A 115,343-nucleotide genomic window follows, 5' to 3' on the forward strand; every position below is an offset into this window, starting at 1 on the left:
CTCGGGGTTTTTTTGAACCCTGCTCAAGGCAGGCCCGCTCACTGGGTTAAGTAGTTTGGAGGAAAGATGGAATTGGATCAGCTTACGGATGAGCAAATCGCAAATCTTACGCCGGAACAAATCGAAATATTGGAAAGCGACCCGAATAAGCTCGCAGAAATTCTAGGCAGGCAGGAAGCACCTGAGGAAGAGGAAACGGAGAAATCCAGCTCCGATGTGAAGGACGGCATGCCCGGTAAGGCGAGCGGCGATGAAAGTGAAGATGAGCCTGTCGTTCTGAACAAGAGCGGCAAGGGGACCATTCCCTACCAGAAGCACAAGGAACTGCGGGTAGAGAACTCGGCGCTGCGTGAGCAGCTAAAATCCGCGCAAGGCAAACTCGATGAATTCCTGATGCGGAAAGAGGAAGCAAAGGAAGTAGAGACCGTTGCGCTGGATGAAAAACTCAAGACGCACCTGGAGGCTCTGAAAGAAGAAATGCCTCAACTTCATCAGGTACTCAGCGCGCTACTCGAGGGAAGTCGGAAGCAAGGCGAAAGGCTGGAGCAAACGCTGCGGGAGCTGGAGCGCGAAAAGGAGGAATCGGAGCGCACAAGCCAAGTGAGTACTGCAGAGCAAGTCGCCGAGGCAAAGGACAATAACCCAGATCTGGTGCATTGGGAAAGTAATGACCCTGGCGCCTGGGAAGAAGCGCTGAAGCAGGACGAAATTCTGAGAATCAATACGAAGTGGGCAGAAAAGCCTTATGCAGAGCGGTTCCAGGAGGTTGTCCGTCGTGTCAGGGCGATTATGCCGGAAGCCTCCACTCCAAAAAAGAAATCCGATCCGGGAATGATGAAAGCGGATGTGCAAGCCAAGCTTGAGGCAGCCCCGGTGAGGAAGCCTGTAACTCTATCAGACATTCAGGGTGGAGCAAATCCAGCCTCTGAACGTGAGCAGCTTGAGAGTCTGAGCCCATTTGAACTTGCTCAGAAGCTGATGAAGATGCCCACGCATCAGGCGGCAGCCTTGAGAGCCGAACTTGATTAAGGATTATTGATTAAATGGCTGAAACAAACGTAGCAAGCGGAAGTTCACTGGCAGTCAAACATTATAGCGCGGCGCTCTTCGCCAACACGCTCAAAGGATCCACAGCGATTGACAGCCTTGTCGGCCCGGTCGAGCCTTCAGTAGCAATGCAGAAAATTGCCGGTCAAACAAATCCGGGCATGCCTATTGTGCGTATCGATAATTTAATGAAAAGTGCTGGCGATGTCGTATCGCTCGATCTGGTCGATACGGTGGGCGGTGAACCGTTGATGGGCGATGTCAATCGTGAAGGACGGGGCAGTGCACTTTCGTTTTCCTCGATGGAGATCAAGATCGATCTATCCAGTAAGGTCATCGATGCCGGTGGCAGCATGTCGCAGCAACGCACCAAGCATCAGTTGCGTGAAATTGCCCTGGCGCAATTGTCAGGTTATTTTCCCCGTCTCGACGCTCAGGAAACACTGGTGCATCTTGCAGGAGCACGCGGTTCGCAAACGGGTTCGGACTGGACAGTACCGCTTCAAACCGCACCGAACTTCAGTTCCATAATGGTGAACCCCGTGAAGGCCCCTACCTATAATCGTCATTTTGTAGTGAACGGCGCCAATTTGACTTCAGGGGGACAGCAGTTGGGATCCATCGTTTCAACGGATGGCCTGCGCTTGTCGCATCTGGATCTGCTGCGGAAGAGGCTTGATGACATGGACCAGCCATTGCAATCCGTCAAACTGGCAGGGGATCGAGCCGCCCAGACTTCCAAGATGTGGGTATTTCTCGCTACACCCAATCAGTACTCGCTCCTTTTGACCGAAGGTTCGTTACGTGCATTCCAGCAGAACGCCATCAATCGAGCGGCATATTTTGACGAGCGCCATCCGCTGTTTGCCGGTGAGGTTGGGATGTGGAATGGCATTCTGGTGATCAAGAATGAGCGTGCGATCCGTTTTATGCCTGGCGAAAGCACGAAGATAGTTACCGCAGCAAACGCGGCAGCTGCAACAGAAACCGATCAAGCTGTCAATGGAGCATTGACTGCCGGGTACGCGATCGAGCGCGGATTATTATTAGGCGCACAAGCACTGGGTGTCGCTTATGGCAAAACCAGGGTCAGCGGAATGCAGTTCGGATGGAAGGAGCATTGGTATAACTTTGAAAGTAACCTGGAAGTGATGGGTGAGAAGGTTTGCGGCAAAGCGAAAACCCGTTTCTCTATCGACGATGGAACAGGTTTCAAGGTACCGACCGACTTTGGCGTGATTGCGGTTGACTCGGCTGTACCGCTTTAATCCGTTTTAACCAGTTTTATACAGTGAAAGCGGAGTTAATGTCCGCTTTCAACCATCACTTTTTCGAGAGATATAAATGGCTACTTTTAGCGCACCAGATCTGAACAGCAAAGTGATGCCCATGGGCAACTATGGCAACGCCGCAGTGGTTTATGGCACAGCAACGCCCTCATCCGGGGTGGTTGGAAGCATCTATCGTCCGGTCAGAATTCCGGCTGGCATGAGTGTTACGGCGTTACGGATAGTAAATGACGATCTGGATACAGGAGGCACCACGTTTGCTGTAAAAATCGGCTATACCCCAGTCGACTCCGGGCAAGGTCCTGTCGAGGATGATGATTATTTTTCCGCTGCTACAACAATTTTATCCGGTGTGGCTCTGACCGACCTAAGATTTCAACCTATCAAATTCGAAAAAGATGTCTACGTTATCCTGACGGTAACTGCACCGGCCATTGCATTTATTTCGGGCAATATCACTGCAATCGTCACGGGCGAGGCGACAGGCATCAAGTAAAAGCAAGCAGTAATCAGGAAATCAAAGGCGATTCCCAGAGCCTCTGGGAATCGCCTTTTTATTGAGGATTTCATATGCCAAAAGTCAAATATATTGCCACCGGCATCAAGATTGACAGCATCAATGGGGTGGGATTGCGCTGGGAACCGGGCCAAGTGCGGAATGTAAGCGCTGAAGTTACTGAGAGGCTGCTCGTCTACTCCGATACCTGGATTCGCGTCCACGATGAGACGCTGGATAACGTTGTGCCGATCGGGCTGGCGCAAGCAGAGAAACCGGTTGAAGAACCGCTGCCGGTGATCGACTTTCATTCCATGGGTAAAAAAGCCCTGCTTGAGTTTGCCGAGCGCAAATACAACGAACGGCTGGACAAGCGCCAAAACGAGGGAACGATACGGCATAAAGTGATTGCCCTGTTTTCCAAGAACGAGATGCCGGACTAATGCCATTATCATATCAGTCAATTGTCGAGTTGGCTCGCATCCCGCTCAATGACGACGACAAGACGCGTTATCCGGATACCGTATTATTGTCCTTTGCCAATCAGGGGATGCTGCAGATACTCAAACGACGACCGGATCTGTTCATAGGCAGGTTCAACAACCTGCCTGATGGGGAACGCGCCTTGGATGATGCTTTTCCGCTACCCCCTATATACCTCCAGACAGTAGCGGATTATGTTACGGCCAGAGCAGAAATGTCTGACGATGAGCACGTCAATTCCGGCCGTGCCGCACTGTTCATGCAGTTATTCGGCTCCGAGGCGCAACCATGAAATTGTGGAGCGATTTTTATGATCTGCTTATGCCAGAGCTGCCTGGATGTCCTGCAGCTGCAGCCGACAGTGCGTTACGCCAATCTTCTATAGCGTTTTGTGAGCAATCCCTGGCTTGGCAAACCGAGCATCAGCCTGTCTTCGTAATGGGGGGTATTGCAGAGTATCCCTTTTCTCCACCTGAAGGCGCGGCAGTTCATTCCATCATAAATGCAGTGCTGGATGGAGAAGAAATAGAGTCTTTTGCTGGCGAAAAGAACATCACGATCAAAAACTGGAGTCGCCACACTGGCAAACCGCGGTATGTTCTTGGCGGTCCATCTTCGCTGACCCTGATTCCAACTCCGGATAGTAACGCGGTATTGGCAGTAACGGTTACGTTAAAACCTTCGGCCACCAGTACAGGGATTGATGACGGGCTATTCCACGAATACCGCGAAGCCATCATTCATGGCGCGATGGCGCGGCTAATGCTGTCACCTAAAAAGCCCTATACCAATATCCAGCTAGCTGCCTATCATCAGCAACAGCTCATTATCAAGACGGCGGCAGCAGGCATGAGGGTAGCCAGAAGCTATGCCAGAGCGCCCTTCCAGACGGCAATCCTGAGACGAGGATAAAACATGGGACTCAAGTTCTCGAATTTTGGCAAGGCCATTATCAGTTCCGCCCCGAGCGGGACAACAGGATTGAGCTTCACGGTGGAGGCCGGAAAGGGCGTTCTCTTTCCATCGCCCGGCATCGGAGATTATTTCTATGGCATATTCAAGGATGCTTCCGGCAACCGGGAAATTGTGAAAATCGAGGCACGTACGACCGACAGCTTAACCATCGCGCAAGGAGGGCGAGGACTGGACGGTACGGCTCCCCGTACCTGGGCAGCAGGCGATTACTTCGTTGCCGGCGTGACCAACATCGCCTTGCAGGAATCCCTTGCAAATCCAAATCTCCAAGCGCTTGGCGCCCTGGAAACGTCAGCCGATAAGATGGCCTATTTCAGTGGACCGGGCACAGCTGCATTGGCGAATCTGAGTTCCTATATCCGGAGCTTGCTGGATGATGATAATGCAGCGGCTGCAAGAGCGACTCTAGGCGCTGCGCCTGCGAGCCTCATTCCCCCTGGAACCGTTATGTCATTTTTTCAGGCGACGGCTCCGGCAGGCTGGACTCAGGTCACGACGCACCATAATAAGGCACTGCGCGTTGTAGGAAGTGCCGGTGGCGGTTCGGGGGGTTCGGTCGCGTTCACGTCTGCCTTCACGTCGCAGGCAGTTTCGGGTTGGAACAGCGCGACGACATTGACTTCGGCGCAGATACCGGCGCATACGCACACTTTGAGTGTGTATGGGACATCAGGCGGAGGGGCTAACCCCAGCGGTGGGGGAGGTGGAATTATTACCGGAATGCCAATTACAGATGCCGGCACAGGTGGCGGTGGCTCGCACAGCCATATTTTTACCGGCACGGCCATCAACCTTGCCGTGCAGTACATCGACATAATCATAGCGAGTAAGGATTGATGGAAATACGCATAGCGAATTGTCCGCTGGAAGCAAAATGTGAAGAGCTCAAGCTCGAGGATGACAAACCTGTCCTTTATCGATGTCCATGGTATGTGCAGGTTCGCGGCGTAAATACCAATACGGGACAGGAAACCGATTCATGGGGATGCGCTATAGGCTGGTTGCCCACGTTAATGATCAACACTGCCAACGAATCCCGCAAGGGCGCCGCAGCTACAGAATCCTTCCGTAATGAGATGGTGAAGCACAGCGAGAAAACGCAACAGGTGTTGCTTGTGGCAGCGCACATGACCAACAGGAAGGTCCAGGGTAACGGTTTATTGGAGCAGAGCGAGATATGCGAGTGACAATCATTCGGGACGACAGTGTGGTTGGAATCGATGGCGTATTCAGGCGAATCGATTTATCGTCGTTGAGGGCCAACGTGCGCGCTGTTCAGTGGAACGATACAAGCGGCCATATAGAGTATGACGATACTGCAAATACGCTGCTCAGAAACATGGCGGAGTTTCAGCCATTTGTGGATCTATGGAAAACCGCGGCATCAGAACAAATTACCGTGTTGACCGCACCAAGTCCGGATCAAATGAAAGCAGCGGCTGTCGCCCGGATCAACACTGCTTATCAGTCCGACGTAAGGGAATTGACAGCAGTTTATCCAGAGGAAGAAGTTAAAAGCTGGGCATTACAGGAAGGGGAAGCAAAGGCATGGTTTTCGAATCCTCAAGCCCATACTCCCTGGCTGGACAGCGCTGCTGATGCTCGAAATATGAGTAAGGCAGATCTGGCGGCCAAAATTATTGCCAAGGCTGCTGCATTTGCGAGAGTGCATGGCCAACTGACGGGCAAGAGGCAGAGATTACAGGAGATGATCGTTGCGCTTGGCGATTTTCCCACTCGGCAGCAATTGGATGACATCAAGTGGTAAAGCATGATCGAAATTTTTTGAACGAGACAACAAGATGCGGCGTAGCCGCTTTTTTTTTTGCCCGAACGGGCTTTTTTATTCAATACCCAGGAGGAATTATTATGACCATGTTTCGACGCGAACGCATCAAAGCCATCCAGGAAGAGGTGGAAAGTAAACGTGCCGCAGCTGAAGCCCGCGCAGATGGTTTATTGGAAAAGTTGAAGGAATCGAAATGGACCGCTCCAATATTGCTGGGTGCGGTCGTATTTGCAGTAGTTTTATGGGGTTTGTCCTGATCATGGCTGAGGATGAAGGCGACCATGAGGTCGCGACCAGGGTCGAGAGGCGGCGTGGACCATCCACCTACACATTATCCTTCGGTGGAATTATTGCAGTGGCGGGTTTGGTTGCATCTGGCGTAGCGACGTACAACACGGTGCAAAATGATATTGCGACCCTGAAACGAGGCGAGCTGTATCAGGAAAGAACCAATGAACGCCTTGATGAGGAACTCAAATCGGTGAGAGCCGAGCAGCGTGAAACGATGAAGGAATTCAATGACAAGCTCGACAGAATCATCGAGAAATGGGCGAGGGGGAGAAAGGCATGAGGTATTTGCTGGGAGCCTTCTTTCTGGCGTCGTGCACCATGCTTACGCCCCTGGTGACGAATGAACCGCCGGTGACGAACGAAACCCCAATTGAGCCAGACGTTTCGACGGTGCAACCGCAAACATCGATGAATCCCGGGGAGGTTTCGAAGCCAAAATCCAAGCCAGCATCTCCCATTCCGGAAATATCCTCGTGCGCCACACTGAATGCAGGCAATGTGAAGGAGACCATAAAGGCGAAGCTGGATTGCATCACAGAAACTATTCCCTGACACCTGCATACCAATACGCATAAATGAGCATGGAACACGAGGAATCGAAAGATGAGTAAGCCATTGTTTAGCCAAGGCAGGTCCGCTGTAGCGTTATTAGTGTTGGCTGCGTCAACACTGGTTGGAATCGCGGTGAACGAGGGGTATAAGGATGAAGCATATATCCCTGTGCGCGGGGATGTTCCCACCATCGGGTTTGGTACGACCACGGGCGTGAAAATGGGAGACAAGACAACTCCTGAGAGGTCTTTGATCCGATTACTGGATGAAATCGAGGGTGTTTATGCGGCTGGAGTCAGGCGCTGCGTGACTGTGCCTCTATATCAGCATGAGTATGAGGCGTATGTGAGCCTCGCTTATAACATCGGTGTCGGTGCATTCTGCCGAAAAGCCTTACCTGGAAAACCGCCTAATCTTATCGATCTGCTCAATGCCGGACGGTATGCGGAAGCGTGTCAGCGGATAGAGGCATTCAAGTATGGCCCCGGCAAAAAAGTACTGCCGGGGCTCGTGAAGAGGCGTGCTAAGGAACGGGCATTATGCGAGGGACGAGGAACTGATTTACAGCAGGATAGCTCTCCCGGAACAGGAGAGCTGGCGGGGTGAGCGCATTCAGGATTTCCGGATTCTCCGGCCTTGTGCCGCGGCTGGCAAAGCACTTGCTCAGCTCGAACCAGGCGCAGACGGCGACCAATTGCAACCTTGCCGCTGGCGACTTGCGGCCCAGGAACGCGCCGCTACTTGTTTTCTCTCCCCAGATCAATGGTGAAATCCAGTCGATGTTCAGGATGGAAAAGGATGGGAGCGAAAAGTGGCTCGTCTGGAGCAGGGATGTCGATGTAGCCCGTTCGCCTGTTGCAGGGGATACGCTTCAGCGATTCTACTACACGGGTGACGGGGAGCCGCGCACCTCCAATTTTGAAATGGCAACAGCGGGCGCCAATGCTTATCCGTCCACCTGCTATGTACTTGGGGTTACACCCCCGGTTAGCGAACCACTGGTGACTGCATCGGGTGGCAGCGGAGTAATGACTTCCCGTGCCTATGTTTATACATTTGTCACGCAATGGGGAGAAGAGTCGCAACCTTCCCCCGCTTCGATAGCGACCAGTGGAAAGACAGACGCACCCTGGATGATTTCAAATCTAGACGCAGCACCCCCCAATTCCGGGACAATTACTGCTGTTTCCAGGAATTCTCCAGTTGCCGGCCAAATGGAAATCAACCTCGATACCGTCTTTGGTTTAAGAGCGCACGAGGAAATCCAGTTTGAATCGGTATCGGGCATGACTGACTTGAACGGTCAATTCATTCTGATAAGCGTGGATCCGGTAACTAAAAAGGTGGTCATATCCCTTTCTACAGATCAGGTCTACGCCGGTGGTGGGAGGTGGAAGCGCCAAGCGCCACACAATACCGGGGGGATGAACAAGCGCATCTATCGAACGCTTACCACTTCGTCAGGGACCGAGTATCGCTATGTCGCAACACTTTCTGGGATTACAAAAAGTTACAGCGATACTGTCCCTGATACGGTTATTGCACTGGGAGAAACATTGACCTCCACAAGCTGGGAAATGCCCCCGGCAAACATGAGAGGCATCGTTGTACTTGCGAATGGAATCGCCGCAGGATTCGCGGATAATGAGGTGCTTTTCTCAGAACCGTTCAAACCTTATGCCTGGCCCACTTCATATCGACAAACATACGACCAGGAAATTGTAGCCATCGCTGCAATGGGAACCACATTGATTGGCATGACCAAGGGCAATCCCTTCACCCTGACCGGGGTTGAGCCTGCGACCATGAGCGGAGGAATGGAGAAGCTGGGGGTGGCGTGGCCTTGCATGTCGAAACGAGGAGTAGCGAATTTTGCATTTGGCATCGGGTATCCCGCTCCGCAAGGGATGGTAATGATCGGGGCAAGCAGCGATATTGTCACAAAAGACTTGTTTACCCAGAAGGAGTGGTCCGAACTGAATCCCGATACCTTTATCGCCACCTCTGCCGATAACCGCTATTACTGCGGCTATTCGGCTGGCGATAGCTCCCTGATGTTCGTGATCGATAAGGCGGAGGATGCATCCTTTACAAAAATCAACCAGAACATCAGTTGCATCTGGACAGATCCCATAACCGGCAAGCTTTACATCGCCACAAACAAGAAAATCTACGAATGGGAAGGGGATAAGGGAACCAAGCTTTTCTATGAGTGGAAAAGTAAACGGTTCGTTGCTGCGTCACCGGTTAATTATGGTGCGGGGAAGATTGATGCCGATTTTGAAATGACGGAAGAAGAAAGAGCAGCGGCGCAATCCTCCTACAAGGAGGCTATCGCCGCCAACCAGACATTGATCAGTTCTTATTCCATGAATGACGGACTGGCAGATACATGCCTCGGTGAATACGAGATTGGGGGTGATGCGACACAGGATATTCCCCTCTTATCCATAGATTCCCTGCAATTTCAATTATGGAGCGATGGCATGCCGAAATTTACCAAACAGGTCAAGAATAACAGGGCATTTCGGCTTCCCGCCGGCTATAAGGCCGATAACGTGGAGTTTGTGCTATCCGGCAATGTGAAGGTGAACAGCCTCGTCCTGGCTGAAACAATGGATGGATTGAAGCAGGCATAACTGTCATAAGTTTCAATCGAACGGCCGATTGGCCCTCCAAGGAGTGCCCTCGAGCCGCTAAAGGTATTTCAAGCAGTTTTTTCTTCTGATTTTTGTCGCCCAAACACGAGCCGCCCCTATCCGGGCGGTTTTTTTTGACTATAAGAAAAGGAATTTTGTATGGCGAAGTATGTTCATTCCGATGTGCTGGATGGTGGATTGAATGCGATAAAAAACAATGCGGGCCGCATGCTGCTGTTAAAGGCATATTCCTTTGCTGACAGCTATGCAACCGTTAATGCTAATGCAATTTGTGCGGTTGCAATGGCGCCCGGAGATTATGCACTGTCAGGTGCCGATGGCGCAGCACGCGTGCTGACAGTCGCGGCACGCAGTGGAACAGCCTCAGCCAATTCGGGCACCGCACCGGATCTTCACATTGCATTCACGGACAACGTGAGCAAAGTCTTGCTGGTGACCGATGAAACCACCGATCAGGTGGTAACGAGCGGCAATACAGTCAATTTCCCAAGCCTGACTTACACGAGCTCCCAGCCCACCTAACTCAACTCCGGGCGATATTCCAGAAATCAAACTATGGCAACATTTACCCAAGCGCAGAGCGCGCGCAGCGTCGTGCTCAATCTGGGAACGCTGGCAAGCGGCACCTACATAACTTCGTCAGCCATTGATCTCGGACCTGCTATCCCGCTGGATATTACATTAGAGATTGAATGCGATCCGAACGGCACTCCAACCGGCAGCCGCCAACTCATATTATTCGCAAAACTGTCGCTCGATAATGTGAATTTCGGGAGTGGCCCGGAAAGCGGAACCGACGCCACCAATGAGGCTGACCTGCATTGGATTGGCACATTGCCGTGCAATGACACGAACGTGCACCGGAAGCTTTTCAGCCTGCAAGGTCTGCCAATCAGTCGTTACCTGAAGTTGGTCGTAAAGAATGACATGGGAGTAGCAGTCAGCTCAGGGAGCATTTACAGGGCCGATATTACCGGTCTTTCCACCTGATCTGCCGGCATGTCCCTGATCACCCTACGAAACAGGTTTGTAAGGCAGCCCCCGCGGGCTACGCCCATTGATTATGCCGGCCTTGCCAAAGGGATGCGAATATTGTGGAACCCCGCTGCAGGGCCGGTCGATCTGGCGACCGGGCGAATCTGGGCAGCGGGCGGCAATGCGGCAATTGTTCCGTCACAAAATGGCAAGGTGTTTTCGTTTGATGGCGTCGACGACTATTACGCCTATACCGGCTATCCGGAACTGACCGGCAATGTCGGCACCTTTTTTATGTGGTGTCCCATTGTGGGTGGTCCCGATATGCATGGCCATTGCCCCTTCGGGGCTTCTTCTCCCAACGCTTTCGCATACCAGATTTATCCTGACTTAAAAGTAGCTATTGGTTCCAATGGCGCCAGTTCTGGCACCCTTTCTTCATGGTTCAACACAAAAAACCGGAGTATTGTTTTCGTATCGGGGGGTACGGCAGCGACGTGCAAAGTTTTTCTCGATGGAAAAGAGACCGGGTTGACCTGGACAAGTCCACCAGTAGCCTGGGGAGCAGGGAACAAGAATTTCAACCTTGGACGATATGTTGGTGGGAATCTATGGGAGTTTGATGGCGCGATACTGATAGCCGGCTTTGCCGATACGGTCTGGGGAGCGGCTGAGTCACGGGCTTTTCATGAAAATCCATGGCAGCTATTCAAGGCACCTGCAAGAAAACCGTGGCCCGCTGATACAGGGCCTGGATTAAGCGGTGTAGCTGCAATACAAGCAAATAGCGGCAGCGCCGGAGAAATTGCTCAACATCACGCGCTTGCTGTTGCGGGATTAACACAGGCGGGTGGCGCCAATGCGGGCAAGATCGAGCAGAATCAAACCCTTGCGGCGGCTGCCCTTATTCAATCCAACCTGGATAGCGCTGCCGGCATTACCAGAGGTATTGCCTTGGCGAGTGCCGTAATTGCGCCGGGCAGAACCTTGAGCACAGGGAAAGTAAGTCAGGCGCATATGCTCAGCGTGGGCGCATTGACCCAAGGGAAGGTATTCCCAGGCGGAGCAATCACGCAAACTCATACCCTAATTGAAGCCGCCCTGGCGCAGTTCAACGGAGGCGGCGACCTCCCCATATCCATCGGCAGTGGCACGCTTGTCGGGACGCCCTTCATGCAAGCCAATGCTGGCGGAACGGGTGTTATTACCCAAATACACATTCTTGTCGCCACTCTTTGCATTCAAATCAATAAAGCAAGCGCCGAAGCGATAAGTGACGGGGTTGTGATTGAATCCGCGCTTTTCAGCAAACCTGCTGAGGCGACCTATATCAAGAAGCCCGGCATTCCAGTTGGAACACCTCCCTGGCTGAAAACCATGCTTGAGATACTGACCGGACGACGCGGAAACCGAATAGCGCTTCCCGCCTTTCGCGCGCTTACATTCTCTGCTCCCCCTACTCAGGCTGAATGCGAGGCGTTGTATGCGTACATAAATTCTGTTCGCGATTCTCTCGAACAGCTTATTTCACGTATGGATGGATGATGAATATTGAACTGATTTCGCTGCTCAAGGCAAATATGGGCTTGACCTTGACATCTGATCTGGCCGCTGATATCTGCGTTGCCGCCTACCACATGGAAACGCTTGCGCAACCGAGAGATATTGCACAAATCAAGCCTCGATATAACGGCCGCATAGTATTCGCTGTAGAGCGTATTGAAAACATTACAGAAGAAATAAAGCATTTGCATCGCATCCATTGGAATGAAACCGAGGGACACAGACACCGGCTACCGTTTCAACCGGATTACGAGACTTTTATCCGGTATGAGCAGGCGGGCCGCTACCTTCTTTTCACCGTAAGAAGCGAAGGAAAGTTACTGGGCAATTGCGCCATGTATCTGGACAAGAGCGCCCACACGCAAACACTTATTGCCACGGAGGACACGCTGTATCTTTTGCCCGAGGCGCGACGCGGCACTATTGCCAAGCGTTTTGTAAGGTATATCGAGAATGCCATGAAATTGTTAGGCGTTCGGGAAATCAACATTACCGTAAAGACCGTTAATAAGGCTGCACGATTTTTCCGATTGCTCGGCTACAGACACGTAGAAAATGGATTGACCAAGATATTGGAGATTGAAAATGTGTAGTTCGAAGCCACCAAGACCGGATCCGCTCATTGGGCAGGCGGCAAAACAACAGGCCGATATCGCCCAGCAACAACTGGATGTGGCAAGACAACAGCTCGAATGGGAGAAGGACAGAGCCAGGGTACAGGATCCGCTGATCCAGAAAATTGTAGATCAGCAGATTGCCTCAGGCGAAGCCAATGCAGCGAGGGCCGAATCGCAATGGCAGGCATACCGGAACCTGTTTGCGCCGATAGAAGAGCGCATGGTGAGGGAGGCCAACGAATTCGACTCGACTGAGCGTAAAGAGCGGATGGCGGCCGAGGCAGGAGCGGATATCGCAAAAAGTTATGAGGGTGCCCTGGATTCAAGCCAACGGACGATGGGGCGCATGGGAGTCAATCCTAATTCAGGCAAGTTTCAAGGCCTGGCCCACGAGATCAGCCTTGGGCTTGCCAAAGACACGGCGGGAGCAATGAATAAGGCCCGACGCGAGACAGAATTGCAGGGCATGGCCATGCGGCAAGGCATGGCCCAATTTGGGCGTAATATGCCCACCATGGGAATAGCTACCGATGCGGCAGCGCTCAATGCAGGTAACGCCGCCACTGACAATCTGGCAACGAAAGCCGGGCTGCATACCGCCGGCATGAATGCGGCGCAACACTGGTATGACGGCGCTCTCGGCGCGAATAACTCATCCGGCAACCTGATGCTGAACCAATATCAGGGACAACTGAATGCATGGCAGCAACAGCAGCAGAATAAAGCGGGAGGGCTCAGCGGGCTAGGCAGTCTGGTCGGCACCCTGGGCGGAGCTTACCTGATGAGGACCCCGAGCCTGCGAACGGGCGGTGTCATCAAGAACTATAGTGCCTATGGCTTATCCACATCCAAGCGCGAAGGCTATGCGGACGGTGGCATAGTACAAGGCCCCGGTACCGGCACCAGCGATTCCATTCCAGCTTCGATTGAAGGCGTGCAACCTATTCGGTTATCGAATGGCGAAGCGGTACTCAACAGGAAAGCGGTGGAACTTGTAGGAGAGGATTTCATTCACCGCCTCAATGTCGCGTCAGGGTTGATGAAGCGCAAGGCGACAGTGAACAAACACAATAGGGAGGGGGGACATGCTTGAAAGCCTGGGCGCATTTGCTGGCGGCCTTGCACAAGGTATACGCACGGGGCAGGATATGAGGCTCCGGCAGCAGGATGCCAACCGGTTGAGAAAGACGGATGAGCGCGAGGCGGAGTTGCATCGGGCGAGGATCGATAAGGCAGATTTTAACAGGGAAAAACGCGAGCGGCTTCGTGCCGCCAACGATGAGATAGCGATTCCATGGCAGCAGGATAAGCAGAAGCCATCTACTCCTGGTTACCCGACGCCTGGCCTGAGCACCGGGTTGACGAAAACACCTGCTGTCGTAGAAGCCGACATCGGGGGCCTTTCCAGCCTGAGCAAACCAGCAACACAAATTCCATCGGATGAAATGATTGCTAAGCGCATGTTGACTGGCAACCTGCTTGAAGATGCGGATGAACTGACGCGCATGGCGAACATTTACAAGAAATACGGCCTTCTGGAAGAAATGGCGCCCTGGATGAACAAAGCCTACGCAGCGAAGAAAAGGGGAATTCCCGATGCGCTGAGTTCCCTGTTAACCGGGAATGCCGGGAAAGCCAGAGAAATCCTGGAAAAAGGCGGATTGGCGCTTGCAGATGACCCTTTGCAACTGGATTCAGACGAGCAACAGAATGTATGAGATTCCGATTCAAGGATGGCGGCGAGACGGAAATCGACCTGAGGGAATTTGCGAGAAGGTTTTTTCCTTCGTCAATACTTCCTCCAGCAACTCAATAACGATTCCGATAAAAGTCTATAGATTGGAATTACAGTCTGCATACTCTCGTCTGAACATTATCGCTACAATAATCCCAAATGCATCAACCCCAAGAAAATAAGCTTCCAGTTTTTCAAATACTGTTTTTTTCCAATCTTGTTGTGCTCGCACTTTTTCTATGGCAGAGGGATAAAGGATTCTCACTATGGGATGAAGGTTTTCTTTGGTATGGGGTTCAACGTGTGATGCTAGGTGAGGTGCCCATCCGCGATTTCATGTCTTACGACCCCGGCCGTTACTACTGGTCCGCTACACTCATGAGGCTGTGGGGAGACAATGGCATAGTGGCCTTAAGGGGTAGCGTGGCGGTTTTTCAAGTGATGGGATTATTCGTCGCTCTACTGTTAATTGCTCGAAATGCAAGAACGCTAAATTTTCCCTATTTACTTCTTTCAACCATCACATTGGTGGCCTGGATGTATCCACGCCACAAATTATTTGATGTTTCTTTATCTATTCTGCTAATTGGGATATTGGCCTTCCTTGTGCAGAACCCTACAAGGAGACGTTACTTTTTCACCGGTCTATGTGTAGGTTTGGTAGCTGTTTTTGGCCGTAACCATGGTGTATACGGCGTCTTAGGCAGTTTTGGGGTTATGATATGGCTGACCATCAGGCAAGCAGATAAGTTTGAATTTATCAAGGGAGCTATGCTGTGGGCAGTAGGGGTAGCAATTGGTTATATCCCGATACTTCTCATGGTATTGCTGGTACCAGGCTTTGCTCCCGCCTTCTGGGAAAGTTTGCTCTTTTTCCTTGAAATTAAAGCAACTAATCTTACTCTACCAGTTCCTTGGCCTTGGCGTTTGGAATTTGACTCCGTATCTGTTGGTAAGACGATTCGTGGAGTGCTGGTTGGCTTGTTTTTCATTGCTATAGTCGTTTTTGGCATACTTGCTACCATATGGGTTACTCGGCAGAAGTTTCACAAGAGGGCTGTTCCATCGGCGTTGGTTGCAACTGCATTCTTGGCATTGCCCTATGCCCATTATGCTTATTCCCGAGCTGATGTAAGTCACCTTGCTAAAAGCATTTTTCCTCTATTAGTCGGTTGCCTAGTGCTGTTGGCCACAAAACCAGCGAGGATCAAATGGCCATTGGCACTTGTGTTATGTGGTTCAAGTTTATTAGTGATGGTGCATTTTCATCCCGCCTGGCAATGCCGGTCTAGCAAACAATGTGTGAACATCGTAATTTCAGACACCGAAGTGACCGTTGATGCTCGCACAGCAAGTGAGATCACTCTATTAAAGAAATTAGTTGCTAAGCATGCACCCGATGGTCAAAGTTTCATCACAACTCCTTTCTGGCCGGGGGCTTATCCGCTGTTCGAAAGAAAGTCTCCTATGTGGGAGATATACGCCTTGTTCCCGCGAAGTGAAAGCTTTCAGCAGCTAGAAATTGAACGAATCAAGGTGGCAAACCCAGGTTTTATCCTGATATTCGACTTCCCCCTTGATGGGCGGGAGGAGTTACGTTTCCGCAATACACACGCCCTAATTCATAGATATATCTCGGATAACTTCGAGATGCTGCGCGATTCGCCAAACCTGACCTATCAAATATATACAGTCAAGAAGACAACCTCATCAGAATATTCTGGATCCCGCTAAGTGTTACTGCTGAGGGTATGCCTTAAACTCTCAAAATCCCTAGATGCTTAGTTCAGTTTTGACATTGCTGTGGCCTCGTCAGGGGAGAGTTTGAATGCCCCGGTAGTAGTGCAAGGGCGTTCTAGCAAGTTCAGTTAAAAATTAGCTACTTTCTCTTTCGCAGCCATTGATTTCGTTCTGCATGCGTAGCTGGCTGCAAATTCTGTCGGAGTTAGGTAATTTAGGGTACTGTGGGTTGATGCTTGTTGTAGTCGCGCCGTCAAGCCGAGATTCGAATCCGTGCCTCAGCCAAAGCTGGTAAACCAATGATCGTTCAAACACTCGTCACGAAAGCGGCCATTGAAACTCTCGATATAGGCATTCTATGTCGGCTTTCCTGCCTTGATCAGTTTGAGCTGAACGCCATTCTGGTAAGCCCATTGATCCAGCGCCTTGCTGGTGAATTCCGGCCCCTGGTTAGTGCGAATCGCCAGCGGTAACCCTCGGAACTGCGCAGCTTGCTCCAGTACACGCGCAACGTATTGTCCCCGAGATACCATGCTCAGCCACAAGATCAATGGATTCCTTGGTGAAGTCATCACCGGTGCTCAACACCTTGATGCGTCTACCACTGACCAGGGCATCACTGATGAAATCCATTGACCATACCTCATTTGGCCGGCTCGACAATGTCAATGGCTCACGTTCAACCGCTACACTACATCGCTTCCTTCGGCGCTTTACTGGCAGTTCGGCAGCATGGTAAAGGCGAAAGACGCGTTTGTGATTGACTCCAATGCCTTCGCGACGCAGCAGAGCATAAATGCGCCAATAACCAAAGCGGTGACGCGCAGAGTCTAACTCAATCATTCGGCTCTGCAACTGCTCATTCGCAGGTGCACCTTGGGTACATAGTTGAGTACCGTATGTGACAGTTCCACAAGCAGGCAGGCACGGTGCTGCGAGATTCACGTCTGCTCCAGCGTCACCTTACTGCCTCACGCTTGGCCTGGGGAATCAAGGCCTTCGGCCCAAAGCAACTTTCAGCGCTTGAGCATTCGAAAAACCGTGTTGAAGGTACAATTCCCGAACCGGAACACCTCCATTTGCCTGTTCTCTTCTCGAAAAACGAACTTTACTAGATTCCAAATGGCCCGTTTTATTGGGAGTACATCAAGTTAGCGTAGCAAGTCTTTCCAAAAACTGACGGTTCCGAATGCATATCGATGATAACGGAAGGCAGCAAGTTCATTTAGAGCTATCGGTAATCTCTGCCAAGGACTTTGAGGTAAAGCAGCGCGGTTCCGCAAAAAAATAAGCAATTCCTCAATTTTTTCTAGTTTCTGCGTAGCGACTGGAAAGTGCTTTCCGTGCGTGAGGAGACGCACTCGAGTTAATTCATAGTGGAGAACTTGTGGTCCATATATTTCTGCGCAAGTCTTGCCGCGATTCCTACCTCTACGAGGAATCCCAAGTTGGTTAGAGCTATGCTGCCGGTAGGCAATCAACGGTGTTGGCAATGCCACTAGGCATGAAGTTGCTCCGATAAGTAGAGCAATCCAAGCGTCATGCCACATCTCGGGTAAAGGCAGAATAAGGTCTCGATAAATGGAACGAAAGGCCATTGTCGCACCTGTTACTACCGGATGCTTGAACAAAACTTCTAGTGCATCGCCACCATTAATTTGTGCTTGTTCTTTTGAATTGAATTTAAAAGCTTCCCAAAGACGTAGTTCAGATGGATTTAAGTTTTCGCCAATTACATCTGCATTGGTGAAAACAGCACCTGCGTTAGGATTATCGATAAAACCTGCTTCAATAAGTTCAATCTTATTTGGATACCAAACATCGTCCTGATCACATAAAAAGATTATGTCACCATTACAGGCGCATATAGCCGTTTGAAAGTTACGTGTGGAACCAAGACGCTCAGAGTTCTGGAGGAATTGCACAGGGAATGGTGCATGTCGCGCAAATTTCAATACGATATCAGTAGTGCTATCAGTGGAGGCATCATCCGAAATGACGAGTTCATCAGGCAGTCTATGTTGCTGAGCTATACTTTCCAGCTGCTCAGCAATATAGCGTTCTCCGTTAAAGCTGGCTAACGCGACAGACAGTAGCGACGGCCTTGTCATTTTCTTGAAACTTATCCCAGTTTAATGTCGAATTAATGTCGAATCATCCACTTCCAATAACTGCCAGTATCACTCAAGGAGTAATATATTTTGTAGAGTAAAACTGCTCTGATGCTTTGTGAGAGGTAATACCAATAGCGGTGATTACAAGAAGCAGGTAAAAAGTTTGTCGAAAAAAAACCAGAGTGTCTGTTAAGCCGGACAGAAAAATAAAACAGAGTAAAGCCGCCGCAAGAACTACCAGTTGATGTCTCTTTAGCGTTTGAAACCAACTCCACAAAAAGAAAGCATAAGTCACCACCCCGAGCAGTCCTAGCTGCATTCCAATCTCAATCCAGTCGTTGTGATAATGATAGGTGTCGTGAAATTCTGTCAAATCTCGGTAAATACCCCCTTTATACGTCTCAACAGTTTCCTCGAAATACCTTGCTGCCGCTCCCGTCCCGTGACCGGCAAAGGGATGCTCGGCTATTCCATAGAGACCGACATCCCACATGGCCAGGCGATATCCCAAGCTGGTCGTATATTTTCCTGCCCACGATAATTGAATATCATTCTTCGCTCGCATTAATCTTTCTTGAAAACTCGTACTATTGGATGCGAACAACGTGATTACTGTGATCACCAGCGCCATCACGGTCAGAAGGGTTTTGGTTTTTGTCTTATACAGCAAAAACAGCAGAAGCAACGATGAAAGAAGCGTTGCTAAAAGTGCGCCCCTGGCGTCTTGATTAAACTGAATGAACAATAGAAAGGCAGAGAGAAACCACAAAAATAGTCGGATTCCATTATTTCTGCTTGTTTTTATAATATAGAGAGTCAGTATTACTCCAATTCCCAGTGTCGAAGAAAAACTAGTGTAAGGCATCCCCAAAGCCGGGATACCTTGTACGCCCATTATCAGCCAGTGATATAAACCGATAAGCAGTGCGCCAAAATAACCCAGGAGCGCTCCATAGATTGCCCAAGGTAGACGTTCCTTATTCAAGAGGCCTAGATAGGGGATAAAAACGAGAAAGGCAAAGTATCTTCGCCAGACCTTGAATCCAAGATCAGGGTGATCGCTCCAGAGTATGCCAAGGGCGAGGACGAAGCATAACAGAAGCATGCCGATTGCCAGAGGCTCTCTGACTGTTTTTCTAGAGCGGCCCAGTCCTCCATCTATCACCCAGGCGAGGGGCAACAGATAATAGGCATAAAAGCTCCACCCCTTGTACCAGAGCGCTATCCCAAAAAAGAATAGCACGGATTTTGCCAGCACATCGCGCCAGGCGTTTGCAGTGGGTTGCATAAGACTGAGGGGATGGGCGGATGGTGATATGGCCGTTTTCTTGCCGTTTACAAACCGGCTATATTAGCCTATAAGATGCTGGCGTATGTTCTTCAATCGCCAACTGACCGCAGCGATATCAGCAGAAATATAAGTCGCTTGCTTTACACATTTCTCTGACTTGCAGCAACCTTTGCGACCCGTGCGGGCGAAAGAAGGAGTTATGGCTGAGCCGATGCGATTACATTCTGTCAATCATGGGAGGCGCTAGATGATTCGAATCATTTATATTCCAGTATCAGTTGCACTGCTTATTACCGCCTTTGCCGCACACGCGGGGACCTTCGAAAAAGGTACTTGGTCTGCCAGTGGCTGCGGTGCGATGCCTGAAACGCCAGTGGTGGACTCAAGCAGTGTTGATGCCTTCAACCGGAGTGTGGGAAAGATCAATGAGTGGCAGAAACAGATACAGACTTATCATGACTGTATGATCAAGGAGGCCAATGCCGATAACGCTGTCATCAACAAGTCGGCCACTTCCGAGCAGTCTCGTATAAATGAGGCGGTAGAAAAAGTTAATAAAGAAGCAGCGGCTGGAAAGCAGAAGGTGGAGCAGGCTTCCTCGCCTTCATCGTCCGGTTCTTCTTTTCCCTCTCTGGTTCCCCCTCCTGGCGGCATGGGTGGTCAGCCGGGCTATTGAAGATAAGGATGGTTCCCGTTTGATTTGGATTTGTTGATTAACAGGAGAGCTCAGTTAGCCTCTCGCTGCTTCTTCAATTGCCCGATGTTCCGGCGGAAAGCAAAAACCGTTGAAAATCCTGAACCCTGCGCTCGTCGCTCTCGGGATCGGCTTGCCGAACCTCGTGCTTTCAGCGGATTCTCCTTCTGTACAACCCAAGACTCGGTCTAATACCGCGGTTGAGGCGCCGCCGGTCGAATCATCAGGGAAGTCTTTGCCGGTTCTCAATCCAGTCGTCATTACCGGCACCCGCACTGAACAATTGAGTTTCTCTTTGCCGATGTCTATCGATGTAGTGGAGACAAAGGTTATTCAGGAGGCTCAGCCTCGGGTTAATCTTTCTGAGGCGCTCTCTCGCGTTCCAGGTCTCGTCATTCAGAATCGCCAGAATTACGCACAGGATCTGCAAGTATCCAGCCGTGGTTTTGGCGCGCGCTCCACTTTCGGCATTCGTGGCATACGCATATTCGTCGATGACATTCCCGCCACCATGCCGGATGGTCAAGGTCAGGCGGCGAATATCAACCTCGGCTCAATCAAACACATCGAGGTATTGCGCGGGCCATTCTCTGCCATCTACGGCAATGCTTCAGGTGGGGTAATACAGGCATTTACGGAGGATGGTCCAAACGAAACCACGTTATCCGGAACTCTCCTGGGCGGCAGTTATGGCACCTCTCGCGGCGAGATCAAGCTGGGGGGTACATTGGGTGGAACGGATGTTACATCTGGGCCATTCAACTACGTGGTCGATATTTCCCGCTTTCAGACAAGCGGCTATCGCGACCACAGTGCGGCAACGCGTTACCAGGCCAGCGCAAAGGCTACGTACAAGTTTGATCACGATGCCACCCTCACTTTGGTAGCCAACGAATTGCATCAGGGCAACACGCAGGATCCTCTTGGACTTACGCGTGCCCAGGTTATCGAGAATCCCCGCCAGGCGGATATCAGCGCCCATACCTTCAACACCCGCAAGAGCATCGACAATACCCAGGGTGGCGCGGTTTATGAACACAGATTCTCTGCTTCGAACAAGATCAAGCTGATTGGTTATGCAGGAACCCGGCAGCTTGAGCAGTTTCTTGCTGTACCACGGGGCGCGCAAATTCCCGTAACCAGTTCAGGGGGCGTGGTCGATCTCGACCGGCAATTCGGGGGAGCAGGCTTGCGATGGACTTATCGGAGTACGGGAGAACGTCCGTTCACGCTGACCGCAGGTGTCGAGTATGAAATTTTCAAGGAGCGGCGCAAGGGGTTCGAGAATTTCTCCGGCGCAATCCTTGGTGTGCGTGGAGATTTGCGTCGTAATGAAAATAATACGGTCAGTAGCTTTAGTCAATACGGGCAGGCGGAGTGGCATTTTACTCAGTCATGGGCGCTTTCGGCCGCAATGCGTTACACCAACGTGAAATTCAAGTCCGAGGATTTTTTTGTCCGCCCCGGCAATGGCGATGATAGCGGCAATCTGGTTTTTCGTAACGTGAATCCAGTACTGGGCTTGCTATACAAGGCGACACCGACGCTCAACTTTTACGCCAGCGGCGGATGGGGTTTCGAAACACCTACCTTTACAGAACTTGCCTACCGGCCGGATGGTGCCTCCGGCCTCAATTTCTCTCTTCGGCCCAGCAAAAGCCGCAATATCGAAGTGGGGTTCAAGTGGCTGGCTACGGATAATACCCGCATCAATCTCGCGCTTTTTGAGAGTGTGGTTACCGATGAGATTCTGCCGGCGACCAATATCGGGGGTAGAGCTACTTTTCAGAACGCGACCGATACCAGGAGGCGAGGCATGGAACTTGCCGCTGTCCACCGCTTCGGCGAGGATCTTTCTGCATATTTGTCTTATACCTTTCTTGATGCCAGGTTTCGCGATTCCTATACCTACCAGCCACGAGCCGGCAATCCTTTCGTAACTGTAGCGGATGGCAACCTAGTTCCCGGTATACCGCGCAATACCGCCTATGCCGAACTGGCGTGGCGGCGCGGCCTGCCAGGGTTTTCGGCAGTGATCGAGGCAATCTATCGTGATAGGGTTTACGCTAACGATATCAATACGGAAGCTGCAAAACAGTATGCCATGGCAAATATCCGGCTCGCCTATTCACATCAGTTAGGTCGTTTGAAACTCAGCGAATTCATCCGGATAGACAATGTAAGCAACGCAAAATATGTGGGTGCGGTAATTGTGAATGAAGGCAATGGACGTTTTTACGAACCATCGCCGGGGGGGCGGAACGTAATAGTGGGTTTGAATGCAAGTTATGTGTTCTAGGATAGGCGGAGGAAGAGGCGGTGCAGGAAGAGGTGGCCTGGAGCAATAATGTTTACGGAAGTGTGGCCTGCATGCAGGTTTGAAACATGAAGGAATGCACTCAGAATAGCTAATTCATGAAAGTAGAGCATGAATTCGCGGATCGAGCTATGGAACCAAGCTGAATTGCTCTATTCAGCAAGCATTATGATGGGAAGCGAATAACCGCTATTTCTACGCTATTTCCTTGGGGAATCCTTGAAGAAGTTCAGTAGCGTTTTTAGCATATTGCTATGGTTCATTCCTGTGTGCCACCGTACGGACGAGTGTGAGGAAGCATGCAATATTCCTAAATGAATACATTCGAAAGGGACGGTATGAAGAGATTGAGCGGGAGTTTTTTAATTATTTCGTGTTTTGCTTTGACAAGCACCGGAATGCCTGGTTCTGTAAAAGAGGGGTTCGCACAGGAGTCCTCGGGACCTCATGCCAACCCTGGGGGTGAGGCAAAAACGCCCAAAACGAAAATTCTGGAAGCAGGCGCAAAGCTGTTGCAGAGCGGTTCTCCCTTGAAACCATTTAGCATTTATCTGGTTGGTTTCCATCCAATGAAGGATTCTCCGGAAGATCAGATGGAGGCTCATCACTATTGTCACCAGGTAAACGAGGATTTTGCGCAGTGTACGTTATTTGATGGCAACACGGAGGATGCAAACCTGAACGGCATCGAATTCATCATCTCGGAAAAGCTTTTCAACACGCTACCCGAAGAGGAAAGAAAGTACTGGCATCCGCATAATGGCGAAATTCTTTCCGGGCAGCTTATAGCCCCCAACATCCCCGGCATTGCGGAAAAAGAGTTGATGAAAGGGAAGATGAATAGCTATGGCAAGACCTGGCACGTCTGGAACACGGGTTACGAAGGTAAGCTTGGAGATGCGCTCCCCCTCGGTCAGCCGATGCTGGGCTGGTCTTTTAATCATGAAGGAGAAGCAGCGCCTGGATTGATCGAAAAGCGAGACAAGAATATGAAAATAGACAGTGAGGAAAAGCGCAGACAGCGTGCAGATTTAAAACAACTTGCCAAACCGCAGTCGGGCGTTGATGACCTTAAAGGCCGGTTTGCTCGACCGACGAAGGATATACCCGGTGTAATCGATAACAAAGCTCAAGAAAAAATCCAATGAGCAGTACTCTTTTCATATTTTTATTGTAACCGCTCCACTAGCTCCGATTCAGATGCAATTTCCAATGCGACAAATTGGGTGAATTGCATTCTGGAGAAGTTGTTGTCAGCCACCAGCACGATAGTGCGTTTGCCGTTGAATTCGGGGCCAAAGGTAATGCCTTCTATGTTGCCGATAGCCAGAGCCGAGCCGTCCGCATTTTTCAAGTCTGACATATCAAGCAGAAGAACTTTTCTTACCGGAGAGATGCTCTTGTCCGCGATCGATTCCATTCCGGAAATATTGGTGGCGCCCCTTGCATCGGCGTAATAAAGCCGGACGGTATATCCGGTGTTAATACGGCCAGGCGTGATTGTGCCGGGAGACAAGGCGCGCTCGATAGTGATGAATTGGCGGTCACCGATGGCGAGGAAGTCGCTCACTCCGATGATAGCGAAACCACCGAGCAAGGACGGTACGGACGTAATAGGCTCAACATCGTAAGCATATTCCGCGACTGATTTTCCGGTGGCAATGTCGAAGGCAAGAATACGTGTGCGTGAGCCTCTATAGGCATTGGCAGGGGGAGAATCCTGAACCAGGCCGTTTTCAGTGGCCGTATACAGAGTTGTACCGTCGGTGGAGATTGTCAAGCTCTCAAATCCCAAATTGTCGTAAACGCCCTTACTACCGGTAAATGTCCAAAGACGGGAGCCACTGGGAGAGTAGTAAACGGGAACAATGAAATCGCGAGAATGGCTGCCATCAGCATTCATTTCGCGCACTGCAGGACTTCGGAAACCCGATATCTCCCGGTGGCCTTCCTCACTCCAATAAATCTTGTTGCGGCTGCCGTCAAAACGGAGACCTTCCGGATCCACGGAGTTTTTCTCGAATGCCCCCCCACCGGCTTGCTGGATCGTGGTTACAGCATGAAAGGTCACCCCCGCCATACCCGGCTTGGCCGAGCACTGGAATTTGGCGAGATCCAGAGACAATTCGTAAAACCGCGCTGGATTGGTTCTGCTGCGATCGTCGCTAATGGATAGGTAACGATCAGTGCTTGCGTTGTAGTCCAGAGATGACAATCCGCCGACCGTTGTCCCTTTGAATCTTGTCTGTTTGGGTACGATTTGCTGGCCAATATAATTGAGAGCAAAACCTGCTGATTCGGCGGCGCGAAGTGGAGGGGTAAAGCCTATTTCCAGGACGACAAAGGCAGCAAGAAGAATTGTTTTCATGAGTATCAGCTACTGGAGGAAGATCGGGAAAAGCACATATTATGCGCAGCCTGTAAAAATGCGCTAACCACCGCGTAACTACTTTTTGTTGCCGAGTCTCGAAATATACAAAGCTCTCTGTTTTCCCAGCTAAGATAAAGGAATAACACATCGCTCCCGGCAGGGCTACAGAATATGTGATGACTTGCGCTCTTAATATTAACGTGATTGGTATATACAGAAGCTTCTGGACAGCATTCGGCATATTCCTGCTTGCTTCTTGTGTTTCCGGATGCGCCAGTTTCAGGGAAGTGAAAGCTTTTGCCGCTCTTTCTTCAGAGGCGGCAAGTTATGAGGAGCTCACGAGGGATTATGTGGCTGCGCCTGATCGCCGCAAACAATACCAACCGGAGAAATTCCACGGTGAGCTGGAAGCACAGAAAATGCGCCGGGAGGCGCAGCGAGCCAGTCTGGATCTGCTCCAGCAAACCGTGACAGACTATATGCAAGGTTTAGCCAACCTGGCCTCCGGTAACACTCATACCTATGATAAATCGCTAAAAGAATTGAGTACAAATCTCAGCAGGGCGACACTGCTGACTTCCGAAGAGAAAGAGGCGGTAGGAGCGCTATCTACGCTGCTCGCACGCGCCATCACTGCGGGTTATCGGCTCCATGAACTCAGGAGGCTGGTCCGTGATGCCAATCAACCGCTTCAGCATGTAATTCAGGCTATGCGAAAGATCGTGGAGAAGGGCATGATTGCCGATTTACAGGTAGAAGCGGCGCTACTCGGCAGATATTATGACAATTTCATGTACGCGCCGGATAGTCCCATGGAACCGGTGGCAATGGCACTTGCAAGAGAGGCGAGGACCGAATCGCTGGGCCGTGTAAATAACCGGATCAGGAGTGCGCAGAGTTATATTGCCGTGCTGGATAAAATCGCTAGTGGGCATCAGTATCTGTATGAGTACCGGGAAAAGATCGGCAGTAACGAGTTGGACGAGCAATTCAAACCCTATGTCGCAGACCTTCGCATGGCTTTCCGGGGTTTGCTCGATGTTTTGCATTAAAAGAGGCTAACAAAGAAAGAGAATAAACGCATGGACAAGCTTTCATTCGATGATGCTTTCGAATTGGGCAACCAGTTCCGGGATGCAGCAATTGCGCTTGGCGACTGGCGCATCCAGCATCGCGGCAGCTTGAGCAAGGCAGAGTGGGATGAGCTCGATAGTCAGGAGATTTTACTTCTGAATACCGCCTCCAGTCTTTACACCAGTGCGATAGGGTTGGCATTGGCGGATGGTCAGCTTGCGATGGAACGACTGCGGATGAGCGTCAAGGAGGCAAAAGCAGCAGTAAAGCATATCACCGCCCTGAAGCAGGCGCTCGATCTGGCATCCGCACTGGTTCTTCTGGCTGGCGCGGTTTATTCAGGCAATGCAGCATCAATTCCTTCCGCAATCGTTGCACTGGAAGATGCGGCTGAGACTATCGTTAGTGGTACTGATTCGCAAGGCGCCTGACCGTTCAATAGGAGTTTTTGCGCCAGCAACCGTATGCGGTTTCCATGCGGTCATCCACCTCAGATAAAGTAGCGTAACCGCATCTGACATCATCGGTGAATAAAAAACCCGTCCTTATAGGAATAGCAATAGGACTTGCCCTGATTTCGGTGGGAACGGTAAGCTGGTTTTTTACCCATAAGGAAAACAATGGCGAGTTCCTGACCCTCTTTGGCAATGTGGATATTCGCCAGGTTTCTCTCGCCTTCAACGGAAACGATCGGATCGCTGAAATGCGGGTGGAGGAAGGAGACCGGGTCAAGGCCGGACAAGTTCTGGCAATGCTGGATACCCGCATTCTCACGTTGCAAATTGCGCAAGCCGAAGCCCAGGTTGCCGCCCAGGAGCAGGCTTTGTTACGGCTTGAGAACGGCACCCGCCCCGAGGAAATAGCACAGGCGAAAGCCGAAGTTGCTTCCGCTCAGGCTGATGCCGATCTCGCCCGACAGTTTCTCGGCCGCTTGATGGAGATTGAAAGTGACTCGGGGGCTGCCGTCAGCCAACAGGATCTCGACAATGCCAGGTCTCGCCATCGAGTGGCCGTAGCACAACTCGAAAATCGTAAAAAGGCACTGCAACTGGCATTGATCGGGCCGCGCAAGGAAGATATTGCGCAGGCGGAGGCGCAGTTGAACGTTTTTCGGGCTGAGTTGGCCTTGCTGCGGCACCAGCTTGACCTAGCCGAATTGAAATCCCCTATTGATGCTGTCATACGCTCACGTCTTCTCGAACCGGGGGACATGGCTTCGCCACAACGGCCGGTTTATGCGCTTGCCATAACCGATCCGAAATGGGTTCGCGCCTACGTATCCGAGATTGATCTCGGCCGCATCCAGCTTGGCATGAGCGCAGAGGTTGTTACCGACAGTCATCTGGAGGAGCCCATTCATGGTCGTATCGGCTATATCTCGTCGGTTGCCGAGTTCACCCCGAAGCCTGTACAAACCGAGGAGCTGCGCACCAGCCTTGTCTATGAGATACGGGTGTATGTGGAAGACGCGGAGGACAGGCTGCGTCTGGGTATGCCCGCCACCGTGCATATCGCTCTCAGAAATAATGGAAATTCCAGTGAAGTGAAGTATTGATGGAACAAATGCGGCTTGCGCTGGCGGCAATCGGTATTTACAAGCGCTTTCTGGTCAAAAAAACGAGCCAGATAACGCAGGCTGTCGCAGGCGTTTCCATGGAAGTGCCTGCGGGTTCGCTTACTGCGCTGGTTGGGCCGGATGGGGCTGGCAAGACTACTCTCTTGCGTATGTTCGCGGGTTTGATAAAACCGGATGACGGACACCTCCAGGTATTGGACGTGAATGTCGTAACGGATCCGCAAACAGTGCAAGATCGCATAAGTTATATGCCGCAGCGCTTCGGCCTGTATGAGGATTTGAGCGTTCAGGAGAATCTCGATCTTTATGCAGATCTGCATGGGGTGCCGCAGGAGGTACGCGGACAACGCTATCGTCGACTGCTGGAAATGACCGATCTCATCCGCTTTACACGGCGCCCGGCGGGAAAACTGTCAGGAGGCATGAAACAGAAGCTGGGTTTGGCCTGTACTCTCGTGCGTTCTCCCGAACTGCTGCTGCTTGATGAGCCAACAGTGGGTGTCGATCCGTTGTCGCGACGGGAATTGTGGGAGATTATCGGGCAATTGATCGATGAGGAGCAACTGACGGTGTTGATTACCACGGCCTACCTCGATGAAGCCGAGCGTTGCGCCAGGATTCATGTGCTGGAGGGGGGCAAACTGCTTGCTGAAGGCCCGCCTGACGAGATACGGCAGCACGCACGAGGCCTTTGCTTTATCGCCACCCCAACCCAAGGTCAGCCTTCGCGAGTTCTACAGGCACAACTTCTGGATGATTCCCGAAACATCATAGATGCCGTGCCTCAAAGCGGGGCAGTTCGTTTTATCCGTCGCCCTCATGCACGGCAGCAGGATATCGATGCGTTGTTGAGCGGTATTGAAGCCATCCCGGTGGAGGCGCGTCTTGAAGATGGGTTTATGGTACTGCTGCGTGAACAGTACCAAATGACTCCGCCAGATACTCTCCCGTTCGAGAGGTCGGCACTGTCTGCACCGACCTCGGGAGAAAATCGCCAGTCGGATGAAAAGATCATTGAGGTACGTGATCTGGTACGAAAATTCGGAGATTTTATCGCTGTCGATCACGTGTCCTTCTCGGTGCAGCGCGGTGAAATCTTCGGGTTGCTAGGGCCGAATGGAGCAGGCAAGACCACGACCTTTCGCATGCTTTGCGGTCTTCTCCCCGCAACCAGCGGTTTTCTTCAGGTGGCGGGGGTCAACCTGCGGCATGCGCGTGCTCCCGCCCGCCGAAGGATAGGCTATGTTGCGCAGAAATTCGCCCTTTACGGGGATTTGACCGTGAGGGAAAACCTGGAGTTTTTCGGCGGCGCCTATGGCCTTTCCGGCGAACGGCTACGCAAGCGTATTCAGACCGTCACCCAGCAATTTGATCTCGCAGGGAAAGAGCAATCTCCCAGCGGAGTATTACCCGGTGGTTTCCGCCAAAGGCTTGCCATGGCGGTTGGCCTGCTGCACGAGCCTGAAATCCTGTTCCTGGACGAGCCCACGAGCGGGATCGATCCACTGAGGCGGCGAGAGTTCTGGCGTCGCATTACTGCATTATCGGAAATGGGCACCACGATCATCATTACAACCCATTTCATGGAGGAGGCGGAATATTGCGATCGTATCGTAATCCAGGACAACGGCAGGTTAGTGGCCATGGGAACTCCATACGAGGTTCGCGGGCAAGCCGGGGGAAAGGATGCTACGCTGACGATGGAAGAGGCATTCATTCGTATCGTTGCTCGCGAGCGGGAACGAGATAAATCGACTGAAAGAGCGCTGAGCTTATGAGTGGAAAAAAAAGCCAATCAGGCCAACGGAATTATCTCGGCTTTCAACTACGTCTCATTTCCCTGATTCGAAAGGAAATACGCCAACTGTTGCGAGACAAAAGCAATCTCGCGGTTGGAATTGGTCTCCCCATTATATTGATTCTCATTTTCGGTTACGGCTTGTCACTCGATGTCAGGAATGCGCCCGTTGCAATCGTATTGGAAGATGCATCCCCCACTGCGGTCGACGTTGTCTCAGGCCTGGAACTTTCCCCGTATATTTCACCTGTAAGAGTTCCCTCCATGCAGGAGGCAGAGCGCTTGATGCTGGCGCGCGAAGTAGAGGGGATCTTCCGGATACCAAGCGATTTTTCCCGCCGATTGGGAGAAGGCGAAGCACAAGTCCAGTTTCTGGCGTATGGAACAGATTCCACCCGCGCAATAATCATTCGAAGCTACATCAACAGTATTGTTGGCCAGTGGACGTTGCGACAAGCTGATCGAAAGGCAGCTTCGCCGGTCCCGACCGAGGGTAGAATCACGCTGGTGGAACGCTTGTGGTTCAACTCCGCCAACTCCAGTACATGGTATCTGGTGCCAGGCTTGATCGTTCTTATCATGACACTCATCGGAGCTTTTCTCACCGCGATGGTGATGGCGCGCGAGTGGGAACGCGGTACCCTGGAAGCATTGTTCGTCTCACCGGTGCGCCCCACGGAAATCCTGCTGGCGAAAATTGTCCCCTATTTTCTGGTTGGTATGGCGGGTCTCGGGGTATGCCTGGCTGCAGCGCATTTTCTGTTTGAGGTGCCCATGCGCGGCTCCCTGCTAATCCTGCTGGGCGGCTCGATGCTCTATCTATTGGTGGCGCTGGGTTTCGGCCTGGTTATCTCGTCCATTACCAAAAACCAGTTCACTGCCAGTCAAATCGCAATTATTACCAGCTTCATGCCGGCACTCATGCTTTCCGGTTTTCTCTTTGACTTGCGCAACGTGCCTGTTGTCATTCAGCTGGTTGGAAAGATTCTACCGGCCACTTATTTCATGGAATTGATCAGGACGCTGTATCTCGCCGGCAATGTATGGTCGGTGATAATACGGAATTATGCGATTCTCACAAGCTATGCAGTGCTGCTGCTAGGTCTTGCGCGCTTTGTTACCCGCAAGAAACTGGACTGACCTCATGCTCGACCTCGCGCGCCGCATTATCAGCCTGTGTCGCAAGGAGTTTCTGGCAATCCTGAAAGATCCGGCCAACCGGGTCATTCTTGTCGTCCCGTCGCTGGTGGAAAGCTTTTTATTCGGCTACGCTGCCACTTTTGATCTCATCAACGTGCCCTATGCCTTGCTTGATCAGAGCCGCGGTGCTACCTCCGTTGAATTGATAGCGCGTCTGGATGGAACCGGTGTTTTTGAGCGGGTCGCAACCTTGCAAACACAGCGGGATATCGCGGGAGTGATCGATTCGCAGCAGGTCCTGATGGTGATACAGATCGGGCCACGCTTCGAGCAGCAAGTAAATGCGGGCGAGCTTGCCCCGGTACAATTGATTCTCGATGCACGCAACTCCAACAGTGCCAGCTCTGCCGCGGGGTATGTCGCTTCAATTATCGAATCCTATAATGCGACGTTAGGTGGCAACGCGAGACAGCCCCTTACGGTTGAGGCACGCGCCTGGTACAACCCCAATCTGGAGACCCGCTGGAATCTGATGCCGGGCTTGATCGCCTCGCTCAGCATGATACAGACAATGTTGCTGGCTGCGCTCACTGTGGCCCGCGAGCGCGAGAACGGTACATTCGATCAGTTATTGGTGACACCGTTTTCACCCATGGAAATCATGGTGGGCAAGGTGATTCCAATCGTTACAATAGGTCTGCTGCAATCCACTATCGTTCTCCTGGTGTCGCTCTACTGGTTCGAGGTGCCGCTTGCCGGTTCGCTGGTAACACTCTATACCGGTCTGGCATTGTTCATCATTGCCAGTGTAGGGCTGGGTCTGGCGATTTCGGCGGTTTGTACCACTATGCAGCAGGCCATGCTCTATACTTTCATGCTGGTGATGCCGCTCATAATGCTTTCAGGCCTGGCGACGCCTGTGCGCAACATGCCGGAATTTCTTCAGACTATTACTCTGGCTAATCCTCTCCGCTTTGCTATTGACCTGATGCAGCGCGTGTATCTGGAGGGAGCTGACTTGTCGATGGTCGGCTATGACCTGATTCCGCTCCTGATCATGGCGGTTGTCACGCTGCCTTTCGCTGCATGGCTGTTTCGCAACCGGTTGCTGTGACCCGAAATCAGGAAGCTGCAGGCACTGTAAGCAGAACACTTTTTCCCCTTCCAGTATGGTCTCCGCCCTTCCGATATGCATTGTTCTGTGAAGGTTATACAGACAATGTGAATGTGGTTGTTATTTTACTTTCCTCAGCTATAAAGAAGGGCAATAGCAAAGCCGCAAGGCATTGCTATAGCAGAGCGCTCCACTCATTTCAAATGACGGGGGAAGTCAAAAATGGAAAAAGTTCTGGAAGTTCTTGATGTTGAGCTATTTGTTCTGGAAAATCATCCGCCTAAATTGAGAATTACCGCGTCAGGAAATATACCTGGCGAGGGTTGGGCAAATCCGCGGTTAGAACCTTTTGTCTTCATTCAGCCGCCACCCGACGGCATTTATGATTTTGATTTTGTCGCTGATCCACCTCAAGAACCTGCAACAGACGCAATTACACCTATCGGTGTCGTTCACCTCTGGGACCCTCTACCTCCCGATGCCAAGGGGGTTCGGATACACGTCAAACACGATTCAAAAAAGGCATTGCTGGGTAATTTCAAACACCCGGAGAGAAATCCCGGTCTGGGCAATTCCGAACACTCGAAGAGAAATCCCAACCTGGGCAATTCCCAGCACCCGAAGAGAAATCCCAGTCGTTTTACATTTGTTGATCAGGAAAGTGTAAAACGCGTCGTTTTTTTTCCTCAAGCATCGGGTCCGTTGGGTGCGAAAGAAAAGCCACAAGAGGCCTCCCTCGAATATACCGGCCCGGAAGGCCATTTCGTATTTCGCGGAGCGCAAATTACTCAGCAGCAAACAGTAGCGGGAACGCTTGTCTCAGTAAATTTCAGGTCCGGCGCTGCGGATGAACCCTCTATGGATTTCGCGCTGGTTCTGCCGCCGGTTGAGCTGGGAGAAGAGTTGCGGCAGAACTTCAAGACAATGGGCATCCTGATTCACGGTCGTGGTTTTGTCGTAGATCACACCGGAGCCCAACTCACGTACGAAACTGTGAACCTTGAAGGTATCGCGGAATATATCCCCGTTCTTTGAACAAACTCGAAAGTTGTACCAGATGAAGATGGGCGTTTAAACGCCCATCTTCATTGTTATAGTTAAGGTTTAATCTGGTACTGTCTGACACTGATTCGGCATGCTTTCATCAAATTCGGAGCCCGAATCTCTAAAAATAATCTCTTACCGGAGAGAAAATCATGAAAATTACCCGTGGCTCTAAAATCCAGGGCTTGATTCTGGCCGCAGCCCTGAGTATCGGCCTTGGTTTTGTTTTCCCTGTCTCCGCACAGGCAAATCCATACATCCTGGACATCAATAGCCAAGATAAAAAATACTGGAAACTTGACCTATATTGCTGAGGATACGATTGATTGCTCCCGGGTCTGATGGCCGTTATGCCGTCCCTTCGCAAGACTGCTTAAGCAAAAATGGGAAGAGCATGCATTCCTTGTAGCTTTTTTCGAGACTAAGAGTAGGAGTACATTTCTCCATTCGTTCGATCTCTTTTTCCCTTCTCTCTAAACTCTTCGTCGCTGTTTATTCTGAGCACTTCGTCTCCCGTTCGCCCTGATCCTGAGTCAGTCGGCGACAGGCCTGTCTTCAGGGTCGAACGGATGCTCAGCCGGGCCCTTTCGGCAAGATCAGGACATGGCTTATCGAAAGATGCGAATATCGCTTGTATGAGATATATGCCCGGCCATCATTTGGCCTCGTACTTCAACTCCAGCAAAATGATCTTCCCCCGTGCAATCTAATCTATGATGAAAAGGAGAGCCACCCGGCGACCGAGAAGAAGTGTGGAGGCAGCAAAACCATAAGTGTCACACCTTGGATTGATTTCAAGAGGATTTATGGAGTCGTGCAGATGGGGCAGAAGCGGAAGACAGATATCATTTCATGTGAAGAGGCTCAGACACTAGCAGGGCTTTTTTCCATTCGAATCAAGCGCAATCCACAAGCGATAGCGTACCAGCAATTTGATGCCGAGAGCGGGAAATGGCGGGAATACAACTGGCAGGAAATGGGTACGCGGGTGGCACGCTGGAAGCGCGCGCTGATGCGGGAGAATCTCGAATCGGGTGATCGTGTCGCGATCCTGCTGCGCAATTCCATTGAGTGGGTCTGCTTTGATCAGGCTGCACTCGCTGTCGGGCTCGTGGTGGTGCCTCTATATCCTTCTGACGCGCCAGATAATATTGCTTACATTCTTGAGGATTCCGGCACTCGGTTACTCCTGGTGGGCACTCAAAAGCGTTGGGAAATACTGGCCCCCCGATGCAAGGATGCTGCCGGATTAGGCAAGATACTATGCCTTGAACACCCGTCAGCAGGGGGTAGCGAGGGCAGGGCACTACAGGGTGTAGATGAATGGCTGAGGGAAACAGATGAGTGTGCCAGCGATCAGGAGGAGAGGGGCAACTCTGGCAACAAGAATAATTTTCAACCATCCGATCCTCACGCGCTTGCCACACTTGTTTACACTTCCGGAACCACCGGCAAGCCCAAGGGTGTCATGCTTTCACACTTCAATGTGCTTTGGGATGCGGAGGCAACCCTTCAGGCTATATCCGGCTATCCCGAAGACGTCTATCTCTCGCTCCTGCCGCTCTCGCATATGCTTGAGCGCACTGTTGGCTATTACGTTCCCCTCATGGCGGGGAGCAGCGTAGCCTATGCCCGTTCACTAAAAGATTTGCCAGAGGATTTGAAATCGGTACGGCCTGGTATATTCGTTGCCGTGCCGCAGGTTTATGCGGGTATTCGCAATAAAATGAACCAGCAGGTGCAGGAAAGAGGACGGGTTGGCAGGTTGTTGTTCGATTGGACTGTTGCACTTGGCTGGAAACGCTTTACCGTCGTGCAAGGGCAGGAGAAGGAGAGACTATGGCACCGCGTTGCGTGGCCTATTCTGCGTCAATTGGTGGCTGACAAGGTGCTGGCCGCATTTGGAGGGAGGCTCCGGCTAGCCGTAAGCGGAGGTGGTCCGCTCCATACGGATGTTTCCAGGCATTTTATAGGGTTGGGTTTACCGCTTCTGCAAGGGTATGGATTGACCGAAGCTTCACCCGTTCTGACAGCCAATCGCCTGCAGGATAATGCGCCCGAATCAACGGGGAGCGCATTGCTTGGCGTAGAGCTTCGTATCGGCGAGCAGGATGAATTATTGGCCCGAAGTCCTGGCATCATGCTGGGCTACTGGAACAGACCCGAAGAAACTCGCGCTGCAATCGATGCAGAGGGTTGGCTGCATACCGGTGATCAGGCGCGTATTTCTGACAATCATGTATTTATCAGCGGACGAATCAAAGAGATTCTGGTCACCTCCAGCGGTGAAAAAGTGCCCCCGGCAGATCTGGAGATGGCTATTGTTCAGGAACCCTTGTTTGATCAGGTAATGGTGGTAGGCGAGGGAAAGCCCTATCTGGCAGCCTTGGTTGTGGTGAACAAGGGGGAGTGGCAGAATCTTGCCTCCAGTCTCGGCCTGAAAGCGGATGAGCCTCAGTCACTGATACATTCATCTGTCCGAGCAGCCGCTTTGAAAAGGATCAAGGAAACTTTGCAGGGTTTCCCCAAATACGCCCGGATCCGGGCGGCACATCTGTCACAGGAACCCTGGAAGGTGGAAAATGGCCTGTTGACACCCACCCTAAAACTGAAGCGTTCAGAAATCGAAAAGCGCTTCGAGAGCCAGATTACCGAACTGTACAAAAAGGCTGCCCCTGATTAACGGCAGTCGGCCGTTAATCAGGGGCAGCCGTTATAACCATTATTTCTGCTCGCGCAGACGATCGGCTTGGTCTTCCAACTGGTCGGCACGATTCTCAGAGGATTCACGTGCAGCATCGGCGGCTCGATCCGTGCTCCTGGAATCCATACCAGGATCTTGCCTTTCGAGCCTATCCGCGGCTGCCTCCCCCTCCTTCCGCACTACATCCGCCTTATCTTCCTTTGTATCGGCCTTCTGCTCCAGCGATTGTTCCCGCGCTGCTTCCTCTTTGGGTTTGCAGGCGGTAAGCCCAAGCGCCAGCGCCAGCATCGTTGCGGTAAGAACGGGTTTCAGATAGCTCATGATGATACCTCCTCTGGTTATTTTCGAGCTGTCACTATAGCTGTCACCGTTGTGTTTTTCTGTACGGTGGCGCACGCGATTGAGTAAAAAGACACATTATTTCACTACTCCCTACTTCATACCGGCATTTGCTTCCTTGAAGAGTAGCGTATCACGCACGTAATAAGGCCGAGCCCCGCCAGCAGCAGAGCATAGGATTTGAGCTCAGGGATAGAAGGAACTTCAGAAATATACGAGGCGCCTAAGGAAGCGGTATTCACATTTAGGATATCCAATGCCCAGTGTGAATCTCTGAAGAAGTTAAATTCCGTTTGATTGCTGCCTTCAAAGCCATCAGTTAATAATGGGCCGATGGCAAAGCTACTATATTGCGTTATGGTTGCGGTGTAATCTCCAGCAGGCAGATTACGCATTAGGAATGAGTCCAAACCCTGAGTGTCATCATTCTGATCAATCAGATTTCCCGAGGCGCCAAATAATGCGACGATGGGATCAAATCCATTGGGATCAATTGTCGCTCCAGCAGCATTTATACCGCCCGCGCTAGACCAGGTACGCAAGGTAACGTCAGATACTGGCGCGGTCACGGTAAAGTGGAACTCCTGTACCTCATCATTATGTTCAAAGTTTCCCGTGAAAGAAAAATTGGCAGCGTTTGCGTTCCCAGTAACGAATCCCATAGCAAGAACGACAGCATGAATTTTTTTCATTTTTATTTCTCCTCAAGAAAGCTGCGGCGAATAACAGTATCAACTCACTGTACCCTTTAAGGTATAACAAAATTGAAATTTTTCAAGCTATGTGAACCACTTGGACTATTGTTATCTTCCGCGCAAAGTCGCAAATAGTCGGGGATTTCATAACAAATAGGGCGGGCGATCAATCGTCCACATCAAAACACCTCAATCCTCTCCTTGGCTCCTATGTTCGATAGAGCACCCAGCCCCGCAAAGATAGAGTATATTTGTGCGCGTCTGCAGTCCCGGAGAAGCAATTAGCCAGGTTGCTGGATTGATGGTTTGCGGCCCTGTCAACCCAACATCAGGATAAGTTCTTCCTCTACCTTGGGTTACAATGGTTCCGGGAAGCATCTTTTTTCAAAGTTTCAAAGCCGAAAGGAACAAACGATTCGCGCAATCTGGCGAGGCAGTGGAATAGAAGTTTTTTCGGATTTCAATTGCAGCGGACCTATTGGAAGGCTCGTTTTTCAGCTAGAGGAGGAGGCGTATGCCGAAATGTGACGGATGTGGGAACGACTACGATAAAGCTTTTCAGATAGTCGTTTCGAATAAAACCTATACGTTCGACAGTTTTGAATGTGCCATTAACCAGCTTGCGCCTAACTGCACGCACTGTGGTGTTCGAATCATCGGGCACGGCCTGGAGAAAAGCGGGGCCATGTTCTGCTGCAATCATTGTGCAGAGAAAGAAGGTGTGACGGAACTGCGCGACCGCTCATAGAAAACCTCCTTCTTTCATTCTTGCTCCATTTTTATCCGCGGCCTTTTGGCTCTCTTGGTTTGGGGCACAAGTTCCGCCAGCACGATCTGTTCGCTGCAATGCCTTAAATCCGGGAGGGTGCGGGATACGGGTGTGGCAGAATAGCAAAAGGAATTCGATCGCCATCCCCGGATTAGAAGTCATAAATAACACGTGAGGTCAGCAGCCACTCGGTTCGCTCGCTGTTCAACTGCGACGGTCCGCCGCCCACCTGAATAATCGAGTGCTTGTTGAAGACGTATTGGAGCTGGGGGGTCAATCGGTAGCGCCAGCGTCGTTCTTCTATTTCACTGTTCAGCTCGACACCCAGCGCGAGATGTTTTGAATAACTGTAAAACAGGCTGTTATTGAGCAAGCCCACGAACTCACCGGATTTACCCAAAGCCGTGTGCCGTACTCCGAGCATGTTCATCATGCTCCACGTGTCAGAAAATTTATAATCGTTCAAATAGAGGATTTCGGCCGCGAACACTTTTTCATCGTTTTTTCGCCGGCCGATAGCCTGCCACCCATGCAGCATGCGACCTTGGACTAGCTTACCGAAAAAGCCCTGCAGGGAAACCTTATATTGTTGCAGAAAATCGTTCTCGATCGGCAGTTCCAATTCGATCGAGTGACCATCCATGTAGGTGTATTCAATCTCGGGCGACCAGCGTAACTGTTCCTCCCGCGGCGAAAGATTCAGCAAGGCATTGATCTCGAGTTCACCCTTCTTTGCGTCGAGCGGATCGACCAGGTCAAAGACCATTGGCTCGGGTCTTCGGCTTTGGGAGCTCTCAGACGCATCGTTGTTTTCGCCACGCACATCCTGCATGAGAATAAACCCCGCCAGAGTCGCGGGCAAAATAATGTGCTTCACACCTTGGTTGCCGTGGAATTGGCCGAAAAAAACTCTTCCACTTCAGCCAGATTGCGTGTGCGCTTCATGGGTGGCAGGCTTTGCCAGATTTTTCTGCCATAGGGCCTGCTGATCAGGCGGGGATCGCAAATCATCAGTACGCCACGGTCGGTTTCATCCCGGATCAATCTGCCGGCTCCCTGTTTCAGATTGATCACGGCGTGCGGCAATTGATACTCCATGAAAGCATTGCGGCCTTCCTTGTTGATTTTGTCGATACGTGCGGCCAGCACCGGGTCATCGGGAGGAGCGAAAGGAAGTTTGTCGATCACCACCAGGGATAATGCTTCCCCACGCACATCCACGCCCTCCCAGAAGGATTGACTGCCGATCAGAATCGCATTGCCCATCTTCCGGAAGCGCTCCAGCATGTAGGAGCGCGAACCCTGGCCTTGCAGCAGCAGAGGATAGTCGAGTCTTTCCTGCTTGAGTGCCTCCAGCAGCAGTTCATATGTCTTTTTCATGCCACGCAGGCTGGTGCACAGGAAAAATGCCCGCCCCCGGCTGGCCTTCAATACCGGCAGCGCTGCCTTCACCACTTCTTCCGTATATCTGCTGCTGCTCGGTTCCGGAATGCCTGCTGGAACATAGAGCAAAGCCTGATGGGCAAAATCAAAGGGACTCTCCCAGCACATGGAATGCGAAGGGGTGGTTCCCGTATTCAGCCCCATTTGATCATTGTAATGAGCGAAGTCGCCCTTGACTGAAAGTGTTGCAGACGTAAATATCCAGGCGCGTGGGGGTCCGCCTAATTGCTTGTTGAATATTTCCGCAATGGAAAGCGGGGTGGCATTGAGTTGCAATGCCTGGCTGAATACTTCCACCCACCGCACGAAGCCTTCGGCTTCAGCCTGCTCTTGCCAGCGTTTTATACGGCCGGCGATTTCACGAGAACGCTGCCAGCAATTTTCAAGCCCATCCGAGCGCTCAGCTTGGCTTTCGAGCAGATCGACCAGACTATCCAGTTTTTCCTGCAACTCGCTCAGCGCGCCGGCAAATTTTACGTTAGCCTTGGTTGCAGCCACTGGCATACGCGTATTCTCACCTTCCACAGTCAAGCGGAAATCGCGCGCGGCCTTTTCCATTGCCGCGATGGCAGGAAGTAGGGGAGCAAAATCTTTTGCACTCCCCAGCGCTTCAGCCTCGCTGTCTCGGGCTAACTCCAGTAATTGGCCAGTGCTGACGGATTCCCCAAAAAAGAGACTGGCTGTTTCCGGTAACTGATGAGCCTCATCAAATATCACGGTGTTGCAGGTGGGGAGCAATTCCGACAGTCCTTCGTCACGCAACATGACGTCGGCAAAGAACAGATGGTGGTTTACCACCACCACATCTGCTGATAGGGCCTGCTTGCGTGCTTCCATGACAAAACAGTCCTTGTAGTGCGGGCAATTCGAACCTAGGCAATTGTCGCGGGTGGAAGTGACGTACTGCCAGACTGACGCATTTTCAGGTACTTCACTCAAACCGCTCTTGTCTCCGCTCTTGCTGACCTTGGCATAACGTTCAATCAAGTTCAGATACTTCACCTCTTCTCGGCTGACGAGGGCCGGGCGGCTTTCCTGGAAGGTACGCTCCAGATGATAGTGACAAACGTAATTTGCCCGTCCCTTCAATAAAGCCACGGTAACCGGAATTTTGAGCGCACTCTGAACGGTAGGAATGTCACGGTTGAACAACTGATCTTGCAGAGTCTTTGTCCCGGTGGAAATAATCACCTTTCCACCTGTCATCAAGGCGGGGACCAGATAGGCGAAGGTTTTGCCCGTGCCCGTCCCGGCCTCGGCAATCAGGATCGTGTTGGAGGCGATGGTATCAGCAATTACCTGAGCCATTTCCCTCTGCTGTGGACGCACTATATAACCTGGCACACTCCGGGCTAAAGCGCCCCCAGCAGAGAAAAGGGAATTGATATCGAGCATGGAAGGTGTCATCAACCTTCCACCATGATATCGCAGTGTCAGGAATAAGGCATCCTATGGTGTTGCAAGGGCAGGGGGGCTATAACTGGAGTGATTTATGCGGATTAAGGCGGCTAAATGACCCGCTGTAGCGGGACGAACGCACTTCAGCGGCGCTTCCTCAGGTACGCCGCTTAAGATATTCAGGTTTGTGCGATAAGAGTTCCGCTTTTCATGAAAGCGCTCTTTCCTGACACCTCAGGTTTTTGCGGTGCTCTTTCATGACGAACTTCCACAGCGCCCTGATGGGTTTTGTCCCAAAATGTCCAGCACAGCGGATCGCTGTAGAAGTCTCTTTTCTGTGCCATATTGCGCGCCAGCCTATTAAGCGTCCCGATGCTGAGCAGCGCAAAGATAACCAGAATTATCAGCGGGAACCACCTTTTTAACAATGATGCCTCCATGGGCTTATGCCCGGACTATTTTATATCATCGATCAAAGGCTATTTTGACGATAGGATAGCACAGGAATTTCGTCACGGGCCCTTACTTTCTGCGAGTTATTTGCATACATAAAGACAAAGGCAATGCCAAAAGATGCCTTGTGGTACCTCAATTACTCCGGTTATTGTTTTGTTGTGAATCGGAAGCCCCACCGGCTGCCTGTTGTGAGGGTACACCGTAACCCTCCTGTTCGAGCCTTGCCGCTATTTGACGATGCAAGGCTGCTTTGCCAAGACTTGCCTTGGCTGCGTGCTCATACCTCTGCATCAACGCCCAGGTATGCGATTGCTGATCCTGCGCCAGCCGTCCGTATAGATAGCTTTTTTCCTGATAATGGTCGAGCAGTTTTCGCTGCTCGTTTGCTCTCGCGCGCATTTCTTCAGCCAGATTCTCAAATTGCTTTGTCAAAGCGTAATGATCCCTATATGTTCTGGCCTCCTCCACCGTTTTCAAGAGAGCAGGACTGTTGACCGCTTCATATGGACTCATGGGGGCGCATGAAGCCAATAGCGCGAGCATGAATACAATCGCTGGAAAACTTCTTGTTGTCATACAGACGCCTGATCTGAAGCTGAGTTGAACCAGGGAAGTGCACGATACGAACATTCTGCTTATAGAACAGCGTATCAATCGGAGGGTACTTTGTCAACTTTATCATGTCTAAAGTGTCTCAACTCTCAGGAAGATGTAAAGTAGAGGGTGGGGCAGGTGAAACAAAAATAAAGATGAGCATTAAAATCACAGAACCCAACATAGCTTGTGAAAGTCATAACTTATTTATTGCGCGGGGTATGCTTCTATAGAAGGCGGCAGCCAGACTGCGCAAATGAATGCGGTGGCATCTCAAGGTCTTGAGAAGGCAGGGAGTGATTCCGCTGGTATTGCATCTGACGGGAGGAGATGCATTCCAGTCCCTTTAACGGATCATGACGGAGAGGCGCCACCGCCCCCATTCGGCGAACTCCCGAAGGGGAGCAGCGCGACTTGAAATAAAAGTATTTCCAGAAAGGTTACGTACAATAAAACAGTACGCCTATACCGCCAGCAGACCTTCCTCTATGAACGAGGCGGTAAATATCGATACAATTTGCGGGTCCGGCAAAATCAGGTGCTCGTCTTTGTCTTCGTAATCCAACCGGCTGAGCATGTCCTTGATGACATTCAGCCGGGTCAGTTGCTTGTCGTCCGCATGCACGATGATCCAGGGCGTAATCAAATTATGTGTATACGTCAACATCTTGTCGCGCGCTAATGTATATTCATCCCATTTTTCGAGAGCATACCCATCGAGCGCGCTGATTTTCCATTGCGCCAGAGGATCCTTTCTGCGCTGGCTCAGCCTTTTTTCCTGCTCGGGTTTACTGATATCGAGGTAGTACTTGAGAAGCTTGATGCCGGAGCGTATCAGCATGAGCTCGAACTCCACTACTGAGCCCATGAATTCTTCATACTCGGCATCGGTACAAAAACCCATTACCTTTTCCACACCCGCCCGGTTATACCAACTGCGGTTAAACAGCACGAGCTCCTGCGCTGCCGGAAGGTATTGAACGTAACGCTGGAAATACCACGTGTTGCGGTCGCGGTCCGAGGGTTTACCGAGTGCGACCACGCGCGTTTCACGCGGACTCAGGTGCTCGGTGATACGCTTGATCGTGCCGTCCTTGCCGGAGGCATCCCGCCCTTCCATGATAATCAGAATCTTGTCACCGCATTCGATGAGGTGCCGTTGAAGCTTGACAAGTTCAACCTGGAGTTTGTATAGCGTGTCCTCGTAGTCTTCCTTGGATATTTCGGACGCATGTGCTTCCTTTTCCTTCTTGTCTTCCTTTTTGCTCATGGTCAGGTATTTCTCCGTGCAAAATCCGAATCGCCAGAGGATGCGAAGACACCGAATGTCGATAGGATGGAGTTCAACTTGAATTTATCCAACCTTCTACTATGATAGATCAACAGTTGCTGAAGAATCGGGACGGTAGGATATGAATTTTCCTTTATAACACGTAACTCTTGTTCTGACAGGATAGATGCCTCATACTGGATAATATGATGCTGCGTGCGCGCATATTCTTATCGATTCTGATCATGTTGTCGTTGCCCCTGCAAAGCGCTCTGGCCGCTATCATGCCGCTATGCGCTCAAGCCAGAAATATATCTGTATCTGGGGCACCTGAAAATCAAATTGATCATGAAGCCCCTTCCGCAGCTTGCCCCTTGCATGACAATAGCAATCACAAACAGCCGGATAGACAACCGGGTGGTGATAATGCAGAGGGTGAGGCGGATTTGACCCTTTCCTGCGATGGAGTCGTTTGCCACATAAGCGGCAATGGTCTGCCATCTGCGGCGTCTGCACTCAATCTTCCTGGTGGATTTTCTTACGCCATCTTGCCCATTTCTCGCTTTTCCTCGTTGGTTCTTCAGCAGCCGCAACGCCCTCCTCTAGCTTGATCTCTTTCGCGTATTAAACCAGCGGCCGGACGGCAGGTCTTTTGCTGCCCAGCGGTTTTGTATGGGTTCCCCTGACGAAAATTCCGCCGGCTAATTTTCTATTGCTGAATCGGTAAACCGCGGGGGTTATATGTTTTCAAGGAAGTCAGGATGATTACGCCACTCTTCGCTGTACTGCAACTGGCGCCAATACTTGCGTGCCTATCTGCCGAGGCACTTGGGGATGGAGCCGTTCAACCGGCTCCGATTGATTCGAGGCAAATTGCCCTTTCGATGATGTATGAACCCGTATTGTTTAATGATCGGCTATTCCACAAGCAGAACTTTGAACCAGCGAAGGACAAAAAAACAATAGTTGCGAGTGCGTCCGAGGCTACAAAGCCCGCTACACCTGCGAACCTTGTTCCAGGCAGGGGAATAGTAGTGAAGGTTGATCGGATCAATGCCCTCGTCAGGATAAACCATGATCCTATCCCTGCCCTGGATTGGCCCAGGATGACAATGTCTTTTCACCTGAGGGAAAGCGCTTTGGCTGAACAGGTCAAGGAAGGCGATGTAGTGGAATTCTTCCTCAAAAAATCAGGTTCCGATTACATCATCGTCAAATGGCGGAAGCAAGCTCCAACAGGGCAAGGGAGTTCGCAATGATTCCCATCGGAATCATCACTCCGGTGCTTGCCGCCGTCATGCTTTCTACATTGGCCCACGCGGAAGTTTCGTCCCCGGCAGGTAGAGGAACGTCTACACAGGCTGCTCCAGAACAATCTGTGGGAACCTTTGTGGCAGCCTATCCCCAAAATTCAGCTTCGCTGGCTACCCTGACCACCCTGATTGCAGAAGCGCTGGAGAACAATCCGGAAATCCAGGCTGCGCTGCGGGAACGAGAAGCCGCCCAGCAGAGAATATCGCCTGCGGAAGCACTGGAGGATCCTGTTCTGGAAGCAGGGGTGATCAATGCCCCGTTGGCATCTTCCACTTTTAACCGTGAGGACATGACCATGAAAATGATCGGTCTGTCCCAGCGATTCCCTTTTCCAGGGAAACGCGGTTTGCGTAAAGATGTCGCCGCCAAGGATGCAGAGGCCATTGAATATGGCTACCAGGAGACCATCAACCGTGTTGTACGCGATATCAAAGTCTCGTATCTCGATCTGGGTCTCACCCTTGAAATGACCCGCCTGGTCGAAAAAAACAAGCTCATCCTGGAAGAGCTTCTCCACATTGCTGAAGATCACTATGCGGTAGGGCGAGGAAACCAGGCCGATGTGCTAAAGGCCCAGACACAGGTATCCGGAATGGCGAATGAACTGCTGAAGCTTGCAAGAGAAAGACCGGTAATCGAAGCCGAGTTGACCCGCGCGCTCGGCCGGGGCGGGAATAAGCCGTTGCCAGTGCCCGCACCGCCGCAATTGCGTGAGGAAATCCTGGGCCCGGAATCATTGCTTGAGGCCGCCCTGACCCAACGCCCACAATTGCTGGCGCTACAAAGCCTTGTTGCCCGCAACGACAAAGCGCTGGAACTTACGCGCAAAAATTATTATCCCGACTTCGACGTGCGTATGTCTTACGGGCAGCGCGACAACATGCTGGACAACAGCCGGCGACCGGACATGGTGAGTCTGACGGTGGCAATGAACCTTCCCGTTTGGCGTGCCAGCAAACTCGAGCCACGCGAAGCGGAGTCGCTGGCGATGCGCGATCAGGCGCTGAACACTTATGAAGCGCAACGCAATGAGGTGGCGGCAAGACTGCGTCAGCAGGCAGCATTGGCCGAGCAAAGCCTGAAGTCCGCGCGGCTCTACCAGACAGCCATTCTGCCCCAGGCACGGCTTACGGTCGAATCCACCCTGGCGGCTTATCGGGTTAACCGGGTCGATTTCATGACACTGCTCGACAGCCAGATGACAGTATTCAGTTCCGAAATCAGCCTAGCGACGACCATAGCAAGTTACAACAAGGCGCTTGCGGAGATCGATCTGCTCACTGGTAAATCGCCAGACAACTTATTACCTATCCCCCGGGAGCTCATGTCAAAGGAGCGCATGTGAAGCTCGCCGTCAAATTAATAGCTTTTGTCGCCCTGGCTGCAGCCTTACTTGTCGCCGGGTATTGGTGGGGAGCAAGCCGCCCTTTGACTTCTGCCGCTAAGGCCTCGCGTGTGGTTTCAGCCGACGGTAAGCCTGAAAGGAAGATTCTCTATTATCGCAACCCCATGGGACTGCCCGACACTTCGCCGATACCCAAAAAAGATCCCATGGGTATGGACTACATACCTGTTTACGAGGACGAGGAATCCGCTTCCGCCGATGCGGCAGTCAAGATCAGCATCGACAGGATACAAAAACTGGGAGTAAGAACCGAGCAGGTCTGCATGCGCGAACTCAGTCGCACCGTAAGGGCAGTAGCGACAGTGCAGGCGGATGAACGGCGGCTGCATATCGTGGCGCCCCGGTTCGAGGGATGGATCGAGCGGCTCCACGTCAATACGACGGGACAAGCGGTTAGAAAGGGTGATCCGTTGATGGATGTGTATAGTCCCGACCTGATCACGGCACAGCATGAATATCTCATCGCCCGGAGAGGAACAAGGGACGTGGAGGATGGGGGCCTTGAGGTTCAGGCGGGGATGGAACGGTTGACTGAAAGCGCCTTGCAGAGATTGCGCAATTGGGATATATCCGGAGCGGATCTGAAGACACTTCAGCAGGAAGGCAAGTTTACACAGTCCATCCTATTTCGTTCTCCGGTAAGCGGCGTGGTTTTGGAAAAACGGGCGATTCAGGGACAGCGCTTCATGACTGGAGAGATGTTGTATCAGATTGCGGATCTCTCCAGAGTATGGGTGCTCGCAGACGTGTTTGAGCAGGATCTTGCCACGATACAACGGGGGCAGACTGCCACCATCCGGGTTGAGGCCTATCCGGACAAAGTGTTCCCAGGCGAGGTGACGTTCATATACCCCACGGTCACCCCGGAAACCCGTACTGCCAGTGTGCGCATCGAGTTGCCCAATCCGCAAGGGCTGCTGAAACCGGCGATGTACGGGAAAGTGGAGTTCGTTTCAACCCAACGTAAAGACAGGGTGCTTGCCGTCCCCGAGTCGGCCATACTCGATGCCGGTACCAGGCAGTCTGTGCTGGTGGATCTCGGCGAAGGCCGCTTTGAACCGAGGCTCGTGAAGCTGGGCAAGCACGCGAACGACTATGTGGAAGTTCTGGATGGACTGAAGGCCGGGGAAATGGTTGTGGTGAAAGCCAATTTTCTCATCGATGCCGAAAGCAACCTCAAGGCTGCACTGAGCAGTTTTGCCCGCAGCAGTCAGGATTTAGTGCTTGGGGAAGAGGGAGAGAGAGGCCGGATCGCCTCCGGCTCATCCGGAACTGTACCTTTATCCCCGTCTCCATCTTCATCGAGCCATCGCGGAGAAGGAATCATCGAAGCAATCGATGTGGCCAACACAATCGTGACGCTTGCCCACCGCCCGATCGCAAGCCTCGGGTGGCCGGCGATGGTGATGGATTTCAAGGTTCTGGACCCCGCGTTACTACGAACGTTGAAACCCGGCCAGAAGGTTGCTTTCGAGATAACGGAAGCATCGCCGGGCGAGTACGTTATTGTGCGTATACAGCCGCAGGCTGAGGCTGTCGCCGCTCACGGAAAGAAGCACTGAGATGGTCGGCAATATCATCGAATGGTCGGTACGGCACCTCTTCCTGATGCTGGTCGGGACATTCTTCATAATAGTCTGGGGCGTATATTCGGTATGGAAGACACCGGTCGATGCGATTCCGGATCTTTCGGATGTGCAGGTCATCATTTATACGGAATATCCGGGTCAGGCGCCCCAGGTAGTAGAAGATCAGGTTACCTATCCGCTCACTACTGCCATGCTGAGCGTGCCGAAATCCAGGGTGGTGCGTGGTCTCTCGAGTTTTGGCGTGTCGTTCGTATACGTCATCTTCGAGGATGGCACAGACATCTATTGGGCACGCTCGCGCGTATTGGAATACTTAAGTTTTGCAGCTGCTCGCCTCCCCGGGAATATAAAACCTTCACTTGGTCCGGATGCCACCGGCGTAGGCTGGGTTTATCAATATGCCGTGACCGCAAAGAATCGTACCCTCGACGAGTTGCGCGCCATCCAGGATTGGTTCTTGCGCTATCAGCTAACCGCGGCGGAGGGCGTGGCGGAAGTGGCCAGCGTAGGCGGTTTTGTACGAAGCTATCAGGTTACAGTGAATCCGCAGCAGCTACAGGCTTACGGCATCCCGTTAAAGAACGTGTCCCAGGTTATCGCTGCCAGCAATCGCGATGTGGGAGGACGTGTGATCGAGCTCGCGGAGACAGAATATGTGGTGCGCGGCAAAGGCTATCTGCGCGGGATAGACGATCTCGAAAAACTCGTCGTCAAGGCGGAGAAGGGCACACCGGTGCTGCTGCGCGACATTGCCCGGGTGGAACTGGTTCCTGAGGAACGTCGCGGCATAGCCGAGCTTGACGGCGAAGGAGAGGCTGTCTCGGGGATTGCGGTGGCGCGGCACGGCGAGCATGCTCTCGATATTACACGCAATCTCGAAAAGAAAATTGCCGAGATCATGCCGGCCCTGCCGGAAGGTGTTTCAATCCGGTCCCTCTACGACCGTTCGGACCTGATCCAGCGTGCCATCATGACGCTGCGTGAGGTGTTGATCGAGCAGATCATTATTGTGGCGCTGGTTTGCGCGGTCTTCCTCATGCACGTGCGGAGCGCCCTGGTGGCGATCATCATGCTTCCCATCGGCGTACTCATCGCTTTCGTCGCAATGCGGTTCCTCGGCATCAATTCCAACATCATGAGTCTTGCGGGCATCGCTCTTGCGATTGCTGAAATGACCGATGCGGCGATCGTCATGATCGAGAATGCGCACAAACATCTTGCGCGCGCTGGTCCGGGAGTTTCAAGTACAGCCCGCAAAGAGGCCGTCATTGATGCCTGTAGGGAAGTTGGCCCATCGCTGTTCTTCAGCCTGCTGATCATTACCGTGTCGTTTCTGCCTGTATTTGCCCTCGAAGCGCAGGAAGGGCGCATGTTTCAGCCACTGGCCTATACCAAGACTTTCGCCATGGCGGGTGCCGCCTTGCTTTCGATCACCCTCGTTCCAGCCTTGATCCTGCTTCTGATCCGCGGTCGCATTCCGCTTGAGCAGGATAATCCGCTGAGCCGTTTCATGATCCGGACCTATCATCCGGTAGTGGGCCGGGTGATGCATTGGAAAAAGATAATCATTCTGGCAGCGCTTGCTGTGCTTGGGATAACCATTTATCCCGCACTCAAGCTGGGAACGGAGTTCATGCCGACATTGAACGAAGGCACGCTTCTTTACATGCCAGTGACCTTGCCGAGCATTTCCGTGACGAAAGCGGCTGAGATATTGCAGACGCAGGACAGGATCATCAAAAGCTTTCCGGAAGTGGCATCAGTGCTCGGCAAAGCGGGACGGGCCAATACTGCAACCGACCCGGCGCCGCTGGAGATGGCTGAAACCATCATCAACCTGAAACCGGAGGCTGAATGGCGCTCCGGGATGACCGTGGATAAATTGATCGCTGAAATGGACCGGGCGCTCCAGATGCCTGGAGTCAGCAATGCCTGGACCATGCCGATCAAGAACCGGATCGACATGCTTGCCACAGGCATACGCACGCCCATTGGCGTCAAAGTGTTCGGAAAGGATCTGGAGGAAATCGAAATCCTTGCCAGACAAATCGAGACAGCGATAAAAACGGTGCCTGGAACGACGAGTGTCTATGCGGAACGCATTACCGGCGGCTATTACCTCGATATCGAGCCGGACCGCATGGCGCTCGCGCGCTATGGGCTGGCCGTAGGGGACTTGCTGGACGTAATCTCAGTGGCACTGGGCGGGGAAACGGTAACCACCACCGTGGAAGGACGGGAACGCTTCGCTGTCACCGTGCGCTATCCACGTGCATTGCGCAGTGATCCCCAGGCAATCGCTACCCAGGTGCTGATACCCACCATGGACCAGACGATGATCCCGCTCGGGCAACTTGCGCAAGTAAAACTCCTCCAAGGCCCGCCGAGTATCCGCACGGAGAACGCGCTGCTGTCGGCTTACATCTTCGTCGATATCCGCGACCGCGACATCGGCAGCTATGTCGCGGAAGCCCAGCAGGCAGTACGTGAGCAGGTGCGGTTTCCGCCGGGGTATTACGCAACCTGGAGTGGCCAGTTCGAATACATGGAACGTGCTGTCGAAAAGCTGAAGGTAGTCGTGCCGCTCACGGTCCTGATCGTATTCCTGCTTGTATATCTGAACTTTCATCGACTCACCGAGACGCTGATCGTCATGCTTTCGGTTCCTTTTTCCTTGGTCGGCGGCATCTGGCTCATGTATCTGCTCGGCTACAACATGAGCATCGCAGCGGCGGTTGGCTTTATCGGACTCATCGGTATCGCGACTGAAACAGGAATGGTCATGCTCACTTTCCTCGATCGGGCGTTGGCGAGTATCACGGCGACGCGGCAAGCCACAGGCGAAAAAGTTACCGTTGAAGATCTTTACGAGGCAGTGATCCAGGGCGCGGTATACCGGATACGTCCGGTGATGATGACCATCTCGGGAAGCGTCATCGGACTGCTTCCCGTCATGTTCAGCACAGGCACGGGATCCGAGCTGACACGGCACATAGCCACCCCCATGGTGGGCGGAATGGTTTCCACTACAGTACTGACGCTGGTCGTATTTCCGGCCATCTTTGCTCTGATCAAGGGAATCACTGTACGAGGCGACAGCAAAAGACACGCGCTTACGCGTGCAAGAACACAATAGGGAACTCGAAGAATATGAAACGCGTCCCTATTACATGGCAAGCGCGGATCTCAAGGCGCATTGCCAAAGATTGATAAGCGGCTAAGCTATAAGCAGGCTGCGGAGGCAAACCTGGATATGGGAAAGGATCACAGAAAGATGATGGGGGAAATGAAACAAATGCATTGACGATGGCGGGCGGGCGACGGTATCAATGATGCGCCAGCGTTGACGCAGGCGATATCCGGCATTCGGACTTCTGCTATCACCCATGTTTGCCGGCGCCGCGAGGGTGATGAATCCTCTGTCTGTCGTCAGCGATCTTTGCGGTTGAACTGTATTCCACTCTGCAATGAGTCCGGGCAGGAGTCTTAGGTACTACTGTACGGACCTTGGTTACGCCCCTTACAATGAGTCCGAGAAGGGGCAAGCCCCTCGGATTCGTTCACCAGGGAGAGATGTCATGAAAAAGCCATTCTCGTGCAGCTTGATCGCTTTTGCTTTCCTCGCGGGATGTTCTACGATGGATTATGCTACAGATGAACATGAGGACAAGGCGCTTCAGGAATTGGGACTGGCAGTCAGAAGTGCTGAAAATGAGGACGCAGGAGGCGTTATCGCCCATACTGAAAAAGCGAAGAAACACGTGATCGAGGAAAACCACGAACATCCTTATACCCATCCGTTCATATCGATATATGGACAGTTTCCGAAAGCGGAACATGATATGGAAACATTCGAAGAAATGGATAAGGCGATCGGGGAAGCGAAAAAAGGGAACTTTACAAGAGCCGCGGAGGCTGCCAGAAGAGCTTCTGTTCATCTGAAACAGAAAGCCCGGTCGAAATAGCATGGAACGAGAAGAAGATCCGTTCTGGTACAAGGACGCCATTATCTATGAATTGCACGTCAAGACATTCTTCGACAGTAATGGTGACGGCATAGGAGATTTTTCGGGCCTGATCTCCAAGCTCGACTATCTGGCGGAACTGGGCGTCACCGCGCTCTGGCTTCTTCCATTCTATCCGTCTCCGGGACGGGATGACGGTTACGATATTTCCGATTATCACAGTGTGCACCCCGATGTCGGCACCTTGGAGGACTTTCACCGGTTTATCGCGGAAGCTCATGGTCGAGGTTTGCGCGTAATCACGGAACTGGTGCTCAATCATACTTCCGATCAGCATCCATGGTTTCAGGCAGCTCGCCGCGCCCCACCGGGGTCCGTCAAGCGCGACTATTACGTATGGAGCGACGACAACACCAGGTACAGCGGTGCGCGCAGTATTTTCACGGACACAGAGGGATCCAACTGGGAATGGGATGATGTAGCCAAAGCCTATTACTGGCACCGCTTTTTTTTCCATCAACCTGACTTGAATTTTGACAACCCCCATGTCTTTAACGCCATGATGCATGTGATGCGGCTCTGGCTGGATGCGGGTGTCGATGGCATGCGCCTGGATGCCATGCCCTATCTGTGCGAGCGCGAGGGGACCAACTGCGAAAACCTGCCGGAGACTCATGCGGTGATCAAACGCATGCGTTCCGAACTGGATAAACACTACCGCAACCGGATGTTCCTGGCTGAGGCGAACCAGTGGCCGGAGGATGTACGCGAGTATTTTGGTGATGGCGACGAATGCCATATGGCTTTCCATTTTCCACTCATGCCGCGAATGTACATGGCTATTGCGCGCGAAGATCGTCACCCCATTGTAGAGATCATGGAGCAGACACCAGACATTCCCGAGAATTGTCAGTGGGCAGTGTTTCTGCGCAACCACGATGAACTGACATTGGAGATGGTCACCGATCGCGAGCGGGACTATCTTCACCAGACATATGCAATCGACCCTCAGGCCCGCCTGCATCTCGGTATTCGACGACGTCTGGCGCCCCTGATGGACAATGATCGGCACCGAATTGAATTGATGAATCTGCTGCTCATGACCATGCCGGGGTCGCCCGTGCTCTACTATGGAGATGAGATCGGGATGGGTGATGACCTTCTCCTCGGTGATCGCAATGGTGTGCGCACACCCATGCAGTGGTCAGGGGGGGCTAACGGCGGGTTTTCAACGGCTGATTCTCAACAGCTTTTCCTGCCGACCATTATCGACCCCGTATATGGGTTTGGTGCAGTGAACGTGGATTCACAGAGGCGTAATTCGTCATCCCTGCTCAACTGGATGAAGCGCCTGATTGCGATGCGCAAGGCGCACCGAACCTTTGGTCGGGGTACGCTGCGTTTTTTGCGGCCTGGCAACCGCAAGATTCTTGCCTATCTGCGTGAGCATGAGGATGAAACGATTCTGTGCGTGGCTAATCTGTCCCGAGTCGCACAGCCAGTAGAACTGGATTTAAGCCAATTCAGGGGAAGAGTACCGGTTGAATTGATGGGTCGCACGCCATTCCCCCCCGTGGGGGAGCTGCCGTATCTTCTTACCTTGAGTGCTCATGGCTTTTATGCTTTCCGCCTGACAGCCGACGTGGCCGCCCCTGCCTGGCATGAGGAACGGCAGATATCGCCGGATCTGCCTGTCCTTGTGCTTGTGGAGTCGGGTTGGGGCACACTGTTGAACCGGGATGATGGTAGCGGGGGCATGAAAGACCTGATGGCTCGTCGTGCCCGCCAGCAGCTCGAGGGGCAGATCATGCCTCGCTTCTTTTATTCCCAATCCTGGTTTTTGATGCGAAACCTTCCCGTCAGAAAATTTGAGCTCGGGGAGATGCACGAGTGGTCGACAGAGCAAGGAAGCTGGCTGCTAGCCATCGTTGTTTTAACGCTGGCCAATGATGAGGTTTATCGCTTTGCCGTGCCTCTGGCACTGGTGTGGGAGGACGAGGATGAGGCGATTGTGAGCACGCTACTGCATGCCACGCTTGCTAAGGTTCGCCGCCGGGAGCGGACAGGCGTGCTGTTCGACGCATTCTGGGATGATGGTTTCTGCCGCGCCATGGTTTCCAGCATGCATGATGGTTCTGCGCTCCTGTTTAAGCGTGGACAAGTGTCTTTCCATGCAACCACCGCTTTTTCCGGCCCGATGGTTTCAGGCGCATCAACAACGGTAACGCGGACAGTTTCGGAGAGAGGACGATTGTTCGTGAACATGGGCGACCGACTGGTACTGAAAGGATACCGCTGGCTTCTTCCCGGCGTGCACCCCGAACTGGAGATGTCGCGTTTTCTGACGGAGACAGCAAAATTTACTCATATGGCGCAACTGGCAGGCACCGTGGAGTACACGGACGGTGAGGGATGCAATTCCACTCTGGCAATCCTCGAGCACTACGCCGAGAATCAGGGTAGCGCCTGGGCTTATACGCAGGACTATCTGCAACGCTACCTGGATGAGTGCCGCACACAACAAAAGCGTCCCATTGATTCGCGGCATGTTGCCTACATGACCCTCATCAATACGCTGGGATTGCGTACGGCCGAATTTCACCGGGCACTTGCGCCGGATGATGCAGATGGAGCTTTCGGCGTCGAACCCATTACCCCCGAAGATCTTGCGGAGTGGGTGAACACCGTGCGTGCGCAGATGGATGAAATGTACAAATTGCTGGAAGCGAAATGGCCGGATGTGCCCAAGTCCGTGCAGGGGGCCGGCAATGATCTTTTATCAGCCCGGTCGAAATTCTACCGTCGCATCACCCGCCTGGCAGCCATACATCCCGAGGCCTTGAAGGCGCGCTGCCATGGGGATTACAGCCTGCGTCAGGTGTGGCTCTCGAACAATGATTTTCTGATTACGAATTACGGCGGCGGTCCCGAACGCGCATGGCGTGAGCGCCGCTGGAAACAGAGCCCCCTCCGCGATGTGGCAGGCATGCTGTTTTCGTTTTCCGAGGTGGCGGCAGTGGCACTGGAGCATGTTACGGATGAATATTCGGAATCAACCGTTATGCTTGCACAACAAGCTGATAAATGGCGAGCGCTTGCTAGCGCGGATTTCCTCAAAAGCTATCGCAGGGCGATGAAGGGAAATTCCCTGTTCCCCGCTGATACCGGAGTAACCGATGCTTTGGTTACGCTCTTCATGGTGGAGAAAGCTGTTGCCAGCGTGAGTAACGCGCTCGCGCAACAATCGAAGTCAGTCGATGGAACCATGCAGCGACTGATACGGCTGATGCAGCGTAGAAGGTAGAATAAGGGGAAGAGGGAAAGGCGTGCTGACACGACTTCATGACATGCCCTATGGCGCTCAAATTACGGATGGCGGAGTGCGCTTCCGTCTTTGGGCACCTGGGTGCAAACAGGTGGGATTGTGCCTTGCAGACGGGCGGACGAATGAGCAACACGAACTGATACTCCCCATGAGTCCTCGCACAGGGGGATGGTTCGAGTCGACTGTAGCGGAAGCAGGCACAGGAATGCGCTACGGGTTCGACGTGAACGGTGTCCGCGTTCCCGATCCCGCCTCGCGCTTCAATCCGGATGATGTGCATGGTTTAAGTGAGGTGATCGATCCTTCCACCTTCGCCTGGCGGGATGCGAAATGGCGTGGACGGCCATGGGAAGAAACCGTCATCTATGAGCTGCATGTAGGCACGTTCTCACCCGAGGGAACCTTCAACGGCGTATCCCAGAGACTGGACTATCTGGTCGAACTCGGCGTGACCGCCATCGAGCTCATGCCGGTTGCCGATTTTCCAGGCTCGCGAAACTGGGGCTATGATGGCGTCCTGCTTTACGCGCCCGATAGCCGTTACGGACGTCCGGAGGATCTCAAGGAACTGGTTCAGGCCGCGCATGAACGGGGACTGATGATTCTGCTCGATGTCGTCTACAATCATTTCGGGCCGGAAGGAAACTATCTTCACCTTTATGCAAGGGATTTTTTTACTGAGCGCCATCACACTCCGTGGGGTGCGGCAATAAATTTCGATGGCCCCGCAAGCCAGCAGGTACGCGAGTTTTTCATCCACAACGCGTTGTATTGGCTGCAAGAGTATCACTTCGATGGCCTGCGGCTCGATGCAGTACATGCGATCATCGACCATTCCAGTCCGCACATCCTTGTCGAGCTGGCGGAGCGTGTACGTGCTGAGGTCGATGCAGAACGCCACGTGCATCTGATCCTGGAAAACGATGCCAACAATGCCCGTTACCTGACAAACGGCTGGTACGACGCCCAATGGAACGACGATATTCACCACGCTCTGCATGTGCTTTCTACACACGAGAGTGATGGATACTATATTGATTATGCCGACAATCCGGTACGTCATCTCGGGCGCTGCCTGGCGGAAGGATTTGGCTATCAGGGAGAGATATCCGTTTATCGCGATAATACGACGCGTGGAGAGGCAAGTATTCATCTGCCGCCCCAGGCTTTCATTTCCTTTCTGCAATCCCACGATCAGGCGGGCAACCGTGCATTTGGCGAGCGTATTAACCATATTGGCGAGGAAGCGTTGACACGTGCGGCGGCAGCCATCTATTTGCTGGCTCCCGGCATTCCCATGCTGTTCATGGGCGAGGAATTTGCCGCAAAATCGCCTTTCCTGTTTTTCTGCGACTTTGGAGGGGATCTTCGCGAAGCTGTGACACAGGGCCGACGGAGGGAATTCGCCCGCTTTGCCCATTTTGGGCAAGGCATGACCGAGATACCGGATCCAAATGCTGTTCAGACTTTTCTTATCTCTAAAATCGACTGGAGTTCACTCAGGGATGAAGCGCACCTTGCCTGGCTGGAGTATTACCGCAACCTGATGAAACTTCGCAGCGAAATTATCGTACCGCGCCTTCGCGGAATGAAGGGTAATTCCGCACATTTTGAGGTATTCGCGCCCAAGTGCCTCCGCGTCTGCTGGCAGTTGGGCGACGATTCCACCTTGCGGCTATTGGCGAATTTTTCTGATACGAACGTAGCGGCTCCCGAGTCCGCCGGGCAAATCGTGTTTGCATCCCCAAGTGCAATACCAATATCTTCCCGCGCAACGAAAAGTATCCGGGCGAAAAGTATCCTGGCGCCTCGTTCGGTAGTTTGGATGCTCGAACCGGCTGCCGATAAAAGTAAAAGCAGTTTTACCTGGTAACAACCGCCAAAGCTGAAATGAAGGGAAAGCACAAGGGAATATCGAGGGAGAAGCATGAGCAATCCGCTTGACCAGCTGTGCGAATTATATGGCGTGCTACCCTGCTACAGCGATATCTGGGGAAATACCCGCCACACTTCGGAGGACGCAAAGCGCGCTCTACTCGGGGCAATGGGGGTTGCAGCGGCCACGGAAGAGGAAATTTCAGCGTCCCTGCACACTTTTATAAGGCGCAAATGGGAGCATGTGTTGTCGCCCGTACAAGTGGTGCGGGAGTGGATGCGACCCTATCGCATTGCAGTCGCGCTACCGGCCGCCGAGGGCAAGGGGGCCTATCGCTGGCGCTTGTACAGGGAATCCGGGGCCGAAGACTACGAAGAATTTATTCCTGACGGCTTGGAAGAGGTCGAGCGTTATCGCTTCACCGCTCGCGGCGGTTTCGGCAGTTTCGATGATCCCGGCGCCCAGGAATTCGTGCGGCGAATTCTGGTGCTGGATCTCCCGGTGGAACCAGGGTACCACCGGCTTTCCATCGAAAAGAGCGATGGCCTCGCTCTGGCTGAAATGCCGTTTATTGTGGCTCCTGCCATTTGTTATTGGCCGCCAGGTATCGAAGGTGAGAGGCGGGTGTGGGGGCCCGCCCTCCAGTTATATGGTATTCGTTCCCAGCGCAATTATGGCATCGGGGATTTCAGCGATCTTCGACGCCTGGTCGAATTCTATGCCAGTGCGGGGGGAAGCACGCTGCTGCTCAACCCGCTTCATGCGTTATTTCCCGATGCTCCGGAACACACCAGTCCCTACAGTCCCTCCAGCCGCACCTGGTTCAACCCGCTTTACCTGGATGTGGAAGCCATACCCGAATTTGCGGGATGCGAGGAAGCACGCTCGATAGTGCTCGCGCCGGAATTCCAGGCGCGGCTGCGCGCGCTTCGTGCTACCGAACAGGTGGATTATAGAAGTGTTGCGGAGGCGAAATCGGAAGTCCTCGTCTGCCTGTACCGCCATTTCCGTAGTACCCATCTAGCGCAAAATACTGGTCGTGCGCGTGCTTTTCGTGTTTTCCAGGCGGAGCACGGCGAGATTCTTCGCAAGCAGGCGCTGTTCGAGGCGCTTCAGGAATATTTTCGGGCAGGGGACAGCTCTGTATGGGGGTGGCGCGTATGGCCCGAAGCATACCGCGATCCCGCAGCTCCGGAGGTGGCCGCATTCTGCGAAGCTCATCTCGATCGCGTGGAATATTTCGAATACCTGCAGTGGCAGGTTTCCCTGCAACTGGGAGCGGTCGGCACACGCTCATGGGAAGTGGGTTTCAACATTGGTTTAATGTTCGATCTGGCGATCGGTGTAGCGGAAGGTGGCGGGGCAACGTGGTCCCGCCGTGAACTTTACGCACTTGAAGCCAGTGCAGGCGCGCCACCCGATGACTTCAACCGCCTGGGGCAGAACTGGGGCCTGCCGCCCTGGATTCCACATCAGCTCACTGCATCCGCTTATGCACCTTTCATTGAAGTTCTACGCGCCAACATGCGGGACAGCGGCTCGCTGCGCATAGATCACGTAATGGGCCTGCGCCGCCTGTTCTGGGTAGTGCGCGGGCTGCCCGCAACGGAGGGCGCGTACATACGCTATCCCTTTGAAGATATGCTGAGCATTCTGGCACTGGAGAGCCAGCGCAACCGCTGCCTGGTGGTAGGTGAAGATTTAGGGACAGTACCACCGGAAGTACGCGAAGCTTTGCATCCCGCAAATGTGATGTCCACACGGTTATTATATTTCGAGCGGCGCGACGACGGGCAGTTGAAGCCGCCGCAGGAGTACCCGGCAAATGCCGTAGTGGCAGTAACAACCCACGACCTTCCGACTCTGGCGGGATTCTGGCAAGGGCTCGATATTGATTTGCGCGACCGTCACAATCTGTTTCCCGAGGATGAGATGCGGAACAGGCAAATCGTGGAGCGCGCGGCAGACCGTGCACAGCTCCTGGTGGCATTGGAGAGTGAAGGCGTGTTGCCGTCGAGAGGCGGGCTTCATCAGGTCGGCTTCCCGGAAATGACGGCGGAACTCGCGGCAGCAGTGTACACCTATCTGGCCCGTGCACCGTCGAAACTTCTGCTGCTGCAACTCGAAGATGGCTTCGGGGTACTTGAGCAACCGAATCTGCCCGGTGCAACAGGAGACACTTACCCATCCTGGCGTCTCAAACTGCCCCTCAATCTGGAGGAGTGGCAGGGAAGCGCCTGGCTGCAGGGAATAATGCTGGCGTTGCGTCGAGAGCGTCCCTTATCGCAAGCGCCCACCTCCTCAGAGGGCGAAGTCGCGCAGGACGTACAAGCGCAGATTCCACGGGCAACTTACCGCTTGCAATTGAATCGGGACTTCAATCTGAGGCAGGCAACGGAACTGATCCCGTACCTGGATGAGCTGGGTATCAGTCATTGTTATCTTTCGCCCCTCCTCAAAGCGCGCCCTGACAGCGCCCACGGCTATGACGTAACCGACCATGGCAGGCTCAATCCGGAGATCACGAGCGCCCGGGACTTCGAACGGTTTGCTGCTGCCTTGAAACGCCATGGAATGAGCCAGATCATGGATGTGGTTCCCAATCACATGTCCATCACTGGGGCTGATAACGAATGGTGGCTGGATGTACTGGAAAATGGTCCGGCGTCCCGCTTTGCCAGCTATTTTGACATTGACTGGTATGTGATGGGAGAGCACCTGCCGGGCCAGGTGCTGCTGCCTGTTCTGGGTGATCACTATGGCGCGATTCTGGAGAAGGGCGAACTCAAGCTTGTGTTCGACCCCGAACAAGGCTCCTTCAGTGTTTTTTATCATGAGCACCGGTTTCCTGTGGACCCGCGTGAATATCCGCGCATTCTTGGGTACGAACTCGAACGTCTCGGGATGCGGCTGGGAGAACAGCACCCGGAGTTTCTGGAACTCCAGTCTCTAGTCACGGCGTTTAACCATCTGCCACTGCGTGACCGAGTTTCCCCCGATGCGATCACCGAACGAGCGCGCGACAAGGAGATACACAAACGCCATCTGGCTTCGCTGCTCGTGATGAGCGCAGACATTGCCCAATTCGTTCAGGAGAATGTGTCCGTTTTCAACGGGGACACGCCGGGGGAGCGACCCAAGAGCTTCGATCTTCTGCATGAACTGCTGAGCCTCCAGGCCTACCGTCTGGCTTTCTGGCGTGCTGCAGCGGACGAGATCAATTACCGCCGTTTCTTTGATATCAATGATCTGGCGGCGCTGCGCATGGACAACCCGGAAGTGTTCGAAAGCACGCACCACCTGATTCGCGAACTGATCGTGCGCGGGTATGTGAGCGGGTTACGCATCGATCATCCGGATGGCTTGTACGCCCCCAAGGAATACTTCGAGCGTCTGCAGGCAATGGCCGCAGCAGCATTGTTTCCGGGAAAATTAAAAGAGGGAGCCAAGCCGCTCTACATCGTGGCGGAGAAAATACTCGCCTCTCATGAACATCTTCCGAAGAGCTGGCCCATCCACGGCACTACCGGATACAACTTTGCCGCGGTTTGCTCCGGCCTTTTTGTCGACACTGGCGCTGCCGACCATTTCACCCGTATTTATGAGCGCTTTATTCGGACACGTTTGGATCTCGGCGCAATGATACGAACGAACAAACACTTGATCATGGAAAGCGCGCTGGTAGGTGAGCTTCAGGTACTGGCTATACAATTGGCACGTATTGCCAAAGGTGATCGCCGCACGTGTGATTTTACCTTCAACAGCCAGCGCAGTGCTCTCGCCCAGATTGTCGCCAACTTTCCTGTCTATCGTACTTATGTATCCGATTGCGAAAGTTCTGCTGATGATGTCCGTTATGTCGACTGGGCGGTTGAGGTAGCCAAGAAGCGCAGCCAGGCAGTTGACACCACTATCTTCGATTTCGTGCGGGAGGTGTTGCTGGGTCGGCACGCCAGGGGTCAAAGCGAAGCATACAAAAACGCCATATGTGCCTTCGCCATGAAGTTTCAGCAGTACACCAGCCCGGTAATGGCCAAGGCAATGGAGGACACGACCTTCTACCAGTATAACCGTCTGGTATCTCTCAACGAGGTCGGCAATGAGCCGCAACGGTTCGGCGTGTCGCTCGCAGCGTTTCACCGGGAAAATCAGGAGCGAGCGAGCCATTGGCCGCATGCCATGCTGTCCACTTCGAGTCACGACAGTAAGCGGTCGGAAGATGTACGGGCGCGCATAAGCGTTCTCTCCGAAATACCCGATCAGTGGGCACGGACTCTTAAGCGATGGAACAGGCTCAATCGCAGCAGTCGTCGGGAGTTGGGCAACACTTATGCGCCGAGCCGGAATGACGAGTACCTGCTATACCAGATATTGCTGGGCATATGGCCTTTTGACACACCGCACGGCGAGGAATTGGCAGAGCTGTCCGACCGCGTAGTTGCCTACATGCGCAAGGCGGCGCGAGAAGCGAAGGTGAGCAGCTCCTGGATCAACCCTGATAGCGAATATGAGGCAGCAATGCAGGACTTCGTGCATGCGCTTCTCTCCGAGCAGCCCAACAATCTGTTCCTGCGCGACTTTCTGCCTTTCCAGCAGCAGATTGCATGGGCGGGCGCCTTCAACAGCTTGTCACAAGTGTTACTCAAACTTACGTCACCAGGAGTACCGGATATCTACCAGGGCAACGAAACCTGGGACTTCAGTCTCGTGGATCCGGACAACAGGCGTCCTGTGGACTATACGGGGCGTCGCAGGTCCTTGCAGGCCATCCGCTCGATGCATGCTGAAGAAGGCCCTGGCGCCTGCGCGCAGCATCTGATGGAGAATCTGCGGGACGGCCGAATCAAGCTCTATCTGAGCTGGAAAGCGCTCACATTCCGTCGCGAGCACGAACAGTTTTTCCGCGAGGGCGACTACCTGCCGCTAAAAGCGTATGGGGACTGTAGTGAGCACGTATGCGTGTTTGCACGGCGTCGGGAAAATGAAATTCTTGTCGTTGCCGTACCGCGATTGCTCGGCAGGCTCATCGGAGAACAACACAGGTTCCCAGTCGGTAAATCCATCTGGACCGACACCTGGGTGGAACTGCCTTCAGACGAGTTGCGCGAGAAGTGGATCAATGTGTTGACTGGCGAGATCCTTACCACGCAGAGGACGGAGGAGGCGTGCAGGAGGTTTGGGTTGGCTCACCTTTTCGGGACGTTTCCTTATGCATTGCTATCCCCTTTCGAGCCGACGACGGGATGAAGCGGGGATATTTGCAGAGGCTCACCCTGGATGAGAGAGTTTCACGCCTGCCGCTGCAAAAGCACCAGTGACCGGGGTGCGACTGACAAAGTGGATCCAGCTTCGAGCCCGGGCTTATCTGCTGCATTCTCTACCCAGCCCTCGTTGGTGTCGAGTATCTTCAACCAACGTAGCCCCCAGTGGTTCGGGGGCAGAACGAAATCGATCGCCTCGAAATGCGCGTTGAAAATCAGGTAGAAGCTGTCATCCTTCACTGGCTCCCCTCGAGCATTGGGATTCGGGAAACTGTCTCCGTTGAGAAAAATTCCCAAGCTTTGAATTCCCCCATTCCCCCATAATTCCTCGCTCGCCTGTTCTCCCATGTAATTGAACCACGCAATATCGTCTTGGCTCCCACCGTGGATGGGTTGCCCCTGAAACCACCGTCGCCGGCGGAAGACCGGGTGATCATGGCGGAAGCGAGTGAGGCGTCTGGTGAATTCCTGTAAACCGATATCCACCTTCCCCCAATCCACCCAGGAAATTTCGTTGTCCTGGCAGTACGCATTATTATTTCCCTGCTGGGTGCGACCTGATTCATCCCCTGCGAGCAACATGGGCACACCCTGTGACAATATCAGGGTGGCCAGGAAATTGCGCTGCTGCCGGGCGCGAAGCGTAAGCACTTCCCTGTCATCCGTAGGCCCCTCGACACCGCAATTCCAGGAACGGTTGTCGTCTGTGCCATCCCTGTCGTCTTCGCCATTGGCCAGATTGTGTTTTTCGTTGTAAGACACCAGATCACGCAGTGTGAAACCGTCGTGCGAGGTGACAAAATTGATGCTTGCAAAAGGATGACGCGAATTCCCCTCGTAAAGGTCTGAGCTTCCGGTAAAGCGGTAAGCGAATTCACTTAAAGTAGGTTCCTGAGTGCGCCAGAAATTGCGAATACAATCCCGGTACTTACCGTTCCATTCAGACCAGCCTGATGGGAATTTCCCCACCTGATAACCGCCTTCTCCCAGGTCCCAGGGTTCCGCGATCAGCTTGACCTGATTTGTAACAGGATCCTGCTGGATAATGTTGAAAAATGCATTCAGCATTTGCACTTCATGCAGTTCGCGTGCGAGCGCGGATGCAAGATCGAAGCGGAAGCCATCGACGTGCATTTCCAGCACCCAATAGCGAAGCGAATCCATGATCAGTTGCAGCACATGTGGCTGCCTCATGTTGAGGCAGTTGCCTGTGCCTGTGTAATCCCTGTAATAACGCCGATCCTCCATAAGCTGGTAATAATAGGCGTTGTCGATTCCCTTCAGGCATAACACTGGCCCGAGATCGTTGCCTTCCGCAGTATGGTTGTACACCACATCGAGGATAACCTCGATGTCGGCTTGATGCAGAGCCTTGACCATTTGCTTGAATTCGGCGCTCGCGGCCCCCGGACGCTTGTCCGCGGCGTAGGCGCTATGGGGAGCAAAATAGGCAATGGAGTTATAACCCCAGTAGTTGTGCAAACCCTGGTCCAGAAGATGTTTGTCCTGCACAAAGTAGTGCACTGGCAGCAGCTCGACAGCAGTGACTCCAAGCTGTTTCAGATACTCGATGGAGGCGGAGTGTGCGAGACCCGCATAAGTGCCCCGCAGTTCAGGAGGTATGTCCGGATGTTGTGCCGTGAAGCCCTTGACGTGCAACTCATAAATGACTGTTTCGTGCCAGGGGCGCTGGAGTTGACGATCGCCGGACCAATCGAAAAACGGTTGATGAACGATGCTGCGAGGCATGAAAGGCGCGCTATCCTTATCATTCCGTGCATCGCGGTCATCGAAAAGATAGGGGAATACAGCTTCATCCCAGGTAATGTCGCTATCGATCCCTTTTGCATATGGATCGAGCAGCAGCTTCGCGGGATTACAGCGATTGCCTTGCTCAGGGGCCCACGGCCCATGCACTCGAAAACCATAGCGCTGTCCAGGCTCTACGCCACGCAGGTAGCCGTGCCAGCAATATCCTGTCACCTCGGGCAAATCCACCCTGGTTTCACGACCGGCTTCATCGAACAGGCACAGTTCGACGCGTTCCGCCACCTCGGAAAACAAGGAGAAATTGGTTCCCGCTCCATCGTATGTTGCACCAAGGGGATAGGGTGTGCCTGGCCAGATTTTCATTCGGAGACCTGCGTCAAAGTTACGGAATGCTGCTATAACTTACAGTGCTATATTATCTTAGGACCACCCAACAGAGAGATGGCAAATGAAAATTCGCTTATTTTTTGTAATTCTAACAGGCCTGGCTCTCATATCCTGCGCTCACATCGACCCCCATCCCATGGATATGACAAGCGCTATTCGGAACGCAAAAACCAGTAAAGATCATTATGCCCTGGCTCGACACTATCAGGCTGCAGCGGAAACCATGCAGGCGAGGGCAGATGAACAGAAAAGGTGTCTGACCGAATATCGGAAGCACGGATATTACTATGGCAGGAAAACCATTGATGTGAAAGAGCATGCTCAGGCACTCGCTCACATCTATGAGGAAGCTGCGGAGGAAAACAGGAGGATGGCGGAGTCTCACCGTCAGATGGCGGAGGAAGCGAAGTAGTAGAAGCGGCAGTAACTGGAGGGCATGGTGCCACAATTTTTTATCACTCCCGGGAATTCTTTTGACGAATACCGCACTTCTTCTGGAATCGGAACTGACGTGCCCTTACTGTAAGTACGTCAAGCGAGAGATCATGCCAGTTGACGCATGTCAGTTTTATTATGAATGCGAAGACTGCAAGGCGCTGTTGCGGCCTCATCCGGGTGATTGCTGCGTCTTTTGTTCCTTCGGGTCCATTAAATGCCCTCCAGTTCAGATGCAGGCGTGCTGTTCATCCTCCCCTTAGCTTGCCGAAGAACTTGCCCTGACCCTGTCGGAGGGTGAGTCCACCGCTATTATCGGTAAAATCGGTAAAGTTTTTTCAGATAATGCCTGGAAGAGCTAAGCTGATGCTGTCCATGATTTGGAAAAGAGCTCCAAATCGGACTTCAACATCCCGAAGAAGGGACAAACAGGCAGGAAATCAATGAAAGTTGCCATTTGCAGCGCTCAATCCTACGATCGCCAATTTTTACTGGTTGCCAATCGTGATGCTCATCATGAATTGGTGTTTTTCGAGTCGCACCTAATCCCAAGAAATGCGTCGGATGGTGGCAGGTTTCCCCGTCGTGTGCGTATTCGTCAACGACATGTTGGACAACAGAGTGCTGGAAACGCTGGCGGCGGAGGGGACCGATCTCATCGCCCTGCGCTGCGCGGGCTTCAACAACGTCGATATTCAGTCAGCAAGCGCACTGGGAATTCGTGTGGTGCGGGTACCTGCCTATTCGCCGCATTCAGTCGCAGAGCATACAGTCGCGCTGATGCTGACCCTCAATCGCCGTCTTCATCAAGCCTATAATCACATCCGCAATGGGAACTTCACCTTGCAGGGACTGCTTGGCTTTGAAATGCGCAATAAAACTGTCGGTATTATCGGTACCGGCGCATTGGGACCGCGATGGCGCAGATACTGCGCGGCTTCGGTTGCCGCTTGCTGGCTTACGACCTCGCAGCAGAATTCCACATGCACTGAACTGGGAGTCGAATATGTTCCGCTGGAGACGCTCTATGGAGAGAGCGACATCATCACGCTGCATTGTCCACTCAATCCCCAAACGCATCGGTTGATCGACGACACCGCAGTCGAGCGAATGAAACAGGGCATGATGCTCATCAACACCAGCCGTGGAGCTGTTATCGACACCCGAGCAGTGATTGTCGGATTGAAATCCTCGAGAATCGGATATCTGGGACTGGATGTGTATGAGCAGGAAGGTGACTTGTTCTTTCAGGATTTAACCGGCCAGGTGATAGAGGATGATCTTTTTGTACGTCTGCTCACGTTCCCGAATGTGTTGATAAGAGCGCGATGGATCATGTTCGAATGAAGTGACAGTCGAATTGCTAAGAAGCGGCTGATCATGCATTCGCACTTCCTGGCTGCTCCCGATTAAAATTCGCATCCAGGACTATGCGGTAGCGCGCCTTTCCAGCAGCCAGATGCTCCATTGCTTCATTGACACTGCTCATGGGAAAACGCTCTACCTGAGACTGAATGCCGTGACGGGCGGCAAAATCCAGCATATCCGATATCATCGCAGGCCCACCGGTCGGTGACCCTGAAACGTTCTTATGTCCGCTCAGAAGCTCGAAAGCAGGGATGGGCAGGGGTTCGAGCACTGCGCCAACGAGATGCATGCGTCCTTTCGGTTTCAGTGTCTGGAGCAGCAATGCCCAGTCAAGCGGGACATTGACGGTCACCAGCAGAAAGTCGAGCGAGCGTGCCGCCGCGCGAATTTCGCCACTCTTACGGCTGGAGAGAACACGATGGGCGCCGAGTGTACGCATTTCTTCCGCCTTTGAGGGATTGGAAGAGAAAGCCGTAACTTCGCAACCCCAGGCATTCGCAAATTGCAGGGCCAGATGACCAAGGCCGCCAATACCGACGACACCTACATGATCGGTCGGTTTTACATAGGCCGCAAGGGGCGCAAATACAGTAATCCCTCCGCAGAGTAACGGGCCTGCGGAGGAACTTTCAAGCTTCTCAGGTATGGGAATCGCCCACGCCCAGTGCGCGCGCACTTTATCGGCAAAGCCCCCATAATGCCCGATGATTGTCGCGGTGGCTTTTGCACAAAGGTTGTGGTCGCCGGTCATGCATTCATGGCAGTGCATGCAGCTGCCGGCATTCCAGCCAACTCCTACCCGCTGCCCGATTTGCAATCCCCTTACGTGTTCTCCCATCGAGACAATCCGGCCGATGGCCTCGTGTCCGGGAATAACTGGGTACTGCGTGATACCCCAGTCGTTATTCAATATTGAGAGATCGGAATGACAAAGACCGCAATGCTCCACCGCAATTTCCACTTCCTCCGGCGCGAGAGGCCCGGCGTCATATGTGAATGGTTCGAGTTTCTGCTGGGGGCCATGCGCGGCGAATCCGAGAATCTTCGTCATGTTTCTTCCCTTTCTTTTTGGGTGAGCTGCGGCGTGATCCCATGGAATTTTTCCATCAGCAATGCTGTCCCGCAAGTGCGATGCAGCCATGCAACGCTTCCATCAGTCTTTTGAACTCGGGATCTTCGTTAAGTATTTGTTGCCCGACCTTCCGTAGTTTATCTACCGTTTCCCGGGGCAATTCCAGGGTGGTAGGAAGATTTTTGAACCAGTTTCGCTCGTCGGCAGCTTCGATGTATTCAAACGCCACTTCGATCGGAAAGAATTCAATCTGGTGCGGTATAGGAATATCCAACTCGCATCGCGGGCCTTTGCTGGCAGCCAACTCCTTGCAGCCGGATACCAGTCGCATCGATTCGTTGAACTCGTTTACCGTTTGCCGCAACAATTCAAGAGTATCGAATGAATAATTGCCCAACGGGACCACGGCTGCGGCAGTCAGGGTATCAACGAGCCCGGGAACCTCTGGAGTCTGATCCCGCCTAGTGGTGGGGTTTGTGCCGGCATTCACCACGATTACCACAAGTTTGTCCACTTTCTTCTGATTTATCAGGCGAAGCACACTCCAGGAATTATTTAAACTGTTGATTGCCGTGAGCGGCTCCCGCAGCCCGATATTGTCGGCTACGCCGCCATCGGTCAAATGGATGTATTTACGCGGGTTGTGTTCAGTATCGGTATACGAAAGCCTGTTTTCCGCGCGCGCGGCCCGACGTATATTGATGCGCGACTTATGATCCCGAACGGCAAGATCCACCCATTCAGGCTGATGGTAGCCGCATTTGCCCGCATAGTTTTGAAAGGTGAGGGGTGTAAGTCCTCCCGGATACGCCGAGGATGCGGCTGCTGCCCGCCCCAGTGAAATTCCTGACAGGTCGGAGCATAAAAGGTCAAACTGGTCTTGGGTAAAGGGAAATTGTGTTCCCGTCGTCATATCCGTGGCATTCAGGATCACAAAAGGCCGTCGAGCCCGAGCAATTACTTCGGCATATGTGCCTGCTCCAAATACTTCCCGGTCATAAAACTCCGCCGCCAGGTCACTGCGCCCGAAGCTCGCCCCGCCGAGCTTCAATAGCCCCGCTGGAGTCAACGTCGAGTCAATCAATTCGGATTGGATGGATCTGTAGAGGAAGCGATTCGGGAATTCGTCGAAAATCCGTAATCCATACAGGGCGTAATAGGCTGCAGGAAAGCTTCCTCCGGATATCGATGAAATTACATCCACTTCATCCAGCAGCGATATTCTCCGGTTTTCCCATTGGATTTGAGTGTCGCGGAGAGCTTCCAGCACTCCATAAGATAAAGCCGCCGCCCGGGTACCGCCTCCCGAGAAAACCAGAACGACAAACAACTTATCGCTATTGCTTCCTGCCTCCAGTTTTTCGAAACGGTAACCTGAGGAAGGGTCGTGCCTGGCCAAGGGGGGATTTACCTGAAAGGAGCCACATCCACTCAACAATAGGGCTCCAGCAAACACAGCCATGCATGCGCCAAGTCGGATACTCATACCTACCATTTTTTGATAAAGGCAATTTTCATGGGAAGCAGGACAGTGGTTCCCTTAACCATGACTTCGCAAAAGATGGGGTCACAGTCTTCTGGAGGGGCTAAGGTAAATTTATGCGTGCCCGCATCCATCTGCAGGACTTCATTGGTATAGCCGGACAGATCGCCGTCGACATATACCGGCCTCCGAATTGGGTAGCTAACTATTACGAACTCCACACGACTTATTCCTTTCAAGTAGATTGGAGTTATGCGGAAATTCAGGCCCTCGGGAGTGCCTTTATTAACGTATCGAGGAACAGGGTATTAAAAATCTGAGAGAAGATATATTGTTTACTGTTCCATTTTCTCCCACCATTTTTTCTCATTTTCCGCATCATAGATGATACAGGGGCTTTGGTTCAGAGACTATAAGGATTAGCAGCGTTTGCCCGGGGAAGCGAAGGGAATGATGGCAAGCCGTGATTTGAGCTTGAAAGATACTTTCCTGCGAATGACTGGGGACGTGGCCGCGTTCTTGAAAACGAGTTCTGCTCCAGCACGTCCTCATGATGTTATTCTGCGAGCGGAGTTTATTGATCGCGCCAGCTTCCGCCAAATCCGGTCCTATCCTGCTTTTTCTGAATAGAAAGAGAAAGCGGCCAAGTTCTGGCCTGAATCCGGGCCATAAGCTCATCGAATCAAGTTGACGCCTTCAGGGAGGGTATCTGGAGGATGCCCAACAGGAGTGAAGCAAAGCCATTCTTCAGTTCGGGAGGCAGAGAAAAAATCAATGCTTGCAATCTGATCAGCAAGCGTTCGTCTGCACTGAATTTTTGCTTATGAAGGAAGAGAAGCCACGGTCTCCATAAGGCTCAACTACTGATTTAGTTAGCCAGTCAAACGAGCAGGCATGGAAGCTTGGGTTCAAAATCCTCCATGCCATGGCCGATTAAGGAATGCGCGGCAAAGGCCCGGCCCTTATCGCTAAAGCTCTGAGCGCTTATGACCCGCGAGAAGATCTCCATTGCCTCACCCGCTTGGACTGCATGATCTTGTAGCCAAGCAAAGTCAGCAGCAGAGCGGCTATCATCGGTCCGACCGCGGCACGAAAAGTTTTTGCGTAATTGATCATTTCTACGCGCAACGGATATTCGTAGCGCACGGGAGGCACTGCTTCACCGGTTATGAAAACCGTATACTCCCCTTTGTCCAGGGCGGTTTCCCCCTTGATCACTCCATCGGGGTGATAGCTGGGCCTGACATAAGATACCGTTTCATCTTCTGTTTCATTGCTTCCTCTTACAATTCGCATTCCGATGGGAATATCCCGTAATGCGGGATCCACCAGGTCAACCACCAGAAACGTGTTTCCTCCTTTGGGAATTTCGGTGCAGTATTGATCTGAAGGCTCATACTGCGGCTGATAGGCGCTTAAATGAACCATGCTGCTGTCGCCAAGCCGTCGCATGCAGCTATCTTCCTCCATCGAGACTTTTCCATGAGCGGTCGCCGAACCGCTGTACAACGTTGCTACAAGGACAAGAATCGAGGTACCGGCTTGTATCGCTTGCTTCATCATCTACTCCTCTTGATTTGTATTTGCTTGCCGCTGCCTTTCAGCCTCATATCGTCCATCCAAAAAGCCGTAACCTTCCCTGGATGAGCTATAACGCGTTAGCCATATGAGAAATAAAGCCGTTCCGAGCTGAAAAAAATTATATTGGCAACCCCAGATAGAGTCTCAATCCTCGTATTTGGTTGCATATTGAAAGTATAATAAATGAATCGTATCGGGAAAATCAAACATAATGTGAGCATGACTAAAGACCAGAACAAGCGTTCTTCCTGTCCCGTTAGCTGCGCACTGGATATATTGGGTGACAAATGGACTTTGCTTGTCATTCGCGACATACTGTTCAAGGACAAGCAGCATTTCCGGGATTTTCTCGCTTCACCCGAAAAAATTGCATCCAATATTCTTTCAGATCGTCTGAAAAAGCTGGAGGAGTGCAATATCATTTCAAGGCAGCGCGACCCCCTTAATGCAAGAAGAGTCATTTATACGCTCACGGAAAAAGGAAAAGATTTATCCCCGGCTCTTCATGCGCTCATCCACTGGGGCGCCAAGTATGACCCCGAGAGCAATAAACAACCATGCTCCATGCAGCATACCGGCAGAATGTCCGAAACCTGACTGAAGTGGCAGCGCCGGATGTTTCCTCGAGAAAGCTTTCTCTTTCTTTCCGAAGCTTATTCAAACGCCTGTATTGAATAGATGACATGATCGATAAGACCGAAAAGCAGAAAATGCTGAATGGAGAACTCTATCGCTCCAGCGATCGACTGCTGGTCGAGGAAAGAAAGCGTGCCAAAAGATTAGCGAAGGCTTTCAATGACAGCCTTCCGGACGAGACTGAAAAACGATCTGCAATTTTGGGGGAACTGCTCGGAGCATCGGGGTCAAACCTCCATATCGAGCCTCCCTTTTATTGCGACTACGGTTACAACTTCCTGGTAGGGGATAACTTCTACGCCAACTTCAATTGCATCGTACTGGATTGCGCGCAGGTCAGCATGGGGCATAATGTCTTTCTGGGTCCGGCCGTGCAGATCTATACTGCAGCCCATCCCCTTGCGGCGAAGGACCGTGATACCGGCCTGGAAGCCGCTAAACCCATTACCGTGGAAGACAGCGTCTGGATTGGCGGTGGAGCGATCATCAATCCCGGTGTCACGATCGGACGGGGCACGACGATCGGATCGGGAAGCATTGTTACCAGAAATATTCCCGCAAACGTTTTCGCTGCAGGAAATCCTTGCAGGGTGATACGTCACCTTTCATAAGAAGAAACTCTTCCTGCACAGCTTGCAACTTACCCTGCCTACCCTGCATCAATGGGTAAATGTAGCACTCATAAAGGCTTGGGGATGGGAAGCTTCGCCGGAGATACCATGTCATACACTGAAATCCCTGATGATCTCATTTATGTCTATCGCTCGGCTTACTATCGGGCGGGCTTAGGCCATGAGGCAATAACGTTGCATGTGGACCAGTATTCCGAGCCCCTGGCAAGGCTTTTAGCAGCATCTGGCCATCGTTGTGCCGCATTCATCACCGCCTGCAATCCCTTCGGTGCGGCGGAAAGTCATGAAATGAACATGAAGGCATGTCTGGATCTCCGGAAGAGCCTTGAGCGGTATGTTGCCAAGCAGAGCCAGATTATCGAAGGTGAAGGCATCGACCCTGCCGGAGCGTGGGCGGCGGAAAAAAGCTTTCTCGTGCTCGGACTGAATCTGGAGACAACTAAGGCGCTTGGAAAGGAATTCGGGCAAAATGCGGTTGTCTGGATAGGTACGGAAGCAATTCCAAAGCTCGTTCTGCTTCGCTGATCGACTTGGGTCAGCAGGTCGATCAGCATAAACAGCTGGTGATGACAAAATGTTCAGGTGCCATTATGATCCTCTTCTACGAGGCATCTCCAGAAGCGAATAAGGAATGAAATGAATATAGAAGAGTTGAATAAAAACCATGGGATCGACGGGCAGGTCAAATTCATGGAGGGGGCAGGAGGATTCCCCTTTATCATGGTCGATAATGCCAAGGGTGGCGCAGTGATCTCTGTTTATGGAGGACAGGTATTGTCTTTTCAGCCTGCAAATGAGCAGAACCTGATGTTCCTGAGCGAAGCTGCATATTATGAGGCAGGTAAAGGTATCAAGGGCGGCGCCCCCATCTGCTGGCCCTGGTTCGGCCCGGATCCGGAACAGCAAGGGCGTCCTGTACATGGTTTTGTGCGTAACCGGCTCTGGAACGTCATTAAAACGGAAGCCACCGGAAATGGCGATAGCAAGGTGACGCTCGGTTTGACCGACACAGCGGAAACAAGGGCTATCTGGCCGCATTCGTTCAATCTGGATCTCGAAGTCACAGTGGGAGAATCCCTGAATCTTGAATTGATCACGCGAAATAAAGATACCGCGCCTTTTTCAATCACGCAGGCTCTGCATACCTATTTCAAGGTCGGGCATATCGATCGGATCACCATTCTCGGTCTTGAGGGGGTCGCGTATCTCGATAAAGTCGACAACTACGCTCAAAAAACCCAAGCAGGTGCGGTAACGATCAATTCCGAAGTCGATCGCATTTACCAGGATGTGCAGAAAGAGTTGGTGATCGATGATATTGCTTATGATCGCCGGATTCGCATTCAATCGAGCGACAGCAGGACTGCTGTCGTATGGAATCCCTGGGCGAGAATTTCTGGACAGATGGGCGACCTGAAGGATGACGACTACGAACGCTTTGTTTGCGTTGAAACCGCAAATGCGGGGTCAGAAGTGGTGGAAATTGCTCCCGGCGGAGAATGCAGAGTAGCCGCAAACTACCTGATAGAGCGGAATATTCCCGAGCTGAAACCGGCCGCTTAATTGAACACTGCTCCGTCTACATGTCGAGGAAATAGGCTCCAACCATCAAACTGTTAAATTGACTTCCTCCCATAATTTCTGAAGCCGTTTGACCGAAACAGGGTAGGGTGTTTTCAGTTCCTGGGCAAACAGTGAAATCCGCAGTTCCTCGATCTGCCAGCGGAATTCAACGAGCTTGGGATCATCGGTTCCCGCCTTGCGATGTTTTTCAAGGCGCTGTTCATACCGGTTCCATAATCCGGCAATGGCGGCCGCGTGATGCGCATCGCGCTCGGGATTGGCGCCATACTTATCCAGGCGGAGGATCATGCCTTTCAGGTAACGCGGTAAATGCTGCAAGCGTTCCCAGGGGGTGGCGCTCAAAAATCCCGGATAAACGAGGTTGCGGAGTTGGATCATCAAGTCGGCTCCAGGGTTACCGGCACTACCGCCACTTGCTGCGCCGGTTTTTTGCACGCCAACCTTGCCCGCTCCTCCGATTGAAGAAACCCTCGCCATGAATGACTGGTACTCGCTGGCGACGTTTTGCACGATGCGAACCAGAGCCTCAGCCACGGCAGGCAGTCGCGTGCGGGCACGCTGGCGCTGGGCGACAAATTCCTTTTCACTGCGGGGCAGCGCATCATCTGCAATAAAAGCGCGGTCTGCGACCGCATTCAATATATCTTTCTTGAGCTGGTCAGGCTTGATGAGTGTGTGCAGTTGAAAGGCCGCCTGTGCCAGATATCTGCCCTTTCCACCCTTTGCCCCCTGTCCTGACAGATCTTTTTCCAGCTGTTTCATTTGCTCCTTCAGCTCGAAGCGCAGCAATTGACGCACACCGCCACGCATGCTGAGCTCTGCCGCTTCGCGCGTGTCGAACAGGCGAATCGATACTTTTCCATCCCGTTCGGCGAGAGCAGGGAAGCCGATCATGTTCTTGCCCGCGCGGTTGAAGGTGATTTCCTGCGGCAGATCACCGAAATCCCAGTGTTTTACATCGTCGCGTTCAAGGGGATTATGCTCTCCCGACTCGGAGCGGGAGAACATCAGTTGTGCCGCTTGCCCGAGCTGCGCTTTCAATTGCCCAAGATCCCGGTTCATTGCCAGCTCTTGCCCCGCATCATCCACGATTCTGTAGTTCATCATCAGATGCGGAGGCGGTTTTTCGTCCCGCCAGGCATCCGGTGGAACGGTAATGCCGGTTTTGATCCGGATAAAGCGGGCCAATGTTTCGGTCAGAAGTGACGGAGAGGGTTCAGACGGCGAAGTTGCTGCTGCATGTTCCGCACTTTCCAGAAACTGCGTTACAAACTCCGGGACCGGTACAACGTAGCGGCGTATCTGCTTGGGGAGTGCCCGCAGATACCAGGTTATCTTTTCGCGGACCAGCCCTGGGACGAGGCTGTCGAATTGCGTCGCATCCAGCCTGTTCAGCAGTGGCAACGGTACGGTAATGGTGACTCCGTCCAACACGTGTCCAGGATCGAAGCGATAGGTAAGTGACAGGTGGAAGCCATCTATGAGCATGGTATCGGGAAACCGCTCTTCCGTTACGCTCTGCGCGGTATGGCGCATCAGGTATTCTTTGGGAATGTAGAGCAAGCGCGAATTCTCACGCTCGGCCTGTCTGCGCCATTTCTCGAAAGCTGCGCCGTTGCTGATCCCCTCGGGGATGAGTCCATCGTAGAACGCGAAAATTTCCTGTTCGTCCACCAGCACATCCGGCCGGCGGGTTTTATGTTCGAGAGCGGCAACATTGGCGATAAGCTCATGGTTGTGCTCAAAAAAAGGGGCCTGGGTAATGTATTCCCCTGCTACGAGGGCCGAGCGTATGAAAATCTCTCGTGCCTCTCTCGGGTTGATATTGCCGTAGTAGACACGCCGCTTCGGTACTACTGTCAATCCATACAGGGTCACCCGCTCGAATGCCGATACCTGCGCTGATTTCTTCTCCCAGTGCGGGTCGAAATAATGCTTCTTGCAAAGCTTTCCACCGATCCTTTCCACCCAGGCAGGATCGATTTTCGCTACACCTCGACCATAAAGCCGGGTGGTTTCCGTCAGCTCTGCAGCGACGACCCATTTGGGTTTGGCCTTTTTCAGCACGGAACCTGGGAAAATCGAAAACCTGACGCCGCGCGCTCCGAGGTATTCGTTATCCTCGTCGATCTTGAAACCGATATTGCCGAGCAACCCCGCGAGAAGCGCCCGATGCATTTCATCGTAGTTCGCCACTATCTCGTTGGGCTTCAACCCTGTTTCCACTACCAACGTATGCAATTGACCGTGGACTTCACGCCACTCCCGCATTCTGCGATACGACAAAAAGTTTTCCTGGCATTGCTCGATCAACTTGCGGTTGGATTTCTTATGCTTGAGCAGGTCATCAAAGAAATCCCACAACTTCAGATAGCTCAGAAAATCGGAGCGCTCATCCTGGAAGCTTTGGTGGGCCCGGTCTGCGGCTTCCTGCCGCTCGAACGGACGGTCTCGTGGGTCCTGCACGCTCAGGGCAGAGGCGATGATGAGCACCTCGCGCAGGCAGTTTTCCTCCTTCGCTGCCAGGATCATGCGGGCAATCCTGAGGTCGATGGGAAACCTGGCCAGCTGCCAGCCGATGCTGGTAAGGGTGTTACTCTCATCCACCGCGCCGAGCTCAGTCAGTAATTGATAGCCGTCCGCAATCATGCGTGGCAGGGGCGGTTCGAGGAAAGGAAAATTCTCGATGGATCCAATTTTGAGAGATTTCATGCGTAAAATCACCGCGGCCAGCGAAGAGCGCAGGATTTCCGGATCGGTGAATTCCGGGCGGGCAAGATAATCCTGCTCCGAATAAAGTCGGAAACAGATACCGCTCATCACCCGGCCGCAGCGTCCCGCGCGCTGATTAGCGGACGCGCGTGAAATTTTCTCCACCTGCAACTGTTCCACCTTGTTGCGATAGCTGTAGCGCTTGATGCGTGCCACGCCGGTATCGATCACGTAGCGAATGCCGGGAACGGTCAGTGAAGTTTCCGCCACGTTGGTGGCAAGCACGATGCGCCGCAAGCTACTGCCATCAGGCTTGAAAACCCGTTCCTGGTCGTCATAGGACTGGCGCGCGAACAATGGCAGAATTTCGGCACCAGCGCGGCCCGTGCCGGGCCCACCAAAAGCATGCTTGCGCAGCGCCTCCGCGGTATCACGGATTTCCCGCTCGCCAGGCAGGAACACCAGCACATCACCCGGCCCACAGCGATTGATTTCATCCACCGCATCAAGGATAGCCTGCTCCATGTCGCCTTCATCCCTGTCCCTATCCTTTTGTTTATCCTTCTGCCCGTCCTTATCTTTATCCCTGGTCCTGTTCCCGGCCTTGTCTTCATTCCGATCTTCCGCGATGACGGAAGCAGGGCGAGCCGGGGCCTCGATGGGACGATAACGTACCTCTACCGGATACATGCGGCCGGATACTTCAATGACAGGCGCGTTATCGAAATGCGCGGAGAAGCGTTCGGCATTGATGGTCGCGGAAGTAACGATCAGCTTGAGATCCGGCCGGTGCGGCAGCAGTTGCTTGAGATATCCGAGCAGAAAATCGATGTTCAGGCTGCGTTCGTGCGCCTCATCGATGATGATCGTATCGTAGGCAAGCAGATTCGGATCGCCTTGCGTCTCCGCCAGCAGAATGCCGTCTGTCATGAGCTTGACATACGTTTCCGGACTCACCTTGTCCGAAAAGCGCACCTTGTACCCTACCGCATGCCCCAAGGGACTCTTAAGTTCTGAAGCGATTCGTGCCGCCACGGTCCGTGCCGCGATACGACGAGGCTGCGTATGCCCGATCATCGCATGCACGCCCCGTTCGAGTTCAAGGCAGATTTTCGGCAATTGCGTGGTCTTGCCCGAACCGGTTTCACCGCTGATGATCACCACCTGGTTTTCCCGAATCGCCTGCGCGATCTCCTGCCGTAGAGCTACTACCGGGAGCTCTTCCGGATAAGCCGGCTTCGGCAGGTTAGCCAGGCGCCATTCAAAATTCCTGCTCTTGGCGCTAACGATAGGAGAATTCTTCATGACATTTAAATCAATTGATCTGTTTTTCTGATGTGTTTTCGTAAAAGAGGTGAAGCAAAGCGCAGCCCATCAATAACGACGATTGTCCTTACCTCATCCACAAATACTACGGATACCGATAAGACATGTAGGATATCGATAAGACATGTATAAGCTCCAGTTTTGGATGCACAAGCAACAAAAAGCTTGATTTCTTATGCCCATCAGCTATGTTTAATGGTGGGAAGACTATTCATTTGATGCGAGAGCATAACCAGCCGCTATGCTTGTTGCAGCAACAGAGGATATTCGGAGCCCTGGATACATAAACTGCTGTAAACTGTACTGAACCAGTTTTTCCATCGGCTCTCATGACAGTGGTTTGTGAAGAGGTCTTCCATGCCTGGAAATCGTTTCCAGGCACAAGGAACATAAGAAAGATCCTGCATGTGAATTCTCCCTCCCTTCGCTGCTTTCCCCGAATGGGCTGATCAAGTATTAAAAAATAACCGATAGCGGACATAGAAACCGACCCAACCATGCGAGCTACCATCCAGTTCAGTCAGCCAGACAAGAAATTCGACATTCTACAAAAGCTGTTCAGCTTCGTTAAAGGTTTCAAAAATCTGCGCCAGCACATTCTGGAGCAGGGCATATTGCTGGAAAGGTTGAATTCAGGCGAAATAGAGAATGTGCAGCGGGCACTTGCAGGTATAAATTACCTGGAGGCCAGGGTTATAGACAACTCGGTGCGTATTTTCGTCACCGAGGGGGAACTTCGCGCGCTGTTCGACCTGATGATGCCTGTTTCCCGCAAACAGAATGATTTTTCCCGAATCTTGTGGGAACGTGGCTTTACGATTGAAGAGCTGTCGCAGGATCAGGCGGAAAACCTGAGGAATCAGTTTTCGGCCATCGCCACCGTGACCATCGGTCCGGATGTTCCACGGACCAAGATTTATACTGTTAGCGGGCAGATTTTTCAGGAAGATGGAGCGCCGCTGTGCGCAAGCGGCTTTACCGTTTGCGCATTCGATGCGCTCTCGGTGAATACATTTGTGCGGTGTGGCGCAATAAGCGCGGTTCAGGATGATGGATTCTACCGTATCGACTATGCCTGGCGTTCGAATGGACGAAAGGGTCCTGATCTGCTTGTGCGAGTATTCGATCCGGAGGGCGGCATTGTAGCTGAAGCAAGGAAGAACCCGGCTGCGATTCAGGAGTTTCTCGATATCACAGCTAAAACGCTTTGCATCCTTCGGGGCACAATTCGCCAAATGGATGACTTCCCGCTTCCTCATCTCCTCGTCCGTGCATTTGATCGAGACATGCGATCAGAGACATTGCTGGGTCAGGCAATCACGGATGCAGAAGGAAGCTATCAGATTACATATAGCACAAACAAGCTCCGGATGAAGGACAAAGCGGATCTGATCGTGCGCGTTTTCGAACCGTCCGATAGCGAAGGCAAAGAAACAGGAGATGAGATTGGATTTTCAGAAATCATATTCAATGCTCCACTACAGCAAGCGGTCGACCTGGAGATCAAATCAGGAAAATTCCGGGGACCCTCCGAGTATGAGCGATATATTGCTGCGCTGAAGCTGCTTATTGATGGTGAATCTGTTCACCAATTGACCGATAAGGATTTAAGTTTCCTTGGAGGTAAGACAGGCATTCCGCTGGAGCACCTGAATTATCTTCGGCTGGATGACGAATGGTGTTTTCATTACAGCGTGGAACCGGGTGTGGTCTATAGCCTATTACGTCAGGGACTGCCCGCTGACCTGCAGCACCTGTCGACTGAAAAACCAACTCGTCTGCAAGAGGCGCTCCAGGTGTCCCTGTCGCACAACATCGCCCCTGCAGCACTTGCCGATAAGGTTGATCAGGCCATAAAGCCGCTTCTCTCCCTTGCCGATTCGATGGTCTTTGAGCTTGAAAGAAGGGCAAAATAAGCAACTCCCATAGACATGGACGGCGGCCTGTTTAACCGGATTCCATTCAGCCGGAGCTATATAGAGCTTCAAGCGCTCCTTCTCCAGCATTTTCGCGGCGAGGGTCTATAGTTATATTGTCTATATAAGGATAGCCGGATATCTGCTTCAGCGGAATCTGCTTGTAAAAGGCTGTGTGCCATGACCCTTCGCATTCGCACCAAACGGATTTTGTCTATCTCATTTATGATATTAGGCGGAATACTGATGTTCTTCGCGCCGGAAGATATTTGGATCGGCGCACTTCTCTTCATCCTTGGTCTGGGCATCGAAATTGCGGGACTCGCCCTCGGACACAACAAATAACAAACCAAGTATTGAATTATTGCTATCCAGGATTCTGGAAAAGGAGTATCGATCTCGCAAAGGAGTATCGAGCTCGCGCACTCAGGCGAGTCCATGGCCAACAGGGGCAGATTGATCGGGACAGATCAAGTTCCGGAGCATAAAAAAACCCGAAGACGTTATCGACTTCGGGTTTAAAGTTTCCACTTACAAAGGAGGGATCACTTGTCCAACAGCTTATATGATAAAACTGTTACAAATAAAGTCAAGAATAAAGTGCAGGAAATTGAGGCGCCGTGATCCCTCCGTTCATCAAAACTTCATCCCAGTGTGCGACGCCTCATCAGCAGCGTTAATGCACCCAGTCCCGCCAGCATCATTGCGTAAGCGGAAGGCTCAGGGACGGGTGTGAGGACGCCAAACAAACCGTGGGTTTCGTCATCCGGTCCCGCCGTGAAGTACAGCAGATGACTGCTGCCTGCCATGGTATCGTTGCCCGGTGAAATGGACCACAAACCGTCAATCACTACAGGATGATTGTTGGCATCGAGCACCTGGCCGAGAAAAGTATGCGTATTGGGGTCGTAGATATTGATATGACCGTCACCGAAATTTCCTACCAGTAGATCACCGGCAGCGGAACCAAACGAAGAAGGCGCTACAGCCAACCCCCACGGCGCATTCAAGGTTCCGCCGGATGCAACGCGCGTAACGAAATCGCCGTTCAACGTGTATTGGTCGACAAAACCCAGCCCCGCCCCGGCCACTTCGTCATCCTTGGTTGCATTCTGCAGGGCATAGGTCACATACAGCGATCCGTTGAGGTTCTGGACATTGAAAGGAGCGTATCCACTGGGAAGGCCGGGATCGATAAACGAACCGGACAGTGAGGGCGCACCGACATCTCCCTTGTGAACATCCACCGTGCCCGCTTTGAAGTTGGCCGCGTAAAGATAATCGTGCCCCCCGGTGTTGCCGATAGCTGCGCCCTTATAGCTGTTGTTCGAAGATGCCGACACCAGTGTCTCTGCCGGTATCAAACCCGTCGTACCCAAGGTGGGACGCCAGCCTGAAACTGTGCCATCTTCGCTTACGAACAGAAAGCGATTGTCCCCAAATGATGATGTACTGTTGAATACCTGCCCAGTCACGCTACCCTCGCCCGGGATGGAAACTGTCAAGGGTCGCTGGACAGTCGCTTGTGTTGCTGGATTCACGCCATACAGACGGACTGTTCCGCCATCAGTCGAAGAAACCCAGAAGGGCCCGCCAGGAGCATAGGACATTCCCCACGCATTCTTGAGACCGGTGTCGGTAATCTGGGCGGCATGAGCAAGCTGATCATCCGTCACAAGATTGGTGGGTGTGAATGTAACCGCCCCGGCTGGAATGGCCAGCAGGGATGCCACGACGCCTGCTGTTGCTGCAAGTGAAGGCAAATAGGATCGAATCTGTCGCATGATATTTCCCCTAAAATATTAATAAGAAAGAATTTCAGTGCCACGCAGTCAGCTTCTGTCCCTCTTTGCCCCTTATCTGTCTCCTGTTCCTCTTCCGAATAGAAGTGGCCCGGCGAGTCGGGTACAACAACACATAAACTCACCGCCACAGATCTATCATTTTCTGGGGCTCGATTGGATTTAACACAAGTCGTGTGATGAAACTGTTTTGATTACATAAAGAATTCGTGAAATTTCAGCGTGTTTTTTCCGAAATCGTCAGCACCGGCTCATGCCGTCAACCTGGAATTCTGCCGGGACCGGGGAAGAAGAAGCTGGAGAAATTCCTTGCGATCAGGGTTTGCCTTGATGCCGGGGAAACCAAAGTGGTACATGCGGTATCATAGGTAATAAGCACGACATCAAATACGATTGAAAGGAGACACCATGTCGAATCTGGTGGTAATAGGATTTGAAAACCCGCAAAAAGCGGAGGAAGTTTTGTGGCGGCTCAGGTCGCTGAAAAGGCAGCATCTGATTGATCTTGAGGATGCTGTGGTCGTCGTTCGTGACGAACAGGGTGAGATAAACCTCAAGCAAAGTATAAATCTTACCCATTATGATACGTCTGCCGGTCTGCTGTCCGGCGGGCTTCTGGGGGCTTTTGTCGGAATGCTTTTCCTCAACCCCGCAGCCGGATTACTCATCGGAAGCATGATTGGAGCAGGTGCGGGAGCCTTGTCCGGTTCTCTTACGGATTATGGTATTTCGGATGATTTCATCAAGTCATTAGGTGAAACCATCCCCCTTAATTCGTCGGCGCTCTTCATCCTTGCGCGAAAAGTGGAGCCGGAAAAAATCCTGACTGAACTCGGCGAGCTCAGGGGCAAGGTTTTGAGCACCAATCTCTCACGAGACCAGGAACAGCGATTAAAGGAAGTGCTTGGGAGGCCGCCCAGGACAACAGCCCCTTGAAGGGTATGGGCAAAGCCATGAGCAGGTCGTTGCACAACCAGTCCCGGTCACGGTTGTTCCGGGGCGGGGAGGGAACTCCTGGAAGATCCGGTCTCCGAGCGCCCTTCGCGCCTGGCTCTGACTTCCTTGGTATCCAGATCCAGGATACGCGGATCCTTTGCAGGCGAATCGGTGGGAAACTGCTCCTCGATCGGCGATTCTTTTGCCTTTGCATGACTCCCTGTATCCTTATCTTCCATACTCTTGGCTTTAGCCGATTCACTCGCGTCGGGTTTCGCCTTCGCACTGCCGGTATCTCGGGCACTCTCTCCCCCGCTCCTTGCGGGCCTATCATATTTTGCCTTCAAGTCGTTGCTGATCGCAGCATAATTGCGATATTCGTTCTGCATCTGTGATTGCAGTTGCAAATATTGAACGCTATAAGCCACGCGGGCGTTTTCCAGTTGCTGTAACCGGATTTCCAGCTGGCGCCTGTTATGGGAATTGTCCTTGGCTTCGACGGTCTTTGCTGCCAGAGATACTTCCTGGATTTTTTGATTCAATAGCTTGAACAAATGTGCCATGTTATTTGCAGCAGCACTATAGCGCCGATGGTGCAATTGCATCTTCTCGAATTCAGTCAATGGCTGCCCCCGCGGACGCGAAGCAGACTCAGTCGTGTTCGGGGCCGGTCTGTCCTGCTGATTTCGTTCCGCCGGCTGGGCAGCAGCGCTGGAAACACCCGAAATCAAGGTGCCGAGCATCAGTGCAAATAAAAGTGCCCAGCGTGCGAATAAGCTTCCTATATCATCAGTCATGAAATGAACTCCTGATCGCCTTTTGTATTTGCGCTTTCTGTGTGTGTTTTGTACATCCTGCGAAACAGTATAACGCTTACCCGTATCCGGCATGTCCGGCTTGCGGTTTCTTTTTTTCAGTCCGGCCAAGCAGGCTTGTAACTACTACCTTCCATAAGTATAAGTTAAACTCGCCTTGAAGCAGGCTCTGTCCGGCATGCTTCTTTCCGGCTTACGAGCCAATGTATTGCCAATATCGTAATTTTCAGGAATGACATCATAATATGAGGGGCAAATTCATCACTCTGGAAGGCATTGACGGTGCGGGTAAGACGACGCATCTCCGGTGGCTAGAGCATTTCCTGAAGGAAAGAGGAAAAAAAGTGATTGTTACGCGCGAACCCGGCGGCACTCCCTTGGGGGAAGCGTTGCGCGGCATCCTGCTCGACAGCCGGCAAACGATGCATGCGGAGACCGAGGCGCTGCTGATGTTCGCCGCACGGCGCGAACATCTGGACAAGGTCATCCTGCCTGCCTTAAGCCGCGGCGACTGGGTAATATCGGATCGTTTCACCGATGCCAGCTTTGCCTATCAAGGCGGGGGAAGGGGACTATCCCTGCAGAAATTGAATGAACTCGAATGCTGGGTGCAGGGAGAGTTTCAGCCGGATGTTACCCTTTATCTCGATGTGTCTATCGCATCGGGAAGGCAGCGAACCAGCAATATCAAGCAGGCGGACCGGTTTGAAAAAGAACAGGATGAATTTTTCCGGAGAGTACGAGAAGCGTATCTGGAGCGGGCAAAAAAATTCCCTGAAAGAATACGGGTGATAGACGCCAACCAGTCTCTGGAGAATGTCAGGAGGTCAGTTGAAAAAAGTATTGCAACGATTTGCGCATGAGTAATATTTATGGATGGCAGGAAGAAGTCTGGCGGAAACTTACGGGTACGCTGGGCCACGCCCTGCTGTTACGAGGCAGAAAGGGACTGGGCAAGCTTGCTTTTGCCCGCTATCTGGCGAAGTCCAGACTCTGTGAAAATCCCTCCGTCGAAGGAAAGGCGTGCGAGGTCTGTGCAAGCTGCCACTGGTTTGAGCAAGGCAGTCACCCGGATTTCTGCCTTGTCGAGCCCGAAGCAGTCACGGCAACGTCCGTCTCGGGAGAGGGAGCCAGTGAGGAGGGTGTGGAAACCGGAGATGAGGCAGAGACTCAATCTCTTTCCAAGGCAGTGAATCAGGCCACCAGCAAGTCCACAAAAAAACCCAGCAGACAGATAAGTATCTCGCAAATACGGGAGCTAGGCGACTTCGTCAATATCACCAGCCATCAGAACGGCTATAAGATCATCCTGATCCATCCGGCGGAAACCATGAATCCGGCTGCTGCCAATGCCCTTCTAAAGAATCTGGAAGAGCCGCCGCTCCAAACGTTGTTCATACTGGTAACGCATCAGGCACAGTATTTATTGCCCACGATCCGCAGCCGTTGCCGCCAGATCGCCATGCCAGTCCCCGACGCGGCCTCCGCAGCACTGTGGTTAAAACAGCAGGGTGTCAAAGCGCCTGAAAGATGCCTGGCCTCGGCTGGCTACTCTCCCCTGACCGCACTGGAATTCGCGAATGAAGATTATCTTGTGCGGCACAGCGCTTTCATCCAGCAAATCAGCACTCCATCAAGTTTCGACGTGCTGGGACTGGCAGAGGAAATGCAGAAATCGGATCTTGTCATGGTGGTCAGCTGGCTGCAAAAGTGGTGCTACGATCTGATGAGTTTTCGTATGGCGCAGAAGGTCCGCTATCATCTGGACATGCGTGCGCAAATAAAATCCCTGGCATCCGGGCTTGATCCGTATTCAATGGCAGCTTATTTGCGGGCCCTGGATAAAACGCAGCAGCTTGCCCGGCATCCACTCAATCCAAGATTATTTCTGGAAGAACTGCTGTTTTCCTATGTGACGGTGCTGTCCGGGGAATTCAGGAATCGGGGCAAGGCCGGCTGACAGAAAGTATCTGACAGAAGTTTGCCATGCCTGCTTCTGGAATAGATCATGAACAATCCTTGATATCCTTCTCATCCTTCCGCGGAATATCGCAATCAACCTACAGCTCTGGAGTATTGCACGTTAATCGGAGATCGAATTACGTGTTATGCCGTGCATCAGGTCTCAAAAGACAAAAGCTGGTCTTTTCTCATAGCCTTCGCCGAGTCTCATCTTTAGTACTAGTATAGTGATATACTAGTACTATCACTAGTGGCTATTATATCGTTTATTTATACTAGTATTGACACTAGAAATATACTAGTGAGATACTGGTAACATACTGATTGCGAGGAAACTAGTATGCCGCAGTTTCATGTCGACGATGATGTGGTTGCAGCCATATGGAAGTTGGCAAACCCGAAACCGTTTGAAAACCTATCCTTCAATACAGCACTACGCAGGGTAATTGCTGGCTTTGCACAAGTGGGAGAATATTCCAATAGGTCGATAGAGGGACCTGTTACTTATACGTCGCCTCGACGTGCTTCCACTCCCAGTGCGAAAGAGTGGGCAGCAAGTATTCGAGAATTAAAAGGTGTTGCAGATTTGAATTCCTGGAAATCCATTTGTGATCATCTGGAAATAAAAACAGCGGGAGATTCTGCACGGAGAAGGCTTCAAAAATGGGTTGAAAGCAATCGCCCGTTATGGCCGCAAGTACCGGATACGGGTAATTAGGGCTGTTAACAGGTCCTGGAATGAGAATGATGTCCCAAGGCCATCACGTCGTTCCCTGGTGACGTCATTTTTGCACCTGAATACTGCTGCTGAGGCGGGGTGAGAGTGATTCACCCACTGGCGGTGATTGGGGGCATTAATATACAGAGCCTACTATCGGGATTTTTTTCCCTGTGATATGTTCGATTACGCGACTATTTGGAATAGTAGCGATAATCAACTGACGCCCATAAGCCAGCATTCCTGGATCAGGGGAACAATTATTGTCGTAATCATTTCTTCCTTTCTCCTTTTTGACCTGGTTCCACTATGTTTGTCGATTCCCATTGTCATCTTGATTTTCCCGATCTCGCGAGCAGGCTGGATGAATTGCTGGCACGAATGCGGGAAAATGACGTGAGTCATGCACTCTGTGTGAGTGTCAATCTCCAGGACTTTCCCCGGGTCCGCACTCTTGCCGAGAACCATCCCAATTTATACGCCTCGGTCGGCGTCCATCCCGATTATGAGAATCTCGCCGAACCGCAGGCGGCACAATTGGCGTCTTTGGCTGATCATCCAAAGGTGGTGGCGATAGGCGAAACCGGACTGGATTATTTCCGCCTCAAGGGCGATCTCGAATGGCAGCGGGAGCGTTTCCGTCAGCATATCCGCGCCGCCCGGCAATGCTCGAAACCGCTCATCATCCACACGCGCGAAGCCGCTGCCGATACACTGAGAATCATGGCGGAGGAAGGTGCGGACAAGGTGGGGGGAGTCATGCATTGCTTTACGGAAAGCTGGGAAGTAGCGCGGCAGGCGATGGAAATGAATTTCTATATATCGTTTTCAGGCATTGTCACGTTCAAGAATGCCGTTGCGTTGAAGGATGTGGCCAGAAGAATCAGTCTGGACAGGGTATTGATAGAAACGGATTCACCCTATCTTGCTCCCGTGCCACATCGTGGCAAGACAAACGAACCCGCGTTTGTAAGAAACGTCGCGGAAGAAATAGCGGCACTGCGCAGCATCCCTATCGAAGAAGTCGGCAGGATCACGACCAATAACTTTTTCAACTTGTTCAAGGCGGCCTGAATTATGAGTTCATCCAGAAAATTACTTATGGCTGGTCTGGTGCTTGCTGCCAGTCTCTCTCAGCAGCCTTATGCAATGGGTGGAGTTTATGAAGATTTGCGCTGGGCGGCTGAAGACAATAATGCATCCGACATCAGCAAACTGCTCGCAAAGGGCGCTGATCCGAATACGCCCGATGAGCAGGGAAATACGCTTTTAATGTCCGCTGTCCGTCATAAAAATGCCGATCTTGTCGATCTGCTCGTTCAGGCCGGCGCCCGGCTCAACCTTCGCAACCGCTATGGCGAAACAGCCATCATGCTCGCAAGCCTGCACGGCCTGGAAGATATCGTCCGAAAACTGTACATCAAGGGAGCGGAAATCAACCATGAGGGATGGAACCCCCTGATTTATGCCGCAACAGGAGGTCACCCCCGGATCATCCAGCTCTTGCTGGAAGGAGGGGTACCCATCAATTCAACATCCGATAATGGAACGACTGCGCTTATGATGGCCGCGAGAGGTGGGCATGTTGAAGCCGCAAGAGTTCTTCTGAAAAACGGCGCTGACCCCAATCTAAGGAACGAATGGGACAAAACCGCGTTGCAGTGGGCATTGAGCAAAAACCACAGTAAAGTGGCGGAATTGCTGAAAGCAAGCGGAGCAAAGGAGTGAGCAGTGGGAGTCATCGCCTTCAATCACTATAATCTGCGTGCCCCACGAGAATTGCTTGATAGCCTCAAAGCTTTTTATTGCGATGTAGTGGGACTCGCGCAGGGTTTTCGCCCTCCATTCGACAGCTTTGGGTACTGGCTTTATGCCGGTGATAAATGCGTGCTTCATCTGAGTGAAACGGCCACGGATGAAGTGCGGCATACCCATATATCGACCACTTTCGATCATGCCGCATTCACCTGCACCGGACGCCTCGAAATGGAGGCACGGTTGAGGCAACGCGGCATCCTGTTCAGAAAAGGCCAGGTACCTGCACTGGGCATTACTCAGTTATTCTTTAAGGATCCCGCTGGAAATGGTATCGAGCTGAGCTTTGCCGATCAATCCGCAGAATAGATCCCGGAATTTTTCCCTGCAGTTTCAATTTGCGGAATAAGCCGGGAGACGAGAATCAAGCCATCGTTGCAAGAGGAAACAGAAGAAGAGGGAAGCGCAGCGTTCATCTGCAACTAATGAAAGAATGAAATGAACAAACCGTTACACAATAAAGTCGCTATCGTCACGGGTGCATCACGCGGTATCGGTGCCGAAATAGCGCGCACATTAGGAGGTGCGGGCGCAAACGTAGTCGTGAACTATACTAAAAACAGGGAAGCAGCCGAGGCAGTCTGCACCGCGATCCAGCAGGCAGGCGCAGAGGCAATTGCCATCAAGGCGGATGTCAGCAATTCAGCTGAAGTTTGCAGGCTCTTCGATGCCGCAATCGACCGTTTTCAGCGACTGGATATCCTCGTCAATAACGCAGGCGTCCTCCTCTCCAGAAAAATGTCTGACATCAGCGACGACGAGTTCGACCGCGTTCTGGATGTCAATGTGAAAGGCGTTTTTTATGCTCTGCGGGAAGCTGCCGTCCGGCTCGAGGATGGGGGCCGCGTGGTGAATTTATCCAGCACTGTTACACGGCTGATGCTTCCCAATTATGGCGCCTATGCGGCCAGCAAGGGTGCTGTCGAACAACTGACACGCGTCTTCGCAAGAGAAGCTGGAGACCGCGGTATCACTGCAAATATCGTTTCGCCAGGGCCGGTCAATACGGAAATGTTCACTACGGGAAAAAGCGAAGAAACGATAAAACGGATGGCAGCGATGTCTTTCCTGGGGCGCGTAGGAGAGCCGGAAGACATAGCGCGAGTTGTCCTCTTTCTGGTGAGCGAAGAGTCCGGTTGGGTTACCGGACAGAATATCGGCGCCAGTGGAGGCGCGGCATAAAATCTGTTTCGCTGGTCGGAGATCCGGCACTGCAAATTGATTCTTCCCGGGATCGACTCGGAAAACAGAAAAACTTTATGACAGGAGAAAAATATGTCTGAGTTGGTGGTAGTGGGTTTTAAAGATGCCGAAGAAGCCGATCGCGTTTTGTTTAGACTTGCCAAATTGAAAAAGGAACACCTGATAGATCTTGAGGATGCCGTTGTCGTCATTCGCGACGAGGCCGGCAGGGTCCACCTCAAGCAGAGCATTAATCTCAACGGAGCGACGACCGGCTTCATGCTCGCTTCCGGCAGCTTATAGGGAGGGCTGATCGGACTGCTGTTCATGCATCCGATTGCAGGCTTTGTATTGGGCGGTGCACTCGGCGTCGGGGCAGAGGCGCTGTCCGGTTCTCTCGCCGACTACGGCATCAACGATGATTTCATCAAGTCGTTGGGCGAAACCATCCCCGTCAACTCATCGGCGCTTTTCATTCTCGTGCGCCAGGCGCAACCGGAAAAGGTGGCCGGACTACGCTTCGTTAATCCACAAGAAGTGGCCTGGCGTGCTTTGTTTTCCGTTTTCTGAGACAACCCCTTCCCGATCCTTCCGTTCCCTGATTCTTCCACTCATCCATTCCCCGCCCACGGCGATTCCCTGCATCCCTCACTCTCTAACGAAAAATCCTCCCGCAGGTAGCGAGATGTGATACGCACTGTGTTTACCCGCAGCGCCCATAACGAAATAGCCAATCGATCGTCTATTGGGGATTTTGACAGTGCCCAGTTCACTAGCAGCAAATGGTTTAAACGGCTTCTGGCTAGTGACAAGAAAATGCGGAGGGCGAGCAGCCTTTCTCGACCGATGCTGCTCCCGGTTCTATAACAGCCCCTCGCACTTTTTTCATATTTCTCCCTCTGCCATCTTTCCCCGAAATCTTTCCCCGAACGGGCTTAATCATCCCTGTCATTTTCCCGTGCAGGACCCTGGTAGATCCACCAAGAGATCCACCAAGAGATCCACCAAGCGGCCATCACGCTCAATCCCCATCGATTTGACAAGACTTGTCCGCCTCATCGCTGCCCCCATTTACTGCGCACACAGTTACCTCAGTATATACCCCTCAATCATTCCCAATTTTGTATACCCCCCATTTTTTGACGATAAAGGAAATATACCCCCTATATTTAACCAATTATTTGAAATATACCCCTATATATCCTTTATATGGGGGATTTAAAGGTATATTTCAGCAGGAAAAAATTACATTCAATAATTAATAATTCATATGTTTACAATTATTTATTGATCTAATATATCAATATGGAACTTAATATCATAGATCACATGAATGTGGAACATTATTGGTAATCATGTTATGCATTAACGTGAAACATGCCCTGATGAGAGGGGGAGGGGTGGTTGAAGCGATTTCGGTTTACTATGAAGGGTTAAAAGGAGGAAGGATTCTGGAAGCTATAACGAACGCGAGCGATTCCGTCACGATTGCTATTCATCTTTTGGCGGCAGTTCTGTCGGGCGGCGCTATCGGTCTTGAGCGAAGCCTGCACGGGCACCCCGCCGGTTTCAGAACGCATGCACTGGTTTGCCTTGCATCCAGTCTGCTGATGCTGGTTACGCTCTATCAGTGGAAGTGGCTGCCGCCAAACATAACAATCGAGGCCGTGCGAATGGACCCCACCCGAATGGCGCAGGGCATCATGACGGGTATCGGTTTTCTTGGAGCCGGAGTTATTTTCAAGGAAGGCCTGAGTGTTCGCGGCCTGACCACTGCCGCTTCCATCTGGATTACAGCCGGTATCGGCATACTGATGGGTATAGGCTTTTTCCTTCCCGGTGTTTTGGGAACCCTGTTGACCCTCGGGATACTTTCGCTTTTCCGTCTGATCGAAGACCGCGTCCCGCGGCAGTCATACGCTCAGTATTACGTAAGCTTTGACCGCCATAAGGTGATGCCGGAAGATCAGGTTCGTGCCTTGGCGATCGACCATGGGTTTGAGATTGCAACGATGAGTTATCGTATTACCCGAGCGGGCTTGTTCGAGTACCGCATGGATGTCAGGACGACGAAGGTCGGCAGAGCTGCGGGGCTTGCAAAAGCACTGCAAAATATCGAATCTGTACGTGAGTTTCGTGTCTCGACCACAGGTACATAGCGTGCCATAAACGTTCCCTTGCGGGAGAGATTGAATTCGCTTTGAATCGTCAACCAACCGGAGGAGTTTCCCATGCAGCTGAACCCTTATCTCAATTTCAACGGCCAATGCGAGACCGCTTTCAAGTTCTATGAAAAATGTCTCGGAGGAAAGATCACCGCGATGCTCACCTTTGGAAGTTCACCCATGGCGGAACAAACGCCACCGGAATGGCATGACAAAATCATGCATGCGCGCCTGACAGTAGGCGAGGCTGTCCTGATGGCCTCGGACGCGTCACCGGAGCATTATGAAAAAACCAAAGGGATGTCGGTGGCCCTGAATACGGACAAACCGGAGGAAGCCGAACGCATATTTGCGGCATTGTCGGAAAATGGAGCCGTGCAGATGCCGATCCAGCCTACCTTCTGGGCTGCCCGGTTTGGCATGTTGATCGATCAGTTTGGCATACCGTGGATGATCAATTGTGAGTAAAGACGATGAATTTGGCCCAGTGCCATTCGTCCTGAACCCCTTCGGCAGGCTCGAAACGGCCTGCCGGGGTCGAAGATACTAAAGCGTTCGGACTGGCAAGGGGCGTGAGCGCAGTGCCGGGTGCCACCCCAGGCACAACGGGACCAGGAGTGGCAGGCACACCGGGCATCACCGATGTCACGGGGGAGGGAGCCGCAGCGGCGGTACTGGCCGCCCGAACTGCGGAATCGGACGCAATCAGCAATACCATCCGTGGTTTCACATGTGAGGATCAAGCGGAGATTCCTGTGCGTGCCGTTGGATGTCCAACTTTTGCACAAGCTTGACATGCCTTGTTTTCGCATTCCAAGACAGTTCTTAAATTGCTCCTGTCGTCAAAACGATTTTTCCGACATGGGCGCCTGATTCCATCAATACATGCGCTTCGGCAGCTTCCTCCATTCGGAACGTTTTGAATATTTGCGGTTTTATTTTTCCCTGATGCAATAACGGCCAGACCTGCTGCTCCAGTTCCTGCGCAATCTGAGCCTTTTCAGCCACCGTGCGAGATCGCAGGGTCGAGCCGGTGTGCGTCAGCCTTTTTGCCAGCATGGGCATCAGGTTCAGTTCCATGGCAGGGCCATTCTGGATACCGACCTGGAGAATACGGCCATTGAGCGCAGCTACCTTGTAGTTTCTCGCCACGTAGTCCCCGGCGACAATATCGAGAATGACATCGACTCCTTTGCCATCCGTAAACTTCCGGACTTCCTCGACGAAATCCTGCGTGCGGTAATTGATGGCAAAATCAGCGCCTAGAGCAACACATGCCCGGCATTTTTCCTCCGAGCCTGTTGTTGTCAGGACAAGAGCGCCGAAAGCCTTGGCCAGCATTGTGGCGGTGGTGCCGATGCCCGAAGTGCCACCATGAATGAGTACAGTCTCGCCCGATTTGAGCTTGCCACGCTGGAACAGGTTGGTCCAAACGGTAAAAAAGGTTTCCGGCAATGCCGCTGCCTCGATCATGTCAAGACCTGATGGTATCGGCAGGGCATTGCTTTCGTGCACGGCGCAATATTCAGCATAGCCACCGCCCGCCACAAGCGCGCAAACCTTTTCGCCCCGCCTGAATCGGATTGTGCCTTCGCCTGATTCCGCGATTTCCCCCGCGACTTCCAGGCCCGGGATTTCCGAGGTTCCCGGAGGGGGAGGGTAAAGCCCCCGTCGCTGCAGGATATCGGGCCGATTTACCCCGGCCGCTGCCACTTTGATCAGAATTTCACTGCGGCCAGGCTTGGGAACCGGATGGAATGCAGGCCTCAGCACTTCCGGCCCTCCCGGATGTTGTATTTCAATTGCGAGCATCGTGGGTCGACTGTCGAGTTTGAAAGCGATGCCAATACCTGCTATAGGTTAACTGTTCCAATTTTCCGTTGGTGTTTCGATGTTTTTCCACAAAGGAGATGAACATGAAAATTCTCATCGTTCTGACATCCCATGATCAACTTGGCGACACTGGAAAGAAGACCGGCTTCTGGCTGGAAGAATTCGTTGCTCCCTATTATGTATTCAAGGATGCAGGAGCGGAAATCACGCTGGCATCGCCCAAAGGCAATATGCCGCCGATCGATCCCAAAAGCGATCTCCCGGAAAATCAGACTCACCTGACGCGCCGCTTTCGGACAGACGGCGCCGCGCAGGCTGAGCTTGCCCATACGAAAGAGCTGACCTATATCTCGGCAGCCGACTACGATGCGGTCTTTTATCCCGGAGGGCATGGGCCGATGTGGGATATGCCGAACAACCGGATATCCATTTCACTGCTGGAGGATTTCATAGAAGCCGATAAACCGATTGCCGCAGTGTGTCATGCTCCCGCCGCATTGGTCAACGTGCGTGGAAAAGATGGGGAGTATCTGGTCAAAGGGATGCGCGTGACCGGTTTTTCAAATGCCGAGGAAGAAGCAGTCGGCTTGACCCCGGTTGTTCCGTTCCTGCTGGAAGACCGATTGAGGGAACGGGGCGCCATTTACAGCAAAGCGGACAACTGGACGCCCTACGTCAAGGTCGACGACAAGCTGATAACCGGCCAGAATCCCGCCTCTTCGCGGCCTGCGGCGGAAGAGCTGCTGCGGCTGCTCCATGTCGTCCCCGCCTAGAAGGCAGAATCTGCCGGACATCCATCGGTAGAAGTCTATCGAGGGGAGGCAGGAGAAGTACTCCCCCTGCCAATCAGGAAGCAAGATAAACAGGAAAGGAAATGCCGCGCGTGGACAAAAGTGAATGGTATTTTCAGATCGGCTATGTGGAAATATTGTATGCAGCAATGGTGGTCGGCATTGCGGTTGCGTTGTATTTCTTCCGCAAATCTGGCGAGGTTTCGGACTTGATCGCAGACAGGATGGAGGAAAGCGGCAAGCTGCTGGGTTTGCTGGGACTGGCGGTAGTGCTTTTCATGCTCAACAGGGTGCTCGGGGATCTGTGGTAGAGCGAGACCTTCGTCTCCGTTCGTCCTGAGCCCTTTGGCAAGTTTCGCAAGCTCAGGACATGCCTGTCCAAGGAGCGAACGGCGCATCTCCTTCTGTTGGCACTGAGTCACGCACACAGCCTCTTCATGATCGGCATATACGGCGGTGGACTGTCTTGGTGGCCAGTTCCGCAAGGCTTAACACATGACATAATCCTCGAATCGGGGTTCCCGAAGCTGCTTTGCATACTGAAAAGAGAATCCCGGATAAATTCCGATGATTTTCCCGGATTCTGTCTTGTACCAACTCCGGCACCCTGCAGCCCATACTGATGTCGATAACGTCTTTTGCAATTCCTCGTTATACCGATTCATGGCTTCCGGTTTCACTGAAAGAAAGCGCTTCCGCTGCCTAGCAACCTCCTGAATGCATTTCAGCGCATAGTTCACCTGGGCTTCTATAAAAAGGATCGCAGAGGTATGTCCTTGCCCCGTGTTAGGCCCCAGGAGTATGAAAAGGTTGGGGAAGCTAGCCACTGTGACTCCCTGATAAGCTTTGGGCTCACCCGCCCACGCCTCATTCAGGCGATAGCCCTGCAAACCCCGTATCTCTACCGACAGCATGTGTTTTACATTGAAGCCGGTTGCACAAATAATCACATCCACTTCACGTTTCTGCCCGTCTCGGGTGACGATACCGTTGCGATCGATTCGGTCGATAGGAGTATCGATCAGCTCCACATTGGAGCGCATGAGGGTAGGGTAGTAGTCGTTGGAAAGCAGGACACGCTTGCAGCCGAAGGGATAGCTGGGACGCAACGCTCCCCGCAGGCGCGGGTCGATTACCTGCCGCCTGAGATGCCATTCTGCAAGTCCACGTCCGATCCTTGCCATGAAACCGCTGGGATTAAAGGAAAGACGATTCATTTCATGAAGCCAATAGAGCAGAAAACGGTTGGTTTTGGCAATGGGCTTTAACCGAAACAGGGCTTTCTCCCATGGCGCGTAAACATGATTCAGCCTGGGTATGATCCAGTTTGGGGAACGCTGGCAGACATAAAGCCTTGCAGCAAGGGGAGCAATGCGGGGAACGATCTGTACCGCGCTTGCCGCTGTGCCGATGACCGCCACCCGTTTTCCATTGAGGGGGTAATCGTGATCCCACCGCGCAGAATGAAAAAGACGCCCTTCATAGGTATCCATACCCGGGATATCAGGATAGCGCGGCTCGCTCAACGGTCCCGCGCTGCAGATGAAGAAGCTTGCCTTCAGTTGCTCCCCATTTTCAAGCTGTAACAGCCACAACCCCTGCCCAGCATCAAAACTCGCGCTCGTCAGTGCTGCATTGAGCCTGATGTGAGGCAGGAGATCGAACTTCGTGGCAAATCGCACCAGATATTCCCGGATTTCAGGTTGTGGAGCATAGGCCTGAGACCAGTCGGGGTTGAGGTCGAAGGAGTACGAATAAAGGTGAGAACGGACGTCACACTCGGCTCCGGGATAGGTATTGTCCCACCACGTGCCTCCAATTCCCGCGGATTTCTCGATAATGAGAAATGAGGTGATGCCGGCTTTACGCAAGGCCCTGCCCATGCAGAGGCCCGAAACGCCAGTACCGAGAATTACAGCGCGATAAATTTCCGGGGCAGCTTGTTCAAGAACAGGATGTTCGTTCGACATTCGTCAGTTTCAGCAGCTAGAAAGCAAATTCACATTTAATGTCATTTATTAGATAAGTCCTTTAATGCTTTATTTATACATGACTTTAAAAAATCAATTCCTCTCTTCAGTCATTTTCGAGATGTCTATCGTAAGTGACATATTTCCCATCCCCCTTATCCTTCGTCTCACGCACATTGATAGGATAACTATCGGCAGCCCCTACAAAGAGCTGAATCAGCATGCGGTCAAATCGCTCCTACACTGCTTTGCGGAACAGGTCGATGCCGATAGTCATCTCCTCATGGCTATCCGGCGGCCGAGCCTTATAGGTGCCAGGTAACCGGTCCCGCCAGGGAAGATTGAATCCAAAGTTCGAGTTTGTTTCGTTGGGATACCAGGAGTGATGCACGCGGTGCACGTAACGGCAGGGAACAGGACATGCTGGAAATAAATAACAAGATCGAGGGCGAGAACAGCAAGCAGGACTTCGGTCCAGTCCGGTAACGAGAGGTTATTCAATAATCCTCAACCACGTGTTTCGCCCAGCCAGGGGTTGACGCACGCTATTCCTACTGTTTCCGCCGATAGTTTGCCGTCATGAATTGATGCCAGGTACCGTCGTCACCCAGCATATGCGAAGTCAACACCCTGTGATCATCGCTTTTGATCTCGATCACATCCCTGAATTTTCCCAGTTTCCCTTCAGCTGAAAAGCTTGGACCTTCCGTATTCAGCGTCAGGATCTTTTCCTCTTGATCGAGTGATCCTTGGTAGATCCACAGATGAGTCATCATCGATCCTATCCATGTTCCCACATATTGCTTTTTTTGCGGGTCGTAACCGAGAGTCATCAGAGTTGTCGCAGTACCCGTATCGCACATATCGCCGTGGCCTTCGCACTGTATCCAGACATCGCCTATCGAGCGCACGCTTTCCGAGCCGCTGAATTTCTCCGGTGGCTTGTCGGGGCCCATCATTGCCTCTACCTCAAAGGCCCATTCACCCACGAGTTTCTGCAACCACTGATGTTCCTTCCGGGGTTCAACCTTCATAAATCTCTCCTCGTTTATCCATGACTGTTCAACTTAACACGCCTGGCAGTGACAAGTCAGCGCCGCCCATCGTACCAGACTGACAGGTGCTTTTTGTCTTGCAGAGAGCGACGAGGGCTGAGCATGACTCGCGCAATCTGGCCAAAAATCTCTCCCGCGGAGTAGAGCTGCACCTTCCGCGGCGAGGATTCCAGAGGATGTTTCGTCAGGATCGGGAATTGCAGACCGCGTGTCCGTCCCCATTTTTTCAGCTTTTCGCTCAGAGTTATTTCATCAGCGGCATAAAGTTCCTGGTCGAAGCCGCCAACATTCCGGAATGCATCGGCGCGGCTGACGACAAGTGCGCCGGCCGCCCAGCGAAAGAGGACGGATGTTGCAGTCCAAAGTTGCAATACTCCACTGGCCCACCACGGCAGGTCCTGCATTTTGATGGCGCTCCCGCAGCCTACAATTCGGCCTTCCTCTATCAACCGCAGAATATCGCCAAGTAATCCGGAGTTCAAAATACTGTCGGCATCCACAAATAATAGCCAGTCCCCCGTAGCCACGGCAGCTCCGGTATTTCGCGCCCGGCCGATCTGGTTAACCGGCTCGAAAACGACCTGTGCGCCAGCTTGCCTCGCGAGCTCAGCCGTGTTATCCGTGGAATTGTTGTCGACTACAATTATTTCCGAGGTAAGGCCATGCTTTGCATTCGCCGCGAGCGATGCATGAACAGATTCAAGGCACGCTTCAATCAGAAGCTCTTCGTTAAAAGCGGGGATGACTATCGAAAGATGCATGAACAGACTCGATCTCATTTGTTGTGACTGAAACCACAATTATCGCGGAAAATATGCAGGGGAAACCAGATATCGACGATAGGTAAAACATAAGAGCTTATGCTACGTAGGGGTGATAGGCAGTGGAAACAAGGTTTTTTGAAAAACCGCCATCAGATATAGTGGCAGGTAAAATTGAAAAATAATGAAAGGGTTCTTGTGGTTGAAGCCGCAAGAGTATTGAATATTGGGAGGTAAGATGAGTGAATTTGCGATCCTGCAGTGGCTGATAGTATCCACACTCTTTTTCGTCGTTCCATTTTGGAAAATCTTCGGAAGAGCAGGGTTCAAACCGGCATTATCCTGGATTGCCTTGATCCCTGGGGGCATTCTGATTCTTCTATGGATTCTTGCGTTTGCCAAATGGCCGATCCTGAGGGGAACAGAAATAAAGAAGGAATAACCTTCCGTCCAACGTCCATCCCGCCCCCGTGTCGCGTCTCCTGCACGGTGCCAAGGTGTCCAAGGTGCCTTGGGCAGGTTTTACGTTTCATTGCGCCCTAAACCAAGCCTCCTCCGACAAATTGACAATATTCGAGCATGATGAGATTGTTATCGTGCGCGAAGCCCGTGACGAAATCCCAGGCTCGCTTCTCCAGGTCGCGCAGACGCAGATCGACGATCACGCAAATGACGCCGCAAATGATGGCGGGCCGCATGTGGGAAGAACAATGGAAACCAGGGCGTGCGGCGTGATGTGCACGGATTGGGGCTATCGCATCTGAGTCCAGTAACGCCGCGACACCGCATAATCGTTCGGCCCAGTCGCTTGGACGAAAGGTCGATCCATCGTGCCGCATGCCCTTGATCAACAGTTCTTTGACGGGTTCGATCGATCTGGCAAGTATTGCGGAGCGGTTCGTGCGCCCCACGGGAGGATCGTAACCCGCCGAGTACTTCATGTCGGCAAACTGCTCAGACGTTTCATCAGGGTCATTGTGCAGAATGGGATGACTCAGATATTCTACCTGCCACCTTAATCAAGACAGGTAACAAGACTGCTTGTTCAACCTGTACTGCAAAGCAGGATAATTAAATCATCGAATTCGAAAGCAAGACCCGGAGTGCGACGGGCTTGTGGCATTGGTAAATTGACGGTGGTTATCAATACATAAGCGAATGCGATCATGAGTTCGAATACATCAGTAAAAAAAGTACAGCTTGCCGATGCAACACTCAATGACCCGCGTTGGGCCACCATCAAGGCGCGCAGCACTGAAGGGGACGGCAAGTTTTATTATGGCGTACGGACCACTGGCGTTTACTGCCGTCCTTCCTGCGCAGCTCGTCCAGCACGGCCGGAGAATGTCAGTTTCTACGGGACGCGCGAAGAAGCCGAGCAGGTCGGTTTAAGGCCCTGCAAGCGCTGCCAGCCGGACCGGCCCACGTTGGCCGAACAATATACGACCAGGGTCACCCAGGCCTGCCGCATCATCGAGGGAACGGAGAATATTCCGACCCTCGACGTCCTTGCCAGGCAAGCGGGCATGAGCACCTATCACTTCCATCGCGTGTTCAAACAGGTGACCGGGTTGACGCCGAGACAATATGCCATTGTGCAACGCGAGAAAAAGGTGCGCGATGAACTGGGACGTGGCGGCTCAGTGACGGATGCCATTTTTGATGCGGGATATAGTTCCAATAGCCGTTTCTATGAAAAGTCGAACAAGATCCTGGGTATGACACCCACCCGTTATCGCGCTGGCGGCATCGATACGAAAATTCGCTTTGCCATCGGGGAATGCTCCCTGGGATCAATCCTTGTTGCGCAAAGCGACCGTGGCATCTGCGCGATTCTCCTGGGAGAGGATGCGGAAAAGCTAGTGCGCGACCTGCAGGACAGTTTTCCTCGTGCCAACCTGATCGGCGGGGATGCGGATTTTGAACAATTGGTGGCGCAGGTTGTCGGCTTTATCGAGGCGCCGGGTATCGGCCTGGATCTGCCACTTGATGTGCGCGGCACTTCGTTTCAGCAGCGGGTGTGGCAGGTCCTGTGCGAAATTCCCGTGGGGCAGAGCGTCAGCTACACCGATATTGCAAGACGCATCGGCTCGCCCCGGGCAGTCCGAGCAGTGGCACAGGCCTGCGCAGCCAATCGGCTCGCAGTGGCCATCCCTTGCCATCGGGTAGTGCGCAACGACGGTGCCTTGGCAGGTTACCGCTGGGGGGTGGAGCGCAAGCGTTCTCTTCTGGAAAAGGAAGCGGGGGAGGAGGTGCAGGCATGAACACCGAGGCACGGAAAGTATGGAAAACCATACCGGACAAGAGTATTGCCTGCCGCGTGCATGAACTCGATTGGAACCGGATAGGGAACGACTGGATGCGAGCGGTCTGCAGTCAGCGAAACTCTCCTTATGTCGGAGTGCAATGCACTGACCGCTCTTTACTCGAAGGATGAAGTTTTTGACAGCCATGTCGTGATGGCTCGGCACGGTTTCGGACAGGGGACGGGGAGAGTACAAGTATTTCCGCTATCCGCTTCCCGAAATCATTTTCGGATTTGCGCATTGCGGGCTATCCATGGCTGGTTCCAATCGCCGCTTTGATACTGCTGACGATGGGCTGCTGAGGTATGTATGGAAAATTGGGTCGATGATTTGAACGGACGCGGCGCCAAATATAAGCCACTGCTTGAAGCAGCGGAAAAGCGTTACGGAATACCGTCCGGCATGCTGGCGCGTCTGGCGTGGCAGGAGTCGCGTTTTCGGGAGGATATTGTTTCCGGGCGCACGGTATCGAGTGCCGGGGCAATGGGAATAATGCAAATCATGACGCGCTGGCATCCTGGCGTAGACCCGCTTAACCCGGCGGAAGCCATCGATTACGCGGGACAGTTTCTGGCCAGGTTGTATAAAAAATTTGGCACGTGGGAACTCGCGCTCAAAGCCTATAACTGGGGTGAAGGGAATTTGGCCAAGTGGTTGCGTGGAGAGAAACTAGAGCCGTTGGAAACCCGGTTGTATTCCGCGCAGATCTTGAATGATTTGGGGATGGCGTGATGGATAATAAGATGGGGAAAATATCATGGTGGGGGATTGTGGCTGCTGGCTTGAGGCGAGCATGTTCGTCAACGCATCATTCAGTCTCCCAACCCTGTATTGAATTTAACATAATATACATTATATGCAAAATCAAGAAAACAGAAATGATCGCGACTGCCATCATTTTCCGCCCAGACACTGTCAGCATTACTCGATCAATAGTACGAGCCGGGCAGCCTTATTGCGAGTTCAATATTCTGCCCATCGAAGCATCAAAACCGTACACCGGATAATCGCCTCATAGATTATGAGCGAATGCAGCAAGAAAATTCATTTATGTGCGCCTGCGCACAGAAACCATAGTCAGACTAAGGGAAAATGACACTCAGGCATCCGCTTTTTTCTCCCTCTTGTAGTGGATGCCACTGACCCGGTAAAGGCCAACTACTCCTTACCGGGTCTCTTTTTTGTATCCTTCACTTTCCAGTCCTTCCTGATATCCCTCATCTCATGCCCCGCCCAGATGCTCGTGGCGCACCTACCTGTAGAAGAAGCCTGTAAAAGAGAAAGAAGTGCGTGATAAATGGGAAAGCAAATACTTAAATGCGGCGGGTTTTTTTTCTGAAATCATCATTCTATAATCCCTCAGAAATCCATTATCCCTCAAAAATTCCATTCACTGAAAGGAGCTGATATGCGACTCATCGTTGTGGCTATCTCCATGGTGTGGATTACAGGTGCTCTCGCGGAAGATGTGCCGCTGACATTTCAACAACCCGACCCTCAAAGTAAATTCCGCGATGCACAACTTCATGTAAGAGAATTGATGAAAGCAGGCCGCTATAAGGAGGCCTCGGAATATATGGCCGAATATCAAAGGCTTTCCTGCGCGGCTTCGGAGCAGAAAGCGGGACGAAGCATAGTAGAAGGCGCTGCTATCTGTGCCCGCAAATATGATCATGGGGGAATGAGCGGCGGCAACGTATTGCGGCAGCAGGATCGGAACATGGCAGATTCATTATCCTCAAATACTGTGGCGCCCGGAATTACAGTAATGCAACGGCCTGTTCCCGGTACTCCCACAGTATTGGATGGCTCGACACCCTCCCTTTTTCTTTTCGATCCCCGAAATGATCCTGCAACGGGCAGCCGCCCTCGCGATGATGCGCCGGCAGATCCCTGGACGGGGACGCGCTGAAGCACGTTCCTGAAAACCCGAAAAGTCTGCACCCGCTTTTCGGGGAAAATTTCCCGTTGGAACCGGGGAGATTGGGGTGTATTATTGCGCGGCTATTATTTACTGAGGAGAGTCGTTTTGAAGACAACTTATCTTGCGACAGCTTTTTTTATTGGCATCCTATTTTTCAGCCCACTGCCCGCCCTTGCGGAAGCCGGCACGGGCGCGCCGGCGGCCGGGGCAGCGACAGGAATGCCAGCCAATGAAGGCAAGGTTCTCTCTACCCTGGATGCCCCGGGCTATACCTATATGGAGTTGGCGAATACCGAGAAACGTTTCTGGATCGCCGCGCCAACGATGCGGGTTAAAGTGGGTGACCGGGTACGTTTCGATCAAAGTCTCGTCATGAAAAATTTCAACAGCAAGACTCACAATCGTACCTTCAAGGAAATTATTTTTGCGAACTCGGCCACCGTGATCAATTAGCGCAGAAAAAGCGTGTTGACGCTTCCCGGCTTTAATCTATCGCTATCTCACCGCTCTTGGCAGCTTTCCCCGGAATTTCGCCGCGCCCGCCCCTTTCTCATCCTCGGGTTCCACAAATCCTACAAAGAGCTTGTTTTTTAATTTTTTTAATTCATCCCGATATTCCGCCGCCTTCTCGAATTCGAGATTTTTTGCTGCCTCGTGCATCTGTTTTTCCAGTGACTTGATTTCTTTTGCCAACTGCGTCTCGCTCATGGCTTCATACCGCGCCTGCGTTTGCGCTGCCTTAAGCTGCTGCTGGGCTGTTTCCATGCTGTAAACACCGTCAATCAGGTCCTTGACGCGCTTATGCACGCTTCGCGGCGTAATACCATGTGCCTGATTGAACAGGATCTGCCTGTTGCGCCGTCGCTCGGTCTCATCCATTGCACGCCGCATGGAGTCAGTAATCCTGTCCGCATAAAGAAGTGCAGTGCCATTGATGTGACGCGCTGCACGACCGATAGTCTGTATCAATGAACGCTCTGAACGAAGAAAGCCCTCCTTGTCCGCATCCAGTATGGCTACCAGCGACACCTCCGGCATATCCAGCCCCTCACGCAACAGATTGATGCCGACCAGTACATCGAATTTTCCCAGTCTCAGGTCACGCACAATCTCTACCCTTTCCACCGTATCGATATCGGAATGCAGATACCGCACTCTGATTCCGTGGTCGGCAAAATAGTCGGTCAGGTCCTCGGCCATACGTTTGGTGAGCGTCGTTACCAGCACCCGCTCATCCTTTGCTGTACGCAGCCTTACTTCCGACATCAGATCGTCCACCTGAGTGCTGGCCGGTCTAACTTCGATCTGCGGGTCTACGAGACCTGTGGGCCGCACCACCTGCTCGACAACCTGTCCGCTGTGTATCTTTTCGAACTCCGCCGGCGTCGCGGATACAAACACCGTTTGCGGCATGATTTTCCTGAATTCATCGAACCGGAGGGGACGGTTATCCAGCGCTGAAGGCAGGCGAAACCCATAATCGACAAGATTTTCCTTGCGAGCCCGATCACCCTTGTACATTCCTCCGACTTGCGGAACCGTCACGTGGCTCTCATCGATCACCATCAGCGTTCGGGGTGGGAGGTAATCCATCAAGGTGGGCGGCGGCTCCCCCGGTTTTTTTCCCGACAAATGGCGCGAATAGTTCTCGATGCCTTTGCAGAAACCCAGTTCGTTGAGCATTTCCAGATCGAAACGGGTGCGTTGTTCGATGCGCTGCAGCTCCACCAGCTTGTTGTGCTGATGGAAAAAATCCATGCGTTCCCTCAACTCGGTCTTGATTGTCTCAATGGCGCGCAAGGTGGTGCTCCTTGGCGTCACGTAATGGCTGGAAGGATAAACGGTATAGCGCGATACCTTTCTCGAGGTGCGACCGGTAAGAGGATCGAACAATGTCATGCTTTCCACCTCGTCATCAAACAGGGAAACACGCACGGCGGTTTCCGAGCTTTCCGCGGGAAAGATGTCGAGCACATCTCCCCTCACCCGGAAGGTTCCCCGGCTGAACTCGAATTCATTACGCTCGTACTGCATTTCTGTCAAACGCTGTATTGCCTGCCTTTGCGTGATCTTTTCATGCTCCCGCAGATGGAGGATCATTCCGTGATAATCTACAGGATCGCCTATCCCATAGATGCACGACACCGTGGCGACGATGATGGCGTCGTCCCGCTCGAGCAGCGCCTTGGTAGCGGACAGGCGCATCTGCTCGATATGCTCGTTGATTGCGGAATCTTTCTCGATAAAAAGGTCCCGCGACGGGACATACGCTTCCGGCTGATAATAGTCGTAATACGATACAAAGTACTCGACGGCATTTTCCGGGAAAAACTCCCGCATTTCCGCATACAACTGCGCCGCCAGAGTCTTGTTTGGCGCCATGATAATCGCGGGACGTCCCAGCCGCGCAATGACATTGGCCATCGTAAAGGTCTTGCCGGAGCCCGTCACTCCCAGCAGTGTCTGGAATGCCAGCCCGTCCTCTATTCCCTCCACCAGTTTTTCGATCGCTGAAGACTGATCGCCTGCGGGCTGAAATAACTGGTTGAGCTTATAAGGGCTATTGGGAAAGGTAATAATCACGGGTATAATCCAAATCCATCGTTGTCTACGGTTTTTCAGTTAATTCCATGACTTGCAGCATTGCTTCTGCTTCGGCTGACTCCTCGTCAAACTGGAGAAGTGGATTGCGTATTTTTCGCAAGTATGCGCGATGCAGTCGGTCAGATGGAGCTATCCGGGGATTGCAAGAGAGAACCGGTTACCCCGCTCCACTTCATCATGTTTCAAATCTCAAGCCTCATCAAAAGGCAGGCGTTTTTCCATCTCCTCCAACCACCGCATGTAGCATCACCCGCGACTTGATGGCTGATTTTATCACGCAGCACAAGTGCCATTAGCATAAGGACATTATTGTGGAACTCTCAAAGCGCGTTCAGGCCATCAAGCCCTCCCCTACTCTGGCTGTCACTGCCCGAGCCGCACGCCTGAAAGCGGAAGGCAAGGATATTATCGGACTGGGCGCTGGCGAGCCCGATTTCGATACCCCCCAGCACATCAAGGATGCTGCGGTTGCCGCGATTCACCGCGGTTTTACGAAATATACGGCTGTTGGTGGAACACCCGCCCTCAAGAATGCGATCATCGCCAAGTTCAAGCGCGAAAATGGCTTCGACTATACTGCGGGACAAATTCTGGTTTCGTGCGGAGGCAAGCAAAGCTTTTTCAATCTCACACTGTCTGTCATCAATCCTGGGGATGAGGTCATCATACCGGCGCCCTACTGGGTCTCTTATCCTGACATCGTCCTGATCGCCGAAGGCAAGCCAGTCATTGTCGAGGCGGGTATCGAGCAGGGTTTCAAAATTACAGCGGCTCAGCTTGAGAAAGCCATTACACCGAAAACCCGGATGTTCGTCATCAACAGCCCCAGTAATCCCTCTGGCGGTGTCTACACGCTGGACGAACTCAAGGCATTGGGAGAAGTTCTACTCAGGCATCCCCATATCCTGATTGCCACGGATGACATGTACGAGCATATCCTGCTATCGGAGGGCAAGTTCGTCAATATTCTGAATGCATGTCCAGGCCTCTATCCCCGCACAGTGGTGCTTAACGGGGTTTCGAAGGCATATGCCATGACAGGCTGGCGAATCGGTTATTGCGCAGGTCCCGCTCACATCATCACCGCAATGGAGAATGTCCAGTCGCAGAGCACTTCAAACCCTGCCTCTATTTCCCAGGTGGCGGCTGAAACAGCGCTGAATGGCGATCAATCCTGTATCACACCAATGGTGGAAGCGTTCCGGCAGCGGAACCGTTTCGTGACTGATGCCCTCAATGGTATCGCCGGCATCCGTTGCCTGCTGTCCGAGGGAGCATTCTACGCATTTGCCGATGCACGGGAAGCAATTGCACGTTTGCACGGTAACGGGATGATCAAGGATGGCAGCGATATCGCCTTTAGCGAATATCTGCTGGAACAGGGGGGTGTCGCGGTGGTGCCAGGCTCCGCTTTTGGGAGTGAAGGCTACATCAGGCTCTCCTTTGCCACCGCAATGTCCAACCTGGAGGGCGCGCTAGGACGCATGGCAAAGCTGCTGGGCTGAAAATCTTCCACACTTGAATGTGACCTTCCGCCCCGCCCGAAGTTTTCTTACCAATAACCGGGTGGAATCATGTAAAGCCCCGTGTCCCACGCCCACTGGCGAACAGGATTCTCGGTCATCGCGTCCCTGTCATCCGGCTGCGCCTTCCAGTGGAAATCACACACGCTCCCGTTATGTCCCACGAAGGTATGCAGACCCCCATTCGCCACTCCTACGAAGAATGGCGCATTTTCCAGTTTTTCCAGTAACGCCTCAGTTTTGCTGTCCGGCGTTACCCCCCGGTAACCGGAAACGACTGCATCGCAGCGAACGCCGGTAGATCCGGAAACTGGAGACTTCCAGATGCGCGCACCCGCCTTTGCCATGTTCAGAGCCCCGAGTTTCTCGCGCTCATCCGCAGCAGAAAGGTCTTCGGCTGTGCGCGGGCTATAAAACACGGCGCTCCACCCATCCTCTTGCAGTTCTTCACAAAGGACAGTACCGCGCAAATCTGCCCCCTTTACCCGGGCGTTTATTTCTGCAAAACGCGCCCCATGACCCGCCCCTTCATAGGCTGCCTTCACATTCTCCATCACCCATCCAATACACGAACTTTCACGCAGGCGTGTTTCCCCTCCTGAGGGTTTTTCTATCGTGATGTATCCCGGTTCAATCGATCCCATTCGCCAGTTGCCCATGCTCATGGCGTCAATCTGTGTCCGCAGCCCAGCCTGGTCTCCTCTTAGAATGTCGTCATGGAACTGGGAATGGTCCCCATAATACAAGCCGATGCCCGTGCGTTCGATCGCCGTTTTATGCGCGTTGCTATTGTTCGTGATACTCCTGTCACCCAGTTCCGCAAGCATCTTCCAGTTTATCGGCTCACCCGTCGCCGGCTCAGTGCCTCTTGTTCCGGCAAACAACCACTCGGCAATCGCCACGGCGGGAGGATCGGAAATGGTATTGACATTCCCGTCGTGATCATAGTTGTCGATAATTTCCCAGAGTCTCTCGAGGTTTGGAAGACTGCCCTCCATCATCTCGTCAGCCGGCAATCCTCTCAGGTTCAGATCCGGGTAGGACTGCCTCAACGCGCTGGTGTTGATCAATTTTCCCTTGAGGCGATTAATAAAAGTGGCATGATCGAGCGTGGTCATTTTTCCCCCTAATTGACACGAACGCCTACCGATTCTGGCGACGACGTCATTGATTCATTTCTGCTTTCCGTTTTTTTAATTTAGCAGCAGATAAGGAAAATTCAATCCACAAGGTTGACGTGGAAAGTTGCACATTATAGATTGGCGGCATGTCCGAATTTTTTACCCTCTCTTTGACGTGAGATTTCAATAATTGATGCGCCAATGATTATTAAAAGGAGCTTAAATTGAAAGTAGCTCGCACAACGCTGATAAAGCGCTTTATAGCTTCAATCACCGCCGGTATGGCCACGCTGGCGCCCGTTTCTGACACCGGGGCAGCGCTTTTCTCGGTAAGCGCGGTCATACAGGAGCAGATCGGTTTTGATGCTGGATGCGCCTCCCATATGGGAGGCGCAATCTCCGGCAGTGGAATTTCGTCTTTCGGCGCGGTTTCCCTCGCAGCCAAGGACTGCATCACGCCCGCCGCAGATTTCAGTTATTTTTCCTTTCAAGGAAAGATGACATTTGCCTTTTTCGGTGGAGATCAAATTTTTGCCGATTACTGGGGGCAGTTCGTTCCTTCCAGCCCATCCATATTTACGTTAAAGACCTCCTTCTTCGATATAACAGGGGGAACAGGACGCTTCCAGAACGCAGATGGAGGTGAAAATCTAGGAAGGCTATACGGAACAGAAGTTATCTCCTCAGACTTCTCAAGCGGCTGGGGTCTTATCCAAGTTACAGGAGATATAACCGGTTTGAAGAAAAGCAAGAAAGGAACGGAATCAAGTCTCGAACTTCTCGATCTTGCAGACCCTGCCGATGGAAACGTTATCGTTGCAATCAACGAGCTTCCGGAATCAGATTCCCTGGCCCTGCTCGGTATCGGTCTTGCCAGCCTTGCCTTCGTTCGTCGTAAGGTAAACCGCTGAGTTCAACGGGCGTTTTGCGCCACCTCCAGCATCGTTTGCAATCCTTCAGTGATCAATCGCTCGAGCACCGGGGTAAAGTGCGGAAGCGACAGCATGAGCCCTGACATTCCAACCGTCAGGGTAATCGGAAAACCTACCGCGAAGATGTTCAGTTGGGGCGACGCGCGGGTCAGAATGCCCAGCGCGAGGTTGACAATCAATAATGCCGCGACCACCGGCAACGCAAGTTGCAGGCCGACGCTAAAAATAATACTCCCCCACTCCGCCAGCCTTTTCCATCCCATATTTGAAAAGGGTTCGGTGGAGATCGGGAAGGCGTTGAAGCTGTCGATCAGCGCAGACAGCATCAACAGATGGCCGTTGAATGATAAAAATGCGAGCGTTCCCAGCAGGCCCAGGAAACGCCCCAGAACAAGACTGCTGCCATCGCTGTGAGGCGTAAAAAACGTAGCAAATCCCAGACCCATCTGCAAGCCTGCAATTTCTCCCGCCAATTCAATCGCACTAAAGATGATGCGCATGGCAAAGCCCATTGCCAGTCCGATCATGATCTGCTGACCGAGAACCAGCAGGCCGGGAGCCGATGCCAACTCGATATTTGGCATGGGTTCGAGGGTGGGCGCCACGACCAGCGCGACGAGGATACCCAATCCCACTTTCACCCTGACAGGAACTGCAAGATTTCCCAATACCGGAGCTACCGAAAGGAGCGCCAGAATACGGGCAGCAGGCCAGAAAAAGGAAATGAGCCACGCATTGAGATCGGCCGAGTTGAGCGTGATCATTTAACAATAATGGAATTCTGCTTTATCCCCCCGGTCCAGGAAGTGTTGGAGGCGGGGTGTGACAAGCAAGATGCCGCTCTCGTCTGTCTTTTTCGGGATAGTCCTGACAACAACTATCCGATCACTCCGGGAATTCCTTCCAGCACCTGCCTCATATAGTCGAGCAGCACCGAAAGCATCCACGGTCCTGCAAACACCAGCATGGCAAACAGGACCACGAGTTTGGGAATGAAAGACAGAGTCATCTCATTGATCTGGGTGGCAGCCTGAAAGATGCTGACCAGTAGTCCGGTGACGAGTGCAGCCAGTAACAAGGGAGCGGAAACCATCAATGTAACTTCCATTGCTTTTTGGCCGAGTGTCATTACGCTTTCAGGTGTCATGGTTCTTTTCCATCATCTCGTCCAGTGGATAAATATGTTGCATCCTTAATAAAAGCTCTCTGCCAGCGAGCCGATCAGCATATGCCATCCATCGACCAGCACGAAGAGCATGATCTTGAAAGGCAGTGCAACGAGAGCTGGCGATACCATCATCATTCCCATCGACATGAGCACCGATGCCACGACCATGTCAATGATCAGAAAAGGAATGAATACTGCGAAGCCGATTTGAAATGCGGTTTTCAACTCACTGGTAACAAAGGCCGGAACAAGCACCCGAAGGGATACTTCTTCCGGTCCGTTCAACTGAGGTCTACCCGAGAGTTTGACGAACAGCGCAAGATCGGTCTCCCGAGTTTGTTTCAGCATGAAAGCCTTGAGCGGCACGGCGCCCTTCTCCAATGCCTGCTCCATCGTCATCCTGTTTTCCACATAAGGTTGGTATGCGTCCTGATAAATCTTGTCGAATACCGGACTCATGACGAAAAAAGTCAGGAACAGCGCCAATCCGACGAGCACCTGGTTGGGTGGCGAGGATTGGGTGCCAAGGGCCTGCCGCAGCAGCGAAAGGACAATGATGACGCGGGTAAAACCCGTCATCATCAGGAGCACCGCTGGCAGAAATGTCAGTGATGTGAGCAGCAGCAGTGTTTGCAGGCTCAATGAATAAGTTTGTCCACCACGGGGTGCAGGCGTGCTGCTAAAGGCAGGAAATCCTCCCTTTGCCTGTGCCAGCGCGACCACAGGCGTAGTCAGCAATAGGGCTGCGACCATGATCCCGTAGGCAATATGTATGCTGGATCGGGATTTTTTATCTGACATGCTATTCACCATGCTTTTCTGCCAACCGCTTCAGCCAGCCTGAAAAATTCGAATCTTTTCCAACATGCCCCGGCGTCCCGGAGACATGGAGCGTGCTTGCGCCAATGTCGCCTTTGGGCATGCTATGCAATACCGTTACGTGTCCGGGTGCGACACCAACGACAAGCCAGGTTTCGGCCACTTCGACCACAACGACGCGCTCGCGTTGTCCCACCGCCGATCCCCCGATTATCCGGACCACCCCTGCCTGACCCCTGTATACTCCACCCATGCGCTTGAGCAGCCATGCGCAACCTGCGATCACAGCGAGCACTACTCCCAACCCGAGCATGACCTGCAAGGGACTGCCACTGGAAGTAACTGTGCTGTCGCTCGCCCCAATCGCCATGGCCGGTGAGGCGAAATGCCAGAGCGCTGCCGCTAAAAGAGGATTACGGAGCACCGCTTGAAGCAAAAACGGGTTCTGATGTTTTCTTTTCACGATTAGCGGTTTAATTTGCGTATCCGTTCACTCGGCTTGATGATATCGGTCAGGCGTATACCAAACTTCTCATTGACCACGACAACTTCGCCCTGGGCAATCAGGTAGCCGTTCACCAGAACATCCATTGGCTCCCCTGCCAGCCCATCCAGTTCCACCACCGAACCCTGTGCCAACTGCAGCAGGTTCTTGATGGCGATTTTGGTGCGTCCCAATTGCACTGTGAGTTGAACCGGTATATCCATGATCATGTCAATATCGTTCTGGACCTGCACCTTTTGCGCGTCCTGGAATTGCTCGAATATCTGTCCCGCGCCAGTCTCCCCGGCCGCAATTGTCTCATCCTGGTCCGCCCGCGTTCGAGCGGTGGAATTGGCTGGTGTTACAGACACTTTCATCTCCTCAGTCTTATTTACAAAGGGCCGCCTGGACAGATCGCGGCGTTCAACTTCACTCATTCACTGCTCCCGGAAGCGAGCATTTTCTCCATACGCAAGGCGTAGCGGCCATTCGAAATTCCATACTTGCATTCCATGACCGGCACCCCATCCACGCTTGCAGTAACGAATTCCGGAATATCCAGGGGAATAACGTCCCCAACCTTCATATTCAGGATCTGATCGAGCCTGACCTGGGCATGCGTCAGATTTACCAGTAGCGTCACCTCAGCGGACTGTACCTGTTTCGACAGTCGACCAACCCAGCGTTTATCCACTTCCAAGGCTTCGCCTTGCACACTGCTCGACAGCAGATCGCGGATCGGTTCGAGAATGGAATAGGGCATACAGATGTGCATTTCTCCAATCACGGAACCAAAATTAACCTCGAAGGTGGTTGCAACCACCACTTCATTGGGTGTCGCCACATTGGCAAACTGGGTATTCGTCTCTGCCCGCACGTATTCGAATTCAATCGGATAAACCGGATTCCACGATTTGCCATAGCTGTCGAAGACCAGGTTGAGTAAGCGCTGGATAATGCGCTGCTCCGTCTGGGTAAAGTCGCGGCCTTCTGTCTTGGGAAGAAAGCGCCCATCTCCACCAAACAGGCTGTCAACCACCAGAAATACCAGTGTGGGGTCGAATACAAACAGCGAAGTGCCGCGTAAAGGTTTTATATGCACGAGATTCAGGTTGCTTGGCACCGCAAGGTTATGCACGAATTCACTGAATTTGATAACCCTTACCGGTCCCGCAGTGACATTTGCGCTGCGACGCATGAAATTGAACAGTCCGAGACGCAGGAGGCGCGCAAAACGCTCATTGATGATTTCGAGGGTGGGCATGCGCCCCCGTACGATGCGCTCCTGTGTCGCCAGGTTGTAGGGGCGAAAACCGGGATTAGCCGTACTCTGTTCGATTGTCGTGGATCCACTGCTCACTCCCCTGAGAAGAGCATCCACCTCCTCACGCGAAAGGAAGTCCTCTCTCATGGAGCTACTGAATCACGAAAGAAGTAAAAAGCACGTTCTCAACCGATCCTGTCACACGCTCCTCGCTGAACTGGTGATTTATCTCGGCAGTGAGTTCAGAGGCAAGCTTCTTTTTTCCCTCGGTACTCGAAATCTGCGTGGCTGTCTTGCCCGAAAGTAACAGCAGCACGCGGTTGCGTACTTCCGGCATATGCAATTTGACTAAATCCACCACACTTTCGTCTTCGACCTTCAAGGTAAGATTGGTTTGGAGATGCTGCTCGCTGTGCTCCGGCTGGAGATTGACAGTAAAGGTTTCCAGATTGAGAAACACAGGAGGTTTAGGCTTCGGCAGCGCGCCTGTCCCATTGTAGACCTGGCTGAAATACCATCCTGCACCGCCGCCTCCTGCTCCCAGTAATAGGGCGCACGCCGTGATAATCAGAACGAGCCTGCCTTTCCCGGATTTCTGCTCCAATTTTACTTCCCTCGGATCTTTACTTTGCTTATTTGGTCTGACTGCCATGTTTGTGCTCTGTTAGCCGTTTTACGCTTGCGCAGGAGGCATTATTGAACTGATGCCCCGCCTTCAATGTGAGAAACAAACGGGAAAAAACAGGTTATCTCGAAATTTGGAGATTGGGAGATTGCAGTCTTCGACGTCACGAACAGAAATTCTCTATACCTGGCTTGGTTACAAACCGCACCCAAACTATGCAAAGGTATCCACGAGCTGGTGTCCGCGAATATCAGCAGTGCCGCGACTCATTCCGAGGCTTGTTCCTGCTGAGGCGATCCGGCTTTCTTCCTGCCGATAATGAGACCTTGCACTATTTTGCCTTTCGAAATCTCCTTGCTGCCGGGATCCCTGATCACTGACTGTTGCATTGCCCAGATTGATTCCGCTTTCTGCCATCATTTCCTTCAGCCGGGGCAGCGCCGCTTCGAGTGCTTGCCGAACCTCGGGGTTCTGGGATACGAATGCTGCGCTGGCCTGATCGCTGTTTACGGACAGGACGACTTGCAGCGGTCCCAGATCAGCGGGGTTCAGATTGAGCTCGGCGATCTGATGTTGGTGAGATACCATCCAGAGTACTCTCTGACCCAGGGCATTATCCCAACTGCCTGTGCCCACGCGCGGTTCCAGCCTGAGCAAAGAAGGATCGCGCAGATCTGCGGTGCCGGGCACTGTACCTAGGTCGCCTATCAGAGGCCCTGGAGATGGGGGCGGAGTCAGGAGTTCGTGGGACACGACGGATGCAGCTAATGCGGGGAGCGAAGAAGTATCGCTCCCTGCGGTTGAGCCTGGGTGCAGATGTGCAACATCCGGCAGGAAATCACCAATGCTGCTGGACATTCCCGCCAGCCTGCTCTCTGAGGAGGCCGACTCAGAATGAGACATCTCGCGCACCGCGACTCCTGTGAACTTCATATCTTTGGGTAGTTTCACGCCTGCCCCAGGGGCAGATACGAGTCTGGAGGAAGCGATTCGAGCAGTCGCCCCTCCCTCCCGAGAGTCTCCCCCAATGGCAGAACTCAGGTGCATTCCCGCCTCCATGACCTGCGCTACGCTGACAATGGCCTCTCCCGATGCCGGCCCCGAGGGGTCGGATGACTTTGCGTCTCCCCCAGCCTGCGCCTCGTGTCCTATTGATGCAGGCGAAATGATCCGGTCGGCAGCAGACCGATGCGTATCGTTTGCACTCCTCTGACCGAATGCAGCGTCAGGCTGCTGCTGGACCAGCATACCGGCAGGGGTTCGAGTTTCAATTCCGGTGACAGAGTGAGAGAGCTGAAACCCGCCGGCCAGCATTTCAGGGGTGATACTCCCTTCTTTGCCCCTGCGATCTTCCTGAGCCTCTGCCTCAGCGTCCATATCTTCAGAACCTTTCAGGGACGGATTTCCGGATATGCTAAGACCGTTTCCGGTCGCATTCGCCGTCGGGCCCACCTGCGGATCGCTAGCGCCTGTATCCGATGCTTCATCATCACCGCTCACTTCGGCAGCAAGCAGTTTGTGGAAATCGGACGCATCCGATTTCTGGATGACGCTTTTCGATTCGGTCAAAGTATCCTTGGCGGGATGCAAAGCGGTGCTCGATGATACAGATAGCATAGGCTGCTCTCGGAATTCGATTTTTCAGGAGTTTATTATCTTGTATGGTTCAACTATGTCGAGCCAGACCGGATAGCCGCACTGCTCGCCCACTCGTCTGTTTCCCGCTGCTCGCGCTTTGCCTGGTGGGCCAGCTGGATCTGCCTGTGACGCTGCGCCAAAGTGTCATAAGAGTTAAGAACACGCCGCTCCGATTGCCACACGACCTCACCGGCAGCGACACGCTGCCGCATGAGCGCCAGCGCTTCCTGTTGCTGGGAAATCGCAGCGTCGAGCTTGTCGATGAATTCATGATAATTTCGCCATCCTGCCGCTGTGAGGCCTTGCTGCATGGAAGCTCGAAAGCGGGCCCGGTATTCGTCCGAATACTGTGTCAGCAAAACCAGCTTGGCTTCCATGTCCAGGCCTTGAGCGTTTAAAAATCCCAATCTTCGGGCGGCATCATCCGTGCGGGTCTGTGCCAGTTCGATAAGGGTTTCCAATGCAGAAGTTTTCGGCATGATCAGGCAACAGCTAATTGAGATTAATTGGGGTTTGAAGCCAGCAGAGCTTCCAGGCTTCGGGTACTCTCTTCATACCCTGCGCGCTCCACCATGGTTTGTTGAAGAAAATGTTCGAGTTTTGGATACAAGGCAATCGCCCGGTCCAGCAACCTGTCATTCCCCGGGGAATATGCTCCTACGCTGATCAGGTCGCGCGAACGCTGGTAGCGTGAAAAAAGCTGCTTGAAATTACGCACCTGCTCAAAATATTCAGGCGAGATCAGGCTGGTCATGGCGCGACTGATGGAGGCTTCGATATCGATGGCAGGATAATGCCCGCTTTCCGCCAGTTGCCGCGAAAGCACGATGTGACCATCCAGAATCGCCCTTGCCGCATCCGCGATGGGGTCCTGCTGATCGTCCCCTTCGGCTAACACTGTATAAAAAGCGGTGATCGAACCGCTGCCTTTGACTCCATTCCCCGCCCTTTCCACCAATTGCGGCAGTTTAGCGAATACTGAAGGCGGATACCCTTTGGTCGCGGGGGGCTCCCCGATCGCCAGCGCGATCTCACGCTGCGCCATTGCATAGCGGGTGAGTGAGTCCATGATCAATAGAACATTTTTTCCCTGGTCCCGAAAGTATTCAGCGACAGAAGTCGCATAGGATGCACCCTGCAATCTCATCAGGGGCCAGGTATCCGCGGGTGCTGCCACTACCACCGAACGTGCCAATCCTTCAGCACCCAGGATTTGCTCGATGAAATCCTTGACCTCTCTTCCGCGCTCACCAATCAATCCCACGACAATGATATCGGCGCTGGTATAGCGCGCCATCATGCCGAGCAGGACGCTCTTTCCCACGCCGGAACCGGCAAAAAGGCCCATGCGCTGGCCGCGCCCCACCGTAAGCAGGGCGTTTATCGCGCGCACCCCTACATCAAGGACCTCGCTGATCGGTTCCCGATTGAGCGGGTTGATGGGCGAACCCGTGGGCGAAGCCGAACGTTCCACTTCTAACGAGCCAAGGTCATCCAGAGGACGTCCCGTGCCATCCACCACCCTTCCCAGTAGCGCTTCTCCCACTGGAAATCGGCTGATCTGATCAGACGCTCGGCGCCGCCGGCGGGATGCGCTGCCCGGGTTAGAGAGCACGCCGGTGCGATCCCACGGCACGACCTTGGCACCGGGCGCCAATCCGAACATGCCATGCGCTGGCATCAGGTAAAGCCTGTCACCATGAAAACCCACCACCTCGGCCTCCATGCTGTTACCGTTGGGCATCAGTATGGTGCATCCACTGCCCACAGCCAGCTTGAGGCCCGTTGCCTCCATTATCAATCCGGTAACACGTGTGAGACTTCCGGAAATCTGGAAGGGCGGCGACACCCCGGCCAGCCCACTGCAGTTTTTGAGAAATCCTTGCCATCGGTCGGTATGGGATAAGGTTTCCATCAATGACGCTCCAGCCAGTCATTATGTTGCGCCAGCGCCTGCGTTATGCGCCGCCAGCGTGTCGACACAGTGGCATCGATATCGCTGGGTCCCACCCTGACCCGGCATCCTCCCCGCTCCAGACGAGGATCGAGGTTAATGACGCAATGGTCAAGCTCCTGATTCAGGTGGGTGCGTACCAGGGCAGCATCATCCGGGTGCAAGAATAGCTGTGCCGGCTGACCGAGTACCGGCTCAGACTGGATACATTCGCGAACAACCGCGAAAACAAGTTCCGGTTTCACCCGCAATGCCTCACGCACCATCTCTTTGGCGACGTCGAGTGCAAGGGAAAGTAGAGCATTGCAAATCTGCTGATCAGCACTTGCCAAGGCTTCCTGGAGACCGCCAAATGCCGCCGTCAATTGCCCGGCTTCAAAGCTGGCACGCTCGCGGCCAGCATCGTAACCAGCTTTCATGCCAGCTTCCCGGCCAGTTTCATAGCCTGCGTCATAACCTTCCTGGCGGGCCTCCTGATGAATTTTTTCGATTTCCTCGACTGTAGGCAGCGCAACCTGTATTTGCTCAGGCATTGTCTCGTCTTTGGTATCCACTGAAGTGTCAGCCGGCCCTTCGAGCACTACGCCTTGCTCCAGGACATCCATTTCCCAGCGACGATAGGCCGACAAATCTTCCTTGAGAATGATCTGGTTTGCCCGAGACGTCATTCTTGGTCTTTCGCCGAAAGTTTTTGCCTGCGCACCAACCTTACTCATACGTAGCTTTCTTCGTTCTTGCTGCCGAACACGATTTGCCCCTCATCTGCGAGTCGCCGGACGACCTGTAATATCTGCTTCTGATGGTTTTCAACTTCGCTTACTCTTACGGGTCCCATCGCTTCGAGGTCTTCACGCAGGATTTCAGATGCACGTTTCGACATATTCTTGAAAATCCTTTCACGCAGATCCCAGGCTGCGCCTTTCAGCGCGATCACCAGGATGTCAGATTGAATTTCCCGCAGCAGCATCTGAATTCCACGATCGTCAATATCCATGAGATTCTCGAATACAATCATCTGATCCATTATTTTTTGCGCCAGATCCGCGTCGAATTCCCGCAGATTATCAAGCACCGACGTTTCCGCGGCGCTACCCATGAAGTTGATGATTTCCGCCGCGGTACGAAT

General features: G+C 52.6%; 110 protein-coding genes and 1 pseudogene (1 of these 111 running past the window's edge). 72 read left to right on the forward strand and 39 right to left on the reverse strand.

Annotation, left to right across the window (positions count from 1 at the left end):
* Positions 1–66 precede the first annotated feature (66 nt).
* From BMW46_RS08040 to BMW46_RS08135, 21 genes are all read left to right on the forward strand, one after another.
* Positions 67–1,029 (forward strand): hypothetical protein, encoded by a 963-nt coding sequence (locus tag BMW46_RS08040; RefSeq protein WP_074707000.1) that lies wholly within the window; start codon positions 67–69, stop codon positions 1,027–1,029.
* A 14-nt stretch (positions 1,030–1,043) separates the two neighbouring features.
* Entirely contained in the window at positions 1,044–2,315 is a 1,272-nt protein-coding gene (locus BMW46_RS08045) for a phage capsid family protein (protein WP_074707003.1), read from the forward strand.
* A gap of 76 nt (positions 2,316–2,391) precedes the next feature.
* A complete protein-coding gene (locus BMW46_RS08050; RefSeq protein ID WP_074707005.1) occupies positions 2,392–2,832 on the forward strand; it encodes a hypothetical protein in 441 nt (146 codons plus the stop codon).
* A gap of 74 nt (positions 2,833–2,906) precedes the next feature.
* Positions 2,907–3,275, forward strand: coding sequence for a hypothetical protein (locus BMW46_RS08055; protein ID WP_074707008.1), 369 nt, complete (start codon positions 2,907–2,909; stop codon positions 3,273–3,275).
* Positions 3,275–3,607: a DUF6682 family protein gene (locus BMW46_RS08060; RefSeq protein WP_074707010.1), complete on the forward strand. Its 333-nt coding sequence runs from the start codon at positions 3,275–3,277 to the stop codon at positions 3,605–3,607. Before BMW46_RS08055 ends, BMW46_RS08060 begins: the two co-directional genes overlap by 1 nt.
* Entirely contained in the window at positions 3,604–4,227 is a 624-nt protein-coding gene (locus BMW46_RS08065) for a phage adaptor protein (protein ID WP_074707013.1), read from the forward strand. The genes BMW46_RS08060 and BMW46_RS08065 overlap by 4 nt, the downstream gene beginning before the upstream one ends.
* Before the next feature lie 3 nt (positions 4,228–4,230).
* The gene (locus BMW46_RS08070; protein ID WP_074707016.1) at positions 4,231–5,127 is read left to right on the forward strand and encodes a hypothetical protein; all 897 of its coding nucleotides are present in this window, start codon (positions 4,231–4,233) and stop codon (positions 5,125–5,127) included.
* Entirely contained in the window at positions 5,127–5,477 is a 351-nt protein-coding gene (locus BMW46_RS08075) for a hypothetical protein (RefSeq protein WP_081355734.1), read from the forward strand. Before BMW46_RS08070 ends, BMW46_RS08075 begins: the two co-directional genes overlap by 1 nt.
* Complete coding sequence (locus BMW46_RS14885; protein WP_081355735.1) at positions 5,468–6,058, forward strand: hypothetical protein; 591 nt, start codon at positions 5,468–5,470, stop codon at positions 6,056–6,058. The genes BMW46_RS08075 and BMW46_RS14885 overlap by 10 nt, the downstream gene beginning before the upstream one ends.
* Positions 6,052–6,336 (forward strand): hypothetical protein, encoded by a 285-nt coding sequence (locus BMW46_RS15125; RefSeq protein WP_177171061.1) that lies wholly within the window; start codon positions 6,052–6,054, stop codon positions 6,334–6,336. Before BMW46_RS14885 ends, BMW46_RS15125 begins: the two co-directional genes overlap by 7 nt.
* Positions 6,321–6,650, forward strand: a complete 330-nt coding sequence (locus tag BMW46_RS08085) for a hypothetical protein (RefSeq protein WP_256377002.1) — start codon at positions 6,321–6,323, stop codon at positions 6,648–6,650. Before BMW46_RS15125 ends, BMW46_RS08085 begins: the two co-directional genes overlap by 16 nt.
* Positions 6,647–6,922, forward strand: a complete 276-nt coding sequence (locus BMW46_RS08090; protein WP_143121433.1) for a hypothetical protein — start codon at positions 6,647–6,649, stop codon at positions 6,920–6,922. Before BMW46_RS08085 ends, BMW46_RS08090 begins: the two co-directional genes overlap by 4 nt.
* Before the next feature lie 51 nt (positions 6,923–6,973).
* Positions 6,974–7,528, forward strand: a complete 555-nt coding sequence (locus BMW46_RS08095) for a lysozyme (RefSeq protein WP_074707024.1) — start codon at positions 6,974–6,976, stop codon at positions 7,526–7,528.
* Positions 7,525–9,561 (forward strand): hypothetical protein, encoded by a 2,037-nt coding sequence (locus tag BMW46_RS08100; protein ID WP_074707027.1) that lies wholly within the window; start codon positions 7,525–7,527, stop codon positions 9,559–9,561. Before BMW46_RS08095 ends, BMW46_RS08100 begins: the two co-directional genes overlap by 4 nt.
* A 159-nt stretch (positions 9,562–9,720) precedes the next feature.
* A complete protein-coding gene (locus tag BMW46_RS08105) occupies positions 9,721–10,104 on the forward strand; it encodes a hypothetical protein (protein WP_074707029.1) in 384 nt (127 codons plus the stop codon).
* 33 nt (positions 10,105–10,137) lie between these two features.
* Complete coding sequence (locus BMW46_RS08110) at positions 10,138–10,572, forward strand: hypothetical protein (RefSeq protein ID WP_074707032.1); 435 nt, start codon at positions 10,138–10,140, stop codon at positions 10,570–10,572.
* A gap of 9 nt (positions 10,573–10,581) precedes the next feature.
* Positions 10,582–12,102: a hypothetical protein gene (locus tag BMW46_RS08115; RefSeq protein WP_074707034.1), complete on the forward strand. Its 1,521-nt coding sequence runs from the start codon at positions 10,582–10,584 to the stop codon at positions 12,100–12,102.
* Complete coding sequence (locus tag BMW46_RS08120) at positions 12,099–12,713, forward strand: GNAT family N-acetyltransferase (RefSeq protein WP_177171062.1); 615 nt, start codon at positions 12,099–12,101, stop codon at positions 12,711–12,713. The genes BMW46_RS08115 and BMW46_RS08120 overlap by 4 nt, the downstream gene beginning before the upstream one ends.
* Positions 12,706–13,830: a hypothetical protein gene (locus BMW46_RS08125; RefSeq protein WP_074707040.1), complete on the forward strand. Its 1,125-nt coding sequence runs from the start codon at positions 12,706–12,708 to the stop codon at positions 13,828–13,830. Before BMW46_RS08120 ends, BMW46_RS08125 begins: the two co-directional genes overlap by 8 nt.
* Positions 13,823–14,455: a hypothetical protein gene (locus BMW46_RS08130; RefSeq protein ID WP_074707042.1), complete on the forward strand. Its 633-nt coding sequence runs from the start codon at positions 13,823–13,825 to the stop codon at positions 14,453–14,455. The genes BMW46_RS08125 and BMW46_RS08130 overlap by 8 nt, the downstream gene beginning before the upstream one ends.
* 176 nt (positions 14,456–14,631) lie before the next feature.
* Positions 14,632–16,206 (forward strand): hypothetical protein, encoded by a 1,575-nt coding sequence (locus BMW46_RS08135; protein WP_074707045.1) that lies wholly within the window; start codon positions 14,632–14,634, stop codon positions 16,204–16,206.
* A gap of 134 nt (positions 16,207–16,340) precedes the next feature.
* Here the strand turns inward: BMW46_RS08135 and BMW46_RS08140 are convergent.
* The 3 genes and pseudogenes from BMW46_RS08140 to BMW46_RS08150 form a co-directional block, all read right to left on the reverse strand.
* Positions 16,341–17,334, reverse strand: a pseudogene (locus tag BMW46_RS08140) (IS3 family transposase).
* A gap of 29 nt (positions 17,335–17,363) precedes the next feature.
* Complete coding sequence (locus BMW46_RS08145; RefSeq protein WP_074707047.1) at positions 17,364–18,323, reverse strand: glycosyltransferase family 2 protein; 960 nt, start codon at positions 18,321–18,323, stop codon at positions 17,364–17,366.
* Positions 18,324–18,396: 73 nt separating this feature from the next.
* Positions 18,397–19,614 carry an O-antigen ligase family protein gene (locus BMW46_RS08150; RefSeq protein WP_074707049.1) on the reverse strand — a complete coding sequence of 406 codons (1,218 nt, stop codon included), beginning with the start codon at positions 19,612–19,614 and terminating at the stop codon, positions 18,397–18,399.
* Between the two features lie 250 nt (positions 19,615–19,864).
* Between BMW46_RS08150 and BMW46_RS08155 the strand changes: the two genes are divergently transcribed.
* The 3 genes from BMW46_RS08155 to BMW46_RS08165 all read left to right on the forward strand — a co-directional run bounded on the left by BMW46_RS08155 (position 19,865) and on the right by BMW46_RS08165 (position 23,776).
* Positions 19,865–20,293: a hypothetical protein gene (locus tag BMW46_RS08155; RefSeq protein WP_074707051.1), complete on the forward strand. Its 429-nt coding sequence runs from the start codon at positions 19,865–19,867 to the stop codon at positions 20,291–20,293.
* Between the two features lie 109 nt (positions 20,294–20,402).
* The gene (locus BMW46_RS08160; RefSeq protein WP_256377003.1) at positions 20,403–22,610 is read left to right on the forward strand and encodes a TonB-dependent receptor family protein; all 2,208 of its coding nucleotides are present in this window, start codon (positions 20,403–20,405) and stop codon (positions 22,608–22,610) included.
* 332 nt (positions 22,611–22,942) lie between these two features.
* The gene (locus BMW46_RS08165; protein WP_256377004.1) at positions 22,943–23,776 is read left to right on the forward strand and encodes an OBAP family protein; all 834 of its coding nucleotides are present in this window, start codon (positions 22,943–22,945) and stop codon (positions 23,774–23,776) included.
* Positions 23,777–23,796: 20 nt separating this feature from the next.
* On the opposite strand, the gene BMW46_RS08170 is transcribed toward BMW46_RS08165, so the two are convergent.
* A complete protein-coding gene (locus BMW46_RS08170) occupies positions 23,797–24,996 on the reverse strand; it encodes an esterase-like activity of phytase family protein (protein ID WP_074707053.1) in 1,200 nt (399 codons plus the stop codon).
* A 203-nt stretch (positions 24,997–25,199) separates the two neighbouring features.
* Here BMW46_RS08170 and BMW46_RS08175 point away from each other — a divergent pair, with 203 nt between their 5' ends.
* From BMW46_RS08175 to BMW46_RS08210, 9 genes are all read left to right on the forward strand, one after another.
* Positions 25,200–26,051, forward strand: coding sequence for a hypothetical protein (locus BMW46_RS08175; RefSeq protein ID WP_143121434.1), 852 nt, complete (start codon positions 25,200–25,202; stop codon positions 26,049–26,051).
* A 30-nt stretch (positions 26,052–26,081) separates the two neighbouring features.
* The gene (locus BMW46_RS08180) at positions 26,082–26,504 is read left to right on the forward strand and encodes a hypothetical protein (RefSeq protein ID WP_074707057.1); all 423 of its coding nucleotides are present in this window, start codon (positions 26,082–26,084) and stop codon (positions 26,502–26,504) included.
* A 95-nt stretch (positions 26,505–26,599) separates the two neighbouring features.
* Complete coding sequence (locus tag BMW46_RS08185) at positions 26,600–27,628, forward strand: HlyD family secretion protein (RefSeq protein WP_074707058.1); 1,029 nt, start codon at positions 26,600–26,602, stop codon at positions 27,626–27,628.
* Positions 27,628–29,427 carry an ATP-binding cassette domain-containing protein gene (locus BMW46_RS08190; protein ID WP_074707061.1) on the forward strand — a complete coding sequence of 600 codons (1,800 nt, stop codon included), beginning with the start codon at positions 27,628–27,630 and terminating at the stop codon, positions 29,425–29,427. The genes BMW46_RS08185 and BMW46_RS08190 overlap by 1 nt, the downstream gene beginning before the upstream one ends.
* Positions 29,424–30,587 carry an ABC transporter permease gene (locus BMW46_RS08195; RefSeq protein WP_074707062.1) on the forward strand — a complete coding sequence of 388 codons (1,164 nt, stop codon included), beginning with the start codon at positions 29,424–29,426 and terminating at the stop codon, positions 30,585–30,587. Before BMW46_RS08190 ends, BMW46_RS08195 begins: the two co-directional genes overlap by 4 nt.
* 4 nt (positions 30,588–30,591) lie before the next feature.
* A complete protein-coding gene (locus tag BMW46_RS08200) occupies positions 30,592–31,701 on the forward strand; it encodes an ABC transporter permease (protein ID WP_074707065.1) in 1,110 nt (369 codons plus the stop codon).
* A gap of 222 nt (positions 31,702–31,923) precedes the next feature.
* On the forward strand, positions 31,924–32,736 hold the full coding sequence (locus tag BMW46_RS08205; protein WP_074707068.1) for a hypothetical protein: 813 nt from the start codon (positions 31,924–31,926) through the stop codon (positions 32,734–32,736).
* 161 nt (positions 32,737–32,897) lie between these two features.
* A complete protein-coding gene (locus BMW46_RS15365) occupies positions 32,898–33,059 on the forward strand; it encodes a hypothetical protein (RefSeq protein WP_177171063.1) in 162 nt (53 codons plus the stop codon).
* 506 nt (positions 33,060–33,565) lie between these two features.
* Positions 33,566–35,428 carry an AMP-dependent synthetase/ligase gene (locus BMW46_RS08210; RefSeq protein ID WP_074707071.1) on the forward strand — a complete coding sequence of 621 codons (1,863 nt, stop codon included), beginning with the start codon at positions 33,566–33,568 and terminating at the stop codon, positions 35,426–35,428.
* 39 nt (positions 35,429–35,467) lie between these two features.
* Here BMW46_RS08210 and BMW46_RS08215 read toward each other — a convergent pair whose 3' ends face one another.
* A complete protein-coding gene (locus BMW46_RS08215) occupies positions 35,468–35,770 on the reverse strand; it encodes a hypothetical protein (protein WP_074707073.1) in 303 nt (100 codons plus the stop codon).
* A 116-nt stretch (positions 35,771–35,886) separates the two neighbouring features.
* Complete coding sequence (locus BMW46_RS08220) at positions 35,887–36,480, reverse strand: DVUA0089 family protein (protein ID WP_074707076.1); 594 nt, start codon at positions 36,478–36,480, stop codon at positions 35,887–35,889.
* A 517-nt stretch (positions 36,481–36,997) separates the two neighbouring features.
* Here BMW46_RS08220 and BMW46_RS15570 point away from each other — a divergent pair.
* Positions 36,998–37,231: a hypothetical protein gene (locus BMW46_RS15570; RefSeq protein ID WP_074707078.1), complete on the forward strand. Its 234-nt coding sequence runs from the start codon at positions 36,998–37,000 to the stop codon at positions 37,229–37,231.
* Between the two features lie 172 nt (positions 37,232–37,403).
* On the opposite strand, the gene BMW46_RS08230 is transcribed toward BMW46_RS15570, so the two are convergent.
* The 5 genes from BMW46_RS08230 to ppk2 form a co-directional block, all read right to left on the reverse strand.
* Positions 37,404–38,129 (reverse strand): hypothetical protein, encoded by a 726-nt coding sequence (locus tag BMW46_RS08230; protein ID WP_256377005.1) that lies wholly within the window; start codon positions 38,127–38,129, stop codon positions 37,404–37,406.
* On the reverse strand, positions 38,126–40,090 hold the full coding sequence (locus tag BMW46_RS08235; protein WP_074707371.1) for a DNA repair helicase YoaA: 1,965 nt from the start codon (positions 40,088–40,090) through the stop codon (positions 38,126–38,128). The genes BMW46_RS08230 and BMW46_RS08235 overlap by 4 nt, the downstream gene beginning before the upstream one ends.
* A gap of 182 nt (positions 40,091–40,272) precedes the next feature.
* Positions 40,273–40,533, reverse strand: coding sequence for a hypothetical protein (locus tag BMW46_RS08240; protein ID WP_074707081.1), 261 nt, complete (start codon positions 40,531–40,533; stop codon positions 40,273–40,275).
* Between the two features lie 148 nt (positions 40,534–40,681).
* On the reverse strand, positions 40,682–41,125 hold the full coding sequence (locus BMW46_RS08245) for a hypothetical protein (protein ID WP_074707082.1): 444 nt from the start codon (positions 41,123–41,125) through the stop codon (positions 40,682–40,684).
* A 481-nt stretch (positions 41,126–41,606) separates the two neighbouring features.
* On the reverse strand, positions 41,607–42,413 hold the full coding sequence (ppk2, locus tag BMW46_RS08250) for a polyphosphate kinase 2 (RefSeq protein ID WP_074707085.1): 807 nt from the start codon (positions 42,411–42,413) through the stop codon (positions 41,607–41,609).
* 206 nt (positions 42,414–42,619) lie between these two features.
* Here ppk2 and BMW46_RS08255 point away from each other — a divergent pair, with 206 nt between their 5' ends.
* From BMW46_RS08255 to BMW46_RS08295, 9 genes are all read left to right on the forward strand, one after another.
* Positions 42,620–43,024, forward strand: a complete 405-nt coding sequence (locus BMW46_RS08255) for a hypothetical protein (RefSeq protein WP_074707087.1) — start codon at positions 42,620–42,622, stop codon at positions 43,022–43,024.
* A gap of 150 nt (positions 43,025–43,174) precedes the next feature.
* Complete coding sequence (locus tag BMW46_RS08260) at positions 43,175–43,672, forward strand: copper-binding protein (protein ID WP_081355737.1); 498 nt, start codon at positions 43,175–43,177, stop codon at positions 43,670–43,672.
* On the forward strand, positions 43,669–45,072 hold the full coding sequence (locus BMW46_RS08265) for a TolC family protein (protein ID WP_074707090.1): 1,404 nt from the start codon (positions 43,669–43,671) through the stop codon (positions 45,070–45,072). The genes BMW46_RS08260 and BMW46_RS08265 overlap by 4 nt, the downstream gene beginning before the upstream one ends.
* A complete protein-coding gene (locus tag BMW46_RS08270) occupies positions 45,069–46,694 on the forward strand; it encodes an efflux RND transporter periplasmic adaptor subunit (RefSeq protein ID WP_074707092.1) in 1,626 nt (541 codons plus the stop codon). The genes BMW46_RS08265 and BMW46_RS08270 overlap by 4 nt, the downstream gene beginning before the upstream one ends.
* A gap of 1 nt (position 46,695) precedes the next feature.
* Positions 46,696–49,857: an efflux RND transporter permease subunit gene (locus tag BMW46_RS08275; RefSeq protein ID WP_074707095.1), complete on the forward strand. Its 3,162-nt coding sequence runs from the start codon at positions 46,696–46,698 to the stop codon at positions 49,855–49,857.
* 442 nt (positions 49,858–50,299) lie between these two features.
* Positions 50,300–50,686 carry a small metal-binding protein SmbP gene (smbP, locus tag BMW46_RS08280; RefSeq protein ID WP_074707097.1) on the forward strand — a complete coding sequence of 129 codons (387 nt, stop codon included), beginning with the start codon at positions 50,300–50,302 and terminating at the stop codon, positions 50,684–50,686.
* Between the two features lies 1 nt (position 50,687).
* On the forward strand, positions 50,688–53,990 hold the full coding sequence (treS, locus tag BMW46_RS08285) for a maltose alpha-D-glucosyltransferase (RefSeq protein ID WP_074707101.1): 3,303 nt from the start codon (positions 50,688–50,690) through the stop codon (positions 53,988–53,990).
* 22 nt (positions 53,991–54,012) lie between these two features.
* Positions 54,013–55,884, forward strand: a complete 1,872-nt coding sequence (treZ, locus tag BMW46_RS08290) for a malto-oligosyltrehalose trehalohydrolase (protein ID WP_256377006.1) — start codon at positions 54,013–54,015, stop codon at positions 55,882–55,884.
* A gap of 54 nt (positions 55,885–55,938) precedes the next feature.
* The gene (locus BMW46_RS08295; RefSeq protein WP_074707106.1) at positions 55,939–61,134 is read left to right on the forward strand and encodes a malto-oligosyltrehalose synthase; all 5,196 of its coding nucleotides are present in this window, start codon (positions 55,939–55,941) and stop codon (positions 61,132–61,134) included.
* A gap of 41 nt (positions 61,135–61,175) precedes the next feature.
* Here BMW46_RS08295 and glgX read toward each other — a convergent pair whose 3' ends face one another.
* Positions 61,176–63,281, reverse strand: coding sequence for a glycogen debranching protein GlgX (gene glgX, locus BMW46_RS08300; protein ID WP_074707109.1), 2,106 nt, complete (start codon positions 63,279–63,281; stop codon positions 61,176–61,178).
* Between the two features lie 85 nt (positions 63,282–63,366).
* On the opposite strand from glgX, the gene BMW46_RS08305 reads away from it, so the two are divergent.
* From BMW46_RS08305 to BMW46_RS08315, 3 genes are all read left to right on the forward strand, one after another.
* Positions 63,367–63,717, forward strand: coding sequence for a hypothetical protein (locus tag BMW46_RS08305; RefSeq protein ID WP_074707111.1), 351 nt, complete (start codon positions 63,367–63,369; stop codon positions 63,715–63,717).
* Entirely contained in the window at positions 63,647–64,003 is a 357-nt protein-coding gene (locus BMW46_RS16030) for a GDCCVxC domain-containing (seleno)protein (RefSeq protein ID WP_442512555.1), read from the forward strand. The genes BMW46_RS08305 and BMW46_RS16030 overlap by 71 nt, the downstream gene beginning before the upstream one ends.
* Positions 64,004–64,304: 301 nt before the next feature.
* Positions 64,305–65,087 carry an NAD(P)-dependent oxidoreductase gene (locus BMW46_RS08315; RefSeq protein ID WP_256377007.1) on the forward strand — a complete coding sequence of 261 codons (783 nt, stop codon included), beginning with the start codon at positions 64,305–64,307 and terminating at the stop codon, positions 65,085–65,087.
* A 31-nt stretch (positions 65,088–65,118) separates the two neighbouring features.
* Here the strand turns inward: BMW46_RS08315 and ahr are convergent, their stop codons facing one another.
* The 3 genes from ahr to BMW46_RS08340 form a co-directional block, all read right to left on the reverse strand.
* Entirely contained in the window at positions 65,119–66,159 is a 1,041-nt protein-coding gene (gene ahr / locus BMW46_RS08320) for an NADPH-dependent aldehyde reductase Ahr (protein WP_074707376.1), read from the reverse strand.
* A gap of 55 nt (positions 66,160–66,214) precedes the next feature.
* On the reverse strand, positions 66,215–67,642 hold the full coding sequence (locus BMW46_RS08325; protein WP_177171064.1) for a patatin-like phospholipase family protein: 1,428 nt from the start codon (positions 67,640–67,642) through the stop codon (positions 66,215–66,217).
* Positions 67,643–68,647: 1,005 nt separating this feature from the next.
* The gene (locus BMW46_RS08340) at positions 68,648–69,226 is read right to left on the reverse strand and encodes a hypothetical protein (protein ID WP_074707124.1); all 579 of its coding nucleotides are present in this window, start codon (positions 69,224–69,226) and stop codon (positions 68,648–68,650) included.
* Positions 69,227–69,427: 201 nt separating this feature from the next.
* On the opposite strand from BMW46_RS08340, the gene BMW46_RS08345 reads away from it, so the two are divergent.
* The 4 genes from BMW46_RS08345 to BMW46_RS08360 all read left to right on the forward strand — a co-directional run bounded on the left by BMW46_RS08345 (position 69,428) and on the right by BMW46_RS08360 (position 72,075).
* The gene (locus tag BMW46_RS08345; RefSeq protein ID WP_074707127.1) at positions 69,428–69,841 is read left to right on the forward strand and encodes a winged helix-turn-helix transcriptional regulator; all 414 of its coding nucleotides are present in this window, start codon (positions 69,428–69,430) and stop codon (positions 69,839–69,841) included.
* Positions 69,842–69,927: 86 nt separating this feature from the next.
* A complete protein-coding gene (locus BMW46_RS08350) occupies positions 69,928–70,491 on the forward strand; it encodes a sugar O-acetyltransferase (RefSeq protein WP_177171065.1) in 564 nt (187 codons plus the stop codon).
* Between the two features lie 108 nt (positions 70,492–70,599).
* The gene (locus BMW46_RS08355; RefSeq protein ID WP_074707381.1) at positions 70,600–71,037 is read left to right on the forward strand and encodes a DUF3293 domain-containing protein; all 438 of its coding nucleotides are present in this window, start codon (positions 70,600–70,602) and stop codon (positions 71,035–71,037) included.
* A 111-nt stretch (positions 71,038–71,148) separates the two neighbouring features.
* Entirely contained in the window at positions 71,149–72,075 is a 927-nt protein-coding gene (locus tag BMW46_RS08360) for a D-hexose-6-phosphate mutarotase (RefSeq protein WP_074707130.1), read from the forward strand.
* 45 nt (positions 72,076–72,120) lie between these two features.
* Here BMW46_RS08360 and hrpA read toward each other — a convergent pair whose 3' ends face one another.
* Positions 72,121–76,113 carry an ATP-dependent RNA helicase HrpA gene (gene hrpA, locus BMW46_RS08365; RefSeq protein WP_074707132.1) on the reverse strand — a complete coding sequence of 1,331 codons (3,993 nt, stop codon included), beginning with the start codon at positions 76,111–76,113 and terminating at the stop codon, positions 72,121–72,123.
* 518 nt (positions 76,114–76,631) lie between these two features.
* Between hrpA and BMW46_RS08370 the strand changes: the two genes are divergently transcribed.
* Complete coding sequence (locus BMW46_RS08370) at positions 76,632–78,050, forward strand: hypothetical protein (protein ID WP_074707135.1); 1,419 nt, start codon at positions 76,632–76,634, stop codon at positions 78,048–78,050.
* Between the two features lie 180 nt (positions 78,051–78,230).
* Positions 78,231–78,395, forward strand: coding sequence for a hypothetical protein (locus BMW46_RS15370; RefSeq protein WP_177171066.1), 165 nt, complete (start codon positions 78,231–78,233; stop codon positions 78,393–78,395).
* A gap of 299 nt (positions 78,396–78,694) precedes the next feature.
* Here BMW46_RS15370 and BMW46_RS08375 read toward each other — a convergent pair whose 3' ends face one another.
* Positions 78,695–79,834, reverse strand: coding sequence for a TIGR03118 family protein (locus tag BMW46_RS08375; protein ID WP_074707137.1), 1,140 nt, complete (start codon positions 79,832–79,834; stop codon positions 78,695–78,697).
* A gap of 426 nt (positions 79,835–80,260) precedes the next feature.
* Between BMW46_RS08375 and BMW46_RS08380 the strand changes: the two genes are divergently transcribed.
* Positions 80,261–80,788 (forward strand): DUF1269 domain-containing protein, encoded by a 528-nt coding sequence (locus BMW46_RS08380; RefSeq protein ID WP_074707140.1) that lies wholly within the window; start codon positions 80,261–80,263, stop codon positions 80,786–80,788.
* A 47-nt stretch (positions 80,789–80,835) separates the two neighbouring features.
* On the opposite strand, the gene BMW46_RS08385 is transcribed toward BMW46_RS08380, so the two are convergent.
* Positions 80,836–81,585: a hypothetical protein gene (locus BMW46_RS08385; protein ID WP_143121435.1), complete on the reverse strand. Its 750-nt coding sequence runs from the start codon at positions 81,583–81,585 to the stop codon at positions 80,836–80,838.
* Between the two features lie 263 nt (positions 81,586–81,848).
* Here BMW46_RS08385 and tmk point away from each other — a divergent pair, with 263 nt between their 5' ends.
* The 11 genes from tmk to BMW46_RS08435 all read left to right on the forward strand — a co-directional run bounded on the left by tmk (position 81,849) and on the right by BMW46_RS08435 (position 89,913).
* Positions 81,849–82,466 carry a dTMP kinase gene (gene tmk / locus BMW46_RS08390; protein ID WP_074707145.1) on the forward strand — a complete coding sequence of 206 codons (618 nt, stop codon included), beginning with the start codon at positions 81,849–81,851 and terminating at the stop codon, positions 82,464–82,466.
* Entirely contained in the window at positions 82,463–83,563 is a 1,101-nt protein-coding gene (gene holB, locus BMW46_RS08395; RefSeq protein WP_074707147.1) for a DNA polymerase III subunit delta', read from the forward strand. The genes tmk and holB overlap by 4 nt, the downstream gene beginning before the upstream one ends.
* 342 nt (positions 83,564–83,905) lie before the next feature.
* A complete protein-coding gene (locus tag BMW46_RS08400) occupies positions 83,906–84,283 on the forward strand; it encodes a hypothetical protein (RefSeq protein ID WP_074707150.1) in 378 nt (125 codons plus the stop codon).
* A gap of 309 nt (positions 84,284–84,592) precedes the next feature.
* Complete coding sequence (locus BMW46_RS08405; protein ID WP_074707152.1) at positions 84,593–85,357, forward strand: TatD family hydrolase; 765 nt, start codon at positions 84,593–84,595, stop codon at positions 85,355–85,357.
* 3 nt (positions 85,358–85,360) lie between these two features.
* A complete protein-coding gene (locus tag BMW46_RS08410; RefSeq protein WP_074707155.1) occupies positions 85,361–86,011 on the forward strand; it encodes an ankyrin repeat domain-containing protein in 651 nt (216 codons plus the stop codon).
* Between the two features lie 3 nt (positions 86,012–86,014).
* Entirely contained in the window at positions 86,015–86,407 is a 393-nt protein-coding gene (locus tag BMW46_RS08415; protein ID WP_074707158.1) for a VOC family protein, read from the forward strand.
* 129 nt (positions 86,408–86,536) lie between these two features.
* Positions 86,537–87,280 carry an SDR family oxidoreductase gene (locus tag BMW46_RS08420; RefSeq protein ID WP_074707160.1) on the forward strand — a complete coding sequence of 248 codons (744 nt, stop codon included), beginning with the start codon at positions 86,537–86,539 and terminating at the stop codon, positions 87,278–87,280.
* 93 nt (positions 87,281–87,373) lie between these two features.
* Positions 87,374–87,583: a DUF1269 domain-containing protein gene (locus BMW46_RS15800; protein WP_256377008.1), complete on the forward strand. Its 210-nt coding sequence runs from the start codon at positions 87,374–87,376 to the stop codon at positions 87,581–87,583.
* Between the two features lie 9 nt (positions 87,584–87,592).
* Positions 87,593–87,850, forward strand: a complete 258-nt coding sequence (locus BMW46_RS15805) for a DUF1269 domain-containing protein (RefSeq protein ID WP_305728731.1) — start codon at positions 87,593–87,595, stop codon at positions 87,848–87,850.
* An 800-nt stretch (positions 87,851–88,650) separates the two neighbouring features.
* Positions 88,651–89,439 (forward strand): MgtC/SapB family protein, encoded by a 789-nt coding sequence (locus tag BMW46_RS08430; RefSeq protein ID WP_256377009.1) that lies wholly within the window; start codon positions 88,651–88,653, stop codon positions 89,437–89,439.
* 72 nt (positions 89,440–89,511) lie between these two features.
* Entirely contained in the window at positions 89,512–89,913 is a 402-nt protein-coding gene (locus BMW46_RS08435) for a VOC family protein (RefSeq protein ID WP_074707163.1), read from the forward strand.
* Here BMW46_RS08435 and BMW46_RS08440 read toward each other — a convergent pair.
* Both BMW46_RS08440 and BMW46_RS08445 read right to left on the reverse strand, forming a co-directional pair.
* On the reverse strand, positions 89,900–90,175 hold the full coding sequence (locus BMW46_RS08440) for a hypothetical protein (protein WP_143121436.1): 276 nt from the start codon (positions 90,173–90,175) through the stop codon (positions 89,900–89,902). The genes BMW46_RS08435 and BMW46_RS08440 overlap by 14 nt on opposite strands.
* Positions 90,176–90,270: 95 nt before the next feature.
* Positions 90,271–91,257: an NAD(P)H-quinone oxidoreductase gene (locus tag BMW46_RS08445; RefSeq protein WP_074707168.1), complete on the reverse strand. Its 987-nt coding sequence runs from the start codon at positions 91,255–91,257 to the stop codon at positions 90,271–90,273.
* A 104-nt stretch (positions 91,258–91,361) separates the two neighbouring features.
* On the opposite strand from BMW46_RS08445, the gene BMW46_RS08450 reads away from it, so the two are divergent.
* On the forward strand, positions 91,362–92,051 hold the full coding sequence (locus BMW46_RS08450; protein ID WP_074707170.1) for a type 1 glutamine amidotransferase domain-containing protein: 690 nt from the start codon (positions 91,362–91,364) through the stop codon (positions 92,049–92,051).
* Between the two features lie 101 nt (positions 92,052–92,152).
* Positions 92,153–92,380: a hypothetical protein gene (locus BMW46_RS08455; RefSeq protein WP_256377010.1), complete on the forward strand. Its 228-nt coding sequence runs from the start codon at positions 92,153–92,155 to the stop codon at positions 92,378–92,380.
* Positions 92,381–92,557: 177 nt separating this feature from the next.
* Here BMW46_RS08455 and BMW46_RS08460 read toward each other — a convergent pair whose 3' ends face one another.
* The 4 genes from BMW46_RS08460 to BMW46_RS08485 all read right to left on the reverse strand — a co-directional run bounded on the left by BMW46_RS08460 (position 92,558) and on the right by BMW46_RS08485 (position 96,796).
* Positions 92,558–94,039: a flavin-containing monooxygenase gene (locus BMW46_RS08460; protein ID WP_074707173.1), complete on the reverse strand. Its 1,482-nt coding sequence runs from the start codon at positions 94,037–94,039 to the stop codon at positions 92,558–92,560.
* A 551-nt stretch (positions 94,040–94,590) separates the two neighbouring features.
* Positions 94,591–95,073, reverse strand: a complete 483-nt coding sequence (locus tag BMW46_RS08470; RefSeq protein ID WP_074707175.1) for a DUF1579 domain-containing protein — start codon at positions 95,071–95,073, stop codon at positions 94,591–94,593.
* A gap of 56 nt (positions 95,074–95,129) precedes the next feature.
* The gene (locus BMW46_RS08475; RefSeq protein ID WP_074707178.1) at positions 95,130–95,855 is read right to left on the reverse strand and encodes a glycosyltransferase; all 726 of its coding nucleotides are present in this window, start codon (positions 95,853–95,855) and stop codon (positions 95,130–95,132) included.
* Between the two features lie 539 nt (positions 95,856–96,394).
* Positions 96,395–96,796: a DUF3579 domain-containing protein gene (locus BMW46_RS08485; protein ID WP_074707183.1), complete on the reverse strand. Its 402-nt coding sequence runs from the start codon at positions 96,794–96,796 to the stop codon at positions 96,395–96,397.
* 225 nt (positions 96,797–97,021) lie between these two features.
* On the opposite strand from BMW46_RS08485, the gene ada reads away from it, so the two are divergent.
* The 4 genes from ada to BMW46_RS08505 all read left to right on the forward strand — a co-directional run bounded on the left by ada (position 97,022) and on the right by BMW46_RS08505 (position 100,538).
* Positions 97,022–98,119 carry a bifunctional DNA-binding transcriptional regulator/O6-methylguanine-DNA methyltransferase Ada gene (ada, locus tag BMW46_RS08490; protein WP_074707186.1) on the forward strand — a complete coding sequence of 366 codons (1,098 nt, stop codon included), beginning with the start codon at positions 97,022–97,024 and terminating at the stop codon, positions 98,117–98,119.
* A gap of 351 nt (positions 98,120–98,470) precedes the next feature.
* Positions 98,471–98,893, forward strand: coding sequence for a lytic transglycosylase domain-containing protein (locus BMW46_RS08495; protein ID WP_074707188.1), 423 nt, complete (start codon positions 98,471–98,473; stop codon positions 98,891–98,893).
* A 676-nt stretch (positions 98,894–99,569) separates the two neighbouring features.
* Complete coding sequence (locus BMW46_RS08500) at positions 99,570–100,073, forward strand: hypothetical protein (RefSeq protein ID WP_074707191.1); 504 nt, start codon at positions 99,570–99,572, stop codon at positions 100,071–100,073.
* 117 nt (positions 100,074–100,190) lie between these two features.
* Positions 100,191–100,538 carry a cupredoxin domain-containing protein gene (locus BMW46_RS08505; RefSeq protein ID WP_256377011.1) on the forward strand — a complete coding sequence of 116 codons (348 nt, stop codon included), beginning with the start codon at positions 100,191–100,193 and terminating at the stop codon, positions 100,536–100,538.
* Positions 100,539–100,580: 42 nt separating this feature from the next.
* Here BMW46_RS08505 and uvrB read toward each other — a convergent pair whose 3' ends face one another.
* Positions 100,581–102,668: an excinuclease ABC subunit UvrB gene (gene uvrB, locus BMW46_RS08510; protein ID WP_074707196.1), complete on the reverse strand. Its 2,088-nt coding sequence runs from the start codon at positions 102,666–102,668 to the stop codon at positions 100,581–100,583.
* A gap of 332 nt (positions 102,669–103,000) precedes the next feature.
* Between uvrB and BMW46_RS08515 the strand changes: the two genes are divergently transcribed.
* Positions 103,001–104,194 (forward strand): pyridoxal phosphate-dependent aminotransferase, encoded by a 1,194-nt coding sequence (locus tag BMW46_RS08515; RefSeq protein ID WP_074707198.1) that lies wholly within the window; start codon positions 103,001–103,003, stop codon positions 104,192–104,194.
* A gap of 47 nt (positions 104,195–104,241) precedes the next feature.
* Here the strand turns inward: BMW46_RS08515 and BMW46_RS08520 are convergent, their stop codons facing one another.
* Positions 104,242–105,330: a hypothetical protein gene (locus BMW46_RS08520; RefSeq protein WP_074707201.1), complete on the reverse strand. Its 1,089-nt coding sequence runs from the start codon at positions 105,328–105,330 to the stop codon at positions 104,242–104,244.
* A gap of 269 nt (positions 105,331–105,599) precedes the next feature.
* On the reverse strand, positions 105,600–105,824 hold the full coding sequence (locus tag BMW46_RS15575; protein ID WP_218141775.1) for a hypothetical protein: 225 nt from the start codon (positions 105,822–105,824) through the stop codon (positions 105,600–105,602).
* A 6-nt stretch (positions 105,825–105,830) separates the two neighbouring features.
* Between BMW46_RS15575 and BMW46_RS15580 the strand changes: the two genes are divergently transcribed.
* Positions 105,831–106,244 (forward strand): hypothetical protein, encoded by a 414-nt coding sequence (locus BMW46_RS15580; RefSeq protein WP_218141776.1) that lies wholly within the window; start codon positions 105,831–105,833, stop codon positions 106,242–106,244.
* Between the two features lie 2 nt (positions 106,245–106,246).
* Here the strand turns inward: BMW46_RS15580 and fliR are convergent, their stop codons facing one another.
* The 12 genes from fliR to fliG form a co-directional block, all read right to left on the reverse strand.
* On the reverse strand, positions 106,247–107,029 hold the full coding sequence (fliR, locus tag BMW46_RS08530) for a flagellar biosynthetic protein FliR (protein WP_074707206.1): 783 nt from the start codon (positions 107,027–107,029) through the stop codon (positions 106,247–106,249).
* Between the two features lie 113 nt (positions 107,030–107,142).
* On the reverse strand, positions 107,143–107,412 hold the full coding sequence (gene fliQ / locus BMW46_RS08535; protein WP_074707210.1) for a flagellar biosynthesis protein FliQ: 270 nt from the start codon (positions 107,410–107,412) through the stop codon (positions 107,143–107,145).
* Positions 107,413–107,457: 45 nt separating this feature from the next.
* A complete protein-coding gene (gene fliP, locus BMW46_RS08540) occupies positions 107,458–108,234 on the reverse strand; it encodes a flagellar type III secretion system pore protein FliP (RefSeq protein ID WP_143121437.1) in 777 nt (258 codons plus the stop codon).
* A gap of 1 nt (position 108,235) precedes the next feature.
* Positions 108,236–108,715 carry a flagellar biosynthetic protein FliO gene (gene fliO / locus BMW46_RS08545; protein ID WP_081355741.1) on the reverse strand — a complete coding sequence of 160 codons (480 nt, stop codon included), beginning with the start codon at positions 108,713–108,715 and terminating at the stop codon, positions 108,236–108,238.
* Positions 108,716–108,717: 2 nt separating this feature from the next.
* Positions 108,718–109,173, reverse strand: a complete 456-nt coding sequence (gene fliN, locus BMW46_RS08550; RefSeq protein ID WP_143121438.1) for a flagellar motor switch protein FliN — start codon at positions 109,171–109,173, stop codon at positions 108,718–108,720.
* Complete coding sequence (fliM, locus tag BMW46_RS08555) at positions 109,170–110,147, reverse strand: flagellar motor switch protein FliM (protein ID WP_074707214.1); 978 nt, start codon at positions 110,145–110,147, stop codon at positions 109,170–109,172. The genes fliN and fliM overlap by 4 nt, the downstream gene beginning before the upstream one ends.
* A 4-nt stretch (positions 110,148–110,151) precedes the next feature.
* On the reverse strand, positions 110,152–110,604 hold the full coding sequence (fliL, locus tag BMW46_RS08560) for a flagellar basal body-associated protein FliL (protein ID WP_256377012.1): 453 nt from the start codon (positions 110,602–110,604) through the stop codon (positions 110,152–110,154).
* Positions 110,605–110,838: 234 nt separating this feature from the next.
* Positions 110,839–112,194: a flagellar hook-length control protein FliK gene (locus BMW46_RS08565; protein WP_218141777.1), complete on the reverse strand. Its 1,356-nt coding sequence runs from the start codon at positions 112,192–112,194 to the stop codon at positions 110,839–110,841.
* 101 nt (positions 112,195–112,295) lie between these two features.
* Positions 112,296–112,742 (reverse strand): flagellar export protein FliJ, encoded by a 447-nt coding sequence (gene fliJ, locus BMW46_RS08570; protein WP_074707222.1) that lies wholly within the window; start codon positions 112,740–112,742, stop codon positions 112,296–112,298.
* Positions 112,743–112,765: 23 nt separating this feature from the next.
* The gene (gene fliI, locus BMW46_RS08575; RefSeq protein WP_074707224.1) at positions 112,766–114,178 is read right to left on the reverse strand and encodes a flagellar protein export ATPase FliI; all 1,413 of its coding nucleotides are present in this window, start codon (positions 114,176–114,178) and stop codon (positions 112,766–112,768) included.
* Positions 114,178–114,933, reverse strand: a complete 756-nt coding sequence (locus BMW46_RS08580; RefSeq protein WP_081355742.1) for a flagellar assembly protein FliH — start codon at positions 114,931–114,933, stop codon at positions 114,178–114,180. Before BMW46_RS08580 ends, fliI begins: the two co-directional genes overlap by 1 nt.
* Positions 114,930–115,343: the final stretch of a flagellar motor switch protein FliG gene (gene fliG, locus BMW46_RS08585; RefSeq protein WP_074707227.1), read on the reverse strand. 585 nt of this gene lie beyond the right edge of the window; the window shows 414 of its 999 coding nt (coding positions 586–999); its start codon lies off the right edge, out of view; it ends in the stop codon at positions 114,930–114,932. Before fliG ends, BMW46_RS08580 begins: the two co-directional genes overlap by 4 nt.

Source organism: Nitrosospira multiformis, from assembly GCF_900111585.1.
Lineage (GTDB): Bacteria > Pseudomonadota > Gammaproteobacteria > Burkholderiales > Nitrosomonadaceae > Nitrosospira > Nitrosospira multiformis_B.

Bases quoted from the DNA above. Each gene is read 5' to 3' on its own strand.
- BMW46_RS08385 (WP_143121435.1), bottom strand. From the start codon at position 81,585: ATGACTGATGATATAGGAAGCTTATTCGCACGCTGGGCACTTTTATTT.
- BMW46_RS08355 (WP_074707381.1), top strand. From the start codon at position 70,600: ATGTCATACACTGAAATCCCTGATGATCTCATTTATGTCTATCGCTCG.
- BMW46_RS08435 (WP_074707163.1), top strand. From the start codon at position 89,512: ATGCAGCTGAACCCTTATCTCAATTTCAACGGCCAATGCGAGACCGCT.
- BMW46_RS08445 (WP_074707168.1), bottom strand. From the start codon at position 91,257: ATGCTCGCAATTGAAATACAACATCCGGGAGGGCCGGAAGTGCTGAGG.
- BMW46_RS08190 (WP_074707061.1), top strand. From the start codon at position 27,628: ATGGAACAAATGCGGCTTGCGCTGGCGGCAATCGGTATTTACAAGCGC.
- BMW46_RS08500 (WP_074707191.1), top strand. From the start codon at position 99,570: ATGCGACTCATCGTTGTGGCTATCTCCATGGTGTGGATTACAGGTGCT.
- BMW46_RS08145 (WP_074707047.1), bottom strand. From the start codon at position 18,323: ATGACAAGGCCGTCGCTACTGTCTGTCGCGTTAGCCAGCTTTAACGGA.
- fliI (WP_074707224.1), bottom strand. From the start codon at position 114,178: ATGGAAACCTTATCCCATACCGACCGATGGCAAGGATTTCTCAAAAAC.
- BMW46_RS08210 (WP_074707071.1), top strand. From the start codon at position 33,566: ATGGGGCAGAAGCGGAAGACAGATATCATTTCATGTGAAGAGGCTCAG.
- BMW46_RS08400 (WP_074707150.1), top strand. From the start codon at position 83,906: ATGCCGCAGTTTCATGTCGACGATGATGTGGTTGCAGCCATATGGAAG.
- BMW46_RS08240 (WP_074707081.1), bottom strand. From the start codon at position 40,533: ATGGAGGCATCATTGTTAAAAAGGTGGTTCCCGCTGATAATTCTGGTT.
- BMW46_RS08340 (WP_074707124.1), bottom strand. From the start codon at position 69,226: ATGATGAAGCAAGCGATACAAGCCGGTACCTCGATTCTTGTCCTTGTA.
- BMW46_RS15370 (WP_177171066.1), top strand. From the start codon at position 78,231: ATGACCCTTCGCATTCGCACCAAACGGATTTTGTCTATCTCATTTATG.
- BMW46_RS14885 (WP_081355735.1), top strand. From the start codon at position 5,468: ATGCGAGTGACAATCATTCGGGACGACAGTGTGGTTGGAATCGATGGC.
- BMW46_RS15570 (WP_074707078.1), top strand. From the start codon at position 36,998: ATGCCGAAATGTGACGGATGTGGGAACGACTACGATAAAGCTTTTCAG.
- fliJ (WP_074707222.1), bottom strand. From the start codon at position 112,742: ATGCCGAAAACTTCTGCATTGGAAACCCTTATCGAACTGGCACAGACC.
- BMW46_RS08085 (WP_256377002.1), top strand. From the start codon at position 6,321: ATGGGGTTTGTCCTGATCATGGCTGAGGATGAAGGCGACCATGAGGTC.
- BMW46_RS08345 (WP_074707127.1), top strand. From the start codon at position 69,428: ATGAATCGTATCGGGAAAATCAAACATAATGTGAGCATGACTAAAGAC.
- holB (WP_074707147.1), top strand. From the start codon at position 82,463: ATGAGTAATATTTATGGATGGCAGGAAGAAGTCTGGCGGAAACTTACG.
- BMW46_RS08455 (WP_256377010.1), top strand. From the start codon at position 92,153: ATGCCGCGCGTGGACAAAAGTGAATGGTATTTTCAGATCGGCTATGTG.
- BMW46_RS08165 (WP_256377004.1), top strand. From the start codon at position 22,943: ATGAATACATTCGAAAGGGACGGTATGAAGAGATTGAGCGGGAGTTTT.
- BMW46_RS08055 (WP_074707008.1), top strand. From the start codon at position 2,907: ATGCCAAAAGTCAAATATATTGCCACCGGCATCAAGATTGACAGCATC.
- BMW46_RS08110 (WP_074707032.1), top strand. From the start codon at position 10,138: ATGGCAACATTTACCCAAGCGCAGAGCGCGCGCAGCGTCGTGCTCAAT.
- BMW46_RS08040 (WP_074707000.1), top strand. From the start codon at position 67: ATGGAATTGGATCAGCTTACGGATGAGCAAATCGCAAATCTTACGCCG.
- BMW46_RS08070 (WP_074707016.1), top strand. From the start codon at position 4,231: ATGGGACTCAAGTTCTCGAATTTTGGCAAGGCCATTATCAGTTCCGCC.
- BMW46_RS08155 (WP_074707051.1), top strand. From the start codon at position 19,865: ATGATTCGAATCATTTATATTCCAGTATCAGTTGCACTGCTTATTACC.
- BMW46_RS08470 (WP_074707175.1), bottom strand. From the start codon at position 95,073: ATGAAGGTTGAACCCCGGAAGGAACATCAGTGGTTGCAGAAACTCGTG.
- BMW46_RS08075 (WP_081355734.1), top strand. From the start codon at position 5,127: ATGGAAATACGCATAGCGAATTGTCCGCTGGAAGCAAAATGTGAAGAG.
- hrpA (WP_074707132.1), bottom strand. From the start codon at position 76,113: ATGAAGAATTCTCCTATCGTTAGCGCCAAGAGCAGGAATTTTGAATGG.
- fliQ (WP_074707210.1), bottom strand. From the start codon at position 107,412: ATGACACCTGAAAGCGTAATGACACTCGGCCAAAAAGCAATGGAAGTT.
- tmk (WP_074707145.1), top strand. From the start codon at position 81,849: ATGAGGGGCAAATTCATCACTCTGGAAGGCATTGACGGTGCGGGTAAG.
- BMW46_RS08265 (WP_074707090.1), top strand. From the start codon at position 43,669: ATGATTCCCATCGGAATCATCACTCCGGTGCTTGCCGCCGTCATGCTT.
- BMW46_RS08205 (WP_074707068.1), top strand. From the start codon at position 31,924: ATGGAAAAAGTTCTGGAAGTTCTTGATGTTGAGCTATTTGTTCTGGAA.
- BMW46_RS08325 (WP_177171064.1), bottom strand. From the start codon at position 67,642: ATGGCTGTGTTTGCTGGAGCCCTATTGTTGAGTGGATGTGGCTCCTTT.
- BMW46_RS08475 (WP_074707178.1), bottom strand. From the start codon at position 95,855: ATGCATCTTTCGATAGTCATCCCCGCTTTTAACGAAGAGCTTCTGATT.
- BMW46_RS08315 (WP_256377007.1), top strand. From the start codon at position 64,305: ATGGTGGCAGGTTTCCCCGTCGTGTGCGTATTCGTCAACGACATGTTG.
- BMW46_RS08580 (WP_081355742.1), bottom strand. From the start codon at position 114,933: ATGAGTAAGGTTGGTGCGCAGGCAAAAACTTTCGGCGAAAGACCAAGA.
- glgX (WP_074707109.1), bottom strand. From the start codon at position 63,281: ATGAAAATCTGGCCAGGCACACCCTATCCCCTTGGTGCAACATACGAT.
- BMW46_RS08060 (WP_074707010.1), top strand. From the start codon at position 3,275: ATGCCATTATCATATCAGTCAATTGTCGAGTTGGCTCGCATCCCGCTC.
- BMW46_RS08125 (WP_074707040.1), top strand. From the start codon at position 12,706: ATGTGTAGTTCGAAGCCACCAAGACCGGATCCGCTCATTGGGCAGGCG.
- fliN (WP_143121438.1), bottom strand. From the start codon at position 109,173: ATGAGTGAAGTTGAACGCCGCGATCTGTCCAGGCGGCCCTTTGTAAAT.
- BMW46_RS08450 (WP_074707170.1), top strand. From the start codon at position 91,362: ATGAAAATTCTCATCGTTCTGACATCCCATGATCAACTTGGCGACACT.
- BMW46_RS08420 (WP_074707160.1), top strand. From the start codon at position 86,537: ATGAACAAACCGTTACACAATAAAGTCGCTATCGTCACGGGTGCATCA.
- BMW46_RS08235 (WP_074707371.1), bottom strand. From the start codon at position 40,090: ATGCTCGATATCAATTCCCTTTTCTCTGCTGGGGGCGCTTTAGCCCGG.
- BMW46_RS08045 (WP_074707003.1), top strand. From the start codon at position 1,044: ATGGCTGAAACAAACGTAGCAAGCGGAAGTTCACTGGCAGTCAAACAT.
- BMW46_RS08065 (WP_074707013.1), top strand. From the start codon at position 3,604: ATGAAATTGTGGAGCGATTTTTATGATCTGCTTATGCCAGAGCTGCCT.
- BMW46_RS08495 (WP_074707188.1), top strand. From the start codon at position 98,471: ATGGAAAATTGGGTCGATGATTTGAACGGACGCGGCGCCAAATATAAG.
- BMW46_RS08195 (WP_074707062.1), top strand. From the start codon at position 29,424: ATGAGTGGAAAAAAAAGCCAATCAGGCCAACGGAATTATCTCGGCTTT.
- BMW46_RS08360 (WP_074707130.1), top strand. From the start codon at position 71,149: ATGAATATAGAAGAGTTGAATAAAAACCATGGGATCGACGGGCAGGTC.
- BMW46_RS08120 (WP_177171062.1), top strand. From the start codon at position 12,099: ATGATGAATATTGAACTGATTTCGCTGCTCAAGGCAAATATGGGCTTG.
- ada (WP_074707186.1), top strand. From the start codon at position 97,022: ATGAGTTCGAATACATCAGTAAAAAAAGTACAGCTTGCCGATGCAACA.
- ppk2 (WP_074707085.1), bottom strand. From the start codon at position 42,413: ATGAGCAAAAAGGAAGACAAGAAGGAAAAGGAAGCACATGCGTCCGAA.
- treS (WP_074707101.1), top strand. From the start codon at position 50,688: ATGGAACGAGAAGAAGATCCGTTCTGGTACAAGGACGCCATTATCTAT.
- BMW46_RS08115 (WP_074707034.1), top strand. From the start codon at position 10,582: ATGTCCCTGATCACCCTACGAAACAGGTTTGTAAGGCAGCCCCCGCGG.
- BMW46_RS08305 (WP_074707111.1), top strand. From the start codon at position 63,367: ATGAAAATTCGCTTATTTTTTGTAATTCTAACAGGCCTGGCTCTCATA.
- BMW46_RS08095 (WP_074707024.1), top strand. From the start codon at position 6,974: ATGAGTAAGCCATTGTTTAGCCAAGGCAGGTCCGCTGTAGCGTTATTA.
- BMW46_RS08260 (WP_081355737.1), top strand. From the start codon at position 43,175: ATGATTACGCCACTCTTCGCTGTACTGCAACTGGCGCCAATACTTGCG.
- BMW46_RS08105 (WP_074707029.1), top strand. From the start codon at position 9,721: ATGGCGAAGTATGTTCATTCCGATGTGCTGGATGGTGGATTGAATGCG.
- BMW46_RS15365 (WP_177171063.1), top strand. From the start codon at position 32,898: ATGAAAATTACCCGTGGCTCTAAAATCCAGGGCTTGATTCTGGCCGCA.
- fliR (WP_074707206.1), bottom strand. From the start codon at position 107,029: ATGATCACGCTCAACTCGGCCGATCTCAATGCGTGGCTCATTTCCTTT.
- BMW46_RS08380 (WP_074707140.1), top strand. From the start codon at position 80,261: ATGTCGAATCTGGTGGTAATAGGATTTGAAAACCCGCAAAAAGCGGAG.
- ahr (WP_074707376.1), bottom strand. From the start codon at position 66,159: ATGACGAAGATTCTCGGATTCGCCGCGCATGGCCCCCAGCAGAAACTC.
- BMW46_RS08295 (WP_074707106.1), top strand. From the start codon at position 55,939: ATGAGCAATCCGCTTGACCAGCTGTGCGAATTATATGGCGTGCTACCC.
- BMW46_RS08215 (WP_074707073.1), bottom strand. From the start codon at position 35,770: ATGAGCTATCTGAAACCCGTTCTTACCGCAACGATGCTGGCGCTGGCG.
- BMW46_RS08520 (WP_074707201.1), bottom strand. From the start codon at position 105,330: ATGACCACGCTCGATCATGCCACTTTTATTAATCGCCTCAAGGGAAAA.
- BMW46_RS08410 (WP_074707155.1), top strand. From the start codon at position 85,361: ATGAGTTCATCCAGAAAATTACTTATGGCTGGTCTGGTGCTTGCTGCC.
- smbP (WP_074707097.1), top strand. From the start codon at position 50,300: ATGAAAAAGCCATTCTCGTGCAGCTTGATCGCTTTTGCTTTCCTCGCG.
- BMW46_RS08090 (WP_143121433.1), top strand. From the start codon at position 6,647: ATGAGGTATTTGCTGGGAGCCTTCTTTCTGGCGTCGTGCACCATGCTT.
- BMW46_RS08275 (WP_074707095.1), top strand. From the start codon at position 46,696: ATGGTCGGCAATATCATCGAATGGTCGGTACGGCACCTCTTCCTGATG.
- BMW46_RS08170 (WP_074707053.1), bottom strand. From the start codon at position 24,996: ATGAAAACAATTCTTCTTGCTGCCTTTGTCGTCCTGGAAATAGGCTTT.
- BMW46_RS08350 (WP_177171065.1), top strand. From the start codon at position 69,928: ATGATCGATAAGACCGAAAAGCAGAAAATGCTGAATGGAGAACTCTAT.
- BMW46_RS08370 (WP_074707135.1), top strand. From the start codon at position 76,632: ATGCGAGCTACCATCCAGTTCAGTCAGCCAGACAAGAAATTCGACATT.
- BMW46_RS08255 (WP_074707087.1), top strand. From the start codon at position 42,620: ATGATGCTGCGTGCGCGCATATTCTTATCGATTCTGATCATGTTGTCG.
- BMW46_RS08150 (WP_074707049.1), bottom strand. From the start codon at position 19,614: ATGCAACCCACTGCAAACGCCTGGCGCGATGTGCTGGCAAAATCCGTG.
- BMW46_RS08485 (WP_074707183.1), bottom strand. From the start codon at position 96,796: ATGAAGTACTCGGCGGGTTACGATCCTCCCGTGGGGCGCACGAACCGC.
- BMW46_RS15800 (WP_256377008.1), top strand. From the start codon at position 87,374: ATGTCTGAGTTGGTGGTAGTGGGTTTTAAAGATGCCGAAGAAGCCGAT.
- BMW46_RS08135 (WP_074707045.1), top strand. From the start codon at position 14,632: ATGCATCAACCCCAAGAAAATAAGCTTCCAGTTTTTCAAATACTGTTT.
- BMW46_RS08200 (WP_074707065.1), top strand. From the start codon at position 30,592: ATGCTCGACCTCGCGCGCCGCATTATCAGCCTGTGTCGCAAGGAGTTT.
- BMW46_RS15580 (WP_218141776.1), top strand. From the start codon at position 105,831: ATGACATTTGCCTTTTTCGGTGGAGATCAAATTTTTGCCGATTACTGG.
- fliM (WP_074707214.1), bottom strand. From the start codon at position 110,147: ATGAGAGAGGACTTCCTTTCGCGTGAGGAGGTGGATGCTCTTCTCAGG.
- BMW46_RS08405 (WP_074707152.1), top strand. From the start codon at position 84,593: ATGTTTGTCGATTCCCATTGTCATCTTGATTTTCCCGATCTCGCGAGC.
- BMW46_RS08375 (WP_074707137.1), bottom strand. From the start codon at position 79,834: ATGCGACAGATTCGATCCTATTTGCCTTCACTTGCAGCAACAGCAGGC.
- BMW46_RS16030 (WP_442512555.1), top strand. From the start codon at position 63,647: ATGAGGAAGCTGCGGAGGAAAACAGGAGGATGGCGGAGTCTCACCGTC.
- BMW46_RS08180 (WP_074707057.1), top strand. From the start codon at position 26,082: ATGGACAAGCTTTCATTCGATGATGCTTTCGAATTGGGCAACCAGTTC.
- BMW46_RS08220 (WP_074707076.1), bottom strand. From the start codon at position 36,480: ATGAAAAAAATTCATGCTGTCGTTCTTGCTATGGGATTCGTTACTGGG.
- BMW46_RS08460 (WP_074707173.1), bottom strand. From the start codon at position 94,039: ATGTCGAACGAACATCCTGTTCTTGAACAAGCTGCCCCGGAAATTTAT.
- BMW46_RS08130 (WP_074707042.1), top strand. From the start codon at position 13,823: ATGCTTGAAAGCCTGGGCGCATTTGCTGGCGGCCTTGCACAAGGTATA.
- fliP (WP_143121437.1), bottom strand. From the start codon at position 108,234: ATGTCAGATAAAAAATCCCGATCCAGCATACATATTGCCTACGGGATC.
- BMW46_RS08050 (WP_074707005.1), top strand. From the start codon at position 2,392: ATGGCTACTTTTAGCGCACCAGATCTGAACAGCAAAGTGATGCCCATG.
- BMW46_RS08245 (WP_074707082.1), bottom strand. From the start codon at position 41,125: ATGACAACAAGAAGTTTTCCAGCGATTGTATTCATGCTCGCGCTATTG.